Source organism: Streptomyces sp. NPDC047453 (assembly GCF_040643155.1).
In the GTDB taxonomy this organism is placed as follows: Bacteria; Actinomycetota; Actinomycetes; order Streptomycetales; family Streptomycetaceae; genus Streptomyces.
The window spans coordinates 1-95,317 of sequence record NZ_JBEYTS010000029.1; the positions used below are offsets into that span (position 1 = coordinate 1).

Sequence of the window (95,317 nt, forward strand, 5' to 3'; positions counted from 1 at the left end):
ACCGGCACCTGCACCACCTGCCACCGCCCGCTGCCCAGAACGTCCACCACCAGCCCAAACCCAAGAACCAGAGCAACCTAACGGAGTCCTACTAGACAAACAGTCGTTCGAGGACGACGGCGATGCCGTCGTCCTCGTTCGACATCGTGACCTCATCGGCCACCGCCTTCAGCTCGGGGTGGGCGTTGGCCATGGCGACCCCCCGGGCGGCCCACTGGAACATCGGGATGTCGTTCGGCATGTCGCCGAAGGCGAGGGCGCTTTCGCGGCCCAGTCCCAGGTGTTCGGCGGCCAGCGCCAGCCCGGTCGCCTTGGTGATGCCGCACGGCTGGAGTTCGACGGTCCCGGGGCCCGACATGGTGACCGTGGCGAGAGAACCCACCGCGCCGCGGGCCGCCGCCGCCAGTTCGTCGTCGGACAGCACCGGGTGACGCAGCAGCACCTTGCTGATGGGCGCGCGCCACAGGTCGTCGCGCCGTTCGACCCGTACGGCGGGCAGCGCCGGGTGCGGCATGAGATACCCCGGCTCGATGAGCGTGAGCCCCTCGACCCCGTCCTGGTCGACCGCGGCGTGCACCTCCCCCACCTCGGCCTCGATCTTGCCGAGCGCGGTCTCGGCCTGCTCCCGGTCCAGGGTGACCGACCACAGCAGGCGGTCGCTGCCTGCGTCGTAGAGCTGGGCGCCCTGACCGCACACCGCGAGCCCCGCGGTGCCGAGGACATCGAGCAGTTCCCGCACCCTCGGTACCGGCCGTCCGGTCACCACGAGGTGCCGGGCACCGGCGGCAGCCGCCCCCGCGAGCGCGGCGAGGGACCGTTCGGACACGGTGTGGTCGCCGCGCAGCAGCGTTCCGTCCAGGTCAGTGGCGATGAGGGCATATGCGAGGGCGGCCATGATCAGAGAATACGGATGGCGCGGCCCGCCGACTCGACCGGAACCGGACGACCGCGAAGGCCACGGGGCTGCCGGCTCCCCTCTCCTCAACTTCCTTATCTGTGAGAGCGCTCCGGCACCGCAGGCGAGGTGGGTTTCAACCGTGCGCCGCCGCAACGTGTGCGGCCAGCCGCGGCGAGGCGAACTCCGTGCCGCACACGAACCGCATCACCGGTCCGTACGAGGCCGCCGCCGGCAACCCCGTGAAGTACAGGCCGGGTACCGAGGAGACGTAGCCCGCGCCGAGCCTCGGGGCGCCGCGGCTGACCGCGAGTCCGGTGCGCAGCTCGTGGCCGAGGAAGCCCATCGCGGCGATGTCGACGCGGTAGCCGGTGGCCGCTATGACGTGGTCCGCCTCCAGTTCCCGGCTCTCGCCCGCGAGGGTGCGCACCGTCAGTACCGGACGCCCGCCCGTGACCACGGCCCGCACGATGCCGCTCACCTCGTGCACCGGCACCGCCGACTCGAAGCGCTCGCGCAGCCACCAGGCGCCGAGCGGGCCGAGGACCCGGCGGACCAGATGGTGGCGGACCCCGGCCGGGAGGTACCGGAAGGGCTGCGGGTAGTAGCTCAGCGCCCACAGCGACCAGGCGCGGCCGAAGGGCGACTCGGGCCGGAACCTCGGCTGCTCGCAGGGCGGGGCGCCGAAGGCGACCGAGCCGCGGCCCCGCGCCACCACCCGCACCCGCGCGCCGGCCTCCGCCGCGAGCACCGCCGTCTCCAGCGCGGACTGGCCGGCCCCGACGACGATCAGCTCCTTCCCGGCGAACCGGCCGAGGTCGTGGTGCTGGGAGCTGTGCGAGAGCGGCCCGGTGGGGGTGGGGCCGTCCGGCACCGCAGCGGCCAGCTCCGGCGGCAGATGGGACAGGCCCGACAAGCCCGTCGCCACCACGACCGCCCGGGCGGTGAACTGCTCCCCGGAGTCCGGCTTCAGCTCGAAGCCGCCGCCCGGTCGCCGGTCGACCGACACCACCCGCACCCGCTCCAGCTCGGGCACCAGCCTGCGCTGGAACCACTCGCCGTAGGCGATGAAGGTCTCCACCGGGATGATGTCCTCGTCGGTCACCAGCGGTCCGATGCCGGCCGCGGCGCAGTAGTCGGCGAGGGTGTGGCCGCGCTGCGGGCAGTCGATGCCGGAGGCGGCCGGGGTCGACTTCAGCAGCATTCCGGCGGGCATGTGGTCGCGCCAGGCGACCATGGGCTCGCCGAAGACGCGGACCGGGATGCCCCGGGCGCGCAGATGGGCGGCGGTGGACAGGCCGAACGGCCCGGCACCGATGACTGCCACCGGTTGGTTCACGAAGTCCTCCCCAGGACGTGCTCACGTCACTTCGTGGGCCGGCTCGGGCGGCGGGACGGGCCGCCCGCATACGGTCGTGCTCTGCCCTAACCGGTCGTGCCGCCGCGGCGGTTGGTCCGCCACAGCTGATGGAGGTGCCGGGCGCCCGGCCGCACGAAGCGGGCGAGCATCGTGAGGAACGGCATCGGGTCGTCGCCCGCGAGCCAGGCCAGCTCCGTGCCGCTCGCCCTCGCCGGTGCGTGCGGCGTGGTGTAGCCGCTGCGGCGGTAGGCGAGCAGGGCGGGCAGGTCGATGTTCTCCACGACGTACCGGTGGCCGGCGCGCTGCTCGCCCTCCGGGACGGGGCGGCCGGTCAGGTCGAGGTGCATGGCACGGACGACGTCCACGCCCGACTCGCTCTCGAAGAGCCGGAACTGCGCGCCCATGCGCGGATTGAAGTCGAGCAGCTTGTACTGCCCGTCGCGCCGGTCGAAACGCAGGTCGAGGTCGATGATGCCGGTGAAGCCGATCTGCTTGATGAACCGCGCGGCGAGGTCGGCGAGTTCCGGGTTGTCGACGACGTACGCGTTCGCCGTCATGCCCGCGTGCGGCGGCCAGGAGCGGACCTTGACGCCGGTGAACATCGCGAGCGGGGCCGAGTCCTGGTCGAAGTAGGCGTGCACGATCCAGTCCTCGGCCTGCTCCCGCGGCAGATACTCCTGGAGGATCACGCCCGGCCGCTCGCCCCAGTCGCGGGCCAGGGCCAGCAGTCCCTCACGGCTGTTGATCCTCGTGGTGCCGTTCACCGCGGGGCTGCTGCGCCGCACGAACGCCTCGCGGTTCTTGGCCACCACCGGGAAGCGGGTCTTCTCGGCGAACGCCACGATGTCGTCGTACGACTCCGGGAAGGCGGCGGTGGGGCTCGGGATGCCGTGCTCCACGCAGAGTTCGTGCAGGCCCTGCTTGCTGGCCAGGCGGCGCGGCAGGCCGGGGGCGACGGGCGGGAAGAGGAAGTGACCCTTGAGTTCGTCCTGGTGCTCGGCGATCAGGACGGCGGCCTCCTCGTCGGTGGGCACCAGGACGGTGGGCCGGCCGATGCGGCGGCCGATCCGCAGCAGTCCCTCCACCAGACGGTCCGCGCCCTCCGTGCCCCTGGTCGGCCAGACGAACGCGCGTTTGAGATAACGGGAGGAGGCCGCCGGTGTGTAGGCGTCCTCGGTGATCGCGTACATTGGCACGCCCAGACGGCCGAGGCTGCGGATCGCGCCCACCCCGCCGTGGTGCAGCGGGTAGTCGCCGAACTTCACGATCAGGCCCGGGACCTCACGGTCGGCCCGGAAAGGCACACTGACGGCATTCCTGGCCACGGGTCCCCCCACGTGTCCCCCCTATGGAGCGGACCCACCCCGTCCGCGCCCCCAGAGGACGCTAAGCCGGAATTGCCCCCTCCCACAAGACCAATTCGGACATTGCAAACTCTTTAGACACTGCCCAAGACATGCGACGCCCCCGTAACGTGTGGCCCGACCACATGGAATTCCGGAAAGGAAGGCAGTACCCATGCCCCCCTTCGAGGTCCCCGAGGGCGACCCCTTCGGTCCGCACAACCTTCCCTACGGCGTCTTCTCCCGCGCCGGGTCGCCGGAGAGGACCGTGGGCGTCCGGCTCGGCGACCACGTGCTCGACGCGGGGGCGGCGGCGCGGGCCCTCGGTTCGCCGTACGCCGGGCTGCTCGCGCGGCCGACCCTGAACCCGCTGCTGGCCGCGGGCCGCACCGCGTGGTCCGACGTGCGGCGCGCGCTGACGTCGTGGGTGACGGTGCCGGCCCACCAGGAGACCGTCGCGCCCTTCCTGCACCCGCTGTCCTCGGTGACCCTGCACCTCCCCTTCGAAGTCGCGGACTACGTCGACTTCTACGCCTCGGAGAACCACGCCCGGAACGTGGGGCAGATCTTCCGCCCTGACGCCGAGGACTCGCTGACCCCCAACTGGAAGCACCTGCCGATCGGTTACCACGGCCGCTCCGGCACGGTGGTGGTCTCCGGCACGGACGTGGTGCGCCCGTCGGGCCAGCGGAAGGGCCCCACGGACCCCGCGCCGGTGTTCGGCCCCTCGGTCCGCCTGGACATCGAGGCGGAGGTCGGCTTCGTGGTGGGCGCGCCCTCGCGGATGGGGCAGCCGGTCGCGCTCGGCGACTTCCGCGAGCACGTCTTCGGGCTGTGCCTGCTGAACGACTGGTCGGCGCGCGACATCCAGGCCTGGGAGTACGTCCCGCTCGGGCCGTTCCTCGGCAAGTCCTTCGCCACGTCGGTGTCGGCGTGGATCACTCCGCTGGACGCCCTGGAGGAGGCACGGGTGGCCCCGCCGCGACGCACGCACCCACTGCTGCCCTACCTCGACGACTCCGCGGACGAGCCCGGCGGTTACGACCTGCGGATCTCCGTCGCGATCAACGGCCACGTGGTGTCCGAGCCGCCCTTCTCCACCATGTACTGGACGGCCGCACAGCAACTCGCCCACATGACGGTCAACGGCGCGTCCCTGCGCACGGGCGACCTGTACGGCTCGGGCACGGTGAGCGGACCCGCCGAGCACGAGCGCGGCTCGCTGCTGGAGCTGACCTGGAACGGCCGGGAGCCGCTGGAACTCCCCGATGGCAAGCGGGCGTTCCTGGAGGACGGCGACGTGGTGACGCTCTCGGCCTGGGCGCCGGGCGCGAACGGCACGCGGGTGGGCCTCGGGGAGGTGACGGGGCGGATCGTCTCGGGCTGAGCGGAGGCCCTGCGGCCCTTCCCACGCCGGGGATTTGGTGGTGGCGGACCCCTGACTCCCGGTGCCCGTGGCCGTCATACTGGCGGCAGGCCGTGCGCGCCCGGCGCGCCGGCCGGCCGCACAGCACCGCTCCACCGCACGACCCCTACACCCGCCCACCTCCGACGAGGATCCGGAGTCCGAGGCATGACCGCCTGCCTGCTCCTGCTGAGCGCCGTCGCGCTGACGCTCGCCGTGCCGGTCCCTCGCGTGCTGGCCCGGGCGGGGTGGCCCGAACGGGAGCCCGTCGTCGCGCTGTGGGTGTGGCAGTGCCTGGTCGCCACCGTCCTGCTGTGCTGCCTCACGGGGCTCGTGCTGGGCACCGCGGCCGTCTTCAGTACCGTTCACGACCGGGTCTTCGCCCCCGCGCCGCCGGCCGTGACGGCCGCCTACGACTCGTCGGTGGCGCCGGTCTGGGCCGCCGGCCTCACCCTGCTGCTGGCCGGCGGCGCCGCCTGGACCACCGCGATGCTCGCCCGCGAGCTCGTCGAGGCCCGCCGCCGGCGCGGCCTGGCCCGCGCGCACCTGCGCGAACGCGCCCCCGATCTGCCCGCGGGCCTTCCGGCGGCCCGCGGACCGCTGCTGGTGCTGGAGGACGAGTACCCCGACGCCTGGTGGATGCCCGGCCATCCGCCCCAGCTCGTCGTCACCACCGGCGCCCTGCACCGGCTCACCGGCCACCAGCTCGACGCCGTCCTCGCGCACGAGCGGGGTCACGCCCGCGCCCACCACGACTGGCTGCTGCACCTGTCGACCGCGCTGGCGACCGGCTTTCCGCACATCCCGCTGTTCACGCACTTCTGCGAGCAGACCCACCGCCTGGTCGAACTGGCCGCCGACGACACGGCCTCCCGCCGCCACGGCCACCTCACCACGGCCCTCGCACTGATCGAGCTCAACCAGCACCGCGGGGTGCTGTCCTGCGCCTCCAGCAACCGGCTGCTGAGCGAGCGGGTCGACCGCCTGCTGGAGCCGCCGCCGCGGCTGGACCGCAGGCGCCGGGCGCTGACCACGGCGGTCGCCGCCCTGGTGCCGCTGCTCCCGCTCCTGATCACGTTCGCCCCGGGCCTGACGGCGCTGGGCTGAGCAGCGGGCCCGTCGCCGTGACCGGCGCGGACCGCCTATATCCAGTCGTCCGGTTCCGGCTCGGGCAGGCCCTCCACCGGTTCCGGCTCACCCGCGCCGGCCGTCCCGGTCCCGGCCGTTCCTGATCCGGCCGTCCCCGTGTCGGCCGTGGCGTCACCGGACGGGCCGGCCAGCGACTCCAGCACCCCGAGCACGCCCTCCCCGTACGTCGCCAGCTTCTTCTCGCCGACGCCGCCGACCGTGCCGAGCTGTGCCACGGACGTCGGCCAGATCGTGACGATCTCCCGGAGCGTGGCGTCGTGGAAGATGACATACGCCGGGACGCCCTGCTCGCGGGCCTGTTCGGCGCGCCAGGCGCGCAGGGCCTCGAAGGCGGCAAGCAGTTCCTCGGGCAACTCGGCCGCCACCGCCCTGGGCTTGCGGTCGTCCCGGGCCGCCGAAGCCCGCGACACGGCCGGCTTCTTCGGCTCCTTGCGCAGCGGCACCTCCCGCTCTCTCCGCAGCACCGACCCGCTGCTGTCGGTCAGCACCAGCGTGCCGTACTCGCCCTCCACCGCGAGCAGTCCCTGCGCCAGCAACTGCCGTACGACACCGCGCCATTCGCCCTCGGTGAGATCGTCCCCGATGCCGAACACGGACAGCTGGTCGTGGTCGAACTGGATCACCTTGCCGGTGCGCTTGCCGAGCAGGATGTCGATGATCTGTCCCGCGCCGAACTTCTGCCCCCGCTCCCGCTTCAGCCGCACCACCGTCGACAGCACCTTCTGGGCCGCGATCGTGCCGTCCCAGGTCTCGGGCGGGGTCAGGCAGGTGTCGCAGTTTCCGCAGCCGGCCGCGCCCGGTTCCTGGCCGAAGTAGGCGAGGAGCTGGCCTCGGCGGCACCGGGCCGTCTCGCACAGGGCGAGCATCGCGTCCAGGTGGGCCTGGGCCCGGCGGCGGAACGCCTCGTCGCCCTCACCGGACTGGATGAGCTTGCGCTGCTGCACGACGTCGTTCAGGCCGTAGGCCATCCAGGCCGTCGACGGCAGGCCGTCCCGGCCCGCGCGGCCCGTCTCCTGGTAGTAGCCCTCCACGGACTTGGGCAGGTCCAGGTGGGCGACGAAGCGGACGTCGGGCTTGTCGATGCCCATGCCGAAGGCGATGGTGGCGACCACGACCAGGCCGTCCTCGCGCAGGAAGCGGGACTGGTGCGCCGCACGGGTGCCCGCGTCCAGGCCCGCGTGGTACGGCACCGCCTCGACGCCGTTGCGGGTGAGGAACTCGGCCGTCTTCTCCACCGAGTTGCGCGACAGGCAGTACACGATGCCCGCGTCGCCCGGGTACTCCTGGCGCAGGAAGGTCAGCAGCTGCTTCTTGGCATCGGCCTTGGGCACGATCCGGTACTGGATGTTGGGCCGGTCGAAGCTGGCCACGAAGTGCCGGGCCCGCGGCATGTTCAGCCGCTGGGTGATCTCCTGGTGCGTGGCGTGGGTGGCCGTCGCGGTGAGCGCGATCCGCGGCACGTCCGGCCAGCGCTCGCCCAGCAGAGACAGCGCCAGGTAGTCGGGGCGGAAGTCGTGGCCCCACTGGGACACGCAGTGCGCCTCGTCGATGGCGAAGACGGAGATCTTGCCGCGGGAGAGCAGGTCGAGCGTGGTGTCCAGGCGCAGCCGCTCCGGTGCCAGGTAGAGCAGGTCGAGCTCGCCGGCCAGGAACTCCGCCTCGACCACCCGGCGCTCGTCGAAGTCCTGCGTGGAGTTCACGAACCCGGCGCGCACGCCCAGCGCCCGCAGCGCGTCCACCTGGTCCTGCATCAGCGCGATGAGCGGCGACACCACGACGCCCGTACCGGGCCTGACCAGGGACGGAAGCTGGTAGCACAGCGACTTGCCGCCACCGGTGGGCATGAGCACGACGGCGTCGCCGCCCGCCACCACATGCTCGACGACCGCTTCCTGCTCGCCCCGGAATTCCTCGTACCCGAAGACCCGGCGCAGCGTCGCCAGCGCCTCGCTCTCCGTCACTGACATGTCGGTGACACCATCCGTCCCGCCCATCGCCTCGTCCCCCACACCTCGCTCCTCGACCACTGCCTCCACGATAGGGGCCCCCGCGGACACCCCCGGACTTGTCCACAGGCCGGCCGTGTAACCCCCGGTCAACGACACGACAGTCGTTCACACGTACGCAGGAGACTCCCTTTCGGGCCGATAGTCTGAGCAGACCGGCGAGACTCCGTCCCATGGGAGTACTGATGAGCGTCGCACCGAAGGCGTCCGAGCCCACCTGGCCGACCCCGCCGGAAGGCGGCTGGACCGCCGACGACCTGGACCGGCTTCCGAATCTGCCTCCGCACACGGAATTGATCGACGGGAGCCTGGTCTTCGTGAGTCCGCAAACCGCCTTCCATGAGCGCGCCGTCGACTTCTTCAAGTGGCACTTGCAGTCGCTGGCACCAGAGGACTACGAGGTCTTTCGCGAGTTCACCATCGACATCGACCGCCAGAACAGGCCCGAGCCTGACGCCGTCGTCGTACGAGGAGACGTGGTGGACGAGGGCCCGGGGCAGACCAGGTTCCCGGCGGAGGCCGTGATCCTGGCCGTGGAGGTCGTCTCCGAGGACTCCGTCTCCCGGGACCGCGAGACCAAGCCGCTGAAGTACGCGCGGGCGAAGATCCCTCACTGGCGGATCGAGAACGAGAACGGCCGCGCCGCGGTGCATGTCTTCGATCTGGAACCCACGACCGGCTCCTACACCAGCGTCGGCATCTTCAGGGGGCGGATGAAGGTGGACGCCCCGTTCTCCGTGGACCTGGACCTCACCGAGATCAGGACGCGCCACGGCAAGGGCAAATAGGTCCGAGCACACCGGAACGCGGTGGCCCGGCCCCACCAGGGGGCCGGGCCACCGCGTTCCGGCGCTACCTCAGCGCACGAACACTCCCGCCTGGTTGGCCAGGTCCAGGAAGTACTGCGGGGCCACGCCGAGCACCACCGTGACCGCCACGCCCACGCCGATCGCGGTCATCGTCAGCGGGGACGGCACCGCCACCGTCGGGCCCTCCGGGTGGGGATCGCTGAAGAACATGAGCACGATGACGCGGACGTAGAAGAAGGCCGCGATCGCCGACGAGATCACACCGATCACGACCAGCGGCACCGCGCCCCCCTCGGCCGCCGCCTTGAACACCGCGAACTTCCCGGCGAAGCCGGAGGTCAGCGGGATGCCCGCGAAGGCCAGCAGGAACACCGCGAACACGGCCGCCACCAGCGGGGAACGCCGGCCCAGCCCCGCCCACTTGGACAGGTGCGTGGCCTCGCCGCCCGCGTCGCGCACCAGCGTGACCACGGCGAACGCGCCGATCGTCACGAAGGAGTACGCGGCCAGGTAGAACAGCACGGACGAGACGCCGTCCTTCGAGGTCGCGATGACACCGGCGAGGATGAAGCCCGCGTGCGCGATCGACGAGTACGCGAGCAGCCGCTTGATGTCGGTCTGCGTGATCGCGACGATCGCACCGCCCAGCATGGTGACGATCGCGACCCCCCACATGACCGGCCGCCAGTCCCACCGCATGCCCGGCAGCACGACGTACAGCAGCCGCAGCAGCGCGCCGAAGGCCGCCACCTTGGTCGCCGCCGCCATGAAACCGGTGACCGGGGTCGGAGCGCCCTGGTAGACGTCCGGCGTCCACATGTGGAACGGGACCGCGCCCACCTTGAACAGCAGGCCCATCACGATCATCGCGGCGCCGATGAGCAGCAGCGCGTCGTTGCCCATGGTGTTGGCGAGTGCCGGGTCGACGTTCGGCACGTTGCCGTCGACGACCTGCGCGATCCTGGCGTACGACACCGAGCCCGCGTACCCGTACAGCAGCGCGATGCCGAACAGGGTGAAGGCGGAGGCGAAGGCGCCCAGCAGGAAGTACTTGACCGCGGCCTCCTGCGACATGAGCCGCTTGCGGCGGGCCAGCGCGCACAGGAGGTACAGCGGCAGGGAGAAGACCTCCAGGGCCACGAACAGGGTCAGCAGGTCGTTGGCCGAGGGGAACACCAGCATGCCGGCGACCGCGAAGAGCAGGAGCGGGAAGACCTCGGTGGTGGTGAAACCGGCCTTGACCGCGGCCTTCTCGCTCTCGCTGCCCGGTACGGCCGCCGCCTGCGCGGCGAAGGAGTCGACGCGGTTGCCGTGCGCCTCCGGATCCAGTCGCCGCTCGGCGAAGGTGAACAGGGCGACCAGGCTCGCCAGCAGGATCGTGCCCTGGAGGAAGAGCGAGGGTCCGTCGACGGAGATGGCCCCCATGGCCGCGATGTGCGCCTTGGTGGTGCCGTATCCGTCCGCCGCGAGCGCGACGACCGCGGCGAACGCGGCGGCGAGCGCGACGACGGACACGAACACCTGCGCGTAGTAGCGCGACCTGCGCGGGACGAACGCCTCGATGAGCATTCCGACGATCGCCGCGCCCACGACGATCAGGGTGGGCGACAACTGCCCGTATTCGATCTTCGGCGCCTCGATCTTCGAGATCGGGTCGGCCGCGGTTGTCCACAGGCTGTGGACGGCTGCTCCGCTCACTTGGCCGCCTCCACTGCGGGCTTCGGGTCGGTCTTGTGTACGTCGGACATGGTCTGCTGGACCGCCGGGTTGACGATGTCCGTGACGGGCTTCGGATAGACGCCCAGGAAGATCAGCAGCACCACCAGCGGGGCCACGACCACCAGCTCCCGCACCCGCAGGTCCGGCATCGCCGAGACCTCCGGCTTCACGGGGCCGGTCATCGTCCGCTGGTACAGGACGAGCGTGTACAGCGCGGCGAGCACGATGCCGAAGGTGGCGACGATGCCGATCGCCGGGTAGCGCGTGAACGTGCCGACCAGGACCAGGAACTCACTGACGAAGGGCGCCAGTCCCGGCAGGGACAGGGTGGCGAGGCTGCCGATCAGGAACGTGCCGGCGAGCACCGGAGCGACCTTCTGCACACCGCCGTAGTCGGAGATGAGCCGGGAGCCGCGCCGGGAGATCAGGAAGCCGGCGATCAGCATGAGCACGGCCGTCGACAGACCGTGGTTGACCATGTAGAGCGTCGCCCCGGACTGGCCCTGGCTGGTCATCGCGAAGATGCCCATGATGATGAAGCCGAAGTGCGAGATCGACGCGTACGCGATCAGGCGCTTGATGTCCCGCTGGCCCACCGCGAGCAGCGCCCCGTAGATGATGCTGATCAGGGCGAGGACGAGGATGGCCGGCGTGGCCCACTTGCTCGCCTCCGGGAACAGCTGGAGGCAGAAGCGGAGCATCGCGAAGGTGCCCACCTTGTCGACGACCGCGGTGATGAGGACGGCGACCGGCGCGGTCGACTCCTGCATCGCGTTGGGCAGCCAGGTGTGCAGCGGCCACAGCGGCGCCTTCACCGCGAAGGCGAAGAAGAAGCCGAGGAACAACCAGCGTTCGACGTCGGTCGCCATGTGCAGCGAGCCGTTGGCGCGGGCCTGCGCGATCTCGGTGAGCGAGAAGCTCCCGGCGACCACGTACAGCCCGATCACCGCGGCCAGCATGATCAGACCGCCGGTCAGGTTGTAGAGCAGGAACTTCACCGCCGCGTACGACCGCTGGGTCGACGCCGTCTCCTCGCCGTGCTCGTGGGCACGGTCCCCGAAGCCGCCGATGAGGAAGTACATCGGGATCAGCATGGCTTCGAAGAAGATGTAGAAGAGGAAGACGTCGGTGGCCTCGAAGGAGATGATCACCATCGCCTCGACGGCCAGGATCAGCGCGAAGAAGCCCTGTGTCGGCCGCCAGCGGCGGCTTCCGGTCTCCAGCGGGTCGGCGTCGTGCCAGCCGGCCAGGATCACGAACGGGATGAGCAGGGCGGTCAGCCCGACCAGCGCCACCCCGATGCCGTCGACGCCCAGTTCGTACCTGACGCCGAAGGACGCGATCCAGGAGTGGGACTCGGTGAGCTGGTAACGGGCGCCGCCCGGGTCGAAGCGGACCAGGACGGTGACGGCCAGCGCGAGCGTGGCCAGCGAGGCGACCAGCGCGAGCCACTTCGCGGCGGTGCGCCGGGCGGCCGGCACGGCGGCCGTGGCGATGGCCCCGAGTGCCGGGAGCACCGCCGTCGCTGTCAGCAGAGGAAAGGACATCGGTATCAGACCGCCCTCATCAGCAGGGTCGCGGCGACCAGCAGTGCCGCACCGCCGAACATCGAGACCGCGTAGGAGCGAGCGAAGCCGTTCTGCAGCCGGCGCATCCGCCCGGACAGGCCGCCGACCGAGGCCGCCGTGCCGTTGACGACTCCGTCGACCAGGGTGTGGTCGACGTAGACCAGGGACCGCGTGAGGTGCTCGCCGCCGCGGACCAGGACGACGTGGTTGAAGTCGTCCTGGAGCAGGTCCCGCCGGGCGGCCCGGGTGAGCAGCGAGCCGCGCGGCGCGACGGCCGGGACCGGCTTGCGGCCGTACTGGGCCCAGGCGATGGCCACGCCGACGATCAGACACACCATCGTCGCGCCGGTGACCGTCCACGCGCTGAGCGGCGAGTTGCCCTCGCTGTGCCCGGTGACCGGCTCCAGCCAGTGCAGGAAGCGGTCGCCGATGCTGAAGAACGCGCCGCCCAGGACCGAGCCGACGGCCAGCACGATCATCGGGATCGTCATGGCCCTGGGAGACTCGTGCGGGTGCGGCTCGTTGCCGTTCTCGTCGGCCTGCCAGCGCTTCTCGCCGAAGAACGTCATCAGCATCACGCGCGTCATGTAGAACGCCGTGATGGCCGCGCCCAGCAGCGCCGCGCCGCCGAGGATCCAGCCCTCGGCGCCGCCCTTGGCGAAGGCCGCCTCGATGATCTTGTCCTTGGAGAAGAAGCCGGACAGGCCCGGGAAGCCGATGATGGCGAGGTAGCCGAGGCCGAAGGTGATGAAGGTGACCGGCATGTACGCGCGCAGCCCGCCGTACTTGCGCATGTCCACCTCGTCGTTCATGCCGTGCATGACCGAACCGGCACCGAGGAACAGCCCGGCCTTGAAGAAGCCGTGCGTCACCAGGTGCATGATCGCGAAGACGTAGCCGATGGGGCCGAGGCCCGCGGCCAGCACCATGTAGCCGATCTGCGACATGGTCGAGCCGGCCAGCGCCTTCTTGATGTCGTCCTTCGCGCAACCGACGATCGCACCGAACAGCAGCGTGACCGCGCCGACGACGGTGACCACCAGCTGCGCGTCGGGCGCCGCGTTGAAGATCGCCGCGGAGCGGACGATGAGGTAGACGCCCGCCGTCACCATGGTCGCGGCGTGGATGAGGGCCGAGACCGGGGTCGGGCCCTCCATCGCGTCCCCGAGCCAGGACTGCAGCGGCACCTGGGCGGACTTGCCGCACGCGGCGAGCAGCAGCATCAGCGCGATGGCGGTGAGCTTGCCCTCGGTGGCGCCGCCCACGAGACCGGGTTCGGCGTGGGTGCCGAGCAGCGGGCCGAAGGCGAAGGTCCCGAACGTCGCGAACATCAGCATGATCGCGATGGACAGGCCCATGTCGCCGACCCGGTTGACCAGGAAGGCCTTCTTCGCCGCGGTCGCCGCGCTGGGCTTGTGCTGCCAGAAGCCGATCAGCAGGTACGAGGCGAGACCGACGCCCTCCCAGCCGACGTACAGCAGCAGGTAGTTGTCGGCGAGGACGAGCACCAGCATCGCCGCGAGGAACAGGTTGAGGTAGCCGAAGAAGCGGCGGCGCCGCTCGTCGTGCTCCATGTACGCGACCGAGTACAGGTGGATCAGCGAGCCGACGCCGGTGATCAGCAGGACGAACGTCATCGACAGCTGGTCGAGACGGAACGTGACGTCCGCCTGGAAGCCGGACACCGGGATCCAGCTGAACAGGTGCTGGGTCAGGGTCCGTTGGTCGGCACTTCTGCCGAGCAGGTCGGCGAAGAGGACCAGGCCGATCACGAAGGAGACGGCCGCGAGCAGGGTGCCGAGCCAGCGGCCGACGGCGTCGAGCCGACGGCCGCCGACCAGGAGGACGGCCGCTCCGAGCAGGGGCGCCGCGATCAGCAGCGCAATCAGGTTCTCCACGATTCTTCCGACCCCTTACAGCTTCATCAGGCTGGCGTCGTCGACCGAGGCCGAGTGACGGGAACGGAACACCGACACGATGATCGCGAGCCCGACCACGACCTCCGCCGCGGCGACGACCATCGTGAAGAACGCGATGATCTGGCCGTCGAGGTTGCCGTGCATCCGCGAGAAGGTGACGAGCGCGAGGTTGCAGGCGTTCAGCATCAACTCGATGCACATGAAGACCACGATGGCGTTGCGCCGGATCAGCACGCCGGTGGCGCCGATCGTGAACAGCAAGGCGGCGAGATAGAGGTAGTTCACAGGGTTCACTTCGACGCCTCCTCGGGCCGCTTGAAGGCCGTCGGCTCGATCGCGGTGCGCTCCAGGCGTTCCGCGGCGCGCTGCTCCAGGGCCTTGAGGTCGTTGAGTGCCTCGGCCGAGACGTCACGGATCTGCCCGCGCTCGCGCAGCGTCTTGCTGACGGTGAGCTCGGACGGGGTGCCGTCGGGCAGCAGCCCGGCGATGTCCACGGCGTTGTGCCGGGCGTAGACGCCGGGCGCCGGCAGCGGCGGTACGTGCCGTCCCTCGCGCACGCGCTGCTCGGCCAGCTCGCGCTGGGTCCTGGCCCGCTCGGTGCGCTCGCGGTGGGTGAGCACCATGGCGCCGACGGTGGCCGTGATCAGCAGCACGCCGGTGAGTTCGAAGGCGAAGACGTAGCGGGTGAAGAGGAGGGAGGCCAGGCCCTCCACGTTGCCGCCCGCGTTGGCCTTGCCGGTGCCGTTGAACTCCTTCAGGGAGGCGTTGGCGATGCCCGCGATCAGCAGGATGCCGAAGCCGAGCCCGCACAGCAGGGCCAGCCAGCGCTGGCCCTTGATGGTCTCCTTCAGGGAGTCCGCCGCGGTCACGCCGACGAGCATCACCACGAACAGGAACAGCATCATGATCGCGCCGGTGTAGACGACGATCTGCACGATGCCCAGGAAGTAGGCGCCGTTGGTGAGGTAGAAGATCGCCAGGACGATCATGGTGGCGGCCAGGCACAGCGCGCTGTGCACGGCCCTCTTCATGAAGACGGTGCACAGGGCGCCGATCACCGCGACGGTGCCGAGCACCCAGAACTGGAAGGCCTCTCCGGTGGAGGTGGAGTAGGCGGCGAGCTGCGCGCTCATGCGTCAGCCCCCTGTTCTTCCGCCCCGCCCGAAGGGCCTGCCATCTCACCCTGTTCGCCCTTGGAGACGGCGACCTGGCGCACCGTGCCGGGCGCGGCCTCCGTCACCAGGCCCCGGTAGTAGTCCTGCTCGTCCGTCCCCGGGTAGATGGCGTGCGGTGTGTCGACCATGCCCTCTTCGAGACCGGCGAGCAGCTGCTCCTTGGTGTAGATGAGGTTGGCGCGGCTGGAGTCGGCCAGTTCGAACTCGTTGGTCATCGTCAGCGCGCGCGTGGGGCACGCCTCGATGCACAGGCCGCACAGGATGCAGCGGGCGTAGTTGATCTGGTAGACGCGGCCGTACCGCTCGCCCGGCGAGTAACGCTCCTCGTCGGTGTTGTCGGCGCCCTCCACGTAGATGGCGTCGGCGGGGCAGGCCCAGGCGCACAGCTCGCAGCCGACGCACTTCTCCAGGCCGTCCGGATGGCGGTTGAGCTGGTGCCGTCCGTGGAAGCGCGGAGCCGTGGTCTTCTGCTGCTCCGGGTACTGCTCGGTCAGCCGCTTCTTGAACATGGCCTTGAAGGTCACGCCGAAGCCGGCGACGGGGTTCAGGAAACCGGGTTTGGTCTCCTTGGGCTCCTCAGCCATCGGACGCCTCCTTTCCATCCAGAGGTCCGTCACTGGCAGTGTCCGACCCGCCACTGACAATCAACTCCCGCTCGCGGCGCGAGCGGCGCCGCGGCACCGGCGGCAGCTCCTGCCCCGGCAGCGGCGGTACGGGGAATCCGCCGGCCATCGCGTCGAAGGCGGCCGGCTCGGCCTCGGGCTGCTCGGCGGTCTTCGTCCGCTGACGGAACATGTCGGCGACGAAGGACAGGACCAGCACCGTCAGTACGGCACCGACGACATAGAGGGCGATGTCGGCGAAGCCGTAGTTCTCGTTGCGCAGGACCCGGACGGTCGCGACGAGCATCAGCCAGACCACGGAGACCGGGATGAGGACCTTCCAGCCGAGCTTCATCAGCTGGTCGTAGCGGACCCGCGGGAGCGTGCCGCGCAGCCAGATGAAGAAGAACAGCAGCAGCTGGACCTTGATCACGAACCAGAGCAGCGGCCACCAGCCGTGGTTGGCGCCCTCCCAGAAGGTGCTGATCGGCCAGGGGGCCCGCCAGCCGCCCAGGAAGAGCGTGGTCGACACCGCGGAGACCGTCACCATGTTCACGTACTCGGCGAGCATGAACATCGCGAACTTGATCGACGAGTACTCGGTGTTGAAGCCGCCGACCAGGTCGCCCTCGGACTCCGGCATGTCGAACGGCGCGCGGTTGGTCTCCCCGACCATCGTGACGATGTAGAGGATGAAGGAGACCGGCAGCAGCAGGATGTACCAGCGGTCGTGCTGCTGCTCGACGATCGTCGACGTCGACATCGAGCCCGAGTACAGGAAGACCGAGGCGAACGCGGCCCCCATGGCGATCTCGTAGGAGATCATCTGCGCGCAGGACCGCAGTCCGCCCAGGAGCGGGTAGGTCGATCCAGAGCTCCAGCCCGCCAGCACGATGCCGTAGATGCCGACGGAGGCGACCGCGAGGATGTAGAGCATCGCGATCGGCAGGTCGGTCAGTTGCATCGCGGTGCGGTGGCCGAAGATCGAGATCTCGTTGTTCGCCGGTCCGAAGGGGATCACGGCGATCGCCATGAAGGCCGGGATGGCCGCGACGATCGGCGCGAGGACGTAGACCACCTTGTCCGCGCGCTTGACGACGACGTCCTCCTTGAGCATGAGCTTCACGCCGTCGGCGAGCGACTGGAGCATGCCCCAGGGCCCGTTCCGGTTGGGGCCGACGCGCAGCTGCATCCAGGCGACGACCTTGCGCTCCCAGACGATGGAGAACAGCACCGTCACCATCAGGAAGGCGAAGCAGAACACCGCCTTGACGACGACCAGCCACCAGGGATCGGTGCCGAACATCGACAGGTTCTCAGCGGCGAGGTACGGACTCATGCCTCCACCTCCTTGGGGGCCTCGGTCGAGGACGTCGCCGGGCCGATGCGGACGAGGGAGCCGGGCAGCGCCCCGGTGTCGGAGGCGACGCCCCCGCCGACGGAGTTCAGCGGGAGCCACACCACCCGGTCGGGCATCTCGGTGATCTCCAGCGGGAGTTCGACCGTGCCGGCGGGACCGGTCACGGCGAGCACGGCGGAGTCCGCGACGCCCGCCTCGGCGGCCGTTGCGGCCGACACGCGTGCGCGTGCGGCGTGCCGGGTCCCGGCGAGCGCCTCGTCGCCCTCCTGCAGGACACCCTGGTCGAGCAGCAGCCGGTGTCCCGCGAGCAGAGCCTCCCCGGCGGCCGGGCGCGGCGTCGCGCCCGCGCTGTGCACCGGGTCGTCGGCGCGCGGTCCGGTCCAGGCACCCAGCCGGTCCAGCTCCGCGCGCACGGTCCGCAGGTCCGGCAGGCCCAGGTGGACGTCCATGGCGTCGGCCAGCATCTGCAGCACGCGCGCGTCGGTGGGCGACAGGGTGCGCGTCATCTGCTCCGGCTTGAGCGCGGCCTCGAAGAAGCGGACCCTGCCCTCCCAGTTGAGGAAGGTGCCGGCCTTCTCGGCGACGGCGGCGACGGGCAGGACCACGTCCGCGTGTTCCGTGACCTCGCTGGGCCGCAGTTCCAGCGCCACCACGAAACCCGCCTCGGACAGGGCCGCACGCGCGCGTGCCGGATCGGGCAGGTCGGCGACCTCCACTCCGGCGACGAGCAGGGCCTGGAGCTGGCCCGCGACCACGGCCTCGACGATCTGCCCGGTGTCGCGGCCGTAGCGGTGCGGGAGTTCGGCGACGCCCCAGAGCGCGGCGACCTCCTCCCGCGCACGCGGGTCGGTGGCCGGGCGCCCGCCCGGCAGCAGCGACGGCAGCGCGCCGGCCTCGACGGCACCGCGCTCACCGGCCCGGCGCGGGATCCACACCAGCTGTGCGCCGGTCGCGGCGGCGGCCCGTACGGCGGCGGTCGGGCCGCCGGCCACTCCGGCGAGCCGCTCGCCGACGACGATGACCGAGCCCTCGGCCCGCAGGGCCTCGGCGGCCCGGGTGCCGTCGTCCTCCAGTCCGACGCCGCCCGCCAGCGCGTCCAGCCACTCGTTCTCGGTGCCCGGCGCGGCCGGCAGCAAGGTGCCGCCCGCCTTCTCCAGGCCCCGCGTGGCGTGCGTGGCCAGCGCGAACACCTTCTGCCCGTGCTTGCGCCAGGCCTTGCGCAGCCGGAGGAAGACGCCGGGTGCCTCCTCCTCGGACTCGAATCCGACGAGCAGCACGGCGGGCGCCTTCTCCAGCGCGGTGTACGTGACACCGCTGCCGTCGAGGTCCCGGCCGCGGCCGGCGATCCGGGAGGCGAGGAAGTCGGCCTCCTCGGCGCTGTGCACGCGCGCGCGGAAGTCGATGTCGTTGGTGTCCAGCGCCACGCGCGCGAACTTGCTGTAGGCGTAGGCGTCCTCGACGGTGAGCCGGCCGCCGGTGAGGACACCGGTCCGCCCGCGGGAGGCGAGCAGGCCCTGGGCCGCGATCTCCAGTGCCTCCGGCCAGGACGCCGGCACCAGCTCGCCCTCGGGGTTGCGCACCAGGGGCGTGGTCAGCCGGTCCTTCATCTGCGCGTACCGGAACGCGAAGCGCCCCTTGTCGCAGATCCACTCCTCGTTGACCTCGGGGTCGTCGGCGGCGAGCCGCCGCATGACCTTGCCGCGCCGGTGGTCGGTGCGGGTGGCGCAGCCGCCCGCACAGTGCTCGCACACCGACGGCGAGGAGACGAGGTCGAAGGGGCGGGAGCGGAACCGGTAGGCGGCCGAGGTGAGCGCGCCGACCGGGCAGATCTGGATGGTGTTGCCGGAGAAGTACGACTCGAAGGGGTCGCCCTCGCCGGTGCCGACCTGCTGCAGTGCGCCCCGCTCGATCAGGTCGATCATCGGGTCGCCGGCGATCTGGTTGGAGAACCGGGTGCAGCGGGCGCACAGCACGCACCGCTCGCGGTCGAGCAGCACCTGCGTGGAGAGCGGGACGGGCTTCTCGTACGTCCGCTTCTTCCCGTCGAAGCGGGACTCGGCGTTGCCGTGCGACATGGCCTGGTTCTGCAGCGGGCACTCGCCGCCCTTGTCGCAGACCGGGCAGTCCAGCGGGTGGTTGATGAGCAGCAGCTCCATCACACCCTTCTGGGCCTTCTCGGCGACCGGCGAGGTGAGCTGGGTCCTGACGACCATCCCGTCCGTGCAGGTGATCGTGCAGGAGGCCATCGGCTTGCGCTGGCCCTCGACCTCGACGATGCACTGGCGGCAGGCGCCGGCCGGGTCGAGGAGGGGGTGGTCGCAGAACCGGGGGATCTCGATGCCGAGCTCTTCGGCGGCCCGGATGACCAGGGTGCCCTTGGGCACGCTGATCTCGGCCCCGTCGATCGTCAGCGTCACGAGATCTTCCGGCGGGACCGCCGCCTCTCCCCCGCCCGCGGGAGCGTTGGTGGTCACGGTCATGGGTTCACCTCCGTGCGATCGGCCCAGGCCGTGGACTTGGCCGGGTCGAAGGGGCAGCCCCGGCCCGTGATGTGCTGCTCGTACTCCTCGCGGAAGAACTTCAGGGAGGAGAAGATCGGGGAGGCGGCACCGTCACCGAGGGCGCAGAAGGACTTGCCGTTGATGTTGTCGGCGATGTCGTTCAGCTTGTCGAGGTCGGACATGACGCCCTTGCCGGCCTCGATGTCCCGCATCAACTGCACCAGCCAGTACGTTCCTTCACGGCACGGCGTGCACTTGCCGCAGGACTCGTGGGCGTAGAACTCGGTCCACCGGGTCACCGCCCGCACCACACAGGTCGTCTCGTCGAAGCACTGGAGGGCCTTGGTGCCGAGCATCGAGCCCGCGGCGCCCACGCCCTCGTAGTCGAGCGGCACGTCGAGGTGCTCGTCGGTGAACATCGGCGTCGAGGAGCCGCCCGGCGTCCAGAACTTCAGCCGGTGCCCGGGGCGCATGCCGCCGCTCATGTCGAGCAGCTGACGCAGCGTGATGCCGAGCGGGGCCTCGTACTGGCCGGGGTTGGCGACATGGCCGCTGAGCGAGTACAGCGTGAAGCCGGGTGACTTCTCGCTGCCCATCGACCGGAACCAGTCCTTGCCGTTGTGCAGGATCGCGGGAACCGACGCGATGGACTCGACGTTGTTCACCACAGTCGGGCACGCGTAGAGGCCCGCGACGGCGGGGAAGGGAGGACGCAGCCGCGGTTGACCACGGCGGCCTTCGAGCGAGTCCAGCAGCGCGGTCTCCTCACCGCAGATGTACGCGCCGGCGCCGGCGTGCACGGTGAGGTCGAGGTCGAGGCCGCTGCCCAGGATGTTCTCGCCGAGGTAGCCGGCCGCGTAGGCCTCGCGCACGGCCTCGTGCAACCGCCGCAGTACGGGGACGACTTCACCCCGCAGATAGATGAAGGCATGCGACGACCTGATGGCGTAGCACGCGATGACGATGCCCTCGATGAGGCTGTGCGGGTTCGCGAAGAGGAGCGGGATGTCCTTGCAGGTCCCGGGCTCCGATTCGTCGGCGTTGACAACAAGATAGTGCGGCTTGCCATCGCCCTGGGGAATGAACTGCCACTTCATTCCCGTGGGGAACCCCGCGCCGCCGCGGCCGCGCAGACCGGAGTCCTTGACGTACGCGATCACGTCGTCCGGCGACATGGCGAGCGCCTTGCGGAGTCCCTCGTACCCCTCGTGCCTCCGGTACACGTCCAGCGTCCAGGACCTGTCCTCGTCCCAGAAGGCCGACAGCACGGGTACGAGCAGCTTCTCGGGGCTGCTCTCGTCGATTTCCGGTGCCAAGGTCATCCCTCCCCCTCCTCTCCGACGTCTCCGACGGGTCCCTGCGGATGGGACGGATCGGAGGCCGATGTGGCCTGCGGCGCGTCGTGCGAGCTCAGGTGCTCGGCCGGCGACGGCTGGTGCACGGCCGCGTCCTGCGGTCCGCCGTCGCGCGGGTGGACCACGCGCGCGGGTGCGGCCTCCCCCTTGGCCAGGCGGAGGCCCACCAGCGAGGCGGGTCCCGCGCTGCCGCCGGCCTCCGTCGCCCCTTCGCGCTCGTCGGGGAAGCCCGCCAGGATCCGGGCGGTCTCCTTGAACGTGCACAGGGGCGCGCCGCGCGTGGGCGTCACCGGCCGTCCCGCGCGCAGGTCGTCGACCAGGCGCTTGACGCTCGCCGGGTTCTGGTTGTCGAAGAACTCCCAGTTGACCATCACGACCGGCGCGTAGTCGCAGGCCGCGTTGCACTCGATGTGCTCCAGCGTGACCTTGCCGTCGTCGGTGGTCTCGCCGTTGCCGACGCCGAGGTGCTCCTGGAGGGCCTCGAAGATGGCGTCGCCGCCCATCACGGCACACAGGGTGTTGGTGCAGACGCCCACCTGGTAGTCACCGGACGGCTTGCGCCGGTACATGGTGTAGAAGGTGGCGACCGCGGTGACCTCGGCCGTGGTCAGGCCGAGCACGTCCGCGCAGAACCGCATTCCGGTGCGCGTGACGTGGCCCTCCTCCGACTGCACCAGGTGCAGCAGCGGAAGGAGAGCGGACCGGGAGTCCGGGTAGCGGGCGATGATCTCGCGCGCGTCCCGCTCGAGCCGGGTGCGGACGTCGTCCGGGTAGTCGGGCGCGGGCAGTTCGGGCATGCCCAGGCTGACGCCCTGCTCCGAAGAACTGGTGGTCACCGGTCGACGCCTCCCATCACGGGGTCGATGGACGCGACGGCGACGATGACGTCGGCGACCTGGCCGCCCTCGCACATCGCCGCCATCGCCTGAAGGTTGGTGAAGGACGGGTCCCGGAAGTGGACCCGGTACGGGCGGGTGCCGCCGTCGGAAACGACGTGCACCCCGAGTTCGCCCTTGGGCGACTCGACCGCCGCGTACGCCTGTCCCGGCGGGACGCGGAAGCCCTCGGTGACCAGCTTGAAGTGGTGGATCAGGGCCTCCATGGAGGTGCCCATGATCTTCTTGATGTGGTCGAGGGAGTTGCCGAGTCCGTCCGGTCCCAGGGCGAGCTGCGCGGGCCAGGCGATCTTCTTGTCGGCGACCATGACCGGGCCCGGCTCCAGCCGGTCCAGGCACTGCTCGACGATCCTGAGCGACTGGCGCATCTCCTCCAGGCGGATCAGGAAGCGGCCGTAGGAGTCGCAGGTGTCGGCGGTCGGGATGTCGAAGTCGTACGTCTCGTAGCCGCAGTAGGGCTGCGTCTTGCGCAGGTCGTGCGGCAGGCCGGTGGAGCGCAGGATCGGGCCGGTGGCGCCGAGGGCCATGCAGCCGGCCAGGTCGAGGTAGCCGACGTCCTGCATACGGGCCTTGAAGATGGGGTTCCCGGTGGCGAGCTTGTCGTACTCCGGGAGGTTCTTCGTCATCTTCTTCACGAACTCGCGGATCTGGTCCACCGCACCGGGCGGCAGGTCCTGGGCGAGTCCGCCGGGCCGGATGTACGCGTGGTTCATCCGCAGGCCCGTGATGAGCTCGTAGAGGTCGAGAATCATTTCACGATCACGGAATCCGTAGATCATGATCGTGGTGGCGCCCAGTTCCATGCCGCCGGTGGCGATGCACACCAGGTGGGAGGAGAGCCGGTTCAGCTCCATCAGGAGCACCCGGATGATCTTGGCGCGCTCGGTGATCTGGTCCTCGATGCCGAGGAGTTTCTCGACGGCGAGGCAGTAGGCGGTCTCGTTGAAGAAGGACGTCAGGTAATCCATGCGCGTGACGAAGGTGGTGCCCTGCGTCCACGTGCGGTATTCGAGGTTCTTCTCGATGCCGGTGTGCAGATAGCCGATGCCGCAGCGGGCCTCGGTGACCGTCTCGCCGTCGATCTCCAGGATCAGCCGGAGCACGCCGTGGGTGGACGGGTGCTGGGGGCCCATGTTGACGACGATGCGCTCGTCGTCGGCGCGGGCCGCGGACCGGGCGACCTCGTCCCAGTCGCCACCGGTGACCGTGTAGACCGTGCCCTCGGTGGTCTCGCGCGCGGAGGCCGACGACGGGGTGTGCGTGCTCATGAGTACGACCTCCGCTGGTCCGGAGCCGGGATCTGGGCGCCCTTGTACTCGACGGGGATGCCGCCGAGGGGGTAGTCCTTGCGCTGCGGATGGCCCTGCCAGTCGTCCGGCATCATGATCCGCGTCAGGGCCGGGTGGCCGTCGAAGACGATCCCGAAGAAGTCGTACGTCTCGCGCTCGTGCCAGTCGTTGGTCGGGTAGACGGGGACCAGCGACGGGATGTGCGGGTCGGCGTCGGGGGCGCTGACCTCCAGGCGGACCAGCCGGTTGTGGGTGATCGAGCGCAGGTGGTACACGGCGTGCAGCTCGCGGCCCTTGTCGTGCGGGTAGTGGACACCGCTGACTCCGGTGCACAGCTCGAAGCGCAGGGCGGGGTCGTCGCGCAGGGTGCGGGCGACGCGCACCAGGTGCTCGCGTTCGATGTGGAAGGTCAGTTCGCCGCGGTCGACGACCGTCTTCTCGATCGCGTTCTCCGGGAGGAGGCCCTGCTCCTCCAACGCGCCCTCGAGTTCGTCGGCGATCTCGTCGAAGCATCCGCCCGGGCCGCCGTAGGGACGGCTCGCCGGTCCCGGGAGCCGGACCGAGCGGACCAGGCCGCCGTATCCGGAGGTGTCGCCGCCGTTGTTGGCGCCGAACATGCCGCGCTGGACGCGGATCTCCTCACCGCCCTGGCCACGCTGGCCGGGGAGGTTGTCGGCGGACAGGTCCTTCTCGGGGTTCACCCCGTTCGCGGACCCGTTGACGTCCTTGCCGTGTCCGTCGCTCATCGCAGCAGCCCCTTCATCTCGATCGTGGGCAGGGCCTTGAGCGCGGCCTCCTCCGCCTCGCGGGCGGCCTCCTCGGCGTTCACGCCGAGCTTGGTGGACTGGATCTTCTGGTGCAGCTTGAGGATCGCGTCCATCAGCATCTCGGGCCGCGGCGGACAGCCCGGCAGGTAGATGTCGACCGGGACGATGTGGTCGACGCCCTGGACGATCGCGTAGTTGTTGAACATGCCGCCCGAGGAGGCGCACACGCCCATCGAGATCACCCACTTGGGGTTGGGCATCTGGTCGTAGACCTGCCGGAGGACCGGCGCCATCTTCTGGCTGACCCGGCCGGCCACGATCATCAGGTCCGCCTGACGGGGCGAACCGCGGAAGACCTCCATGCCGAAGCGCGCCAGGTCGTAGCGGCCTGCGCCGGTGGTCATCATCTCGATCGCGCAGCAGGCGAGGCCGAAGGTGGCCGGAAAGACGGACGCCTTGCGCACCCAGCCCGCGGCCTGCTCGACGGTGGTCAGCAGGAAGCCGCTCGGCAGCTTTTCTTCGAGTCCCATGTCGTTAAAGGCCCCTCAGTCCCATTCCAGGCCGCCGCGCCGCCATACGTACGCGTACGCGACGAAGACGGTGAGCACGAAGAGCAGCATCTCCACGAGCCCGAAAACACCCAGGGCGTCGAAGCTGACGGCCCACGGGTAGAGGAAGACGATCTCGATGTCGAAGACGATGAAGAGCATCGCCGTCAGGTAGTACTTGATGGGAAAGCGCCCGCCGCCGGCCGGCGTGGGGGTCGGCTCGATACCGCACTCGTATGCCTCGAGTTTGGCGCGGTTGTACCGCTTCGGTCCGATCAGCGTGGCCATGACCACGGAGAAGATCGCAAAGCCTGCCCCGAGGGCTCCCAGTACGAGGATGGGCGCATAAGCGTTCACCGCTCCTCGCTCCTCTCAGTCGGCACTGACTGCTGGCGGTCGCTGGGCCCACGGCTGCCTCACCCGTCCCCCTGTTCCCGGCTCGTCCGGCCAAGATCGAGAACATGTGAAGCAGGTCACAAGCCCAACTGCCTCGCATCTTATGCCCGACGCTCTGTGATCTGCGACACGGGGTATTGCATGAGCTTTGTGATCTCCACCACCTGACGAACGATCATCAAGTCGGATGAGCGGTGATCTTCGCACGCGAAGCACCTGTGTGATCACCACTGGTCACATTTTACCTCGTAATTGCAGGTCGGAGGGGGTGTGCACTATCAGATGCCCGGCGCCCGACGCAAAGTGGCGAACAGTGTCAAGACCTTGATATGGGCCTGCTTTTCACACATCAGAGGGACGGCGGCGCGAGATGTGGACGCGTTCACCCGTTCACAAGTCGGACGTGCGACTGGAGAGGCTGCTCGGGTGCAGCTTCACCAATGGGACTCAAGTGACAAATGGGACCAGTGGGTCCACCGCACGGACGCGCCGCGGCACGGTGACCGTTCCGTGACCTCCGTCACGCTCATGAGGGGAGCCTGAGAGTCGGGCTTGGCCAATGATCCGCACGGATGGTAGGCCGAGGGCAATTCGGGCGTAACAGCGAAAGACCATGATCAAAGGCATGATCGCGCGCGCCCGCAATGTCCGTTACGGCGTCAATAAGGAAACTCGACCCTGGGATTTGGCCGCCTCATTGAGCAAATGTGGCGCACCACACGTTTCTTGAAGATATGAAGGAGCCCCTGGTACCGGTTGTTCCCATGTCCCACACCGCTCACATACGCAGCCACCGGAAGCCACGCCGCAGCGCGTCGAGAGTCGCGATGCGGGCCGGAGTTGCCGGCGGCGTCCTCGGCACCCTGGCAGTGGCCGGCACGTCGGCCTCGTCGGCCAACGCCGCCGAGCCGGTGACCCAGACCCTCGAACTGCCCACGCTGACCTCCGACCTGGCCGCCCAGGTGGCCCAGTCCGCGGAGGCCACGGAGCAGGCCGCCGCCAACTACCGGCTGGGCGCCGAGCGCGACGCGGCCGCCGCAAACGCCGCAAAGCAGGCCAAGGCGGACCTGGCCGACGCTCAGAAGAAGGCAGAGGCCCGCAAGAAGGCCGCCGAGGCCGCCCGGAAGAAGGCAGCCGAGGCCGCCCGCAAGGCAGCCGCCGAGCGGGCCTCGCGCACGGCCGAGCGGCCCACGCTCACCGCCTCGGCGAGCGCCGGCAGCACCTCCACGAGCGTGTCCGCGTCGACCGGTTCGGCCGCGGCGGTGATCTCGTTCGCCAAGGCCCAGGTAGGCAAGGCCTACGTCCTGGGTGCCAGCGGTCCGTCCGCCTACGACTGCTCCGGCCTGACGCAGGCCGCCTTCAAGCAGGTGGGCATCAGCCTGCCGCGCGTCTCGCAGAACCAGTCGACCGCCGGCACCCAGGTGTCGCTGTCCAACCTCCAGCCGGGCGACATCCTCTACTGGGGCGGCGCGGGCAGCGCGTACCACGTGGGTATCTACGTCGGTAACGGTATGTTCGTCGGTGCGCAGAACCCGTCCACGGGCGTCGTCGAGCGTCCGCTGTCCTACGACCCGCCGTCCGGCGCGGTCCGGGTGCTCTGAGGCGCCCGCGGACAGCCGTAACGGACTGAAGGGCCGCAGCCGCTCGGGGGCAGCGGCCCTTCCGCCGTTCCCGATTCGCCCGCTTCACCCCGTATGACACGGCCGGGGCCGGCTCGAAGGCGAGCCGGCCCCGATGTCGTGCCCGCGTGTGCTCACGCCTTCGGGGCCACCTTGCTCAGGCCGTTGATGATGCGGTCCATCGCGTCGCCGCCCGTCGGGTCGGTGAGGTTGGCCAGGAGCTTGAGGGTGAACTTCATCAGCACCGGGTGGGTCAGCCCGCGCTGGGCGGCGATCTGCATGACCTTCGGGTTGCCGATGAGCTTCACGAAGGCGCGGCCCAGCGTGTAGTAGCCGCCGTAGGTGTCCTTCAGGACGCGCGGGTAGCGCCGCAGGGCGAGTTCGCGCTGCGCCGGGGTGGCCCGCGAGTGGGCCTGGACGATGACGTCGGCGGCGAGCTGGCCGGACTCCATCGCATAGGCGATGCCCTCGCCGTTGAAGGGGTTGACCAGACCGCCCGCGTCGCCGACGAGCAGCAGCCCCCGCGTGTAGTGGGGCTGGCGGTTGAAGGCCATGGGCAGGGCGGCGCCGCGGATCGGGCCGGTCATGTTGTCCGGGGTGTAGCCCCAGTCCTCGGGCATCGACGCGCACCAGGCCTTGAGCACCTCGCGCCAGTCCAGTTCCTTGAAGGAATCGGAGGTGTTGAGCACGCCCAGGCCGACGTTGGAGGTGCCGTCGCCCATGCCGAAGATCCAGCCGTAGCCGGGCAGCAGCCGGTCCTGGGGGCCGCGCCGGTCCCACAGCTCCAGCCAGGACTCCAGGTAGTCGTCGTCGTGGCGCGGGCTGGTGAAGTAGGTGCGCACCGCGACGCCCATCGGGCGGTCCTCGCGGCGGTGCAGGCCCATCGCCAGGGACAGCCGCGTGGAGTTGCCGTCGGCGGCGACGACGAGCGGCGCGTGGAAGGTGACCTCGCGCTTCTCCTCACCCAGTTTGGCCTTGACTCCGGTGATGCGGCCGGTGCGGTCGTCGACGAGCGGCGCGGACACGTTGCAGCGCTCGAACAGCCGCGCCCCGGCCTTCTGCGCCTGCCGGGCGAGCTGCTCGTCGAAGTCGTCGCGCTTGCGCACGAGTCCGTAGTCCGGGAAGGAGGCGAGGTCGGGCCAGTCGAGCTGGAGGCGGACGCCACCGCCGATGATCCGCAGGCCCTTGTTGCGCAGCCAGCCGGCCTCCTCGGAGATGTCGATGCCCATCGCGACGAGTTGCTTGACGGCGCGCGGGGTGAGGCCGTCGCCGCAGACCTTCTCCCGCGGGAACTCGGTCTTCTCCAGCAGGAGTACGTCGAGTCCGGCCCGGGCGAGGTGGTAGGCGGTGGTGGACCCGGCCGGCCCCGCGCCCACGACAATCACATCGGCGGTGTTCTCGGAGAGGGGCTCAGTCACGGTCACGGCGGGATCTCCCCAAGGTTCGGAATCTGCGTGCCGACCGGCACTGGACATGGGCAGTCTATGCAGGAGAATTGATCACCCGGCTGAAGGGCTGCCCCGTGAACCGACCTCTCCCCGTCGTACGTCTGCGTGTGCCCACCGATGAGGACGCCGTGGCCTGGCACCGGATCTTCGCCGACCCGGACGTCATGGAGTTCCACGGCGGCAGTCCCGCGGAGCTTTCCGTCTACGAGGAACTCACCGCCCGTCAGCGGCGGCACGACGCCGAACGCGGCTTCTGCCTGTGGACGATGCTCGACGAGACCGGCCGCGTCATCGGCTTCACCGGCGCCCAGCCGTGGGAGCGGGACTGGGGCCCCACCGGCGAGATCGAGATCGGCTGGCGGCTCGGCCGCGAACACTGGGGACGCGGATACGTCACGGCGGCGGCCCACATGACCCTGGAGCGGCTGCGCGCGACCGGCCTGACGAGCGTGGTGGCCATGGTCGACTCCCGCAACAAGCGGTCCATCGCGGTCACCGAGCGCCTCGGCATGCGGCTGGCGCAGACCTTCATGACGCCGGTGTCGCAGCGGCAGGGGCACTGCTACCGGCTGGAGCTGTGACCGCGACCGATTACCTTGCGTAATCGACTGCCACAGAAAGGCACTTGGCGCTTCCGGGTGGCACCCCTTGCCGGTTACCCTGCCAGTACCGCTGGGGGTGACGTCTGTGTACATAACACCCAAGACGCCCGAAGTACGCGTGCCGCGCCTGGTCGGGCTGATGGCCGTGGACGCGCGCGAGACCGCCCGCGCCCAGGGCCTGTTCCTCAACGCGCCGGACCGCCCGGACTTCCATCTCGCGGTCGTCGACTACGTCGTCCGCCAGTACCCGCAGCCCGGTGCCGAGGTGCCACGGGACTCCATGGTGTACGTGTGGTTCGACTTCGGCACGGGCGAGGGCGGCGGCGGCGGAGGCGTCCGCGAGCCGCGCGTCCCGCGGCCGCCCACGGGCGGTCTCCAGCGCGAAGTCGACGAACCGGACGATCCGTACGCGGTCAGTCCCGTGTGACGGCCCGCGCGGCCGTCAGCCCTTGAACCCCCGGTGCAGGGACACGATACCGCCGCTGAGATTGCGCCAGGCCACCTTCGACCAGCCGGCCGTGCGCAGCAGCCCGGCGAGCGCGGGCTGGTCGGGCCAGGCCCGGATGGACTCGGCGAGGTAGACGTACGCGTCCGGGTTGGAGGACACCGCGCGCGCCACGGGCGGCAGGGCGCGCATCAGGTACTCGGTGTAGACGGTGCGGAACGGCGCCCAGGTGGGGTGCGAGAACTCGCAGATGACCACCCGGCCGCCGGGCCGGGTCACCCGGTACATCTCGCTCAGGGCCGTCTCGGTGTCCTGCACGTTGCGCAGCCCGAAGGAGATGGTGACGGCGTCGAAGGTGTCGTCCTTGAACGGCAGCCGCGTCGCGTCGCCCGCCGTGAACGGCAGCCAGGCGTGCCGCTGCTTGCCGACCCGGAGCATCCCGAGCGAGAAGTCGCAGGGGACGACGTAGGCGCCGGCGCGGGTGAAGGGCAGCGAGGAGGTGGCCGTGCCGGCGGCGAGATCGAGGATCTTCTGCGCGGGCCGGGCGTCGACCGCCCTGGCGACCTCCTTCCGCCACCGCCGGTCCTGCCCCAGGGACAGCACGTCGTTGGTCAGGTCGTACCGTTCCGCCACGTCGTCGAACATCGAGGCGACGTCGTGCGGCTGCTTCTCCAGGGATGCGCGGGTCACCGGCCCATTGTGGCAGGCGGGGGTGGCGCTTGACGGAAGTGCCCCTGCGGCACGGCTTTCGATGGCAGGCTCGGAGCGCGGTTCCCGGTCCGGAGGCAGGCTCTCTCCGGTCCGGGATCCCGCTGTGTTTGGATTCCAGGACGGACATCACGAGGGCTGGTGCACGCGCAATGAGGAGTTTCCTGACGCCGGTGGCCGGGCTCACCTGCCTGTTCGCCCTGGCCGCCACAGGCTGCTCCTCGATGTCCGACGGCACCTCCGACGCGGCCCCCAAAGCCTCGGAGTCCAGCACCTCGTACGCCCCGTACGTGAGCGCGACGACGGTCACGGGCACCGACTCCGCGGGCTCGCCCACGACGTACAACCTCGCCTTCGTCATCTCCGGCGGCAGTGACTGCACACCGCGGTGGGACGGCATGTTCGGGATGGACGACGCCGAGGTGAAGTCCCGGATCGGGAAGCTGAGGAAGTCGGGCGCCACGCTGCGCGTCTCCTTCGGCGGGGCCTCCGGCAAGGAACTGGCGACGACCTGTGGGAACGCCTCGGCGCTGGCGGACGCGTACGGGAAGGCCCTGGACGCGGCGGGCTCTACCCAGGCCGACTTCGACATCGAGGGCCGTACGCTGACCGACTCCGCCTCCGTCGACCTGCGCTCGCGGGCGATCGCGCGGCTGCAGAAGCAGCGCCCCGGCCTGGAGGTGTCCTTCACCTTGCCCGTCATGCCGTCCGGGCTGGACTCCCACGGTCTGGCCCTGCTGGAGTCCGCGAACGTGCACGACGTGCAGGTCTCGACCGTCAACCTCATGACCATGAACTACGCCGAGTCCTACACCGGCGACATGGGCGACTACGCCCTCACCGCCGCGAAGGCCGCCCACACCCAGCTGAAGAAGGTCTTCGGGTTGTCGAACGCCGCCGCCTGGGAGGGCATGGCGCTCACCTCGATGATCGGCGCCAACGACATCGCCGGCGAGACCTTCACGCTCGAGGACGCGGCCCAGGTGCGGTCCTTCGCCGAGGAGAAGCGGATCGCCTGGGTCTCGATGTGGTCCGCCTTCCGCGACCGGCAGTGCGAGAACGGCGTCCCGCCCCGGGAGGACGCGGCGACCAACTGCAGCGGCGTGAAGCAGAAGCCGGGGGCGTTCGCCCGGGAGTTCGGCGGCTGAGGCGAGCGCTCGGCGGCCGAGGCGGGCTTCGGAGGCCGAGGCGGGCGGCCTCAGCGTCTGCGGTGCACCAGGCGCCCCGCGCACACGGTGGCGAGGCAGGCGCCGCCGCCGTCGAAGACGGCGAGGTCGGCACGGCCGCCCTCCACCACCGCCGCCGGCCGGGGTCCGGCCAGGACGGCGACGTCGTTCCGGGCGGCGGCCTCCCGCAGTCCGGGCGCGTCCGCGTGCCCGGCGAGCACGGCCGTCGCGCCGAGCTTGAGGACCGCGTGCACACGCTCGCGCGGACTCGGCGCGTCGGGCAGCGGCCCTTCGTGGACGCGCGCGGGCCCGAGCACGCCCGGCCAGCGCCGCACGCGCGCGTGCGGAAACCGCCGCTCCAGCTCGGCGAGCGTCCCCACGGCCGCGACCCGGGCGCCCTCGACGGCGACCGCACCGCCCTCGACCGGTTCCGCGTCCCAGTCGGCGCGGACCTCGTCCGCCGCGTGAATCGTCAGCACCCGTACCTCAGTTGGGGGCGAGCAGTTTCAGCTCGGGGTGGGCCGTCCCGCCCGCGATCGCCGTCGACGAGATGTGGGACATCACGCGGTCGTCGACCGGGTCGTTCGCCGGGTCGTCGTGGACGACGAGGTGCTCGTACGTCGTCGCCCGCTGCGCCGGAACCCGCCCCGCCTTCCGGATGAGCTCGATGATCTCCATCCGGTTGGAGCGGTGCTTGGCGCCTGCCGACGACACGACGTTCTCCTCGAGCATGATCGAGCCCAGGTCGTCGGCGCCGTAGTGCAGCGTCAGCTGGCCGACCTCCTTGCCCGTGGTCAGCCAGGAGCCCTGGATGTGCATCACGTTGTCGAGGAAGAGTCGCGCGATCGCGATCATCCGCAGGTACTCGAAGAGGGTGGCCTGCGTACGGCCCTTCAGGTGGTTGTTCTCCGGCTGGTAGGTGTACGGGATGAACGCCCGGAAGCCGCCGGTGCGGTCCTGCACGTCACGGATCATCCGCAGGTGCTCGATCCGCTCGGCGTTCGTCTCACCGGTGCCCATGAGCATCGTCGAGGTGGACTCCACGCCCAGCCGGTGCGCGGCCTCCATGATCTCCAGCCAGCGCTCCCCGGACTCCTTCAGCGGGGCGATGGCCTTGCGCGGCCGCTCCGGCAGCAGCTCGGCGCCGGCGCCGGCGAAGGAGTCCAGGCCGGCCTCGTGGATGCGCGTGATGGCCTCCTCCACGGACACACCCGAGATCCGCGCCATGTGGTCCACCTCGGAGGCACCCAGCGAGTGGATCACCAGCTGCGGGAAGGCCTCCTTGATGGCGCTGAAGTGCTTCTCGTAGTACTCGACGCCGTAGTCCGGGTGGTGGCCGCCCTGGAACATGATCTGCGTTCCGCCGAGTTCGACGGTCTCGGCGCAGCGCCGCAGGATGTCGTCGAGGTCGCGGGTCCATCCCTTCTCGACGTCCTTGGGAGCGGCGTAGAAGGCGCAGAACCTGCACGCGGTGACGCACACGTTCGTGTAGTTGATGTTGCGCTCGATGATGTACGTCGCGATGTGCTCGGTGCCCGCGTACTTGCGGCGACGCACGGCGTCGGCGGCGGCGCCCAGCGCGTGCAGCGGCGCGTGGCGGTAGAGGTCGAGCGCTTCCTCGGGGGTGATCCGTCCGCCCGCGGCGGCACGGTCGAGGACGGCTGTGACATCAGGAGATGTGAGGTCGGCCTTCTCGGTCACCGGCGTCCCTTTCGCAGGATTCGTAAGGGGTTGTGGACAGACCGAACCAGCCTACGTCAGCCGTTTCGCGATGCTGACCTCAGGTTCCGTACGCGCCGATCAGGACTCCGGCGAACGCCCCCGCGATCAGAAACGGCCCGAACGCGATGGCCGTCTTGCGCCCGGCCCGCCGTACGACGACGAGGGCGCCGCCGTACAGCGCGCCGAACAGGAAACCGGCGAAGGTGCCCAGCAGGACGACGGGCCAGCCGTACCAGCCGAGGACGGCGCCCGCCCCGAGGGCCAGCTTCACGTCGCCGAACCCCATCCCGGCGGGGTTGACCAGGAACAGCACGAAGTAGCCGCCGCCGAGCGCGAGGGCGCCGTACAGCGCGGTCGGCCAGTGGCCGGCGTGCCCGGGGACAAGTGCGGCCAGGCCGAGGAGTCCGAGGGCGGCGCCCGCGAGGGGCAGGGTCAGCACGTCGGGCAGCCGCCGCACCCGGAAGTCGACCACCGCGAGCAGCACACCGACCGGCGCGAGCAGCAGCCAGACGGCGAGTTCGGGCCGGTCACCGGTGACGCCGGCGAGGGCTGCGCAGACGAGGGCGGTGGCAGCGGCTGCGGGCAGGGTGCGGGGGCCGTAGGAGGCGTGGGGGCGGGCGGGGGTGGTGGCCGGATCGGTGACGGGGGGTGCGGCCGGGGCACCCTCAGGGGTGGCGGCCGGATCACCAGCCGGCGTGGCGGCCGGGTCGTCGGCAGGGGTCGCGGCCGGATCGTCAGCGGGCGTGGCGGCCGGCTCGCCAACGGATGCGGCAGCCGGGTTACCGGCAGGGGTGGCGGCCGAGTTACCAGCAGGGGTGGCGGCCGAGTTACCGGCAGGGGTGGCGGCCGAGTTACTGGCGGGGGCCGCGGCCGAGGCACCCTCAGGGGTCGCGGCCGGGGCACCCTCAGGGGTGGCGGCCGGATCACCAGCCGGCGTGGCGGCCGGACTGCCGACGGGGGTGGCAGCCGAGTTACCGGCAGAGGTGGCGGCCGAGTTACTGGCGGGGGTCGCGGCCGGGGCACCCTCAGGGGTGGCGGCCGGATCACCAGCGGGCGTGGCAGCCGGGCTGCCGACGGGGGTGGCGGCCGGGTCACCGGCAAAGGTGGCGGCCGAGTTGGTGGTGCACTGCCCGCATCGCCCGCGGCCGATCCAGCCGCGTACCGGATGTCCGGCCGGGCAGCGCTCGCGCCACGGCTCCCCCGACGGCACGGAGAACCGGTACGCGGCCCGCGGCAGCGACGCGCCCGCCACCGCGCCCCACAACGCGGCGGCGGCGACCAGCGGCAGACCGGTCGACGGCACGGTGCTCATCCCGCCGCGGCGACGGCGCTGCGCCAGGCCGGCAGCAGTTCGTCGAGCAGGGCCTCGGTGCGCGGCGGCAGGCCGCGGGCGCCGCCGCGGTCGACGAGGTCGGCGGCGAGCGCCTCGAGGCGGGCGGTGTCGCCGGTGGCGTACGTGGCGCGCAGCAGCTCGTTCCACAGGCGCTCGTCGGACGGGGCGGTGCGCAGCGCGGCGTCCAGCGCCTCGATCGCCTTCTCCGCGCGGTCCCTCTCCAGGTGGAAGGAGGACAGGGCGAGCCCGATGTCCGCGACGATGAGGGGCAGTTGGGCGTCGACGATCTCATGGGTGAGCCACCGGTAGCGGCCCTCGGGCCGGTCGGCGAGCAGCGGTCCGCGCACCACCACCAGTGCGTCGGTGAGCAGCCGGCCGCGTACGGCCCGGTTGTCCGCGCCCTTGCCCTGCGTGGCCTCGTGGTACAGCGAGCGCAGCACGTCCAGGTCGGAGACGACGGACTTGGCGAGGGTGAGCCGCCCGGTGTCGTCCGTACCGAGCCGGGGGGTGCCGTCGGGGTCGGTGCCGAGCCAGGAGCGCAGCCGCTCGACCAGCGCGTCCCGCACGTCGTCGGTGACACCGCGCGGCCACAGCGCGGAGGACAGCACCCGCGGATGCACACCCTCCCGGTGCAGGAGCAGCAGCGCCAGCGCCTCGTGCAGCAGCGCGCTGCGCTCGTCGTCCGGGGTGTCGAGGCCGATGATCTCGTACGGGCCCACGAGCCGCGCGTACACCGCAGGCCGCCCCTGCTCGCTGATGTCGACGAGGAACGGCGGGGTGGGCGTCGGCCCCTCGGGCCCGCTCTCCGGGTCGGCCTCGACGAACAGCTCGACCACTGCCTGCTGTTCGGCCGACGGCAGCATCTGCGCGTCGAGTTCGAGCCCGAGCAGCGGGGCGAGCAGCCTGCCCTCGCTGGTGATCTCCATCTCCCAGGCGGCACCGGGCAGTTCGTCGGACTCCGTGCCGACGAGGTAGCCGATCCCCAACCGGCTGGCGTCGGCGGCGAGTTCGGCGAGCCTGCGGGCGTCCTCGGCTGAGGGCTGAGCGGCCAGCAGCACCAGGTGCGGGGCCCAACGGGTGTGCTGCGCGGGCCCGGTGCGGCCGGTGAGCACGGAGTCGTGCCCGGCGGCGCCCAGCGCGCCGCGCCGCTGCCGCGTCTCGGCCTCCATCGTCTCAAGGAGCGCCTCGATGCCGTCGAGGTGGCGCAGGCGGTTGGGAGCGAGCGGGGTCAGGTCCTGACCGAAACCGACGAGGGTGACGGTCATGCGGTCCGACCAGCCGTTGGTGGCGAGTTCGGCGGCGACCGAGGCGAACACGGCGGCCCGGTCGGAGGCGCGGCCGCTCAGCGAGACGATGCCGGGCACGGCCTCCAGGTTGAGCAGCAGGCGGGAGTCGTCCATGGTTCCGAGGCTGACCAGCCCGGGGTACGGGGCGGCGGTGTCGGCGTCCTCGTACTGCTCGGCGTCGGCGCGCGCCAGCATCCAGAACGTCTCGTCCTGCCCGGTCTGCCAGGGCGCGGGCGGCTTGCCGGCCGGCTGTGCGAGCTGGAGGTGCAGGTCGCCTCCGGTGAGCCAGGCCGCATAGACGACGGGCAGCGGCCGGGACTCGGCGGCGAGGGCGGCCGCGAGGGCGCGCAGGGACCGGTCGAGCCGCCGTACGCCCTCGGGGTCGGCGCCGACCAGCAGCGCGTCCTGCACGTCCAGCGCGTTCCCGGTCGGCGTCGGCGGTTCCATGCCGCGCCGCCCGCCGACGGCGCCGAGCGCCGACTGCCACAGTGCCTGCCGGCGCCGGTGGCCGAGTGCGCCGAGGAGACCGGCGGCGAGGAGCGGGGCGCCGAGGAGGGCTTCGGGCAGTCCGAAGGAACGCCCGGAGGAGGCGGGGGTGGCGGCGGTGTCGCCGGCGTGCTGCTTCCGGTCCTGCCCGGCGTCGGGGGCGGGCCGCTGGGCGGGTACGGAGGCGTGGGAGCCACCGTCCTGCTGATGGCCGCCGCCCTGCGCGTGGCCGCCCCCGCCCTGGGCGTGGTCGCCGGTCTTGGCGTAGTCGTGGATCTGCTGGCGCACCTGCTCGGAGACGCCCGGCGCGCCGTCGGGCATCTCGACGAGTTCGCCGCCGTGCGCGTCCGCGGGCATCTCCATGATCCAGCCGGGCCGGATGAGGCTGGCCTCGGACAGCCGGGAGCCGTCGGGCTGGACCCGGTCCTTGTTGAGTTGGTAGATCTCCTTGTACCGGCGCCCGTCGCCGAGGTGCCGCTGTGCGATCTCCCAGAGCGAGTCGTGGTGGCGCCCCTCGGGCGGCTGGATCCGGTAGTACTTCGTGTCGCCCTGCTTGGCCTCCGCCTTCGCGGCGACGCTCGCGGCCTGCTCGGCGACGGCCGCCGCGGTGTTCGCGGCCTGCTCCCGCTGCTGTCCGAACAGCCCGCCAGGCGTCCGCTGCGCGGCGGCGACGGTCCCCTTCTGGTTCCCCTCCAGGCCGTGCCCGAGCTGCGACAGCCCCGGCGTGAGGCTGGCGGCCGTGGCCCCGACGAGCAGCAGCGCGGCGACGAGTTGCCGCGCGAGCAACTGGCTGGGGCCGGCTCCGGGCACCCGCCCCGGCACCCCGACGCCAGAAAGCGCGGCCTTCATCTCCACGAGCACACAGGCGGTGAACTGCGCCCAGGCGAGCCAGACGACGACCGTCAGGATGTTCAGGAAGGTCTGGACGGTGATCTCCTGCTGGAGCCAGTCCAGGCTCGGCACGCCGTGCGGCAGCGGCCATCCGATCTGCGTGGCCAGTGCCAGCGGCACGCCGACGAGCAGGACGAGCAGGGCCAGGAAGGCGAGGAACGCCTTCACGAAGTCCCCGCCCGTACGCCGCCGCACCCGCACCGGCTGCGGCGTCCGGCTCCTCGGGGCCGTCGAGCCTCCCGTCGGGCTTCCCGTCGAGCTTGAACTACGGCGTCGCGGCATGGCGGGTGTCCTGATGGTGTGTGAAGTGGGTGCGGTAAATGGGGCGTACTGAGCCTACAGAGATCCTATTGACGGGGGCGACACAGCTTCCGTCCCTCAACTTCGGACACCCCCACACCGTTCACAACAGCCACGCCATACCTCTCGACTTCCCCCACAATCCCCCGCCGAGCACCCAAATCCCCTCCTGTCGCCCCTGATAGCTTCGTTGTCCGCTGCACACGTCGTCGTCCTCCGGGGGAGATCCACCGTGGCCCGCCGCGCCCTACCCGCAACCGCCAGCATGCTCACCGCACTTACCGCATTCGCGACCTTCACGCTCACCGCGTGCGGCGGGGGCGGAGACGCCAAGTCCGATGACATCAAGGGGGCGGACACGGGGGCGGCTACGCCTACGGTTTCGGCGTCTTCAGTCGCTGACGCACAGCGCCCCGAGGTCACCATCCCGAGCAGCTTCCGGCTGACCTTCGCGAACTGGACGAGCAGCGACCCCGACGAGCAGGCCGTCCTGAACGACGGCAAGGAGCAGCTGCGGGCCGGTTACGCGGCGATCATCGCGAACAACCCGGACAGCGAGGCCCTCGCCTTCTACGACACCAAGGCGGGCCTCTCCCAGGACCGTGAGTGGATCAAGTCATACACAGGCAAGAACGTCACCGTCATCGGGGCGCTCCCCGTGTTCGATCCCAAGGTCGCACTCTTCGCGAAGAACACGAAGGCCCAGCTCGCCTACTGCACGGACGAGAGCAACGCCCGTACGAAGAACCGGGAGACGGGCAAGGTCGTGGGCAATCCGGCGGGCATGGACCCCAAGGTCGCCTACACCGTCACCATGCAGAAGGACGGACAGGGTGTGTGGCAGACCGTGTCCACCACCTCGAAGAGGGGCGGCTGCTCCTGATGTCGCGGCCCACCGGCATCGTGGCTGCTGCTCTCGCATCGGCCGTGGCGGTCACCCTCTCCTCCACGTCGGCTCACGCCTTCGGTGAAGGCAACACCAAGAACAACGGCAAGAGCAGCGCCAAAGGGAACGCCGGTGGCGACGGAAGCCTCTCGGCCTCCGTCTCCAATATCCGGATCACTTACGTGAGCGGTGGAAACGGCGGAGGCAAGCAGGGCAACCTCGGTACTGTCGACCCCAACTGGAAGCCCCCCGCCTGCTGGTACGAACCGGCCTTCACCCCGGCCGGACTCAAGAAGTTCGTGGACATGGACGGCGGGGGCGACGTCGGCATCCACGAATCGTGGTTCGGCAAGGAACTGTGGACGGACCACTACCGCGACGGCAAACCCGCGGACAACTTCGACCTCCACTCACCGACCAACAGCAGCGCCGACGGCTACAAGGACTACAACCTCGACAAAAACGGCTACTTCTGGCGCGGCGTCGCACCCGACCCCGCCGACCCGGCCTCCTGGGACTGCGGCCGCGTCATGTTCTGGGTCGACGCCGGCAAACTCCCGAACGACCCGAACACCCCCACCCCCAAGACACTCGCCGAGTACGCCTACAACAAGGTCAAGGTCCCCGAGACGGAGATCGAGCTCAAACCGCAGGCGAAGTCCACGGTGAATCTCCCGACCTGGGCCTGGCTGGACAAGGGCACCTTCAAAGAGGTCAAGGTCAGGGCCGACCTCCCGAACACCGGCCTGTGGGCCGAGACCACGGCCAAGCCGGTAGCCCTCCACCTCAACCCGGGCACGGAGGACGCCGAGACCTACCCGTCCTCCGGCAACTGCACGATCAACGACGACGGCTCGATCGGCACCCCGTACACGAAGGGCAACGCGGACAAGACCCCGCCGTGCGGCATCAGGTACCTCCGCGCCACGAACGGGCAGCCGTACCGCCTCAAGGCATCCATCACCTGGCAGATCACCTGGCAAGGCACCGGCGGCGCCAAGGGCGACCTTCCCGACGGCACCTTCGAGACGACCCAGGACATGAACGTCCAGGAGATCCAGTCGATCAACCGCTGAATCACCCGAGGTCGGCCGCCGTCCTCAGGTCGACCCGTCGCCGCTGTCCACGAACAGTTCCTCCGAGCTCGTGGCGCGGACGGCCCGCTGGGCCCAGATTTCGAGTTGGTCCAGGTCGGAGCAGGTCTTCACACGATCGCGTGCGGAGTCCGGTACAGGGATGCCACGCCAGTCGAGGATCCGGAGGACCATCGACGCACGCTCCTTTTCCACACCCTCCTCGATGCCCTCTTCGCGAGCCTGTTCCCGTACCTTCTCGGCGACCTCGTGCCGGAAGAAGTAGTTGACCGGCATCATCAGCTCCTTCCAGATCTGCTTGGCCTGGACATCGACCAGACACGACTCGACGAACTGCGCGAGCATTCCCGCGCTGTCGGTATCGGTGGTCGCCAGGGCTGCCGCCAGCGGTTTCAGTATGGCAGCGGCACCCTGGCCCTTACCATGCGTCATCGCCGAGAACGCGGCGAGAAAGACATCCCGCCGGGCCTCTGCCTCGTCGGCGACAAGCGGCACGTTCTCCGGGCTCAGCACCAGCGGTCGTGCAGTGAGCGAGTGCCAGCCAGGCAGACCCAGGCGGATCGGCCGTGTCGCCCAGCGTGCGGTGGACCTGCTCTGAGTCAGGACGATCAGCACCGGCTCCCAGCGGTACTTCGCGTACAAGTAACTGAGGTAGTAAGCCCAGCTTCCGCGCTTGTCCTCGTCCCGCTTGCCCTGGGGCTCGACGACCAGAAGGTACGTCCCCTCGTCCGTCTCCGCACGTAGCAACGTGTCCACGCGTCGCTCGACCGGCTCGATCTCCGTCAGGTCCGCGTTGAGGACCGCGAAGTCCCGCGGTTCGGGAATCGGGATGCGCAGCACACGCTGAAGCGTGCGCGTGAAACCCGCCGGGTCCTTCTGACAGATCTGGTGCAGGCCTTCGTGCGACGAGCTGACCATCCGCCCTCCTTTCCATCCGATGTGATCAACGAGCTACGCCGCGACCAGGTCACACCACACGTACTTGCCCCGGTTGCCCTCCCTGGACAGTGGCTGCCAGCCCCACAGGTCGGCGCAGGCTCGAACCAGGGCGAGTCCACGTCCCTCCTCCAAATGGACGACCTGCTCCAGCGGCGCCGGCGGCTCGGGCGGCGCGGGATCGGTGTCCCACGCTCCGATCCGCAGTACGCCCACCGACCAGCGCACCCGCAGGGCGGCAGGCCCCTTGGTGTGCCGTACGGCGTTGGAGACCAACTTCTTCTCCTTTTGCTGGTGAATGGCGATCTGCACGCCGCAGGACTACGTTTCGGGGCCGGCACGGTCGCCGCTTTGCTGCTCGTGCTCGGAGCCTCCCGGCTGTTCATGCGTCGGCGCATCGCGGCGTACCGGCGATTGCTGTCAGAGTGAGAGCGTCTTCGCGATGTTGTCGGCCATCTGCTCGGCCGGCTCGTCCAGGACCGGTTCCGTCCAGGAGACCAGTATCGTGAGGGCCGTCTCCATGCCGTCCGGGCGGACGCCGTAGAACACGGTGTGGATCACCGGGCGTGGGCCGAAGAAGCCCTTCTTCTCGCCGATGAGGTTCTGCCGGATACGGACGGCGTCGCCGAGGGGGAGCCGTACCTCGCGTACGTCCGGTTCGCCGAAGTCGTGGCCGGACATGTGCTCGACCAGCAGGTCGAGGGTGACCTCGGGGAACGTCTCGTCGGGGTGGATGGCATCGAGTTCCATGATGGCCGCCACCGTCTCGTGGCCGCTCACGTACCAGCCGAAGGCGGCCAGTGGCTCGCGGGTGTGGCAGTCGGCGGCTGTGCGCTTCAGGTCCCGTGCCAGGCGGCGGGCGTCGCCCGTCTCGCCGTCCTGCGCGTACCGCGCGGCGAGTTCCTCGGCTTGGCTCTTGGCCCAGTAGTCCAGGTCCACGCTCCCGGCGACAGGGAAGGGCACCCAGTCCTCCGAGCACTCCAGGCCGAGGTTCGAGAGGTCGTCGGTCATGGTGTCGGTCACTCCGTCCAGGTAAGCGAGTCGGCGATCGCGTCGAAGAGTCCGGCCATCGCGTCCGCGATCGCCTCGAGCGGTGTGGAGAAGGTCAGCAGCAGGAAAGCGGTCGTACCGGGGACCGGGAGGTGGTACTCCACCGAGAGCGAGTTGTGCGGGGGCTCGGTGCCCTCCTCGTCGTTGCCCTGCGGCATCAGCCTGCGGACCCGGACGGCGGGGCCCGAGCGCAGTTCCTCGACGGTCACCGATCCCTCGCCGTCGTCGGCGAACCGCTGCGCCAGGCCTTCCAGCGGCAGCGGCTCGGGGTGCCGCAGTGGCGCCAGGGTGACCAGCAGCGAGGCCGGAATGGTGAAGGGGCCGACCTCCTGGAGGCTGAGGTACAGCTCGATGCCACCGCTGCGGTGCGCCTTGGCGGCACGGCGCCGCAGGTCCCTGCGGAGTTCCTCCTTCAGGTGCGGCGCGTTGTCAATGCCGTGGAACTGGCGCTCCACGAGCGCGTCGATCGACTTGTCCCGCTGCTCGGGCTCCAGGAGGATCCGGAACCACCCTTCGGGAAGCAGCAGCCGGTAGTCGCCCGGAGGAAGGGTCTCCCCGATCTCACCGGTCTCCTCGGTCTGGTTCATACGGGTTGCTCCGTGGGTTTCTGTTCCGACGCCGGTCGTTCCAGCCAGAGCCGACTGCGCAGCTGGTGGGCGGCGTAGGGCACCGCCTGAAGGACGAGGCCTACTGCACCTGCGAGGATCGCCGCCATTGCCGCCTGGGGGTGTACATCCTCGATCCACAGGCCCTGGCCGATGGAGAAGTACGATCCGAACGCCATGAGGGCCGTGGACGACAGGCCGACGATGGTGCTGGGAAAGCGGGACAGCTTGCGTGCCGTCCCTGCGGAGTCGGGCAGCAGGTCGGTGCCGAGCGCCCCCAGCGCCTTTGGCCAGGGGGCCTTCCCGGCCAGCTTGCGCTCCGAGGCGGTCAGCCCGGCGGTCCGACGCAGCCTGGACCAGCCGTCGGCGCCACCCCTACCGCCGAACCAGAGCCGCCACAGAAGTACGGCTCGCACCTGGTCGTGCGGGCCGCGCAGTTCGACGCCGAGCGGCTGCCCCGTCCGGTCGCGCACCAGCACCAGGAAGGTCAGGGCATGCGGACCGGTGAGCGGAAGCCAGTATTCCCGCCCGCCGAGAACGCGCAGCACGAGATCGCGGTCCTGCACTCGCAACTCCGTGTCCCGGCAGAACCTGACGGTCGTTCCCATCCCCTCCACGGGCGCGGGCCGGATCCGTTCCCGTACGACAGGGACGCACTCCCGCAGACGCAGCCGGGTCCACGCCCGCACGACAAGCCGCGCCACCGGGCCGACGAGGGCGGTGGCGGCGAGCAGCAGGATGACCCAGGGTTCTGTCGTCTCGAAGAATAGGATCACCGTGAACAGGGCGAACCAGACGACGAAGGCTACGGCCCGAAGGCTCCAGTACCACCGGGGGAACTCACCCCCTGGAGAGAGGGACTTGGCTCCGCGCGACCGTGAACCGGACGCCACCAGCGGGTCGTTTCGATCAGTCACCACGTGCACGGGGATGCCCGCGGCCTTGAACAGGGCGGCCACACCTGTACGGTCGAGCAGTTGCTCGCCCTTCACCCATCGCTTCGGGATCGCGGGCGACTCCGGCAACCAGTCCTCCAAGTTGAAGGAGCCGACCAGCGCACCGTCGCGGTCCTGTAGCTGGACCTCCCCCCACGAGCCCTCGATCGTAGGCCCCATGCGTTCCTTGTCGTCACCGGGGACGTCGAGGAAAACCGCGCGTGTGATCCCGCCGTCTCCGGTCGGAAAGCGCCGTGTGCGCGTGCGGGTCCGCAATACGAGGTCGCCGTCGTCCAGGTAGAGCCGTGACCGGTGGCACAGTTCGAGGCCTGGGCCACGCGAGGCGGCGGGTCTGAGCGCGGGCTCGGGGATCATCGGGTGACCTTGTCGTAGAGGTCCGTCACCGTTCCGTACGCCCCCTCGGCTCCCGCGACCACTCCAGTGGCGGTCGCGCCCGCCCAGACGTTGGTCTGTCCGGAGAAGTTACTCAGCGCATGGCCGACATCCGGCATCTTCAGGGCGTTCGGTGCGATGCCCTTGAGACCGGACGCGGCCTTGGCGAGGTCGGGATCCAGTGTGCCCAGTGAACGGGGTCCGGCCAGACCGCGGGCCCCATCACGCCAGGCCTGCTTGGAGAACGCGCCGCCGATCGCTTTCACACCGTCGACGGTATCCCGGTACATGGAGACCGGACTGAACCCCTCCCTGAGGTTGCTCCACGACGGCAGCTTCCCCTTCGGCATGCCCGCCAGGGCCTTGGCCGCGGCCTTTCCGCGGATCGCTCCCTGGGCGCCGCGGTTGGCCAGGTTCCACGCCCTGTTCGACTTCATGCCCGAGGCGATGGCGTTCTTGAACAGGTTGCTGCGCGCCAGGGCCTTGGTCCCGGCGGCCGCTCCCCTGGCGCCCGCCATCGCCGCCCGTCCGATGCCGAAGGTCGCCAGGCCCACGGCGTCGAGGAACACCGACTTCCAGCTTCCCTCGCCGCCCAGCGCGAGCACCAGGTCGGTGGCGAGCGCGACGACGCTGGCCAGCAGGGCCACCGCGTTGGCCACCGCGGCGATGACCTGTCCGATGACGGGGATCCATCCGAGGGCGAGCGCCGCCACACCCGCCCACAGGGCGATGCGCCCCGCCCATTTCGAGACTTCCGTGAGCCAGCCGGCGTTCTCGTGGACCCAGTTCTTGAACTTGTCCTTCCAGCCGTCCTTCAGCCCGTCACCCTCGATGACGTCGTATATCGCCTCGGCGGCCGCCTTCGCGGCGTTGTCGCGGATCCCCTTCGCGGTCTGGAGGGCTTCCTTCGCCGCCTTCAGGCTGGAAGAGGCCTGTTCCTTCTGCCGGTTGTACTTCTTGGTGTCCGGATCGTCCTTCGGAGTGTCGTCCGGCTGCCCGTCGAGGGAGCGCTCCGCCGAGGAGAGGTCGCCGTGGGCCTGCTCCGCGTCGCCCAGGGCCTGGTCGGCCATCTGCTGGGCGCGATGCAGCTCGGAGGCGTACTCGTTGCTGCACACGTTCTCCCGCACCTGGGTGCCGAGGGCGGTGGCGGCCTCGTCGTAGCGCTTGAAGGCCTTGCGCAGCTTGTCGCCCGCGCCTTTCGCCGAGTCCTGGAACTCGGTGGCGGCCTTGCCCTTCCAGTTCTCGACGGAGGCCAGCGCCTTGATCTCGCGGGCCTCCTTCTCTATGGCCTCGGCGGTCTTGCGCAGTTGCCGGCCGAGCCTCGCGACCTCGTACGGGTCACCGGGTATCGGATCGGACGTCTCGTCCAGCACCGACCAGCGGTGAGCGGCGGGCCGACCTGTCACTTCTTCGCCCCCTTCTGCCCGTCCTTGTCCGAGTTCCGCAGCGCTTCGGCGAGTTCGTGGTCGATCTGCTCGTACGACTCCGCCGCGGTCTTGGTGATGGCGTGCAGCGACTCCAGCTCCTCGGCGAGCTTTCGCCGGTGGATCTTCCAGTTGCTGTCGAACTTCGAGAAGGCGTCGAGGATCCGCTGCGAGCCGATCTCCCCGACGCCGAACCCCTCGGCCGGGTTGCCCCGTTCGGCGAAGGTGTCACGGATGCGCTTCAGCGCCCTGGAGCACTCCTTGATCCTGTCTATGTCCGCTTGCTGATCGCTCATGTCGGCGTCACCCCACCTCGTTCTTGGCCACCGCCCGACCGTGGACGGCCACGTTGCCGCCGTAGAACATGCCGGTGAAGACGGGCGAGTACGTCAGCTGGATCTCGACCTGTACCTGGTCGGTGTCGGCTGCCACACAGTGGCTCGCGGCGATGTCTGCGCCCGTCATGCTCATCTCCCGGGCGAAAGCCTTCACGCGGGCGTCGCAGTTCCCGTAGTTGATCGGCGCCGGGCCGCCCTCGTCGTTGTAGAGGGCCTCGCGGTCGATGTCCTGTGCGGCGTAGCGGGCCGCCTGTTCCGCTATGTCCGCGGCGCGTTCGCGCTTGGAGATGGACAAGCCGCCGTCGATGACGAAGGCGGACAGAGCCAGGAAGACCAGGGCGAAGATGATGACCGCGCCAGCGCCCGAACCGCGGTCGTCCAGTGCCGTCCCCCGGGCGGACCACCAGGTGCGCGCACGGTGTGCCGCGGTGGCGCTCACGTTCCTCACGCCGACCTCCGGAAGGGGTCCAGCGGCGAGCTGAAGCTCGCGGACAGCGTCGTCGGGATGTTCAGGCCCAGCGACGCCAGGCCGCGTACCTGGCAGCTGACCTCGACCGTGAACAGGGTGTCGGGGGCGAAGCCCGCGCTCGTCTGCACCACCGAGACCGGTCCCGAGCAGACCTCCGCCAGGTCCGCCTCCGCCGCCTTGCGCGCCTCGGCCATGGCCGTCGCGTGGTCCTTCTGGATCGAGCCCGCGCGTGCCGCGTCACGTGCCGCGCCGTCGACCGCGCCGCGGCCCTCGACGAGTTGGCCGAAGGCCACCAGCACCAGGACGAACAGGATCATCACCGGGGCGAGGATCACGACCTCCACGGTGGACAGGCCACTGTCGTCATGGGCGGACGAAACAGGCCTCCAGGAAGGGCGGTTCATCTAGTTCCCGTCCTCCCGCACGAACCTCTCCACCGGCCCCGACGACTGCGCGTGCACCGTCAGATTCAGGCCCGGGAACACCGTCGGGATCCGCGCCGAGATCTCCACACCCACGGTGTTCTGCTCCGGTTGCAGCATCTTCACGTCCGGCGACAGCACCAGTTGCGGGCCCAGTTGGCGGATGTAGGCGTCGACGACGTTCCGTGCCTCACCCCGCCAGGCGCCGGGCTGCTCGTCGGCCGTGGCGCGGGCCTTGCGGGCGCCGGCCTGAGCCGCCGCCTGGGCGACGTGGTCGGCGAAGAAGTACAGCGCGAACTGCACCGTCGCGAAGATCATGAAGAACAGTACGGGAGTGAGCAGCACGAACTCGATCGCGGTCATCCCGCGGTCGCCGCCGGTGGCCGCCACCTCACGCGCGGCCCGCACCCTGCGGCGCACCGCGCGTCGCACCCGTCCGCCCACGTCCGCCAGCATCCCCGTCCACCCCGTTGCGCTTCCTCGTCGTACGCGCGTCGTACGTGCGCACGTCCTACGTACGCTCGCCGCACGCGCACTCGCCGCACGCGCGATCGCCGTACACGCGGTCAGCAGGTCTTGCCCGCGTCCGCGCCCTTGATGCAGTTGCCCACCTTGTTGGCGCCCTCGCTCAGCGCGGAGTTGATGATGGCGGCCACCACGCCGACGATCGCCACGACGACCGCGGAGATGATGACCCACTCGACCGCGGAGGCACCGCGGTCCAGTTCGCCGGAGCGGGCGCGCTGCACACGGCCGCCCAGGAAGGTGACCAGGAAGTCCACGGCCGGGATCCCGGTGTGGAAGTCTCGTCCGTTCATGACAGTCGTTTCCTCTCGAATTCAAAGCAGTTGGCAGGGGCGGCGGCTCATACCTGGAACACCCGCATGGCCGCCGGGAAGATCAGGAACACCAGGAAACCCGCGCACAGCAGCAGCTGGGCCACGAGCATCGACTGGGACTTCTCGCCCGCGCTGCCCTCGATCTCGGCCAGTTCGCGGTGGCGCATGGTCTCGGCGCGCGAGGCGAGCGACTCGCGCACCTTCGCGCCGTCGTCCGCGACCAGGGCCAGGGAGGCCGAAAGGTCCTTCAGCTCCTCCACGCCCAGTTCCTCGCCGAGCTGCCCGAGCGCCTGCCACTGGCTGATGCCGGTGATCCGGGCGTCGGCGAGGGCGTTGCGGATCCGCTGGTTCGCCCAGCCGTCGGACACCTCGGCCGCCGCCATCAGTGCCTCCGGCAGACCGCGGCCGCCGGCCAGGCTCATGGACACCAGGTCCAGATACGCGCCGATGACGCGGCGCAGGTCACGGCGCTTGTCGGCCGCGTCCCGCCGGATCTCCAGATCGGGCAGGAAGAAGAAGAGCGCCGCGCACAGCAGCGCCAGCCAGACCGGGATGACCGGGCTGCGGCCGAAGCCCAGCGTGTAGACCACGGCGAACAGCAGCGGACCGAAGAACAGTCCCGCGACCGACAGCAGCACCTTCGTCGCCAGGAACCTCTCCCAGCTGCGCTCCAGCACCGCGAGATCGGCGCGCAACGAGCGCTGCTCCCAGCCGTGCTGAAGGTAGAACTCGGCGACGCGCGCGCCGACCTGGGCGCGGAACGCGCCGAAGCGGCCCGTCTCCTCCCGAGCCTGGTGCCGCGTCTCGTACGCCGCGCCCCGCGCCCGCATCGCGTCGATCCGCGCGACCTGCGCGACCGCGCTCCGCCTGGACGGCATCAGGGCGCGTACGAGGGCGTAGACGCCGAGGCCCAGGACCGCTCCGACCACGACCGGCATCGTCAGGTTCACCGGCGTACCCCTTCCTCCTGCTGGGCGGGCGTGCGCGGCCGTACGAACTGCACCGCCGCCTCGTCCCGCACCAGGAAGCGTTCGGGCGTCTCGATCGTGGACAGCTTGCGCAGCCACCAGAAGCCGAGCGCGAACAGACCGCAGACGACCGCGAGGACCAGCTGGCCGACCGGGGTGCCGTACGGCGACACGAAGTCGCGGTTGAAGACGGACAGTCCGAGCACGAAGGCGACGGAGACGGCGACGACGATCTGCACCGAGCGCCGGGTCGAGGCCCGCTGGGCCATCACGCGCTGGCGCATGTCGACCTCCTCGCGCGCCGACTTGGCCAGGGCACCGAGGACTTGGCGCAGACCGGGGCCGCGCAGCCGGGCGTTGAGGATGAGCGCGGCGACGATGATGTCGGCGGAGGCGTCGTCGATCTCGTCGGCGAGCAGTTGCAGCGCGTCGGGCAGCGGGGTGCGGGCGCGCAACCGGTCGACCAGGGCGTCCAGATGGGGGCGCAGGATCGGGGCGGCGGCGCGCGCCGAGGCCGGGATGGCCTGCTCCAGGCCGACCGCGCCGGCGATCGTGTCGCGCAGCGACTCCGTCCAGGAGGCCAGGGCCTCCACTCGGCGCATCGCGGCCCGCTCCTCCGCCGCACCGCCGAAGAGGCGGTCCCAGAAGAAGACGAGGACACCGGCCGCGATGCCGGCCACCGCCCACCGGGTGAGCAGCAGGACGGCGAGGCCGACGAGAGCGGCGACGGAGCCGCGCCGGCCGGCGAAGCGGATCAGTTCACTCGCGCGCCGGCTCGCCCGCTGCTTCTCGTGCTCGGGCTTGGCGGGCAGTCCGCGTACGGCGACGACCAGCAGGGCGAGACCGCTGCCGACGGCGACGCCGGAACCGATCGAGTACAGGACGGTGGTGGAGAACAGGCTCCCCATGGAGCCGAGCGGGGCCAGTGCGGCAGACGTCATGGTCACCCCCAGGTTCCGTGGGGCTGGAAACCGTGCGCCATGAGGTCCTCCAGGCAGGCTATGGGCGCGTGCGGCACGACCCGGCCGTCGGGCGTCTCGGCGAACACCTCGCTGGACAGCACGCGGCCGTCGACGCCGTTGACCTCGCGGACCGAGGTCACCATGCGCTGAAGCCGGCCGCCGGTCTGGAAGTTGTTGCGCCGCTGGATGAAGACGACGAAGTTCACCGCGCCCGCGATCAGCATCTGGCTGGCCTCGATGGGCAGCCGCTCCGTCGCCTGCAGCGCATAGGTGGAGATGCGGTTGAAGACCTCGCTGGAGCTGTTGGCGTGGATCGTGGACAGCGAGCCGTCGTTGCCCTGAGACATCGCGTTCAGCATGGTCACGATCTCGTCGCCGAGCACCTCGCCGACGATGACGCGGGAGGGGTTCATACGGAGGGATCGGCGCACCAGCTCGGCCATGGAAATGGTGCCCTGCCCCTCGGAGTTGGGCAGCCGTTCCTCGAACGCCACCGTGTTGGGGTGCAGTTCGGGGAACGTGTCGAGGCCGAGCTCCAGCGCCCGCTCGACCGTGATGAGCCGCTCGTGCGGCGGGATCTCGTTGGCGAGGGCGCGCAGCAGCGTCGTCTTTCCGGCGTTCGTCGCGCCTGCGATCATGATGTTCTTGCGGGCGCGGACCGCGCAGGCCAGGAAGTGCCCGAGTTCCGGCGCGAGCGTGCCGTTGCCGACCAGGTCGGAGATGAACACCTTGCCCATCCGGGCCCGGCGGATGGACAGCGCGGGCCGCCGGGTCACGTCCATGACGGCCGACAGACGCGAACCGTCCGGCAGCCGCAGGTCGAGCTGCGGGTTGGCGGAGTCGAAGGGGCGGGACGACAGACCCGAGTAGGCGCCGAGCACCTGGATGAGCTCGATCAGCTCCTCGTCGGTCTCGGCGACCGGCTCGCCCTTGACCTCGCGCCCGTCGGCGTACCCGACGAACACCTGGTCGCAGCCGTTGATGTCGATGTTCTCGACCTGTGGGTCGTCGAGCAGAGGCTGGAGCCGGCCCACGCCGAACAGCGCCGCGTGCACGGCGGCCGCGTACTGCTCCTCGGTCTCGGCGTCCAGCGGCGTACGGCCCGCGTTGATCTCGGCGCGGGCGTACTCCTCCAGGATCTGGGCTATGACCGCGCGGGCGTACTGCCGCTCGTCCTCGCTGGACATCGGCGTGACGCCGTTGACCTGGTCGAGGCGGCGCTGCTCGGCGATGCGGTCACCGGCATCCTGCCGGAACCGCTTGACCAGCTGGTGGTCGACAGCGGTCATCGCCCGGCCCCCGCCTGACCGTTCGTCTGGCCCTGGTGAGGCTGATGAGGCTGATGGTTCTGCGAGGCGTGCTGACCTTGGTACGCCTGCTGAGCTTGGTGCGCTTGCTGGCCCTGGGGCGCCTGCTGACCCTGGTTGGTCTGCTGAGCCTGGTGGGCTTGCTGAGCCTGGTGGGCCTGCTGCGCCTGTGCGGATACGGCCCAGGCGGCGCCGTACTGCTGGTACAGGTCGGCCGTGACCTTGCGGGCCGAGCGGATCAGCAAGGACTTGTCCAGGCGTCCGCGCCTGCGCCCGGCCAACTGGTCGGCGCCCGCCGGGTCGTCGGCGATGGTGCCGACGACCCGGGCGCCGGTCTGGGCGTGCACCAGCATGTCGTTGACCTGGCCGGAGACCTTGCCCGCGGTGTTCGGGTCGGCGACCAGGACGACGCCGACCACCGGGGTCGCCAGACTCGCGGCACCGCGCGGGCCGCCGTGCAGCTTCGTGGACAGCGCGGCGGCGCGGTCACGGACGCGGGCGATGGCCTCCGGCTCGGTGCGCGAGATCAGCAGGACGAGGGAGGCGTGCGGGAACAGTTCCACGGCGGGGGTGTCCCCGCTGATCCGGCCGCAGTCGGCGATGACGTCGGCGGGCGCGTTCGGGGAGTCGGCAAGCGAGGCGAAGGCGTGGCCCAGGGTGGGCCACAGCCCGGCGAGACCGGCGGCCTGCTCGGCGATGCCGAGTCCGACGAGAACCTCCAGGCCGCCGCTCAACGGCTGGACGTGATCCCAGAGTTGGTCGGGCACGAGTCCGCGGCGCGCGGTCGCGGCGATGGACAGCATGCCGACGTTCGGGTTGAGCGGCCCGCCGTGCGCGGCGGCGCTGCGGTAGACGAGGTCGCCGCCGGCCAGGTCCGTCTCGGCGAGCAGCACGCGCCGCGGCCAGACGGCGGCCAGCGCGACGGCGGCGGTGGTGACGCCGGGCGAACCCTTGTCGGCGGCCAGTGCGATGAGGGCCATGGGTGCGCTGCCGCCCTCAGTTGCCGGGAACGACGACGACGGCGACGGAGCCCGCGGACGCGGCCTGGGCCACGGCGGCGGCGTCGGACTGGTCGACGAGGAGCGTCAGTGACAGGTTGCCGGTGCTCACGGCGGCGTCGCTGTTGTCACTCCTGGAGCTGACGCGCGCCTTGTCGACGATGAGGTTGCCACCGGCGGACGAGCCCGCGGAGCCGCTGCTCCCGCCGGAACCGGAGCTGGAACTGGAGGAGTTGTCGCCGACGCGGTAGACGGCGACGATGTCGCCGCTCTTGATGCCCGACGGGTACTGCCCCTCCTTGAGGGCGACACCGACGGAGGCCTTGCCGGCCGGCAGGCTGCTCTTCGCGCCGAACATCTGCCCCACCACGACCGTGCCCGCGTAGATGGTGGACTTGGCCTTGAGGGCCTTGAGGGCGCCCAGCTGCGACCACTGGACGTAGTCGATGGAGTCGTCGGCGGCCACCATCACCGAGGTCACGTCATCGGAGCTGACGGACTCTCCGGCCTGGATGTCCTTCGTCACCTTGACGACCTCGATCCGGTCCCCGGCCTGGAGCACGAGCATCGTGGCGCCCAGCGCGCCCACCAGGATGAGCAGCACCGCCAGGGCCGCGAGGGCCGGTTTGCGCTCGCGAGGCGCCGTGGGAAGCCGGTCGCCGACCGACGGCTGAGCCGGAGCCGCGGAACGTCCCGCGCCCGCCCCCGTACGCTCCTGGATCTTCACGCAACCGCTCCCCGTACACCCAAGATGTCGTCTGCCACGTTCTGACAAGCTCTTTGCATAGGCTGCAAACCCGGACACTTCACCAGCGATCCGGGCGCTGTCGCGACTATCCGGCGCGGGGGCGAGTGTCAAGCCATCGCACGGTATCAGCCGCACATACGCCCCTCAAGGCGAGTCAGGCCCCAGGGGACACAGCCGACTTGCCGTTACCGGTTTGCAACGCCCGGGCAGGACAGCCCGGTTGAACATGGGCGAATCATCCCCTCCCGTGTGCACGGCAGCAAATCCCTCACCGCCCCGATGGTGGGCACTCCGAAGGCAGCCGGCCCCCGACCATCAGGCGCCCACGACCCCTGCACGAATTGCTCACGAAGCCGCAGACCGGTCATGCCGCGCCCGCGGCAACGGGTCACCGAGGGCGTCGCGGCAGCACGGCGGTCATCGGTCCTCGAGGAGCGCGAAGGCGAAGGCGAGCCGGCGGTCGACCCAACCGTCCCGCACCGTCACCTTGTCACTGCCCTCCGAGACCATGACGACCTTGTTCTCCGCACGCCACTCCAGGGACCGCGGCTTGGAAGGCCGGTCGCCGCCCTCCACTCCCCCGGAGAGGACGCTGTCGACGACCTCCTCGAAGACCTTTCCGGCAAATCGCCCCGCGATCTCCGGCGCCCCGCTGGAGCATCTCCTTCGGCCCGCCCTTCGCCCACTCCCCGCTGCTGACGATCTCCACGTGTCCTGGCTGGTCGATGCGCCAGACCGGCGTCAGGGCATGCTTGAGCGGAGCGATCCGCCTGATGGTGCCGATGACCTGCCCCTGTCCGTCACGCACGGCGAAGTGGCGTTCGCCTCCCGCCTTCACGGGTTCGTCGACGGAGCAGAGAAGCGTGCGGCCGTCCGCGTCCTCGTACAGACCCACGGGGCTCTCCGACGACGACTGCGGGGGAAGGAAGGCGCAGGGCGCGTTGACGCACTGCTCGCCCCGGCGCTGCGGGACCCGGAAGGCGCGTGGCCCGAGCACGGGACGCCTTCGCCGCCCGGCTGCGGGCCGCTCCACGTCGCCGACGACGAATTCCCAGGCATCAGCCCACGGCACGACGGGGGCGGCAGGTTCGTCGACGTCCCTGTTCTTTCCGAACACCCGCTTCTCCAAGTTCGATTCGGTACTGGCTCGTCGAAGCGGGTGCCGATGTTGCGGGCGAGGGCCCCCTCGCCCGTACTCCCACTCCACCCTTCGCATACCGTTACGGCCCATGTGGCCAGGAGAGCAGCCGCCAGGGGGCGGGCAGAATCCGCAACAGCCTTTGCCTGGCGGGCAGTCGAACCCGTATCAGCAGCCCGGCTACCACCAGCCGAACCCTTACCAGCAGCAGCCGCCGCCGCAGCCGTGGAACGCGCCGACCCTGCCGTCCGGCGCGGCGGCACCGCGTCCTCCGGGCGGCGGCCACAACCGCACCAAGCTCATCGCCGTCATGGCGGCGGGAGCCATCGTGATCGCCGCGGGTGTCACCGGCTACGCACTGCTGGGCGGCGACAAGGACGACACGGTTGCCCCCGACCCGACCACTTCCCCGTCTCCGCACAGCGACGCCGCCACCGTCAACGGCTGGAAGGTCGTGGTGAACCCGGCCGCGGGAATCAAGTTCGACGTTCCGCCGGACTGGTCACTCCAGTCCACCGGCTGGATCACCTACGTGGCCGACGACAACGACCCGGACGACGAGCCTCTGGTCGCGATGCGCGCCCCCGCCTTCCTGAAGGAGCGGTGGTGCTCCTCGGACGACGACAAGGACGGCACACTGGAGCACACGCCGCTGGCGGCGGCCGGCTCCCGGGGCAACAACGGCGCCAAGAGCACCGAGGAGATAGCCGGCGCCGACCCGAAGTCCTGGGTGTACGGGCAGTACACCCAGCCCGACAAGACCAAGGTGACGTCAGGCACCGTCGAGCCGTTCACCACGACCTCGGGCCTCAAGGGCAGCCTGGGCACCGCCTGGTCCGCAGGCGTGCAGAAATCGAAGAAGTGCACCACGGACGGCAAGGCATGGACCTTCGCCTTCAAGAACACCCAGGGAGATCTGACCTCCTGGTCGTTCTTCGGCGCGAAGGGCGTATCGGACGAGGTCCCCGACGCGACGATACGGAAAATCGCGGCCACGGTACGGACCTACGAGCCTCCGTCCACCTGATGACCGCAGTTGCCTTCCTCCTTCGCGAACCGGGAAGACCCCGGCCAGCGTGGCGGATCCGTCGCTTCCGTGACCCTTTGCCCAGCCGAACAGGCAAATAGTCATGCGCTGGTGAAGCTCCGCCTGGCCAACCCTCTGGCCGCCTCGCTACTGTCGGTGCCCTCGACTGAACTCATTCGTCACGGGAGTCCGCTGTGAAGCGCCGCACTTTGCCAGTTGCTACCGCGCTTGCCGCAACCGCATGCCTGCTGTTGACCGGCTGCGGAGGAGGTGACGCGTCCAAGGACCAGGACAAGATCGCGGGAGCGGACTCCGGCGACGCCGCCACCTCTTCGTCACCGAGCCCCTCGTCAGGCAATGTGGACCGCCCGGACATGACGCTTCCCGGCGACGTCAAGGAAGCCTTCGAGGGCTGGAAGACGGGTGACGACGCCAAGGACGCGGTACTGGCCGATGCCGGAAGGGCACAGACGGCAGTGACATACGCCGTCACGCAAGGCGATCCCAACTCGCCGGCCCTCGCCTTCTATCAGGCAGGGACAGCGCTCCCCGGTAGCCAGGACTGGGTCAAGTCGATCGTCGACGCCGGCTTCACGTTCTCGGGGTCGGTCCGCTATTACGCCGTGAAGATCAGCTTGTTCGACGAGAAGTCCGCCGGCGTTTCCTACTGTGCTGACGAGTCCAAAGCGTTCAACAAGAACCGGAAGACCCAGAAGGTCGACAGGGTTCCGCCGACCGATGACTCCTACGTGCAGTACAGCACGCGCCTGGAGTTGAACAGCAAGGGTGTGTGGCAGACCACGAAGCTCGAGTCGCAGCGGGGGAACAACGCGTGCACAGCCTGAGGGGCAGGCGCAGGTGGCTCGCCCTGGGCGCGGCCGCCGGTGCGCTGGCGCTCGTGCCGGGCACAGCGTACGGGTGGGGCACTCCCGGCAAGTCGAACGGCCAGAAGGCCACCAGCAGTGGCTCCCGGGACGGCACCAGCATCGTCTCCAAGGTGACCTACAGCGGTTCCACCGCCGGACCGAAGGGCGGCGGCAGAGGCAACGTGGCCCCGGTCGGCGACTGGTCTCCCCCCGCCTGCTGGTACGAGCCGCGGTCCGCTGAGGACTTCGCGAAGTACGTGGAGGGCATGTACAGCGAAACGATCAACACGCCGGGCCAGCACAGCTACGCCAAGACCGCCGTCGGCATGTTCCGGGGCGAGTACAAGGACGGCACCTACAAGAACTACAACCTCGACAAGAAGAACGAGGGCAACTGGTGGGTGGCCGTCGTCGACGAGGACCGCTGGATGGAGCCTGAGGCCCAGGCCTGCAACAAGCAGCCCTTCTGGGTGGTGAACGGAGACACGCCGCGGGTCGACAACGCGGTGACCCCGCAAATCCTCGCCGAACTCGCATACAACGGCATCCAGTTACCGACCACGGAGGTCTCCCTCGCCCCCGTGGCCACCACCAAGGTGAACCTGCCCACTTGGGCCTGGCTGGACAGAGCCAAGTTCAAGGACGTCTCGGTGACCGCCTCCCTGGACGTCGGCGGACTGAACATCCAGGCAACCACCACGGCCAGACCCGTCTCCCTCAAACTCGAGCCAGGCACCTCCGACGCCGAAACTTACCCCCCTTCGGGCGAGTGCACGCTCAACGGCGACCACTCGATCGGTGAGCCCTACGCCAGAGGAAAGGCCAACCAGACGCCACCGTGCGGCATCAAATACCTCCGGTCCTCCGGCGGCGGAACGTACAAGCTGAAGGCAACCATTACCTGGCAAATCAACTGGACCGGCACAGGTGGAGCCGGGGGCAACCTCCCCGACGGCACCTTCGGCAACGAACAGGCCGTCACTGTCCAGGAAGTCCAGGCGGTGAATCGTTGAGTGAAGGGCGCCCTCTGGGAGAAGAAGAGCAGGAGGAGCACTTCTTCAGTTTTAGTTTGGTTACGCGGCTCAGGTGGCAAGGGCGGCGGCTACTGCACCCACGCACAGTGTCCGGTGCGCTGGCGACAACGAGCCCGCGCGTCCTGCTCAGCCGGTCTGCTCGTCGGTGATCGCGATACGCCGGGCGAATGCGTCGAGGTCGGGAAGGGCGGCGTAGAGGCGGCCCAGTTCGTTGGTGAAGGCCACGAGCCGCACGTCCACTGCACTGGGCTTCACGCGCCAGTAGTAGGTGAGGACGCCCACCAAGCCGTCGGGATCCTCCGGTGCTTCCTGCTTGAGCGGCACGAACGCCAGGCTGCGCAATCCGGAGCCCAAAGAGTCCGCGACGAACTCCTCCTCAATCGAGCTCTTCCCGCCCGTCTCAAGGTGGTAGAACGACCCGGCATAGTGCACCTCGGCCGACGCGTCGTCACGTACCTGTTCCCAGATCCCAAGGAAGACCGGAACCGGCGGCTTGCGCAGATCGGGCCAGTACAGCAGGTGGTAGTGGGCGTCCAGGAGACCGAACAGTCGGCTGTAGACGTCGAGAATCTGGGCCACGACCCGCTCCTGCAGGTCGTCGCTGATCCGGCCACCGACGAACTCTCGCTGCCGCATGACCAGGGCTGAGGCCATCTGCTCGGCGTACTCCGACGCGTCCGTCCACGGAGTGCCTTCGAAGGCGGCAGGCAGCGCGACCCACTCCGGGCCCGGGTCGCTGAGTTCCAGCCCGTGGAGGGATGCCGTATGCGGCCATTCTCCGGGATCCGGCAGCAGAGCAGGCATCGGCGAGGGAAGATCGGTCATCGGGCACCCCGAGTGTTCTGGTCTCGCTGTGACGGCTGGGAGTCGCTGGGGGATCGCCACCGGAACGTGGTCATCACGGCGTCGAAGAGATCGACGAGCAGCAGAGACAGTTCACCGTCCACGTCCTCAGCACCGACGGTCGAAAAGGCTACGGTCAGCCACCGCCACGACTGCCCAGGTACCGGCATCTGGTAGTCGACACGACGCGACGGGAACTCGACACCACGCTCCGGGTCAGCCTGTGCAGTCCGCTCGGTGCGTACGGCGGGTGCACCGTCGAGATCCACCACCTCCCTTCCGTCCCCGGAACCGGCCATGAGCAGGGCTGCCTCCTGCGGATCGAGACCCTTATCTCCCGTCAGGCGCGTCTCGGACACCAGGATCGAGGCAGGCACGGAGATGCCGTGCATCAGCTCGACCGGAAGGTAGAGGTCGAGTCCGTCGGCCTTCCTGGCATCCTCGATGCGCTGCCACAAGCTCGCCTCGAGATCCCGTCGGTAGGCGAACACCTCATCGCGCGGCATGCCCTCGAAGGCTTGGTCGAGCACCCGCCTCACGGCGCCCTCGGTCCCCCGACGAAGTGGGACCTGTCGCCAACCCGGGGGCAATACGAGGGCGTACGAGGTCGCGGGCGCCGCTGCTTCCGAAGATACGTTCACCGCGCGCCCCCCAGCCTGTCGCACCGCTCCGCGGCCGCTCGCCTGCGGGACGCGCGGCGGGTGAGAGCTCCATGGATGAGGATGCCGAGAGACGCGCCGCAGGCCGCGAAAGCCACCCAAAAGGGTACTGCCCAAGAGCCAGATACCAACCCCGCAAGGCCGGACAGAGCCGCTTGCACACTAAAGAATGTGAACAGCACCGTGACCAGCCAGAAGTGCGGCGGCGGTGCTTTCGTGTCAAGAGCCAACGGCAGGGACCCGTCGAACACGCCCTTGCCGGAGTTGCGCAGCAGGTAGCCGATGAAGCCCTTTGCCGAATTCGGCTGTGGCCCAAGTTCCCGCTTGAGCAGCTCGGGCGCGTGCCACAGAAACGTGGCTGGAAGCAGCAAGGTCATGAAGACGACCCACCCTCCAAGAAGGATGGGCAACCCCATCGACTTCCTGTGCCCCGGATCCAAGAGCCACAGGGACAGGCACCCAACTCCGGTCCACAGCCAGAATCCCAGAAAGCTGAGGGCCAAAAGCGCATACGCATATATGCGGATGAGCGCTGGCAGGGAACGAAACTTCCCTGTCCTTACCGCGTGCTGTTGGGCGGCTCGTCGCTTTAGCTCCGCTTCAATCAGCGAGCCTCCAGTCACGCTCGCCGCCGACCGCCTCGAACGATGGAAATCACTCACCACGTGGATCCTGTCTCCGCCGTCGCCCATGTCTTCGCGTCAGCCCAGAACGTGGTACCACTGCCACCCATCAACCCGCTTAGGTAAGGCACCGTCGAGCCCTCAAGTTTATCGAACGCGTCCACAGCAGTTGCCGCGAAGAAAGTTCCCTGGCTGAGCCGGATGGCCCCCGAACCGCTCTCGATAGCCCCAGCGATCCGTGCGGACTCCGGGAACCTTGATGCCGCTCCGGTGAGGTAGGCCTTCAGCGAGGCGGCTTCAGGGCCACCGCCCAGGAGGTTCTTCATCGCGCTCAGCTTCGGCAGCGGCTGTCCGGCCAAAGCCTTGGCATCCGCCAGCGCGCCCTTCTTCGCCGCCCACATGGCTTTCATGCCGTCGCTCATCATCTTCTGTGCTGCCTTCCACTGCTGGCTGCCTCGGACGCCTGTCTTGAAGATGCGTCCAGCCTTGGACAGGTCGGCGAGTTTCTCAAGCTTGGCCGCGTTCCACGCCGCCTTCCCGATATTGGTGGCGCCGGCCCCGCGCATGGCTGCCCGAACCCCCTTCTCCGCCAACTTCATGCCCGGCCCAGCGAGGCGCCCCAGCCCCATGGTTGCCAGCGCGAAAACGTCCAGTCCCACGTCGATCCAACTGCCCTCACCCGCCACCGCCAAGGTGCTGTGCAGCAACAGAGCACCGATCGTCGCCCCCAGCGCAATCATGGCGATGATGTTCAGGCCGGGAATGAACAGCGCGATGACCGCGCAGGCGGTTGCCACCCAGCACAGGACGTTCGCCAGGTCGTTCAGCAGCCGGGAGTGGTTGCTCACCCAGTTCTTGAACTTGTCCCAGCCCTTGTCATGCAGCCCGTCTTTGCTGATCGCCCGTTTGATCTTCCCGGCCCAGTGCCCAGCTCTCTCGTCACGGTGACTGATGGCCTTGTCGAGCTTGCTTCGGGCCGCGCTGAGGTCGTCCTCGGCGCGTGAGAGCGCATGCAGCCTCGTCGTCTCCGCCCTCCGCTCAGCGTCCGTCATCTCGCTGTCGGACTTCTTGTGCTGCTCGTGAGGGGGCTGGTGGGCATCCACACGCCGCTTCGCCTCCTGGGCGTACTCCAACGCGCCGTCGGCCTGCTTCTGGCACTCCTGAAGATCGTCTGCCCAATGATCGAGGTACCCGGAGACATGACTGTAGCGGTGGTGGGTCTTGCCGAGTTTGCCCGCCAGGTCGTCGGCCTTTTCCCGCAGCGTGCCGGCGTACTTGCCTTTGAGCGCGTCGGTGTCCCGGCCGATCGCCCGAAGCCGCTCGACCTGCTCGCTGATCATCGTCGCCAGCTTGCCCAGCCGCCGTGACTCCCGGCGTACCTCCTCCACATCCCCGGGAACGGGGTCCTCGCTCGCCAGCGGACTCCAGTCGGTAGGTCGTGCCACCTGCGTTATTCCCCTGTCCCCGTCCGGGCCTTGTTCTTGCCCTTCGTAGCCTTCTCCAGCTCGCGATCGAGGTCCTTGAACGCCTTGTGGCACTCGTCGGTCAACTCACCGACACTCTTGACGGCCTCCAGCAGTTGCTTGCGGTGGTAGTCCCAGTTGTCCGCGAACCCGTCCATCGCGCTGGTGATTTGACCGGATCCCCAGATGCCTCGCAAGTCCTTCTGATGCTTCTCCGTGTGCTCGAACTCGTACTGGATCTTCTTGAGAGCCTTGGCCGACTTCTTCAACAGGTCGCCATCGACGGTCAGATCACTCATGGTTCCGACGCAGGCCCTCTTCCTGTGACGTGCACATTCATCTCCGTACGGGCACAAAAGGGGCGGTGGGACATCACTCGCGCGCCCCACCGCACCCCCGGTGACCCAAGGAGCCACTAACCCCGCTGGCTCCGCGCCAGTTCCTCGTCCAGGTTCTCGTAGGCCTGCTTGGCCTTCTTCAGGAACTCGGAGAGACCGTGGAGGCCTTGGATGGTCTTCACGGCGCCCTTGGCGAAGTCCTTCATGGAGTCCTCGTAGGCGCCGGAGGCCTTCTGCGTGGAGAAGCCGTTCTCCACCAGCTGCTTGACCCGCTTCTCGACGGACTTGATCTGGTCCTCGAGGTGGTGCATGTCCTTGAGAAGATCGCCTGCGGTCTTCTCCATCTCGGCATAAGTGAGGTCTGTGTCCTTGCCGCTCTTGCCCATGACGGCTCCCTCCCGTTTTGTTCGCCGCAGGGACTGCCCCCGTGGCTCTGTGGCGCGGACGCATCGACCGCGTCGACCGCATCGGCCGGCAGCCCTCGTCCGGCCGTCCGCATGAGCAAAGATCTTACGGGTGGGGCCCGTGGGGATACAGGGACGTCAGTTGGAGGAAACGTGAACCGGTGCACATCCCGTGCACCGGGGAACCACCTGACGGTTAAGGTCACTTCGACTGTGTTCTGCGCTCCGGGGGTGGCCCGAGCACTGCGAGGAGGACGAGTGTGCGCCTGAGTCTGACCGTCGTCGACCCGCTCGGCGGCACCAGTGCCGACGTCGTACTCGACGCCGATCCGGAGTCGTCGGTCGGCGATGTCACCCGGGAACTGGCCGAGCACCTCGGGCTCGGCGGCGGTGCGCAGATCATCTCCCTCGCGGGACACCAGCAGGGGGCCGGGCACGGACCCGGCGGGGCCCCGCAGGCGTACGTCGACGGCTATCCCCTCGATCCCGGCGCCACCGTCGTCGGCTCGCCGCTGCGCGAGGGAGCCGTCGTCAGCCTGCACGATCCCGCGGGCTGCCTGCTCGGAGAGCCCACCGGCGTCGTCGAGTTCAGGGTGGCCGGCGGCCCCGGGGCCGGGGCCGTGCACCGCCTCGGTGTGGGGCGGTACGACATCGGCAGCGGGACCATCGCGCACCTGCGCATCGACGACCCGGAACTCGACGATCGCGTCGCCACATTGTCCATCGCCATCGACGGCACCTGCGAGGTCGCCCTGCACGGCGAGCGCGGCGGAAAAGTCGAGAAGGGCGACAAGGGCGACAAGAAGGAGAGCGGTCGTTCCGGTGTCCGGCTCGACGGCGAGGACTTCGACGGTGGCGACTGGCCCCTCGGGGCCCAACTCGCGCTCGGCAACAGCCTGCTGGAGATCACCCGGTACAGCCCGCCGAACGCGGCCCTGAAGTGGTCGGACGACGGTGCCGGACTCGACTACAACCGGCCTCCCCGGCTGCGCCCGGCCGAACGCAAGACGCACTTCCGGCTCCCCAATCCGCCCGGCGAGTACGAGGCACGCCCGCTGCCGTGGCTGATGGCGCTGATGCCGCTGGTGGGTGCCGTGGTCTCGGTCATGATCTTCCGCCGCTGGTACTACATGATCATGGCCCTGATGAGCCCGCTGATGCTCATCGCCAACTACTTCATGGACAAGAAGCAGGGCCGCAAGTCCCATGCGAAGCAGGTCAAGGAGTACAAGGAGCACAAGGAACGGATCGAGGAGGATGCCCGGGAGGCGCTGCGCACGGAGCGGCTCGACCGGCGGGACGCCATCCCCGACCCGGCCGCCGTCCTCGCCTTCGCCACCGGCCCCCGCACCCGTCTGTGGGAGCGCCGGCGCACCGACGCCGACCACCTGCTGATCCGCGTCGGCACCGGCCGGGTGCGCTCCGAGGTCGTGCTCGACGACCCCGAGCAGGACGAGCACAAGCGTGAGGTCACCTGGCGCATCGAGGACTCGCCGGTCGCGCTGCCGCTGAAGGACCTCGGCGTCGTCGGCATCGCCGGACCGGGTGACTCCGCGCAGGCGCTCGGCAGATGGGCCGTCGCGCAGACGGCGGTGCTGCACAGCCCCATGGACGTGCAGTTCTACGTCCTCACCGAGAACGACGCGCACTCCCGCTGGGACTGGGTGCGCTGGCTGCCGCACGCCCGCCCCTCGGGCGGTCAGGACGTCAACGTACTGATAGGGACCGACTCCGAGACCGTCGGCGCCCGCGTCGGCGAGCTGACCCAGTTGCTGGACGCCCGGCAGAAGGCACTGAAGGAGAAGGGCAACCGGAGTGACGGGCCGGCCTTCTCCGACCCCGACATCGTCGTGGTCTGGGACGGATCTCGCCGGCTGCGCTCGCTGCCCGGGGTGGTGCGGCTGCTGCGCGAGGGGCCGGCCGTCTCCCTGTACGCGATCTGCCTCGACGAGGAGGAGCGGTTCCTGCCGGGCGAGTGTCAGGCGGTCGTGCTCGCCGAGCCGCGTCGTACCGACGACAGCGCCGCCGTCCCGGAATCCGCTCCGCAGGCGGCCGTCGGTGGCTTCCCCTCCTTCCAGGCCTGGCACCAGACGGCGCAGCAGAACGAACAGGCCACCGAGAAGGCCCTCGAACTGCGGCTGCGCGTGGAGCAGACCGATGCCCGGCGACGGCGGGACGTACGGCCCGACTTCGTCTCCGCGGCCTGGTGCGCACGGGTGTCCCGCTCCCTGTCGTCGCTGCGCGACATCAGCGGCGAGACCGAGGACTCCGCCCTGCCGGCCGCCAGCCGGCTGCTCGACGTGCTGCACCTCGAGCCGCCCACGCGGGACGCGATCGCCGCGCGCTGGCGGACGGGCGGGCAGTCGACGATGGCGGTCATCGGCGAGTCGTACGACGGCCCGTTCGGCATCGACCTGCGGCGCGACGGCCCGCACGGTCTGATCGCCGGTACGACCGGTTCCGGAAAGTCGGAGCTGCTCCAGACCATCGTGGCGGCGCTCGCGGTGGCGAACACGCCCGAGAACATGACGTTCGTGCTCGTCGACTACAAGGGCGGCTCGGCGTTCAAGGACTGTGTGAAGCTGCCGCACACCGTCGGCATGGTCACCGACCTCGACGCGCACCTCGTCGAGCGTGCCCTGGAGTCGCTGGGGGCCGAGCTGAAGCGGCGCGAGCACATCCTCGCCGCCGCCGACGCCAAGGACATCGAGGACTACCAGGACCTGGTGCGCCGGGATCCGTCGCACGCGTCCGTGCCCCGACTGCTCATCGTCATCGACGAGTTCGCGTCCATGGTGCGCGACCTGCCGGACTTCGTCACCGGCCTGGTCAACATCGCCCAGCGCGGGCGGTCCCTGGGCATCCACCTGCTGCTGGCCACGCAGCGGCCCAGCGGCGTGGTCTCCCCCGAGATCCGTGCCAACACCAACCTGCGCATCGCGCTGCGCGTGACCGACGCCGGCGAGTCCACGGACGTCATCGACGCGCCCGAGGCCGGGCACATCTCCAAGAGCACACCGGGCCGTGCGTACGTCCGCCTGGGGCACGCGTCCCTGATCCCCTTCCAGTCCGGCCGCGTCGGCGGACGGCGGCCCGGCGCGGCCGACCCGCGGGCGCTGGCCCCCTGGGCAGGCCCGCTGAGCTGGGAGGACCTGGGGCGCGCGGCACTGCGCAAGCCCAAGTCCGAGGCGCGCGAGGACGACGAGATCACCGACCTGAAGGTTCTGGTCGACGCCGTGCGGGAGGCCAACCGGACGCTCGCCATCCCCGCCCAGCACTCCCCCTGGCTGCCCGCCCTGGAAGAGACCCTGCTCCTCGACGATATTCCGGCGGTACAGGCCCGGGGCGCGCTGCCCGCCGCCCCGTACGGCGTGGAAGACCTGCCCTCCGACCAGGCCCGGCGCCCGGTGGCCGTGGACTTCGCCACCTTCGGGCATCTGCTCGTCGGCGGCGCGCCGCGCACCGGCCGCTCGCAGTTGCTGCGCACCATCGCCGGCTCGCTGGGCCGGACACTCTCCTGCGCCGACCTACACCTGTACGGCATCGACTGCGGCAACGGCGCCCTGAACGCGCTGACCCGGCTGCCGCACTGCGGCGCGGTCGTGGGGCGCAACCAACTGGAGCGTGTCGTCCGGCTCTTCACCCGGCTGACCGGCGAACTCAACCGGCGTCAGGACCTGCTGGCCGAGAAGGGCTTCGCCGACATCGGCGAGCAGCGGGCCGCGGTGGCCGAGGACGAGCGGCTGCCGCACATCGTGCTGCTGCTCGACCGCTGGGAGGGCTGGCTGCCCACGCTGGGCGAGTACGACCACGGGGACCTGACCGACCAGCTCTTCGCGATGATGCGGGAGGGCGCGAGCGTGGGCCTGCACGTGGTGCTCACCGGTGACCGGCAGGTGCTGTCGGGACGGATCTCCTCCCTCACGGAGGACAAGTACGGTCTGCGGCTAGCAGACCGAGGCGACTTCTCGATGCTGGACATCAACGCCCGCAAGGTTCCCGAGGAGATCCCCCCGGGCCGGGCCTTCCGCGCCGAGACCGCCGCGGAGACGCAGTTCGCGCTGCTCTGCGAGGACACCACCGGTCAGGGCCAGGCGGCCGCGCTCATGGCCATCGGCGACGCGGCGGCGGCCCGGGACGCGGACGTGCCGCGCTCCCGGCGGCCGTTCCGGGTGGACGTGCTGCCCGGCCGGATCTCCTTCGCGGACGCCTGGGCGATGCGCGAACCGGCGGCGGCGTCCTCGCCGCTGTGGGCACTGGTGGGTGTCGGCGGTGACGAACTCACCGCGTTCGGACCCGATCTGGCCGAGGGCGTACCGGCGTTCGTGATCGGCGGCCCGGCCAAGTCCGGCCGCAGCACGGCGCTGATGAACGTCGCACGGTCCTATCTGGCCCAGGGCGTACGGCTGGTCGTCGCGGCTCCGCGGCAGTCTCCGTTGCGCGAACTGGAGGGCCAGGAGGGCGTGTTGCGGGTGTTCACGGGCCGCGATATCGACGAGGACGAGTTGGAGGAGGCCCTCAAGCCCGCCACGCCCGAGCAGCCGATCGCCGTCCTGGTGGACGACGCCGAGGTCCTGGACGACTGCGACGCGGAGGACGTCTTCAAGCGCATCATCGAGCGCGGCGCGGAGGAGGGACTGGCCGTCGTCATCGCCGGTGACGAGGAGGAGATCTGCGACGGCTTCTCCGGCTGGCAGGTCGACGCGAAGAAGGCCCGCCGCGGCCTCCTGCTCTCCCCGCAGGACAGTTCCGCGGGCGAACTGATCGGCATCCGCACGACCCGCAGCATGGTCGGCGGCCCGGTCACTCCCGGCAAGGGGATGCTCCACCTGGGCAGCGGCGAGCACATGACCGTGACGACGCCGAACTAGTGCTGCGACCGGAAAGGTTCACCGGCTCGCGAGGCCCGGCAAACCTTTCCGGTCACAGCACTAGCCTCCGGCGCCCATCACTTCCGTCAGCCGACCTTCGACAGCCGCGCCACCGGATTCCCCTCCGCGGAGCTGTCCGACGTGTACTTGAGGTCGTCGCCGACCGGGGTGAGGCGGACCGTGTGCGGGGCGGGGTTGCAGCCCGAGTGGTTGGTCCTGGCGCCCCGGGAGACGGCGACCAGCTGAGTGTTCGTCACCTGCTTCAGGGTGAGTACGTCGTCGCAGACGCCGCCGAGCTGGTCCGTCTGGTGGAGGGTGCCCAGTTCCCGGCCCACGGCGGCCTGGTGGACCGTCAGCCGGAAGTCGCCGAGGGGCAGGGTGCCGTCGAGGGCGGTGCCCTGGCCCTCCCAGGTGCCGAGGTAGCGGGCGGGGACGGAGGAGGAGGTGGCGGACGGCTCGGTGGAGCGGTGGTCGCCTCCCGCGGTGGCGGCCGGTGTCGGTGTCCCGACGGGGCCGGCGCCGGCGCTGTCGGCGCTGTCGTCCCGGAACGGGAACAGCCACAGCGAACCGACGGTCACCGCCGCCAGCACGCCCGCGACTGCGAGGACCACGGTGCAGCTCAGGCGGCGGCCCCGGCCGTCGGCGTCGGGCGCGGCCTTGCCGGCCACCGTGACGGAGAACCTGCCGGGACCGGCCGGCGCGGTGGTCCCCAGCGGCGGCGCGTCCTGCGGGCTGGAGTGGGTAGGGGGCGCCGCGGCTCCCATGGCCGCGGCGTCCATGGCCGCGGCGCCCATGAGGGGTGGCGGGCCGAACCCGCCGCCGGATACCGCTGCCGCGGGCCGCGGGGGCTCACCGGTGGCGACCGGGGCGGGGCCCGGCACCGAGACTCGGCTGAACCCCAGCGGACCTGACGCCGACGGGGGTGGCGGTTCCGCCGCCGTCGCCTCCAGGTTGAGCAGCGACACGGCGCTGCGGCTGACGTGCTCGACCAGGCGGGACGGGAGCCAGCCGGCCGCGACCAGGCGGGACGCGCCCTCGGGGGCGAGGCGGCGGGCCACCTCGCCGGGGCCGGGGCGGGCGCCGGGGTCCTTGGCCAGGCAGGCCGCCGCCAGGTCCCGCAAGTCTCCCGACAGGGAACCCAGTTCGGGTTCCTCGTGGACCACCTTGTAGAGGAGCGCCGCCGAGGAGTCGCCCGGGAACGGGGGCTCGCCCGTCGCGGCGTGCACCAGCACCGCGCCCAGGGAGAAGACGTCGGCCGCGCCGGTGACGCCCTTGCCGAGGATCTGCTCGGGCGACATGTAGCCGGGCGAGCCGACCGAGACACCGGTCGAGGTCAGGGACGCGGTGCCGTCGGTGGCGCGGGCGATGCCGAAGTCGATCAGCAGCGGGCCGTCGAGGGTGAGCAGCACGTTGGACGGCTTCACGTCCCTGTGCACCAGGCCCAGTTCGTGCACCGCCGCCAGCGCCTCGGCCAGGCCCGCCCCCAGCACCCGTACGGAGTGCCCGGGCAGCGGGCCGGCGTCCGCGATCGCCGCGGCGAGGGAGGGGCCGGCCGCGTAGGCGGTGGCCACCCACGGCACCGGCGCCTCGGGGTCGGCGTCCAGGACCGGTGCGGTCCAGGCGCCGCCCACCCGGCGCGCGGCCTCGACCTCGCGGCGGAACCGGGCGCGGAACTCCTCGTCGAGCGCGAAGTGCGGGTGCACCATCTTCACCGCGACGGTGCGGCCGCCCCCGCTGCGGCCCAGGTAGACACGGCCCATGCCGCCGGAGCCCAGCCGGCCGAGCAGCCGGTAGGGACCCACGGTGGCGGGCTCGTCTGCTTCGAGCGGCTGCATGGCGTCCTCCCCCTCCCCCGTACGCCTCACAGCAGGGTAGTGCGCTACGGCCGCAGCAGCTCCACCTTCACGTCTGCCGGGAAGCCGGTCGTCGGTCCGACGCGCCGCGCGAACTCGGCCACCGCGGCGAGCTGCGGGTCGCCGAAGCTGAAGTCGAGGGTGGTGAAGTACCGCTCCAGGACCTCCTGGTCGAAGGCCTCCCAGCGGGCCGCCTGTTCGGCGACCTTGGCGACCTCCTCCAGGGACAGGTTGCGGGAGGCCAGGAAGGCCTCGTGCACCTTGCCGGTGATGTCCGGCTCGCGCTCGAGGTAGTCGCGCCGCGCCGCCCAGATCGCGAAGACGAACGGCAGTCCCGTCCACTCCTTCCACAGCTGCCCGAGGTCGTGCACCTCGAGTCCGTAGCGCGGGCCGTCGTGGAGGTTGGCGCGCAGGGCGGCGTCGCCGATGAGCACCGCCGCCTCCGCCTCCTGCATCATCAGGCTGAGGTCGGGCGGGCAGGTGTAGTAGTCGGGGGCCACCCCGTACCGCTCGGCCAGCAGCAGCTGGGCGAGGCGGACGGAGGTCCGGGAGGTCGACCCGAGGGCGACCCGGGCGCCGTCGAGCCGGTCCAGCGGCACCTGCGAGACGATCACGCACGACATCACCGGGCCGTCGCAGCCGACGGCGATGTCGGGGAAGGCGACCAGGTCGTCCGCGTGCTTGAGGAACTCGACGAGGGTGATCGGCCCGATGTCGAGTTCTCCCCGCACGAGCCGCTCGCTGAGCTTCTCCGGGGTGTCCTTCGTCAGCTCGAAGTCGAGGAGCGTGCCGGTTCTCGCGAGCCCCCAGTACAGGGGCAGGCAGTTGAGGAACTGGATGTGGCCGACGCGCGGCCGGGTGCGAGAATTGTCCACATCGTGAGGCTAGACCCTGCGCGGCGCCGTCCCCCGGCCGCCCCTGCCGCCGCCCCCGAGGACCCCGATTGGCGGAGTCCCCGCCATCCTTCTGTGAGGCCCCGTCGATCTCACTGCGTCAACCTCTCACCCGAACCTTCAAACATCCGGGTGAAGTGATCTTGACCTCTATTGCATTCGGCTGCCCACATGCTAGGCTCGCCAGCAAGTTGCAGTTTGGTTTCCCTTGCAGTACAGAGCCTGCGGAGCATGTGACCGCGGGCTCTGGTCGTTTTCAGACGTATGCAGTTGTGCGGCGATTTCGTTATCACACTTGCAGGTTCTGGAGCAGGGCGACCCTTTGAGCCCAAGGAGGGCTTATGGCTACCGGAACCGTGAAGTGGTTCAACGCCGAAAAGGGCTTTGGTTTCATCGCCCAGGAAGGCGGCGGCCCCGACGTCTTCGTCCACTACTCCGCAATCAACGCGACCGGTTTCCGCTCCCTCGAAGAGAACCAGCAGGTGAGCTTCGACGTCACCCAGGGTCCGAAGGGCCCGCAGGCGGAGAACGTCACCCCGGTCTGAGCGTTCGCGCGCAGTAATCCGATTTGAGTGCAGTACCCAAGGAGCCCCGCGCCGTCCGGCGACGGGGCTCCTGCCTTTCCCCGGCCGGGGCGGCCGGACACCGGACACACCGCCCGGTGAATTCCCGGCGAACTCTTTCCGAGGCATCACCGGCCTTCCCGGAAATGAATGCCGCGCCGCCCCGGAGATGACCGGAGCGAGGCAAAGGCCGCGGCTGTGAGGGGGCGCCGCGGCGGTTCGCACCATTGCGGACGCTACGCGTACAGCCCCTCCACCTCTTGTGCGAAGTCGCGCAGGATCGCCTCCCGACGGAGCTTCATCGTCGGGGTCAGGTGGCCCGCCGGTTCCGTGAAGTCCACCGGGAGGACGGCGAAGCGGCGGATGGACTCCGGGCGGGAGACCAGTTTGTTCGCCTCGTTCACGGCGCGTTGCAGCACCGCCGCCAACTCGGGATCGTCGACGAGGAGTTCGGCGGGGACGGGGTGCTTGCCGTTCATCTGCCGCCAGTGGGTGATGCCTTCGGGGTCCAGGGTGATCAGGGCGGAGACGTAGGGGCGGCGGTCGCCCAGCACCATGCACTGGGAGATCAGCGGGTGGGCGCGGAGCCAGTTCTCCAGAGGGGCCGGGGCGACGTTCTTGCCACCCGCGGTGATCAGGATCTCCTTCTTCCGGCCCGTGATCGTCAGGTAGCCGTCGTCGTCCAGGCGGCCGATGTCGCCCGTCGGGAACCAGCCGTCGTGCGTCGCCGGCACCACCCCGCCCGCGTGCGGGTTCCAGTAGCCGCGCAGGATCTGACCCCCTGCCAGCAGCACCTCGCCGTCCGCCGCGATACGCACCCGCGTGCCCGGCAGCGGCCAGCCGACCGTGCCCAGGCGGGGTTTCTGCGGAGGCGTGACCGTGGCCGCGCCCGTCGACTCGGTCAGGCCGTAGCCCTCGTAGACCTCGACGCCGGCGCCCTCGTAGAACGCGGCCAGGCGGCGGCCCAGCGGGGAGCCGCCGCAGATGAGATAGCGCAGGCGGCCGCCGAGGGCGGCCCGGATACGGCGGTAGAGGAGGGCGTCGTAGAAGGCGCGGGCCGTCCTCAGGGCGCGGCTGGGGCCGGGGCCCGTACCGTGCCGGCGGGCCTCGGCCGCCTCGCCGTAGCGGCGGGCCACGTCGGCCGCGCGGTCGAAGGAGGACGCCCGGCCGCCGCGCTCGGCGGTGGCGCGCGCGTTGTTGTAGACCTTCTCCAGCATGTACGGGATGGCCAGCAGGAACGTCGGCCGGAAGCTCGCCAGGTCCGCCAGCAGGTCCTCCGACTTCAGGCTCGGCGCGTGGCCCAGCCGGACGCCCGCGCGGACGCAGGCGACCGCGACCATGCGGCCGAAGACGTGGGAGAGGGGCAGGAAGAGCAGCGTCGCGGCCTCCTCCGACGTCCTCGCCTTGAAGGCCGGGTAGAGGACCTCGATGGCGTTGTCGACCTCCGCGAGGAAGTTGCCGTGGCTCAGCGCGCAGCCCTTGGGGTGGCCGGTCGTGCCCGAGGTGTAGACCAGGGTGGCGAGCGTGTCGGGCCCGAGGACGCCCCGGCGCACGGCGACCTCCTGGTCCGGGACGTCCGCGCCGCTCTCCACCAGCCGGTCGAGGTGGCCCTTCTCGATGATCCACACGTGGCGCAGGTCCAGCAGGCGCTCGCGTTCCGGGCCGAGGGCCGCCGCCTGCCGGGCCTTCTCCGTCACCAGGGCGACCGCGCCGGAGTCCTGGAGGATCGAGCGGGTCTGGAAGACGGAGGACGTGGGGTAGACGGGGACCGTGACCAGACCGGCGGCCCAGGCGGCGAAGTCCAGGAGGGTCCACTCGTACCTCGTGCGCGCCATGACCGCGATCCGGTCGCCCGGCGCCAGGCCCTCCGCGATCAGGCCCTTGGCCATCGCCAGTACCTGGCCGGCGAACTGCGCGGCGGTCAGATGCGTCCAGCCGCCGTCGGCGTCCCGGCGGCTGACGACCTGGCGGCCGGGGTCGGCGGCCGCGTTCTCGAACGGCAGGTCGGCCAGCGAGCCGTGCGTCACCGGCGGCACCAGCGGGGGGACGTACGCCTCGCGCACCTCGCCGTCCAGCCGGCGGGTCTGCGGCGGCACGAACGCCGGGACCGCGTCGGGGTCGTAGTCGAACCCCGAGGCGGGCGAAGGGGCCGGCCCGTGGGACGACGGGGACGAGTACGAGAGAGGCATGGCGGCTCCTGGGGCTTGCGGCTGCGCGCTGCTCTGCTGCACGTGGTACGCGCCGCGCTTACCGAGTCGTTCACCGGTGGTGCGCGCTCTTGGGGTGTTACCGCCGGTTGCAAACGCGATCGTACGGGGCCGGGATGGGGAGTTCGTGCGGGTTCGGGAAGGGTCCGGAGACGGTCCGGGGCAGGGCTGCGTACTCCCCGGCCTCCGGATGCCCGCACCTCGACACAGGCTTACCTCCGGTAACCTGACTTTCGGATGAGTGAGGTGAGCCCGTGGGGAGAGGGGACTTGGCCGACCGCTTCACGGGCTTCGCCCGCACCGCGTCCGCGTCGGACCTCCGCCTGGCGACGGCTCTGGCCCGCGGCGCCCTGCGCTCCCCCTTCAAACGGCCCCGTCCGGACGCCCCTTTCCCCCGCACCCGGCTCGTGCTTCCCTCCGTCCGCGTCGACCTCGCGCGACTGGCCGCCTACGAGCGGGTGTGCGGCTTCGCGACCGGCGACGACGGGCTGCCGATCACCTATCCGCACGTGCTCGGCTTCCCGGCGGCCATGAGCCTGATGAGCGGCGGGGACTTCCCGCTGCCGCTGCTCGGACTGGTGCACACCTCGGTCGACATCACCCGGCACACCACCCTGCCCGCCACGGGCGTGTACGAAGTGTCCGTGCACATCGCCGGGTTGGCACCGCACCGGCGTGGCACCGAGGCCGCCGTCGTCACCGTGCTGAGGGCGGCGGGCGGCGACGTCGTATGGGAGTCGACGAGCACGTACCTGGCCCGCCACCCCACCGACGGGCCCGCGCCCGAGCCCGCGCGGCGGGAACACGAACCCCTGCCCGCCGTCGCCGAGTGGCGCCTCGGACCGGACGTGGGGCGGCGCTACGCGGCCGCCTCCGGGGACCGCAACCCGATCCACCTCCACCCGCTCACCGCCCGCATGTTCGGCTTCCCACGGGCGATCGCACACGGCATGTGGACCGTCGCCCGCTGCCTCGCCGCCCACGGCACCCCCGAAGCCGCCCTGGTCCGGGCGGAGTTCAGATCCCCGGTGCTGCTGCCGGGCACGGTCGTCCACGCCGCCGACGGCATCGGCCGCTTCGAGCTGCGCGATCCCGCCGGACAGCGGGTCCATCTGAGGGGCGAGGTGCTTCCGCCGCTCACGTGAGTGCGGTCGGCGCGGTGAGCTCGTCGGCGGGCGGGGTCCACGGCCGGTCCTCCATGAGGTCGCCCAGGCCCGCCCACGCGAAGTTCATCAGGGTCGCCGCCGCCTGGCGGGCCGAGACGCCCGGGGTGGCGTCGGCCCAGTCGGCGAGGGACTCGGCGGCGCCGACCAGGGCCTCGGCGAGCCCGGCGACCTCGCGCTCCGGCAGACCGGGGTCGCGGTGGGCCTCACGGGCGGCGACGAGGATCAACTGGGTGACGAACTCCACGATCTCCGCGCGCATCGCGGCGATCTCGACCGCGAACGGCTCCCCGTGCGTACGGGCCTGCACGTGGAGCATCGCCCAGCCCTCCGGGTGCCGCGCGGTGTGCGTGAAGAACGCCCGCAGCCCTTCCCAGAGTTGGCGGTCGGCGGGCAGTCCCGGGCGGACTCCGGCGCGGACCGCCTCGGTCAGGGCGGCGGCCTCGCGGCGGATGCAGGCGGTGAAGAGGTCTTCCTTGGAGTTCAGGTACAGATAGACCAACGGCTTGGAGACGCCCGCCAGTTCGGCTATCTCGTCCATCGACGCGGCGGTGTAGCCGCGCCGCCCGAAGATCTGGACGGCGGCGTCGAGCATCTGCTGCTCACGCACCGCTCTCGGCATCCGCCTGGTCCTCACGGCACCCATGGGGCAAGCCTACGGTTCAGGCGCCGGCCCCACGGCCGCGCGGACGCCGCACCGACCGGATCAGGACGTCAGGACGCCTGCCCCTGAGCCTGCTCCCGGGGCTGCGCCTGGGCCCGCGCCCGGTCGTCGGCGAGGTCCTCCTGGCCCGCGTTGGCCTCGAAGCCCGCCTTCATGCGGTCCACCCGCGCGGACACCTGCATCGACGCCCGGTCCCGCTCCTTGCGCAGGACGACGAAGCTGATCGGGGCCGAGATCACCAGGGCGAGGGTGACGATCCACAGCCCGTTGGAGCTGCCGAGGCCGCGCGGGGCGATACCGGAGTAGACGAGGCCCCAGACGACCACGAGGCAGCCCACGAAGATCCCGAGGCGCATCAGTGTGTAGCGGAGCATCTCAATCCACTCTTCCGTTCCGAAGGTTCCCAAAGGGGCACCGTCCAGTGAAGCACGCCGGGCGCCGCACCACGCAGGGGGGTGCCAAGGACCGGTAAAGCCTCAGGCCAGTGGCAGAAGCATGATCACGTCGTCCCGGTCGTCGCCCGGCTCCACCCGGATGGCGCCGGGCACCCGCCCGACCTCCTTGTAGCCACAGGAGGCGTAGAACCGTTCCAGGCCGAGCCCGCCCCGGCAGGTGAGCCGGATCGCGTCGATGCCCGGGAAGCCGCGGGCCGCGTCCGCAGCGGCCGCCAGCAGGTCCCGACCATAGCCCCGGCCCTGGTGGCGCGGGTGCACCATCACCGTGTAGAGCCAGAGCCAGTGCGTCATCAGCGGGTGGGTGTTGAAGGTCAGGAAGGCGGTGGCGGCGACCCGCCCCTCCTCGTCGTGGCCGACCAGGAGCCGGGAGCGGCTCTCCGCCAGCGCCACGAAATGCCGCACCACCTCCGGGCGTATCTCCTCCCGCCTCGCGGGCGGCACGAAGCCGACCGCTCCGCCGGCGTTCGTGACATCGGCCCACAGGTCGAGGATGCCGTCGCGCAGGGCGGCGTCGATGGCGGGATCAAGCGTGAAGGTAAGGGGCATTGGGTGATGGTATCTATTACACGAGGGTGCGCGCAGCCACTTTCAGGTCGGACACCAGCCCCCGGTACGCGGCCTCCCGGTCGTCCGCGCGCAGCACCGACGAGGGGTGCAAGGTCGGCACCAGACGCTCCCGGCGCCCGTGGATCTCCGCCTCCAGCACCGTCCCGCGTACCTCGGTCACCCGGAACGACGAGCCCAGCAGCGCCTTGCCGGCCGTCGCGCCCAGGACCACGATCAGCTCGGGCTCCACGAGCCCGAGCTCGGCCGCCAGCCAGGGCCCGCACGCCGCCGTCTCGCGCAGGCTCGGCGCCTTGTGGATACGGCGCTTGCCGGGCCCGGACCGGGTGAACTTGAAGTGCTTGACCGCGTTGGTGACATACGTCTCGCCCGGGTCGATGCCCGCCTCGGCCAGCGCCCGGTCCAGCAGCTTCCCGGCGGGCCCGACGAACGGCCGGCCCCGCCGGTCCTCCTGGTCCCCGGGCTGCTCGCCGACGAGCATGACCCGGGCGCCGGTGTCCCCGGCGCCGAACACGGTCTGGGTGGCGTCCCGGTGCAGCGGGCAGCCCCGGCAGCCCGCCGCCGCCTCGCGCAGTGCGGCCAGGTCGGCGTGCTCGGGGACGAAGGGCGCGGCGGTGTAGGCGTCCTCGGGCGCCTTCGCGGTGGCCATGCCGGACGGGTACCCGCCCGGCCGGCGACGTCACGGGGTGCGCGGAACGCGCGGGCTCACACCCGCATCGGCTGCGGCGACTCGCGGCGCGCCGGGTCCGGGCCCTCGTACTCCCGGATGATCTCGTAGCGCGTGTTGCGCTCCACCGGGCGGAAGCCGGCGTCGCGGATCAGCTCCAGCAGGTCCTCGCGGGTCAGCTTGTTCGGGGTGCCGAAGTTGTCCGCGTCGTGCGTGATCTTGTACTCGACCACCGAGCCGTCCATGTCGTCCGCGCCGTGCTGGAGGGCGAGCTGCGCGGTCTGCACGCCGTGCATCACCCAGAACACCTTGACGTGCGGGACGTTGTCGAAGAGCAGCCGCGAGACGGCGAAGGTCTTCAGCGCCTCCGCGCCCGTCGCCATGGTGGTACGGGCCTGGAGGCGGTTGCGGACCTTGCCGTCCTGCATGTCGACGAAGTCGTGCTGGTAGCGCAGCGGGATGAAGACCTGGAACCCGCCGGTCTCGTCCTGGAGTTCACGCAGCCGCAGCACGTGGTCCACGCGGTGGCGGGGCTCCTCGATGTGCCCGTAGAGCATGGTGCTCGGGGTCTTCAGGCCCTTCTCGTGCGCCAGCCGGTGGATGCGCGACCAGTCCTCCCAGTGGGTGCGGTGGTCGACGATGTGCTGCCGGACCTCCCAGTCGAAGATCTCCGCGCCGCCGCCGGTCAGGGACTCCAGACCGGCGTCGATCAGCTCGTCGAGGATCTCGGAGGCGGACAGCCCGGAGATCGTCTCGAAGTGGTGGATCTCGGTGGCCGTGAACGCCTTCAGCGACACGTCCGGCAGCGCGGCCTTCAACTCGCGCAGGGAACGCGGGTAGTAGCGCCACGGCAGGTTCGGGTGCAGGCCGTTGACGATGTGCAGCTCGGTGAGGTTCTCCGACTCCATCGCCTTGGCCAGCTTCACGGCCTCCTCGATGCGCATCGTGTACGCGTCCTTCTCGCCCGGCTTGCGCTGGAAGGAGCAGTACGCGCAGGACGCGGTGCACACGTTCGTCATGTTGAGGTGCCGGTTGACGTTGAAGTGCACCACGTCGCCGTTCTTGCGGGTGCGCACCTCGTGGGCGAGGCCGCCGAGCCACGCCAGGTCGTCCGACTCGTACAGCGCGATGCCGTCCTCACGGGTCAGGCGGACGCCCGCCCTGACCTTCTCCTCCAGCTCGCGCTTGAGCCCGACGTCCATGCCCCTACCTCTTTCCTGAAGACTGCGACCACCGTACGCCTGAAGGATCAGACCTCCTCGGGCAGCTCACCCACCCGGTTCTCCCACTTCGTGGACAGCACGATGGTGGTACGGGTCCGGGAGACGCCCTTGGTCCCGGACAGCCGCCGGATGATGCTCTCCAGTCCGTCGACGTCCGAGGCGCGCACCTTGAGCATGAAGGAGTCGTCGCCGGCGATGAACCAGCAGTCCTCGATCTCGGAGAGGTCCTTCAGCCGCTGCGCCACGTCCTCGTGGTCGGCCGCGTCGGAGAGCGAGATGCCGATCAGGGCGGTGACGCCGAGACCGAGCGAGGCGGCGTCCACGGTGGCGCGGTAGCCGGTGATGACACCGGCCGCCTCCAGCCGGTTGATGCGGTCGGTGACGCTCGGTCCCGACAGGCCGACGAGGCGCCCCAGCTCCGCGTAAGAGGCCCGGCCGTTCTCCCTCAGGGCCTGGATGAGCTGCCTGTCCACCGCGTCCATGCGATCGAAGCCTTCCACTGAAGAGATCCGACGAGAGATCTGAAGAAAGTTCCTGAAGTGTCGAGTGGTACTGGTACTGCTTGAGCGCCGGCTGACGCTACGCGGGCCGGGAGCCGCCCAGTTCGCCCTCCCAGCGACGGTAGAGGCGGTGGGGCACGCCCACCGCGTCCAGGGCCCGGCCGGCGACGAAGTCCACGAGGTGCTGGATGTGCGTCGCCCCGGCGTAGAAGGCGGGCGAGGCGGGCAGGACGGTGGCGCCCGCGTCGTCCAGTGCCACCAGATGCCGAAGCGTCTGGCCGTTCAGCGGGGTCTCCCGTACGGCCACGACCAGCGGCCTGCCCTCCTTGAGGGTCACGCTCGCCGCCCGTTGCAGCAGATCCTTCGACAGCCCGAGGGCGACGCCCGCCACACAGGCCGTCGAGGCGGGCACGATCAGCATGCCCTGCGCCGGGTACGACCCCGAGGACGGACCGGCCGCCAGGTCACCGGCGCTCCAGTGCCGCACCCCGGTGATGTCCACGTCGAACGTGCCGGGCTTGCCGTCGGCGCCGAGAGACAGCCATTCCCGCAGGTCGTCCCGCCAGTGGGCGTCGCGGAAGGAGATGCCGGTCTCGTCGAGCAGGGTGAGCCGCGAGGCCCGGCTGACCACCAGGTCGACGCTCTGTCCGGCGTCGAGCAGCGCACGCAGCACAGCGGCCGCATACGGCGTGCCGGACGCTCCGGACACCCCCACGATCCAAGGCGCGCGCCGCGTTTCTCCTGGCTTCATGTGTCGAGCCTATCCGTCGGTGCTCATGATCCAAACCGCGAGGGATCAGACCGTGAGACCGCGCACCAGCAGATCGAGCAGCGCGCACACGAAAAGGGCGATACCGATGAACCCGTTGACGCTGAAGAACGCCCGGTTGAGGCGGGACAGGTCGTGCGGGCGGACGATCGTGTGCTCGTAGACGAAGGCGCCGGCGACGACGACCAGGCCCAGCCAGAAGAAGGCGCCGGCGCCGGTGGCGACCGCGTACCAGACGAACAGCGCGGTGGTGACGAAGTGGCAGGCCCGCGCTCCCCAGATGGCGGCGGGAATGCCGAAGCGGGCCGGCACCGACTTCACGCCGACCTCGCGGTCGGTCTCCACGTCCTGGCAGGCGTAGATGAGGTCGAAGCCGCCGATCCAGATGCCGACGGCCAGGCCCAGGATCACCGCCTCCCAGGACCAGATGCCGGAGATCGCCAGCCAGCCGCCGATCGGGCCCATCGCCTGGGCCAGGCCCAGGATGGCCTGCGGAAAGTTCGTGAACCGCTTGCCGTAGGGGTAGACCACCATCGGGACCACCGCGATGGGGGCGAGGGCCAGGCAGAGCGGGTTGAGCAGGGCCGCGGCCGCCAGGAACACGACGAGCGCGATGAGCGCGCCCGTCCAGGCGTGCCGCACCGACATCGCGCCGGTCACCAGCTCGCGCTGCGCGGTGCGCGGGTTACGGGCGTCGATCTCCCGGTCGATGATCCGGTTGACCGCCATCGCGAACGTCCGCAGCCCCACCATCGCCACGGTGACGAGCAGCAGCCTGCCCCAGTGGATCGTCCCGTCCCACTCGTACATCGCGGTCAGGGAGGCGATGTAGGCGAAGGGCAGCGCGAAGATCGAGTGCTCGATCATCACCAGGCGCAGGAAGGCCTTGGTGCGTCCCGGCTGCGGGATCGCGGCAGACGCCGAGCTCACAGGCCGTACTCCTTCCAGCGGCGGTCCACCAGGGCGGCCGTATCGGGGTCCGAGAGGACCATCTCCGGCCACCCGCCGTCCCGCGTGTAGCCCTCCTCGGGCAGCTTCTTCGTCGCGTCGATGCCTGCCTTGCCGCCCCAGAACTGCTGGTAGGAGGCGTGGTCGAGGTGGTCGACGGGGCCTTCCACGACCGTGAGGTCGCGGGCGTAGTCCGTGTTGCCCAGGGCCCGCCAGGCGACCTCGTGCAGATCGTGCACATCGCAGTCGGCGTCGACGACCACGATCAGCTTGGTCAGCGACATCATGTGTGCCCCCCAGATGGCGTGCATCACCTTCTGGGCGTGCTTGGGGTACTTCTTGTCGATCGAGACGATCGCGCAGTTGTGGAAGCCGCCCGCCTCGGGCAGGTGGTAGTCCACGATGTCCGGGACGATGATCTTCAGCAGGGGCAGGAAGAAGCGCTCGGTGGCACGGCCGAGCGGCCCGTCCTCCGTCGGGGGGCGGCCCACGACGATCGACTGGAGCAGGGGCCGCTTGCGCATCGTCACGCAGTCGATGGTCAGCGCCGGGAAGGGCTCCTGCGGGGTGTAGAAGCCGGTGTGGTCGCCGAACGGCCCCTCGGGCAGCATCTCGCCGGGTTCCAGCCAGCCCTCCAGGACGACCTCGGCGTTCGCCGGGACCTGGAGCGGGACGGTCTTGCAGTCGACCATCCCGATCCGCCTGCCCGCGATGAACCCGGCGAACAGGTACTCGTCGATGTCGCCGGGGAGCGGGGCGGTCGAGGCGTACGTCACGGCCGGGGGGCAGCCGAAGGCGATCGCCACCGGCAGCCGCTCCCCGCGCCGGGCGGCGACCTGGTAGTGGTTGCGGCTGTCCTTGTGGATCTGCCAGTGCATGCCGATGGTGCGCTTGTCGTGGCGCTGGAGGCGGTACAGGCCGAGGTTGCGGACGCCGCTCTCCGGGTCCTTGGTGTGGGTGAGTCCCAGGTTGAAGAAGGAGCCGCCGTCCTGGGGCCAGGTGAACAGGGCCGGCAGGGCGTCGAGGTCGACGTCGTCGCCGTGCAGGACGACCTCCTGCACGGGCGCGCTGTCGGACTTCACCTTCTTCGGCGGTACGTGCGTCATCGCGCCGAGCTTGCCGAACGCCTCGCGCACGCCCACGAAGCCGTGCGGCAGCTCGGGCCGCAGCAGCCCGCCGATCTTGTCGGAGATCTCGCCGTACGACTTCAGGCCGAGGGCCTTCAGCAGCCGCCGGTCGGTCCCGAAGACGTTCATGGCCAGGGGCATGGCGGAGCCGCGCACGTTCTCGAAGAGCAGCGCGGGGCCGCCCGACTTCTGCACCCGGTCGACGATCTCACCGACTTCCAGATACGGGTCGACCTCGGCCTTGATGCGCTTGAGGTCTCCCTCGCGCTCCAGCGCCCTGAGCAGGGATCGAAGATCGTCGTACGCCATGGGGTCCAGTATCCCCGAGCGGCTACCCTGGCCCCGTCACGGGGCCGGTGCAGGGCCCCTCCACCGCTTTCCAGGGGGCTTCTCGACATGCTCAGGGTGCTGCTGTACTACATCGTGCCGCTGGCACTGATGATCTACGCGTTCATCGACTGCCTGAACACGCCCGAGGACGAGGCCAAGCACCTTCCCAAGGTCGCCTGGGTCTTCATCATCCTGCTCTTCCCGATCGTCGGCTCGATCGTCTGGCTCGCCGCGGGCAGGGACCGGCGCCCCCCGGCGAACGGCCGCACGCCCTCGGAGTGGCACCGCAACCAGCGGCTCGAGTACGTCGCCCCGGACGACAATCCCGCGTTCCTGAAGTCCCTCGCCGAGGAGAACAAGAAGGACGAGGACCTGCTGAAGAGCTGGGAGGCCGATCTGCGCCGCCGCGAGGAGGAACTGCGCCGCAAGGAGAACGGCGAGGAGCCGAAGAGCAACTGAGGCACCGCCGGGGCGACGGGCCGCCCCTGTTCGCCAACTCTCCACTGCGCTGATGGGCCCGCCGACCGAGTCCGGCGGCATGTCGCCGCCCGCCTCCTCCGCACCGGCGGACACACCGGCGCCCGCCTCGCACGCCCCCTCGCCCGACCCGCCGGAGGAGCCGCGTACGTCGTCGGCGCCGCCGCACGCGCCCCGGGTCCGCCGGCACGGCACGCTCGTGCTCGACGGCGATGCGATGCCCGGCGGCTGGTGGCTGGACCAGAACCCGCCGGGGCCCTCGGTGGCCGGTGACGTGTTCACCGAGAGCTCGGGCACCCTGTCCAGCGACGGGGCGCTCGTCGCCTGGCGGGACCCGGGCCCGCCGACGTACAGCCGGTGGGCCACGCTCCTCAACGGCGAACGCGGCCGGCACTCACTGGACGTCCGGGTGGGCGACCGGGCGTGCGTCGGGACCTGGCAGCACCGCGTCGGCTGCGTCGAGGTGACCGCGATAACGGACGGGAGGCGCGTCGAGGTCGCGGCGACGGTGTGGGAACAGCAATGACCGGGGCACCCACGAGCGGGCGCACGACGGCGGTACGGGCGCGGCTCTCCAGTGCTGCGACCGGAAAGGTTCACCGGCTCGCGACGCCCGGCAAACCTCTCCGGTCACAGCACTAGCGCAGCCGGGACGACGACAGGATCGACAGCAGGTGGGCCGGGACCATCACCCAGGTGATGGCGGCGAGGGCGATCAGCGCCCAGCGGGTGACGTCGGTGCCGCCGGTGATCGTGTCGCCGATGGCCGCGGCGAGCAGGACCAGGGACGCCTCGATGCCGTTCGTCAGCCGGTGGATCTTGAACGCCGCGGCCAGCCTGCGCACCGTGGCCACGCCCTGCGAGCGCGGCCGTGTCGACTCGTCGTCGGCGACGGCCAGCCCGCGCCGGGCCCGGGCCACGTCGACCAGGTCGGTGGAGGCCTTCAGCAGGACCACGCCGAGGGCGGTCGCCAGGCCCAGCGACACCCAGCCGCCGAAGCCGGACCGGGCCGCGTGGAAGCCGGCGCCCACCATCAGGGCGGCGTCCGCGAGGTAGGCGCCGAGCCGGTCGACGTAGATGCCGGCCGCGCTGTTCTGGCCCTTCCAGCGGGCGACCTCGCCGTCCACGCAGTCGAAGAGGAGGAACAGCTGCATCAGCACGACGGCCAGGACGGCTCCGGTCAGGCCCGGGATCAGCAGCGCAGCGCCGGAGGCGATCCCGCACACCACCATGGCCCAGGTCAGCTGGTCCGGGGTGACCGGGGTGCGCACCAGGTGCCGGGTGAACCGCAGCGAGATCCTCCGCATGTACAGGCGGCCCGCCCAGTGCTCGCCGTTGCGGCTCGCCAGTTTCGCCTGCGGCTGGCAGACCTCCCGCAGCTCCTCCAGAACCGGAGAAGCGACCATGACCGTTCCCTCCCACCCACCGGGGCCAACTGCCGCGCGTGCGGCGATGATCGAGTCAGGGTACAGAGTGCGGCGCACGCGGTCTGCGGGGGTGGGCGCCGGCCGTTGCCGTGCGGCGCGCGCGTCAGCACAGTGAGGACATGGAAGGACATGGATCAGGAACAGGCACGCTCATGGCTCGCCACCGCCCTCGCCGAGGCCCGCGCCGGGCTGGCGGAAGGGGGCATTCCCATCGGAGCCGCGCTCTACGGAGCGGACGGCACCCTGCTCGGACGCGGCCGCAACCGCCGCGTCCAGGACGGCGATCCCTCGACGCACGCGGAGACGGCCGCGTTCCGCGCCGCGGGACGGCAGCGCTCGTACCGCGGTACGACGATGGTGACGACCCTCTCGCCCTGCTGGTACTGCAGCGGCCTGGTCCGTCAGTTCGGCATCTCGCGGGTGGTGATCGGTGAGACGGCCACGTTCCGGGGCGGGCACGACTGGCTCGCGGAGCACGGTGTGGAGATCGTGGTCCTGGACGACGCGGAGTGCGTCGCGCTGATGCGGGACTTCACCGGGAAGCATCCGGATCTGTGGAACGAGGACATTGGCGAGTAACCACTTCGATCAGGCGTTCGAAACGGGCTCTCCAGCGCGGCTCCGACTCCGTCTCGCCCCGGAACTCGTGGGTGAAGCGGAGCACGGAGCCGTCCGCGCCGTCGCGCTCCAGGTGGAAGCGGATGCGGCCGCCGCCCTCCACGGTGTACTCGGCGACCCGGTCCACGTCCCACGCGGTGATCCGCCCGCTGCCGAGGCCGCGCAGGCTCACCGCGCCGCCGAGCCGGGGTTCCAGCTCGTCGGCGCCGGTGAACCAGCGCGCGAGGCCCTTCGGTGTGGTCAGCTCAGGCCAGACCTGCTCCATGGGCCTGGGGAGCCGCACCAGGAAGGTGAGGAGGTGTGTGTTCCCGTGGATCCGGCTGGTGCCCTGTTCGATGGAACCGGTCATGACACCAGTGTCACCGAGGGGCCGGTCAGACGCCCGAGTACGAGTGCTTGCCGCTGACGAAGATGTTCACGCCGTAGTAGTTGAAGAGCCAGCAGCCGAACGCGATCAGCGCGATGTAGGCGGCCTTGCGGCCCTTCCAGCCGGCCGTGGAGCGGGCGTGCAGGTAGCAGGCGTAGGCGACCCAGGTGATGAAGGACCAGGTCTCCTTGGGGTCCCAGCCCCAGTAGCGGCCCCAGGCGGACTCGGCCCAGATGGCGCCCGCGATGATCGTGAACGTCCACAGCGGGAAGACGGCGGCGTTGATGCGGTAGGAGAACTTGTCCAGGGACGCCGAGGCCGGCAGCCGCTCCAGGACCGAGGTCGCGAAGCGGCCGGGCTTCCCGCCGGAGGCGAGCTTGTTCTCGTAGGAGTCCTTGAACAGGTACAGCAGGGTGCCGACCGCGCCGACGTAGAAGACCGCGCCGCAGAAGATCGCGGTGGAGACGTGGATGTACAGCCAGTACGAGTGCAGGGCCGGGACCAGCTGGTCGCTCGCCGTGTAGAGCACGGTGACCGCGAGGCCGAGGTCGAGCAGGACGGTGGTGGTCAGGAACAGGCCGAGCCAGCGCACGTTCTTCTTCAGCGCGAGCAGCAGCAGGTAGACGCCGACCGCGACCGTGGAGAAGGTGATGTTGAACTCGTACATGTTGCCCCACGGCGCCCGCTGCACGGAGGCCGCGCGGGCGATCACGCCACCCAGGGCGAGGAGGAAGCCGAGCACGCTGAGGGACACCGCGATCCGGCCGTACAGGTCGCCCTTCTCGTCGCCGCCGTGCGCGCCGGGCCCGTCGGGCACGTCGCGGGCGCCGGCGGCGGACCGTACGACGACCTTGGGGCGCTCCAGTACGGCGGTGCCCCCGGTGGACTTCACCGCCACGGCCGGGCGCTGCGCCTTGGCCGCACCGTCCTTGGCGGTCAGCGCGGCGGCCGTACGGGCCACCTTGCTGCGGCTGCCGAAGAGCCATTCGGTGATGTACGCGAAGAAGGCCAGGGTGTAGACGGCCATCGCGGAGTAGATCAGCGTGTTGCTGATGTTGGCCAGGTTCTCGTTGGACGCCGTGGCTAGCTCGGTCGCGGCGGCGAGAGTCATTTCTCCTCAGCCCCTTCGGCGGGTACGGGGGTGCCGGCGTCCGGCTCCCGGTCGGGGTCGGCGGCGGTCTGTGCGGGCGCCTTGTCGTGGACGAGGGCGGCCAGGTCGCCGAGCTCCTCGGGGAGTTTCGCGGACTCGCTGCGGCCCAGGCCCGCCATCTCGACTACGGTCACGCCGTCGGCGCCCCGCACGGCGCGCACCCAGACGCGGCGGCGCTGGATGAACAGGGAGCCGGCCAGTCCGGCGATGGCGGTGAGCGCACCGGCGAGCGCCCAGCCGGTGCCGGGCTGCTGCACGATCTGGAAGCCGGCCCACTCCTTGATGTCCTTGTCGAAGGTGATGGAGCCGGCGCCGTTCGGCAGCGTCATGGTCTCGCCGGGCAGCAGCCGGGCGGCGACGATCTTGCCGTTGGCGTCCTTGAACTGCTTGAGGTTCGGGTTCTTGGTGTCGAGCTGGTAGACGTTCTGCGGGACGCCCGCGTCGACGCCCAGGTCGCCGTGGTAGCCGGTCAGCGCGAGGACGGGGAAGTCCAGCGCCGGGAACTGGGAGAACATCGTGCCCTTGCCGGCCCCGGCGAAGGTCGGCACGAAGAACGCGGAGAAGCCGAGCTGCTCGGACTTGCCCTGGGCGTTCTTGTAGCCGTCGAGCACCTTGATCGCGCCCTGCGAGGTGACGTTGGCGTCGACCGGCAGCAGCGGCACGGCCTGGTGGTAGACCACCTCGCCCTTGCCGTTCCGGACGGTGACGGTGGGGGCGTAGCCGTGGCTGACGAGGTAGACCCGGGCGTCGTCGACGCTCAGCGGGTGGTTGGGCGAGACGCTGGCCTTCTGTTCCTTGCCGTGGGCGCCCACGCTGTAGGTGATGTCCGCCCGGTACACGCGCGGCGTGCCCTTCTGCGGGCCGGTGCGCTCGTAGGTGCCGGTGAACTTCTTCAGGTTGAAGCTGAAGGGCACCAGGTCGTCGTCGTTGAAGAGGTTGCCGGACTTGAAGTCGTCGTACTGGGTGAGGGTGTTGGCGAAGCCGTCGCCCTCGACGATCAGCTTGTTGCCCTCGGTCTTGAACAACTGGCCGCAGGCGAAGGCGATCAGCATCACGATCAGCGCGATGTGGAAGACGAGGTTGCCGGCCTCGCGCAGGTAGCCCTTCTCGGCGGCGACCGCGTCACCCTCGGCCAGGGCGCGGAAGCGGCGCTGCTTGAGGATCCTCAGCGCGGTCTCGCGGACTTCCTCGGGGGCGGCGGCGGTGCGCCAGGTGGTGTACGCGGGCAGCCGGTCCAGCCGCTTGGGGGAGCCCGGCGGCCGGCCGCGCAACTGGCCCACGAACTGCCAGGTGCGCGGCACGATGCAGCCGATGAGGGAGATGAACAGCAGGATGTAGATCGCGGAGAACCACACCGAGCTGTAGACGTGGAACAGGCCGAGCTTGTCGTAGACGGGCGCGAGCGTCGTGTGCGCCTGCCTGAAGGCCTCGACCTTCAACGCGTCGGTGCCGCTCTGCGGGATCAGCGAGCCGGGGACGGCACCGAGGGAGAGCAGGAACAGCAGCATCAGCGCGACGCGCATGGAGGTGAGCTGCCGCCAGAACCAGCGGGCCCAGCCGACGGTCTCCCGCCAGGTCCAGGCGAGCCGGCCGGCCAGTCCGGGCGCCCGGTTGCCGCCGAAGGAGCCGGGGACGGCCGTCTCGGTGGGGGCGGTGGACAGCTGGGACCCGGCGGCGCCGAGGTCCTCGTCGCCGGGCGGCACCACCACCGGGGTCTCGTCGTCCGTCGTACTGGTTGGCGTCTTGCTCATGGATCAGATCCCCACAGTGAAGCCGGTGGACCACGTCTGCATCTCCTGCACCAGCCGGTCCCAGGCGCCGGTCAGCAGCAGCACGCCGGTCACGATCATCATCGTGCCGCCGACGCGCATCACCCAGACATAGTGGCGCTTGACCCAGCCGAAGGCTCCCAGCGCCTTGCGGAAGGCGACCGCGGTGAGCACGAACGGGATGCCGAGGCCGGCGCAGTAGGCGACGGTCAGCAGGGCGCCGCGCCCGGCGCTGGCCTGGGTGGAGGAGAGCGCCACCACGGAGGCGAGGGTCGGCCCGATGCACGGGGTCCAGCCGACTCCGAACAGGGCCCCGAGGACGGGTGCGCCCACCAGGCCGGTGCTGGGGCGCGTGTGGAAGCGGAACTCACGCTGGGTCAGCCAGGGCATCAGGCCCATGAAGAAGACGCCCATGAGGATCATGAGCACGCCCAGCACCTTGGACAGGGTGCCCTTGTAGTCCTGGAGGGTCTGCCCGAAGAACCCGAACAGTGCCCCGCCGGAGACGAAGACCACGGTGAAGCCGAGGACGAAGAGGGCGGCGCCGGCGGTCATCCGTCCGCGCCGGGCCTCGGCCAGGTCCGTTCCGGTGACCCCGGTCACATAGGAGAGGTAGCCGGGGACGAGCGGCAGGACGCAGGGGGAGAAGAACGAGACGAGCCCGCCGAGTACGGCGATGGGCAGCGCGAGCAGCAGGGCTCCGCTGAACACCGTCTGATTGGGATCAGTGGCTGCGGCCAGTAGCACGACGGCTCACTTCTCCGCGACGACCGGGTCGAGCATCTTGCGCAGCTTGTCCTCGCTGAGCGCCTGGAGAGCGCGCGCGGCGATCTTCCCGTCCCGGTCGACGATGATCGTGGTGGGGATCATCTGCGGGTTCAGGGTGCCCTTCTGGAAGCGGAGCATGAGCTTGCCGGTCGGGTCGTACAGGCTCGGGTACGACACGTCGAACTGCTTCTCGAACGCGAGGGCCGGCTGGGTGCTGGTGTCGCGTGTGTTGATGCCGACGAACTGCACGCCCTTGTCGGCGGTGTCCTTGGCCACCTTCGCCAGGTTGGGCGCCTCGGCGCGGCACGGCGAGCACCAGGAGCCCCAGACGTTCAGGACGACGATCTTGCCCTTGTAGGAGCTCATGTCGAGTTGCTTGCCCTCGAGGGTCTTGCCGGACAGGTCGGGGGCGGGCTTGCGGTCGCCCTTCGGCACGGTCGCGATGCCGTCGGCGCCGGTGATGAAGTTGGTGTTGCCCGAGCCGCCGGAGGTGCCGCCGGAGCCGCAGGCGGACAGGGCGAGTGCCAGAGCGGCGCCCCCGGCGGCGAGCAGGGCGGCGCGGCCACGGACACGGCTCGAACGCGTGCGGTGCGGACGGGGCGTGCGGTTCGCCCGGTTCGAGCACTGGGGGGCACGACTGACGGCACTCATGTGAAAAGTTTCGCATGCCCCTTCCGGGGATCTTGCGCACCCCCCTCACGGCCGGAAAAGTGCATTTCAGGACGCCTTCGAGGGGCCCTCCGTGCTCGGCGTGCCGGCGCTGCCGGAATCTCCGAGGAACCCCTTCCAGCCACCGGCCGGCCGCTGCCCGACGTCGAGGGTGCGCAGCTTGGCCAGCACCTCCGGCTTCTGCACGTCCATCCAGTCGACGAACTGCCGGAAGGAGACCATGCGCACGTCGGCGCCCTTCTCCTTCTCCCGCGCGATGTGCTTGAAGGCCTCCTCGACGGAGTCCATGTAGATGCCGCCGTTCCACTGTTCGAAGTGGTTGCCTATGAAGTACGGCGCCCGGTTTGTCTCGTATGCCCGCCTGAAGCCCTGGATGTAGGCCTGCGCGGACTGCCTGCGCCAGCCCGGGTGGTTGTGGGCGGGAGCATTGGTGGAGTTGACGGACTGGTTCGCGAGCATGTTGTAGTCCATCGAGAGGACCTCGAACCCGCGGCCGGGGAAGGGTATCTGCTGCAACGGCAGGTCCCAGATGCCCAGCCGCTTGTCCGGCCACACCTGGCGGCCGCCGGGCGAGGAGGCGTCGTAGCGCCAGCCGAGCTCGCGGGCGGTGGGCAGCAACTGGTTCTGGCCGAGCAGGCAGGGGGTGCGGCCGCCGACGAGTTCCTTGTCGTAGTCGAAGGGCAGGGCGGGCAGATCGGTCCAGCCGGTGTTGGTCCGCCACTCCTTCACGAACGCCTTGGCCTGGTCGATCTCGCTGCGCCACTGCTTGGGCGTCCAGCCCCCGACCGAGCCGTGGCCGGAGCAGAAGTGGCCGTTGAAGTGGGTGCCGATCTCGTGGCCCTCGAGCCAGGCGCGGCGGACGTTGGTGAGCGTGGCCTTGACGTGGTCGTCGGTCAGATAGCCGATGTCGGAGGCGCCGCGCGGGTTGTTCGGCGGGTCGTACAGGCGCTTCTTCGACTCCGGCAGCAGGTAGAGCCCGGAGAGGAAGAAGGTCATGTGCGCCTCGTGCTGCCTGGCCAGGTCCAGGAAGCGCGGGAACAGTCCGTTGCCGACCTCGCCGGCCCCGTCCCAGGAGAAGACGACGAACTGCGGCGGGGTCTCGCCCGGCTCCAGCGGGACCGGCGCGGCCGGCTGGTGCGGCTGCTTGCCGGTGAACGAGGTCGAGCCGTCGCCGATGAGGCGGGCGGGAGGTGTCGTCCGCGCACGCGCGCTGGGCGTGGTCGCGCTGGGGGAAGCGCTGCTGCGGCCCGGGCCCGAGGACTTGACGCTGCCGCAGCCCGTGAGCCCGACGGCGGCCGCGGCCCCCGCGCCGAGGCCGAGTAGTCCCCTTCGGGAGAAGGTGCGCATGAGATCCCCGATTCGTCACTGCCGCTGGTGGTCACTCACTCAGAGGCGGCGACGAACGCGGGGGTTCCGCGAGCCGATATGAATCTCACAACAAACGCATAGGAAGAGTGCGGCACGGGCGAGACCTCGCGGTTCCGCCCGTGCCCTTCCCGTCCTTACGCGTCGTTCTCTACGCGCCGAACGCCTTGCCCTGCCCCTTCACCGGCTTGGCGCTCGCGAGGAGATGAGCCGGCACCAGGTCGCGGGCCGGCTCGGTGTAGCCGACGGAGACGATGCGGTCGCCCCGGTAGGTGAACGTCGTCAGCGAGGCGAGCGTGCACTGCCGCTTGCGCGGGTCGTGCCACAGCCGCCGCCGCTCGACGTAGGAGCGCACGATCCAGATCGGCAGCTGGTGGCTGACGAGCACCGCCTCGTGCCCGCGCGCCGTGTCCTTCGCCGCGTTCAGCGCGCCCATCATGCGCACCACCTGGTCGATGTACGGCTCGCCCCAGGACGGCTTGAACGGGTTGACCACGTGCTTCCAGTTGGCGGGCCGGCGCAGCGCGCCGTCGCCCACGCCGAAGGTCTTGCCCTGGAAGATGTTGGCCGCCTCGATCAGCCGCTCGTCGGTGGCGAGGTCGAGTCCGTGCGCCTTCGCTATCGGCGTCGCCGTCTCCTGCGCCCGCTCCAGCGGGGAGGCGACGACGTAGGTGATGTCGCGGGGGGCGAGGTGCTCGGCGACCCGCTCGGCCATCTTCCGCCCGAGCTCGGACAGGTGGTAGCCGGGCAGCCGTCCGTACAGGATCCCGTCCGGGTTCTCGACCTCGCCGTGCCGCATGAGGTGGACGACGGTGATGTCGTCCCGGCCGTCCTTCTCGGGGGCGTCGCTCATGCCGTCGCCTCCGCCGCCGCACGGGCCGCCGCCGGAAGGGCGTCGGCGATCCGCTGGAGTGCCGTCTCGTCGTGCGCGGTGGAGACGAACCAGGACTCGAAGGACGAGGGCGGCAGGTAGACGCCGTTCGCCAGCATCGCGTGGAAGAACGCGGTGAAGCGGTACGACTCCTGCGCCTTGGCGTCCTCGTAGTCGCGCACCGGGCGGTCCGTGAAGAACACGGAGAACATGTTGGAGGCGTTCTGCAGAGTGTGCGCCACGCCCTCCTTGGTGAGCGCCTCGGAGACCATGGCCTGGATCTGCTGCGAGACGGAGTCGACCTTGGTGTACGCCGCGTCGTCGAGCAGGCGCAGCTGGGCGAGCCCGGCGGCGGTGGCGACGGGGTTCCCGGAGAGGGTGCCGGCCTGGTAGACGGGCCCGGCGGGGGCGAGGTGCGCCATGACGTCGGCGCGCCCGCCGAACGCGGCGGCCGGGAATCCGCCGCCCATCACCTTCCCGAAGGTCATCAGGTCGGGCTCGACCCCGTCGACGCCGTACCACCCGGCCCGGCTGGTGCGGAAGCCCGTCATGACCTCGTCGGAGATGTACAGGGCGCCGTTCTCGCCGCAGAGGTCCTTGAGTCCCTGGTTGAACCCGGGCAGCGGCGGCACCACGCCCATGTTGCCCGGCGAGGCCTCGGTGATCACACAGGCGATCTCGCCCGGGTGCGCGGCGAAGGCGGCGCGCACGGCGTCGAGGTCGTTGTACGGCAGCACGATCGTGTCGCCGGCCTGGGCGCCGGTGACACCGGGGGTGTCGGGCAGGGCGAAGGTGGCGACCCCCGACCCGGCCGCGGCGAGGAGGGAGTCGACGTGCCCGTGGTAGCACCCGGCGAACTTGACCACCTTGGACCGCCGGGTGAACCCGCGGGCGAGCCGGATCGCGGACATGGTGGCCTCGGTCCCGCTGGAGACCAGCCGCACCCGCTCCAGCGGGCCGACCCGGTTCACCATCTCCTCGGCGAGCGCGACCTCGCCCTCACCGGGCGTCCCGAAGGACGTGCCGTACGCGACCGCCTCCTGCACGGCGGCGATCACCTCGGGGTGCGCGTGCCCGAGGATCATCGGACCCCAGGAGCACACGAGGTCGACGTACTCCCGCCCGTCGGCGTCCTTCAGGTACGGACCGCTGCCGGAGACCATGAACCGGGGCGTGCCGCCCACGGCGCGGAAGGCGCGCACCGGCGAGTTCACTCCGCCGGGCGTGACGGCCGCCGCACGGTCGAACAGCGCCTGCGAGACAGGGGCTTCGTAGGGATATGGCAGTTCGCTCATGACCTGCGACTTCTCCGACTTCTCGGGGGTTCTCCGAATACGGTGGGCAGTGACCTGTTCAGGGTAGGCCAGCGACGGCGGCGGACCGGGGGCGGAGCGGCCCGGTCCGGCCGGATTCGGGTGCGACGAGCGGCGGATTCGAGGATTCGCAGCGGTCCATCTGCGAAACTGGGCTCCGCGTACGTATGGACAAGCGAAGGGTCGTGTCGGGGACCGCTCAGATCCCGCGGGCAGAAGTTTCGGCGCACGTTTCGGCGGGCGGCCGCGGGGGAGGTCACTGACACGATGATCGGGTTGCGCGGCGGGGGCCACGCGTCCTAGAAAAGCAGTCGGGTGGAGATATGCATCGCGGTGGCGGACTGGGCGAGGGGACTGACGGTCTGGGTCCTCGACGTGCCCGGCGGGGAAGGCACCGGCGCGACGCTGAGGAAGCGAGCGAAGCACGCCAGGCACGGGATGTACCGAGTGAGTCCGAGCGGCCCGACCGGCGAGGCGACGGCCGGGCCGAGCTGCTGGGAGCAGGGAGCAGGAATGGTGGTCGGGTGGGGGTGACGTACAAGTATTTCGGCGCGCCCGACGGCGCGACGGCGGCCCGCGTCCCGATCTCGATGCGCCCCGAGGAACTCGGCGGCGACGAGCTCGGCATGGGCGGCATGTTCACCAAGATCAAGCCGGAGACGATGGCCGCCATGGTGCTGACCGGCATCGAGGGCGTGCCCCTGCACAAGGTGCCGCCGCTCGAACTGGTCGTCCTGCATCCCGACTACGCGGTCGTGAAACTCCCGACGACCGCGGTCGACCCCCTGCGCGACATCGGCGAGGAAGCGGTCGGCGCGGCCGCCTTCATCTGGTCCACGGTCCCGGACCGCGGCGGCCCGCGGGACGCGTTCAACGTGTACCAGCTGCTGCACGAGTGGCAGGACTTCTCGCACCGGCTGCACGAGGCGGGGCATCAGCCGTATTGCCTGGTGTGGCCCTGAGCCGGGATTTCGTAGGGTGGGGCGGTTCTTCCGGGTCCGGTCCCCTGCGACATCGCTGCTGCTGGTTCCGCGCGTGGGGTTCCTGGCTCCCAGGACGGTGAGCTGGCTGTCGACCCTGGACGCGATGGAGCGCAGGCTGGTGTCGGACAGCCTCGTCTACCGCTACGACCCTGCGGCCTCCCCGGACGGTCTGCGGGGCTCCGAAGGCACGTTCGGTCTCTGCACCTTCCTCTATGTGGACGCTCTGGCTCGCGCCGGGCGGATTCGTCCGGCGCGCTATGCCTTCGTTCTTCGAGAAGAGGCAGACCTATGCCAACCACGTCGGCCTGTTCGCTGAGGAGATCGGCCCCAGTGGCGAGCAACTGGGCAACTTCCCGCAGGCTTTCACGCATCTGTCGCTGATCATGGCCGCCACCACGCTGGACGACGCCCTCGACCAGTAGCGTGACTGAGAACCACGGATCCGGGACGCACGGCGAAAGGCGCGCTTGCCGCGTGCCGGGGAGGCAGACCGCGTGCCCGGTAGGCAGAGTGTGCCACCCGAGGCCGCGCAGCGGTTCAGCCGCCGGTGGCGAAGCCTGGGAAGAGGGTCATGCCGCCGTCCACGTAGAGAGTGGTGCCCACCACGTAGTCCATGAGGTCCGAGGCGAGCCCGACGACCGCGTGCGCGATGTCCTCCGGATCACCGACGCGCCCGTAAGGAATCAGCTCCAACAGGTCCTTCTCGGCATCGGGAGTGTCCCAGGCGCTGCGATTGATGGGCGTCCTGATGGCTCCTGGAGCAACTGCGTTGACCCGGATCCTGCGGGGCGCGAGCTCCTGGGCGAGCGTCGCCATCATCATCTGCACACCGCCCTTGGAGGCCGCGTAGTTGACATGGCCGGCCCAAGGGATGACCTGGTGCACCGAGCTCATGCAGATGATCTTTCCGGCGGCCCGCGACACTTCGGGGACGACCCCCCTTCTCAAAAACTCCTTCGTCGCCTCCCGAGCGCACAGGAACTGGCCGGTGAGGTTGACGTCCAGCACCTTCTGCCACTGGGCCGTCGTCATCTCGGTGAACGAAGCGTCGCGCTGCAGCCCGGCGTTGGCCACAAGGATGTCGATGGTTCCGAACTCCTGAACCATCCGTTCGATCATCGCGACGACCTGGTCCTCCTGGGACACATCGGCCTCGTACGCCATCGCGCGCACTCCGAACCCGGAGATCTCCTCGACCACCCGCTCGGCCTCCTCGCGCCCGGCGACGTAGTTCACCACCACGTCGGCTCCGGCGCGCCCCAGGCCGATGGCCGTCGCCTTTCCGATGCCCGAGTTCGCGCCGGTGACGAGTGCCTTCTGTCCTTTCAGCAGATGCGCGGGAATGACGCCCTGAGGGGCTCCCTGAGACACGCTCACGCCGGATCTCCTCCTCGACTGGCTGAACTCACGACCTCGGCTGGCTCGACTCCTGCCGACACCGAACCACCCGAAAGCCGAGGCCACACAGGGGGCGTGGGCAGATTGCAGTCAGAGCTGGACGGGCAGGTGGCGCGGACCGCGAAGCATGGCGCTCTGCCGGTAGGGAGGCGGGTCCTGGACCAGGCGCGCCGTGCCCAGGTGGGGGATCAGCGCGCCGAGCGCGGTCTGGGCCTCCAGACGGGCCAGGGGGCCGCCGTAGCAAAGGTGAATACCGCCGCCGAAGCCGAGGTGCTCGTTGTCCGGGCGTGTGGGGTCGAACCGGTCGGGGTCGGGGAACCGCTTGGGGTCGCGGTTGCCCGAGGCCAGCGCAAGGACGACGGACGTGCCCTCGGGGAGCACGGTGCCCGCGACGTCGATCTCGGCACGGGGGATGCGCTCGCGCATGTGGACCGGTGGTTCGTAACGCAGTAGTTCCTCCACCGCTCGCGGCAGCAGGTCGGGGTCGCGACGCAGGTGGTCCAGATGCTCGGTGTGGCGCAGAAGGGTGAGCGCCCCGTTGGTGATCAGGTTGACCGTGGTCTCGTGTCCCGCGATGAGCAGCAGCACGGCGGTTTCCGCGAGTTCCTCCTGGGTGAGCCGCAGGGCCGGATCCGGCTCGTTGGCGAAGGCGGAGAGCATGTCGTCGCCCGGGCGGCCACGGCGCTGCTCGGCGAGGTTCACCAGGTACCCGCCCATCTCGACCCGCGCCTGGTCACCCGCCTTGTCCGTCTCGGTGGTGTCCTCCTCGGGCCTGACGTCGGCGGCTGTGACCAGAGCGTCGGACCAGGCCCGGAACAGCGGCTCGTCCTCGCGCGGCACGCCCAGCAGGTGGCAGATCACCGCGACAGGCAGTGGGTAGGCGAAATCGTCGACGATGTCGATCTGCCGGCCGGCCTCGAAGGGCTCCGTCAGTTCCTTGGTGATCCGATCGATCTCACCGCGCATGGCGTCGACCCGGCCTGGGCTGTGCGGCGGTCCGAACGGCCGCATGGCCAGGGTGCGCAGCCTGTGGTGCTCCGGGTCGTCGAGCCGCAGGAAGGGCGGCTTGTGTGTCACCTCGCCACGGATGCGGGGGTCGACACTCATCCGCGGGTCGTGGAGCAGAGCGGCGATCTCGTGGTAGGTGCCGACCAGGTAGCTGCCGTCCGCCTGCCGCACCACGGGTCCGGCCTCGCGGAGTTCCGCGTACAGCGGGTAGGGGTCGGGGCGGCTGGCGTAGTCGGTGATCCGTGCCAGCAAGGTCTCGGAGTCCATGATGGCTCCTCGTCGTGCGACGGGACGTGCGTCAGCCCGTGGCTACACCACGGTCAGTCGGCGGTCGGGAAGGTGACCGGTGAGGGCCACGGTGGGGCCGTGGGAGAGCCCCTTCGGATCCGGCACGTCGGACGGAATCGGGACATCGGCCGCGATCGCACGGTCCGCCGCACCGGGCGGGGGCGGGAAGGGAGCAGCCGTCTCGATCAGGCGCCGGTAGTAGTCGAGCGACTTGGCCATGTCGACGGTGACCGCGGCGGTGACCCGGCCCTGGTAGCCGTAGACCATCGCCAGACGGCGCGCCTCCAGAGAGCCCTGGGCGATGACGACGTGGTCGGAGTAGGTCGGTACGCCCACCGACTTGATGTTGAGCCCGAACTGGGTCGACCAGAACGTCGGGACGGCCAGGTGCGGGCGCCGCAGAGGCCCAGGATTGATCATGTTGTGGGCCGCCACCTCGGCCTGCTCGACCGCATTTCCCCAGTGCTCCAGGGAGAGCATCTGGTAGCCGAACAGAGGGTGGGGAAAGCGGGAGACGTCGCCGGCCACGAAGATGTCGTCGGTGACGATTCCGTACATGTTGAAAGCGCGGCATCCGGCGTCGCAGGCGATCCCGCGCGGGCCCGCCGCCAGCCCGGACTCCGCCAGCCACTCGACGTTGCGGACCGCCCCCAGCGCCACGACGCACACGTCCGCGTCGACACGCGTGCCGTCGGACAGGTCCGCACCGGTGAAGCTGCCGTTCCCGCGCAGGGCGGTGACCGTCACCCCGGTGCGTAGGTCCACGCCGTGGTTGCGATGCATGACGGCCGCGAGTTTCGACAGCGTGCCGCCGAGGGCGCCCACCAGGGGTGCGGGGCCGCGTTCGGCGACCGTGACGTCCAGTCCTCGCTCCCGGCAGGCCGAGGCGATCTCCGAGCCGGTGAAGCCGGCGCCGATCACCAGCACCCGCCCCGGCCCGGCGGCCAGCCGCTCGGACAGTCCTGCGGCGTCCTCACGCGTGCGCAGGGTGAACACCCCGTCCAGGGCGCCCTCTGCCGGATTGGGCCAGGGCCGCGCCCGGGTCCCGGTGGCGATCAGCAGCCGGTCGTACGGCAACGACTTCCCGTCGGCCAGCAGTACCCGCTTCTCCAAAGGGTCCAGACCGGTGGCGGCTACTCCCAGCCGCCACTCGGCGTCCGGGTCCCGGCGCATCGGCAGCTCGGTGGTGTCCGGCGTCGCCTGGCCGAGCAGTACCTGCTTCGACAGCGGTGGCCGGTCGTAGGGCGGATGGGACTCGTCCCCGACCACGGTGAGTGAGCCGGTGAAGCCCTCCTCGCGCAGCGTCTCCGCGGCCCTCAGCCCGGCCAGCGACGCACCGACGATGACGATGCGGCCGTCCCGGAGATCACCGGCGGCCATCAGGGTTCACCTCCTCGCCGACGAGGATGGCCTGGACCGGGCAAGCCGCCGCAGCCTGGCGCACGCGCTCGGCCTGGTCGTCGGGGAAGGCCGTGGCGTACAGCAATCCTTCTTCGCCGTGCAACTCGAACACCTTGGGTGCGAGGAACACGCACTGTGCGTAGCCCTGACAGCGCGTGAGGTCCACAACGATTCGCATCCCACCACTCCCTCAGTCGCCACACCCCTCTCCTCAGCATGAGCCGGGCATCGCAGGCTCGCACGGTGACCGCTCGCTCAGTGGCATCCACCGTGCTTCGGCGGCCCGCCGTAACCCAGATCGCACCGAGTGAGCTGGTACGCCGCCTCGACCAGCCCAGGCGGGTCGTCGACCCGACAGAGTCAAGCTCAGGCGGCTCTACCTTCTTGATCGGGTTGATCGAGCCATTCGTAGGGTTGGGTCGCCCAGGGGTGCTGGGTGTGGCTATCAGGCGGCTGCCGTCTCGTGGCTCTGCTCGCTTCGCCGCCCGGCACCCCACGACGACTCGGCCGCCGATTAGGAAGTGCGAACAAGTCGCTGAGTAGAGCAATGCCGGCGAGGTCGTCCGTGGTACGAACAGAACGAACACGCACGTCAGGAGCACAATGAGCCGCATATGGGCGGGGATCGACAGCGGTAAGGGGCACCACCACGGCCTTCCCTGGACGCTGACGGCAAGACGCTGCTGTCGCGGCGGGTCGCCAACGACGAGCCCGAGCTGCTGAAGCTGATCGGTGACGTGCTCGACCTGGCCGACGGCCGCGAGGTGACCTGGGCCATCGACATGACCGGCGGCGAGCCCGCGCTGCTGCT

General features: G+C 70.2%; 90 protein-coding genes and 4 pseudogenes. 21 read left to right on the forward strand and 73 right to left on the reverse strand.

All coding sequences use genetic code 11. The features are described 5' to 3' along the window. Positions 1-91 precede the first annotated feature (91 nt). The 3 genes from ABZ818_RS23930 to ABZ818_RS23940 all read right to left on the reverse strand — a co-directional run bounded on the left by ABZ818_RS23930 (position 92) and on the right by ABZ818_RS23940 (position 3,559). Positions 92-895, reverse strand: a complete 804-nt coding sequence (locus ABZ818_RS23930; protein ID WP_361418101.1) for an HAD family hydrolase — start codon at positions 893-895, stop codon at positions 92-94. 136 nt (positions 896-1,031) lie between these two features. After that, positions 1,032-2,234, reverse strand: a complete 1,203-nt coding sequence (locus tag ABZ818_RS23935; protein WP_361418104.1) for an FAD-dependent oxidoreductase — start codon at positions 2,232-2,234, stop codon at positions 1,032-1,034. 86 nt (positions 2,235-2,320) lie between these two features. Further along, positions 2,321-3,559 (reverse strand): ATP-grasp domain-containing protein, encoded by a 1,239-nt coding sequence (locus tag ABZ818_RS23940; RefSeq protein WP_361418107.1) that lies wholly within the window; start codon positions 3,557-3,559, stop codon positions 2,321-2,323. A gap of 214 nt (positions 3,560-3,773) precedes the next feature. On the opposite strand from ABZ818_RS23940, the gene fahA reads away from it, so the two are divergent. Continuing rightward, a complete protein-coding gene (gene fahA / locus ABZ818_RS23945; RefSeq protein WP_361418110.1) occupies positions 3,774-4,985 on the forward strand; it encodes a fumarylacetoacetase in 1,212 nt (403 codons plus the stop codon). Between the two features lie 186 nt (positions 4,986-5,171). Next, a complete protein-coding gene (locus tag ABZ818_RS23950; RefSeq protein ID WP_361418113.1) occupies positions 5,172-6,110 on the forward strand; it encodes a M56 family metallopeptidase in 939 nt (312 codons plus the stop codon). A 35-nt stretch (positions 6,111-6,145) separates the two neighbouring features. Here the strand turns inward: ABZ818_RS23950 and recQ are convergent, their stop codons facing one another. After that, complete coding sequence (gene recQ, locus ABZ818_RS23955) at positions 6,146-8,146, reverse strand: DNA helicase RecQ (protein WP_361418339.1); 2,001 nt, start codon at positions 8,144-8,146, stop codon at positions 6,146-6,148. A gap of 197 nt (positions 8,147-8,343) precedes the next feature. Between recQ and ABZ818_RS23960 the strand changes: the two genes are divergently transcribed. Next, positions 8,344-8,946: a Uma2 family endonuclease gene (locus ABZ818_RS23960; protein WP_361418115.1), complete on the forward strand. Its 603-nt coding sequence runs from the start codon at positions 8,344-8,346 to the stop codon at positions 8,944-8,946. A 69-nt stretch (positions 8,947-9,015) separates the two neighbouring features. Here the strand turns inward: ABZ818_RS23960 and nuoN are convergent, their stop codons facing one another. Genes nuoN through ABZ818_RS24030 form a run of 14 tightly spaced genes read right to left on the reverse strand, consistent with a single transcriptional unit; the run spans position 9,016 to position 25,023 of the window. Further along, a complete protein-coding gene (gene nuoN, locus ABZ818_RS23965) occupies positions 9,016-10,665 on the reverse strand; it encodes an NADH-quinone oxidoreductase subunit NuoN (protein WP_361418118.1) in 1,650 nt (549 codons plus the stop codon). After that, positions 10,662-12,233 carry an NADH-quinone oxidoreductase subunit M gene (locus ABZ818_RS23970; RefSeq protein WP_361418121.1) on the reverse strand — a complete coding sequence of 524 codons (1,572 nt, stop codon included), beginning with the start codon at positions 12,231-12,233 and terminating at the stop codon, positions 10,662-10,664. The genes nuoN and ABZ818_RS23970 overlap by 4 nt, the downstream gene beginning before the upstream one ends. Positions 12,234-12,238: 5 nt before the next feature. After that, positions 12,239-14,152 carry an NADH-quinone oxidoreductase subunit L gene (gene nuoL / locus ABZ818_RS23975; protein ID WP_361418124.1) on the reverse strand — a complete coding sequence of 638 codons (1,914 nt, stop codon included), beginning with the start codon at positions 14,150-14,152 and terminating at the stop codon, positions 12,239-12,241. Between the two features lie 15 nt (positions 14,153-14,167). Then, positions 14,168-14,467 (reverse strand): NADH-quinone oxidoreductase subunit NuoK, encoded by a 300-nt coding sequence (gene nuoK, locus ABZ818_RS23980; RefSeq protein WP_100569676.1) that lies wholly within the window; start codon positions 14,465-14,467, stop codon positions 14,168-14,170. Then, entirely contained in the window at positions 14,464-15,306 is an 843-nt protein-coding gene (locus ABZ818_RS23985; protein WP_361418127.1) for an NADH-quinone oxidoreductase subunit J, read from the reverse strand. Before ABZ818_RS23985 ends, nuoK begins: the two co-directional genes overlap by 4 nt. Then, on the reverse strand, positions 15,303-15,932 hold the full coding sequence (gene nuoI / locus ABZ818_RS23990) for an NADH-quinone oxidoreductase subunit NuoI (RefSeq protein WP_361418130.1): 630 nt from the start codon (positions 15,930-15,932) through the stop codon (positions 15,303-15,305). The genes ABZ818_RS23985 and nuoI overlap by 4 nt, the downstream gene beginning before the upstream one ends. Beyond that, positions 15,925-17,289, reverse strand: coding sequence for an NADH-quinone oxidoreductase subunit NuoH (nuoH, locus tag ABZ818_RS23995; RefSeq protein WP_361418133.1), 1,365 nt, complete (start codon positions 17,287-17,289; stop codon positions 15,925-15,927). The genes nuoI and nuoH overlap by 8 nt, the downstream gene beginning before the upstream one ends. Beyond that, entirely contained in the window at positions 17,286-19,790 is a 2,505-nt protein-coding gene (locus ABZ818_RS24000; RefSeq protein WP_361418136.1) for an NADH-quinone oxidoreductase subunit G, read from the reverse strand. The genes nuoH and ABZ818_RS24000 overlap by 4 nt, the downstream gene beginning before the upstream one ends. Next, complete coding sequence (nuoF, locus tag ABZ818_RS24005) at positions 19,787-21,133, reverse strand: NADH-quinone oxidoreductase subunit NuoF (protein WP_361418139.1); 1,347 nt, start codon at positions 21,131-21,133, stop codon at positions 19,787-19,789. Before nuoF ends, ABZ818_RS24000 begins: the two co-directional genes overlap by 4 nt. Continuing rightward, the gene (nuoE, locus tag ABZ818_RS24010) at positions 21,130-22,002 is read right to left on the reverse strand and encodes an NADH-quinone oxidoreductase subunit NuoE (protein WP_361418142.1); all 873 of its coding nucleotides are present in this window, start codon (positions 22,000-22,002) and stop codon (positions 21,130-21,132) included. The genes nuoF and nuoE overlap by 4 nt, the downstream gene beginning before the upstream one ends. Then, positions 21,999-23,330 (reverse strand): NADH-quinone oxidoreductase subunit D, encoded by a 1,332-nt coding sequence (locus tag ABZ818_RS24015; RefSeq protein ID WP_361418145.1) that lies wholly within the window; start codon positions 23,328-23,330, stop codon positions 21,999-22,001. Before ABZ818_RS24015 ends, nuoE begins: the two co-directional genes overlap by 4 nt. Beyond that, positions 23,327-24,097, reverse strand: coding sequence for an NADH-quinone oxidoreductase subunit C (locus ABZ818_RS24020; protein WP_361418147.1), 771 nt, complete (start codon positions 24,095-24,097; stop codon positions 23,327-23,329). The genes ABZ818_RS24015 and ABZ818_RS24020 overlap by 4 nt, the downstream gene beginning before the upstream one ends. After that, on the reverse strand, positions 24,094-24,648 hold the full coding sequence (locus ABZ818_RS24025) for an NADH-quinone oxidoreductase subunit B (protein ID WP_009190037.1): 555 nt from the start codon (positions 24,646-24,648) through the stop codon (positions 24,094-24,096). The genes ABZ818_RS24020 and ABZ818_RS24025 overlap by 4 nt, the downstream gene beginning before the upstream one ends. Before the next feature lie 15 nt (positions 24,649-24,663). Continuing rightward, positions 24,664-25,023 (reverse strand): NADH-quinone oxidoreductase subunit A, encoded by a 360-nt coding sequence (locus ABZ818_RS24030; RefSeq protein ID WP_100569667.1) that lies wholly within the window; start codon positions 25,021-25,023, stop codon positions 24,664-24,666. 803 nt (positions 25,024-25,826) lie between these two features. Between ABZ818_RS24030 and ABZ818_RS24035 the strand changes: the two genes are divergently transcribed. Continuing rightward, positions 25,827-26,663 (forward strand): C40 family peptidase, encoded by an 837-nt coding sequence (locus ABZ818_RS24035; protein WP_361418150.1) that lies wholly within the window; start codon positions 25,827-25,829, stop codon positions 26,661-26,663. Between the two features lie 152 nt (positions 26,664-26,815). Here ABZ818_RS24035 and ABZ818_RS24040 read toward each other — a convergent pair whose 3' ends face one another. Next, positions 26,816-28,156 carry a geranylgeranyl reductase family protein gene (locus tag ABZ818_RS24040; RefSeq protein WP_361418153.1) on the reverse strand — a complete coding sequence of 447 codons (1,341 nt, stop codon included), beginning with the start codon at positions 28,154-28,156 and terminating at the stop codon, positions 26,816-26,818. A 47-nt stretch (positions 28,157-28,203) separates the two neighbouring features. Here ABZ818_RS24040 and ABZ818_RS24045 point away from each other — a divergent pair, with 47 nt between their 5' ends. Continuing rightward, positions 28,204-28,710 carry a GNAT family N-acetyltransferase gene (locus ABZ818_RS24045; RefSeq protein ID WP_361418156.1) on the forward strand — a complete coding sequence of 169 codons (507 nt, stop codon included), beginning with the start codon at positions 28,204-28,206 and terminating at the stop codon, positions 28,708-28,710. A 97-nt stretch (positions 28,711-28,807) separates the two neighbouring features. Then, a complete protein-coding gene (locus ABZ818_RS24050) occupies positions 28,808-29,158 on the forward strand; it encodes a PASTA domain-containing protein (protein WP_361418158.1) in 351 nt (116 codons plus the stop codon). 15 nt (positions 29,159-29,173) lie between these two features. Here the strand turns inward: ABZ818_RS24050 and ABZ818_RS24055 are convergent, their stop codons facing one another. Beyond that, a complete protein-coding gene (locus tag ABZ818_RS24055) occupies positions 29,174-29,866 on the reverse strand; it encodes a demethylmenaquinone methyltransferase (RefSeq protein WP_361418161.1) in 693 nt (230 codons plus the stop codon). Between the two features lie 170 nt (positions 29,867-30,036). Here ABZ818_RS24055 and ABZ818_RS24060 point away from each other — a divergent pair, with 170 nt between their 5' ends. Further along, a complete protein-coding gene (locus tag ABZ818_RS24060; RefSeq protein WP_361418164.1) occupies positions 30,037-31,032 on the forward strand; it encodes a chitinase in 996 nt (331 codons plus the stop codon). Between the two features lie 50 nt (positions 31,033-31,082). On the opposite strand, the gene ABZ818_RS24065 is transcribed toward ABZ818_RS24060, so the two are convergent. From ABZ818_RS24065 to ABZ818_RS24085, 5 genes and pseudogenes are all read right to left on the reverse strand, one after another. Next, the gene (locus tag ABZ818_RS24065) at positions 31,083-31,529 is read right to left on the reverse strand and encodes a hypothetical protein (RefSeq protein WP_361418166.1); all 447 of its coding nucleotides are present in this window, start codon (positions 31,527-31,529) and stop codon (positions 31,083-31,085) included. Positions 31,530-31,536: 7 nt separating this feature from the next. Beyond that, positions 31,537-32,751 (reverse strand): cyclic dehypoxanthinyl futalosine synthase, encoded by a 1,215-nt coding sequence (mqnC, locus tag ABZ818_RS24070; protein ID WP_361418169.1) that lies wholly within the window; start codon positions 32,749-32,751, stop codon positions 31,537-31,539. A 79-nt stretch (positions 32,752-32,830) separates the two neighbouring features. Beyond that, positions 32,831-33,376: pseudogene (locus tag ABZ818_RS24075) on the reverse strand (A24 family peptidase); the annotation flags it as partial. A 519-nt stretch (positions 33,377-33,895) separates the two neighbouring features. Then, positions 33,896-34,084: pseudogene (locus tag ABZ818_RS24080) on the reverse strand (prepilin peptidase); the annotation flags it as partial. Continuing rightward, complete coding sequence (locus ABZ818_RS24085; RefSeq protein ID WP_361418172.1) at positions 34,081-37,050, reverse strand: BTAD domain-containing putative transcriptional regulator; 2,970 nt, start codon at positions 37,048-37,050, stop codon at positions 34,081-34,083. The pseudogene ABZ818_RS24080 and the gene ABZ818_RS24085, both read right to left, overlap by 4 nt. A 283-nt stretch (positions 37,051-37,333) precedes the next feature. Between ABZ818_RS24085 and ABZ818_RS24090 the strand changes: the two genes are divergently transcribed. Together ABZ818_RS24090 and ABZ818_RS24095 are read left to right on the forward strand one after the other, a co-directional pair. Further along, entirely contained in the window at positions 37,334-37,951 is a 618-nt protein-coding gene (locus tag ABZ818_RS24090) for a hypothetical protein (protein WP_361418175.1), read from the forward strand. Next, a complete protein-coding gene (locus ABZ818_RS24095; RefSeq protein WP_361418342.1) occupies positions 37,951-39,030 on the forward strand; it encodes a hypothetical protein in 1,080 nt (359 codons plus the stop codon). Before ABZ818_RS24090 ends, ABZ818_RS24095 begins: the two co-directional genes overlap by 1 nt. 24 nt (positions 39,031-39,054) lie before the next feature. Here the strand turns inward: ABZ818_RS24095 and ABZ818_RS24100 are convergent, their stop codons facing one another. From ABZ818_RS24100 to ABZ818_RS24180, 17 genes are all read right to left on the reverse strand, one after another. Further along, on the reverse strand, positions 39,055-39,966 hold the full coding sequence (locus ABZ818_RS24100) for a hypothetical protein (protein WP_361418183.1): 912 nt from the start codon (positions 39,964-39,966) through the stop codon (positions 39,055-39,057). A 33-nt stretch (positions 39,967-39,999) separates the two neighbouring features. Then, positions 40,000-40,296: an ATP-binding protein gene (locus ABZ818_RS24105; protein ID WP_361418186.1), complete on the reverse strand. Its 297-nt coding sequence runs from the start codon at positions 40,294-40,296 to the stop codon at positions 40,000-40,002. Between the two features lie 108 nt (positions 40,297-40,404). Beyond that, complete coding sequence (locus ABZ818_RS24110; RefSeq protein WP_361418189.1) at positions 40,405-40,995, reverse strand: hypothetical protein; 591 nt, start codon at positions 40,993-40,995, stop codon at positions 40,405-40,407. Between the two features lie 8 nt (positions 40,996-41,003). After that, positions 41,004-41,621: a hypothetical protein gene (locus tag ABZ818_RS24115; RefSeq protein WP_361418192.1), complete on the reverse strand. Its 618-nt coding sequence runs from the start codon at positions 41,619-41,621 to the stop codon at positions 41,004-41,006. Then, positions 41,618-42,949: a hypothetical protein gene (locus ABZ818_RS24120; protein WP_361418195.1), complete on the reverse strand. Its 1,332-nt coding sequence runs from the start codon at positions 42,947-42,949 to the stop codon at positions 41,618-41,620. The genes ABZ818_RS24115 and ABZ818_RS24120 overlap by 4 nt, the downstream gene beginning before the upstream one ends. Further along, positions 42,946-44,373, reverse strand: a complete 1,428-nt coding sequence (locus ABZ818_RS24125; RefSeq protein WP_361418199.1) for a putative T7SS-secreted protein — start codon at positions 44,371-44,373, stop codon at positions 42,946-42,948. The genes ABZ818_RS24120 and ABZ818_RS24125 overlap by 4 nt, the downstream gene beginning before the upstream one ends. Then, positions 44,370-44,687: a hypothetical protein gene (locus tag ABZ818_RS24130; RefSeq protein ID WP_361418201.1), complete on the reverse strand. Its 318-nt coding sequence runs from the start codon at positions 44,685-44,687 to the stop codon at positions 44,370-44,372. The genes ABZ818_RS24125 and ABZ818_RS24130 overlap by 4 nt, the downstream gene beginning before the upstream one ends. Before the next feature lie 7 nt (positions 44,688-44,694). Next, a complete protein-coding gene (locus ABZ818_RS24135) occupies positions 44,695-45,168 on the reverse strand; it encodes a pilus assembly protein TadG-related protein (protein ID WP_361418345.1) in 474 nt (157 codons plus the stop codon). A 5-nt stretch (positions 45,169-45,173) separates the two neighbouring features. Further along, entirely contained in the window at positions 45,174-45,602 is a 429-nt protein-coding gene (locus ABZ818_RS24140) for a TadE/TadG family type IV pilus assembly protein (protein ID WP_361418204.1), read from the reverse strand. After that, the gene (locus ABZ818_RS24145; protein ID WP_361418207.1) at positions 45,603-46,076 is read right to left on the reverse strand and encodes a TadE family protein; all 474 of its coding nucleotides are present in this window, start codon (positions 46,074-46,076) and stop codon (positions 45,603-45,605) included. Between the two features lie 110 nt (positions 46,077-46,186). Next, positions 46,187-46,438: a hypothetical protein gene (locus ABZ818_RS24150; RefSeq protein ID WP_100569654.1), complete on the reverse strand. Its 252-nt coding sequence runs from the start codon at positions 46,436-46,438 to the stop codon at positions 46,187-46,189. 47 nt (positions 46,439-46,485) lie between these two features. Next, on the reverse strand, positions 46,486-47,409 hold the full coding sequence (locus ABZ818_RS24155; RefSeq protein ID WP_361418210.1) for a type II secretion system F family protein: 924 nt from the start codon (positions 47,407-47,409) through the stop codon (positions 46,486-46,488). Next, complete coding sequence (locus ABZ818_RS24160; protein ID WP_361418348.1) at positions 47,406-48,335, reverse strand: type II secretion system F family protein; 930 nt, start codon at positions 48,333-48,335, stop codon at positions 47,406-47,408. Before ABZ818_RS24160 ends, ABZ818_RS24155 begins: the two co-directional genes overlap by 4 nt. 35 nt (positions 48,336-48,370) lie before the next feature. After that, on the reverse strand, positions 48,371-49,678 hold the full coding sequence (locus ABZ818_RS24165; RefSeq protein ID WP_361418213.1) for an ATPase, T2SS/T4P/T4SS family: 1,308 nt from the start codon (positions 49,676-49,678) through the stop codon (positions 48,371-48,373). Continuing rightward, positions 49,675-50,676, reverse strand: a complete 1,002-nt coding sequence (locus ABZ818_RS24170; RefSeq protein ID WP_361418216.1) for a hypothetical protein — start codon at positions 50,674-50,676, stop codon at positions 49,675-49,677. Before ABZ818_RS24170 ends, ABZ818_RS24165 begins: the two co-directional genes overlap by 4 nt. Positions 50,677-50,692: 16 nt before the next feature. Further along, positions 50,693-51,421, reverse strand: a complete 729-nt coding sequence (locus ABZ818_RS24175) for a hypothetical protein (protein ID WP_361418219.1) — start codon at positions 51,419-51,421, stop codon at positions 50,693-50,695. Between the two features lie 438 nt (positions 51,422-51,859). Further along, positions 51,860-52,018, reverse strand: coding sequence for a hypothetical protein (locus tag ABZ818_RS24180; protein ID WP_361418222.1), 159 nt, complete (start codon positions 52,016-52,018; stop codon positions 51,860-51,862). A gap of 653 nt (positions 52,019-52,671) precedes the next feature. Between ABZ818_RS24180 and ABZ818_RS24185 the strand changes: the two genes are divergently transcribed. The 3 genes from ABZ818_RS24185 (at position 52,672) to ABZ818_RS24195 (ending at position 55,486) form a co-directional block, all read left to right on the forward strand. After that, a complete protein-coding gene (locus ABZ818_RS24185; protein ID WP_361418225.1) occupies positions 52,672-53,607 on the forward strand; it encodes a hypothetical protein in 936 nt (311 codons plus the stop codon). 194 nt (positions 53,608-53,801) lie between these two features. Further along, positions 53,802-54,452 (forward strand): hypothetical protein, encoded by a 651-nt coding sequence (locus ABZ818_RS24190; protein WP_361418228.1) that lies wholly within the window; start codon positions 53,802-53,804, stop codon positions 54,450-54,452. Next, a complete protein-coding gene (locus ABZ818_RS24195; protein WP_361418231.1) occupies positions 54,440-55,486 on the forward strand; it encodes a hypothetical protein in 1,047 nt (348 codons plus the stop codon). Before ABZ818_RS24190 ends, ABZ818_RS24195 begins: the two co-directional genes overlap by 13 nt. 147 nt (positions 55,487-55,633) lie before the next feature. Here ABZ818_RS24195 and ABZ818_RS24200 read toward each other — a convergent pair whose 3' ends face one another. The 6 genes from ABZ818_RS24200 to ABZ818_RS24225 all read right to left on the reverse strand — a co-directional run bounded on the left by ABZ818_RS24200 (position 55,634) and on the right by ABZ818_RS24225 (position 59,819). Then, a complete protein-coding gene (locus ABZ818_RS24200; protein WP_361418235.1) occupies positions 55,634-56,332 on the reverse strand; it encodes a hypothetical protein in 699 nt (232 codons plus the stop codon). Continuing rightward, a complete protein-coding gene (locus ABZ818_RS24205; RefSeq protein ID WP_361418238.1) occupies positions 56,329-56,880 on the reverse strand; it encodes a hypothetical protein in 552 nt (183 codons plus the stop codon). Before ABZ818_RS24205 ends, ABZ818_RS24200 begins: the two co-directional genes overlap by 4 nt. A 107-nt stretch (positions 56,881-56,987) precedes the next feature. Further along, the gene (locus ABZ818_RS24210) at positions 56,988-57,386 is read right to left on the reverse strand and encodes a hypothetical protein (RefSeq protein WP_361418241.1); all 399 of its coding nucleotides are present in this window, start codon (positions 57,384-57,386) and stop codon (positions 56,988-56,990) included. A gap of 281 nt (positions 57,387-57,667) precedes the next feature. Beyond that, positions 57,668-59,170: a putative T7SS-secreted protein gene (locus tag ABZ818_RS24215; protein WP_361418244.1), complete on the reverse strand. Its 1,503-nt coding sequence runs from the start codon at positions 59,168-59,170 to the stop codon at positions 57,668-57,670. Then, a complete protein-coding gene (locus ABZ818_RS24220) occupies positions 59,083-59,394 on the reverse strand; it encodes a hypothetical protein (protein WP_361418247.1) in 312 nt (103 codons plus the stop codon). The genes ABZ818_RS24215 and ABZ818_RS24220 overlap by 88 nt, the downstream gene beginning before the upstream one ends. Positions 59,395-59,510: 116 nt before the next feature. Next, positions 59,511-59,819: a WXG100 family type VII secretion target gene (locus tag ABZ818_RS24225; protein ID WP_361418250.1), complete on the reverse strand. Its 309-nt coding sequence runs from the start codon at positions 59,817-59,819 to the stop codon at positions 59,511-59,513. A gap of 278 nt (positions 59,820-60,097) precedes the next feature. Between ABZ818_RS24225 and ABZ818_RS24230 the strand changes: the two genes are divergently transcribed. After that, positions 60,098-64,708: an FtsK/SpoIIIE domain-containing protein gene (locus ABZ818_RS24230; protein ID WP_361418253.1), complete on the forward strand. Its 4,611-nt coding sequence runs from the start codon at positions 60,098-60,100 to the stop codon at positions 64,706-64,708. A gap of 86 nt (positions 64,709-64,794) precedes the next feature. Here ABZ818_RS24230 and ABZ818_RS24235 read toward each other — a convergent pair whose 3' ends face one another. Both ABZ818_RS24235 and ABZ818_RS24240 read right to left on the reverse strand, forming a co-directional pair. Beyond that, positions 64,795-66,543: a protein kinase gene (locus ABZ818_RS24235; RefSeq protein ID WP_361418256.1), complete on the reverse strand. Its 1,749-nt coding sequence runs from the start codon at positions 66,541-66,543 to the stop codon at positions 64,795-64,797. 44 nt (positions 66,544-66,587) lie between these two features. Then, positions 66,588-67,436: a menaquinone biosynthesis protein gene (locus tag ABZ818_RS24240; RefSeq protein ID WP_361418259.1), complete on the reverse strand. Its 849-nt coding sequence runs from the start codon at positions 67,434-67,436 to the stop codon at positions 66,588-66,590. A 359-nt stretch (positions 67,437-67,795) separates the two neighbouring features. On the opposite strand from ABZ818_RS24240, the gene ABZ818_RS24245 reads away from it, so the two are divergent. Continuing rightward, complete coding sequence (locus ABZ818_RS24245; RefSeq protein ID WP_004984723.1) at positions 67,796-67,999, forward strand: cold-shock protein; 204 nt, start codon at positions 67,796-67,798, stop codon at positions 67,997-67,999. A 254-nt stretch (positions 68,000-68,253) separates the two neighbouring features. Here the strand turns inward: ABZ818_RS24245 and ABZ818_RS24250 are convergent, their stop codons facing one another. Continuing rightward, positions 68,254-70,206: an AMP-dependent synthetase/ligase gene (locus ABZ818_RS24250; protein WP_361418262.1), complete on the reverse strand. Its 1,953-nt coding sequence runs from the start codon at positions 70,204-70,206 to the stop codon at positions 68,254-68,256. Between the two features lie 341 nt (positions 70,207-70,547). Between ABZ818_RS24250 and ABZ818_RS24255 the strand changes: the two genes are divergently transcribed. Beyond that, positions 70,548-71,369: a MaoC/PaaZ C-terminal domain-containing protein gene (locus ABZ818_RS24255; protein ID WP_361418351.1), complete on the forward strand. Its 822-nt coding sequence runs from the start codon at positions 70,548-70,550 to the stop codon at positions 71,367-71,369. Here ABZ818_RS24255 and ABZ818_RS24260 read toward each other — a convergent pair. From ABZ818_RS24260 to ABZ818_RS24300, 9 genes are all read right to left on the reverse strand, one after another. Then, positions 71,362-72,033: a TetR/AcrR family transcriptional regulator gene (locus ABZ818_RS24260; RefSeq protein ID WP_361418265.1), complete on the reverse strand. Its 672-nt coding sequence runs from the start codon at positions 72,031-72,033 to the stop codon at positions 71,362-71,364. The two genes, ABZ818_RS24255 and ABZ818_RS24260, sit on opposite strands and share 8 nt — an antisense overlap. A gap of 68 nt (positions 72,034-72,101) precedes the next feature. Then, the gene (locus ABZ818_RS24265) at positions 72,102-72,425 is read right to left on the reverse strand and encodes a DUF4229 domain-containing protein (protein ID WP_361418268.1); all 324 of its coding nucleotides are present in this window, start codon (positions 72,423-72,425) and stop codon (positions 72,102-72,104) included. Positions 72,426-72,527: 102 nt separating this feature from the next. Next, on the reverse strand, positions 72,528-73,052 hold the full coding sequence (locus ABZ818_RS24270) for a GNAT family N-acetyltransferase (protein WP_361418271.1): 525 nt from the start codon (positions 73,050-73,052) through the stop codon (positions 72,528-72,530). Between the two features lie 16 nt (positions 73,053-73,068). Then, entirely contained in the window at positions 73,069-73,719 is a 651-nt protein-coding gene (locus ABZ818_RS24275; RefSeq protein ID WP_361418274.1) for a UdgX family uracil-DNA binding protein, read from the reverse strand. Positions 73,720-73,775: 56 nt separating this feature from the next. Continuing rightward, complete coding sequence (mqnE, locus tag ABZ818_RS24280; RefSeq protein WP_361418277.1) at positions 73,776-74,939, reverse strand: aminofutalosine synthase MqnE; 1,164 nt, start codon at positions 74,937-74,939, stop codon at positions 73,776-73,778. Between the two features lie 47 nt (positions 74,940-74,986). Then, positions 74,987-75,442: an Lrp/AsnC family transcriptional regulator gene (locus ABZ818_RS24285; protein ID WP_141366372.1), complete on the reverse strand. Its 456-nt coding sequence runs from the start codon at positions 75,440-75,442 to the stop codon at positions 74,987-74,989. A 97-nt stretch (positions 75,443-75,539) separates the two neighbouring features. Beyond that, entirely contained in the window at positions 75,540-76,211 is a 672-nt protein-coding gene (locus ABZ818_RS24290) for a flavoprotein (RefSeq protein WP_361418280.1), read from the reverse strand. A 45-nt stretch (positions 76,212-76,256) separates the two neighbouring features. Then, positions 76,257-77,159, reverse strand: coding sequence for a menaquinone biosynthesis prenyltransferase MqnP (mqnP, locus tag ABZ818_RS24295; protein WP_361418283.1), 903 nt, complete (start codon positions 77,157-77,159; stop codon positions 76,257-76,259). After that, complete coding sequence (locus ABZ818_RS24300; RefSeq protein ID WP_361418286.1) at positions 77,156-78,613, reverse strand: menaquinone biosynthesis decarboxylase; 1,458 nt, start codon at positions 78,611-78,613, stop codon at positions 77,156-77,158. The genes mqnP and ABZ818_RS24300 overlap by 4 nt, the downstream gene beginning before the upstream one ends. Before the next feature lie 87 nt (positions 78,614-78,700). Between ABZ818_RS24300 and ABZ818_RS24305 the strand changes: the two genes are divergently transcribed. Both ABZ818_RS24305 and ABZ818_RS24310 read left to right on the forward strand, forming a co-directional pair. Then, a complete protein-coding gene (locus ABZ818_RS24305; protein WP_361418289.1) occupies positions 78,701-79,093 on the forward strand; it encodes a PLD nuclease N-terminal domain-containing protein in 393 nt (130 codons plus the stop codon). 52 nt (positions 79,094-79,145) lie between these two features. Next, on the forward strand, positions 79,146-79,637 hold the full coding sequence (locus ABZ818_RS24310; protein ID WP_361418292.1) for a hypothetical protein: 492 nt from the start codon (positions 79,146-79,148) through the stop codon (positions 79,635-79,637). A 112-nt stretch (positions 79,638-79,749) separates the two neighbouring features. On the opposite strand, the gene ABZ818_RS24315 is transcribed toward ABZ818_RS24310, so the two are convergent. Next, positions 79,750-80,517 carry a CDP-alcohol phosphatidyltransferase family protein gene (locus tag ABZ818_RS24315; RefSeq protein ID WP_361418295.1) on the reverse strand — a complete coding sequence of 256 codons (768 nt, stop codon included), beginning with the start codon at positions 80,515-80,517 and terminating at the stop codon, positions 79,750-79,752. A 150-nt stretch (positions 80,518-80,667) separates the two neighbouring features. Between ABZ818_RS24315 and ABZ818_RS24320 the strand changes: the two genes are divergently transcribed. Continuing rightward, complete coding sequence (locus tag ABZ818_RS24320) at positions 80,668-81,117, forward strand: nucleoside deaminase (protein ID WP_361418298.1); 450 nt, start codon at positions 80,668-80,670, stop codon at positions 81,115-81,117. Here ABZ818_RS24320 and ABZ818_RS24325 read toward each other — a convergent pair. From ABZ818_RS24325 to hemL, 8 genes are all read right to left on the reverse strand, one after another. Continuing rightward, positions 81,071-81,505 carry an SRPBCC domain-containing protein gene (locus tag ABZ818_RS24325; protein ID WP_361418301.1) on the reverse strand — a complete coding sequence of 145 codons (435 nt, stop codon included), beginning with the start codon at positions 81,503-81,505 and terminating at the stop codon, positions 81,071-81,073. The two genes, ABZ818_RS24320 and ABZ818_RS24325, sit on opposite strands and share 47 nt — an antisense overlap. 25 nt (positions 81,506-81,530) lie before the next feature. Further along, complete coding sequence (gene ccsB / locus ABZ818_RS24330; protein WP_361418304.1) at positions 81,531-82,634, reverse strand: c-type cytochrome biogenesis protein CcsB; 1,104 nt, start codon at positions 82,632-82,634, stop codon at positions 81,531-81,533. After that, positions 82,631-84,424 carry a cytochrome c biogenesis protein ResB gene (locus ABZ818_RS24335; RefSeq protein WP_361418307.1) on the reverse strand — a complete coding sequence of 598 codons (1,794 nt, stop codon included), beginning with the start codon at positions 84,422-84,424 and terminating at the stop codon, positions 82,631-82,633. Before ABZ818_RS24335 ends, ccsB begins: the two co-directional genes overlap by 4 nt. 3 nt (positions 84,425-84,427) lie before the next feature. Further along, positions 84,428-85,189 carry a cytochrome c biogenesis protein CcdA gene (locus ABZ818_RS24340; RefSeq protein WP_361418310.1) on the reverse strand — a complete coding sequence of 254 codons (762 nt, stop codon included), beginning with the start codon at positions 85,187-85,189 and terminating at the stop codon, positions 84,428-84,430. A gap of 6 nt (positions 85,190-85,195) precedes the next feature. Then, positions 85,196-85,861: a TlpA disulfide reductase family protein gene (locus tag ABZ818_RS24345; protein ID WP_361418313.1), complete on the reverse strand. Its 666-nt coding sequence runs from the start codon at positions 85,859-85,861 to the stop codon at positions 85,196-85,198. A 66-nt stretch (positions 85,862-85,927) separates the two neighbouring features. Then, positions 85,928-87,226: a hypothetical protein gene (locus tag ABZ818_RS24350; protein WP_361418316.1), complete on the reverse strand. Its 1,299-nt coding sequence runs from the start codon at positions 87,224-87,226 to the stop codon at positions 85,928-85,930. A gap of 169 nt (positions 87,227-87,395) precedes the next feature. Beyond that, positions 87,396-88,097, reverse strand: coding sequence for a histidine phosphatase family protein (locus ABZ818_RS24355; protein ID WP_361418319.1), 702 nt, complete (start codon positions 88,095-88,097; stop codon positions 87,396-87,398). Further along, entirely contained in the window at positions 88,094-89,410 is a 1,317-nt protein-coding gene (gene hemL / locus ABZ818_RS24360; protein WP_361418321.1) for a glutamate-1-semialdehyde 2,1-aminomutase, read from the reverse strand. The genes ABZ818_RS24355 and hemL overlap by 4 nt, the downstream gene beginning before the upstream one ends. A gap of 341 nt (positions 89,411-89,751) precedes the next feature. Between hemL and ABZ818_RS24365 the strand changes: the two genes are divergently transcribed. After that, positions 89,752-90,390, forward strand: coding sequence for a hypothetical protein (locus ABZ818_RS24365; protein WP_361418324.1), 639 nt, complete (start codon positions 89,752-89,754; stop codon positions 90,388-90,390). A 52-nt stretch (positions 90,391-90,442) separates the two neighbouring features. Next, a pseudogene (locus ABZ818_RS24370) lies at positions 90,443-90,833 on the forward strand (glycoside hydrolase family 15 protein); the annotation flags it as partial. Positions 90,834-90,948: 115 nt separating this feature from the next. Here ABZ818_RS24370 and ABZ818_RS24375 read toward each other — a convergent pair. The 4 genes from ABZ818_RS24375 to ABZ818_RS24390 all read right to left on the reverse strand — a co-directional run bounded on the left by ABZ818_RS24375 (position 90,949) and on the right by ABZ818_RS24390 (position 94,684). Further along, positions 90,949-91,788 carry an SDR family oxidoreductase gene (locus tag ABZ818_RS24375; protein WP_361418327.1) on the reverse strand — a complete coding sequence of 280 codons (840 nt, stop codon included), beginning with the start codon at positions 91,786-91,788 and terminating at the stop codon, positions 90,949-90,951. A gap of 111 nt (positions 91,789-91,899) precedes the next feature. Next, positions 91,900-93,084: a cytochrome P450 gene (locus ABZ818_RS24380; RefSeq protein ID WP_361418330.1), complete on the reverse strand. Its 1,185-nt coding sequence runs from the start codon at positions 93,082-93,084 to the stop codon at positions 91,900-91,902. Between the two features lie 42 nt (positions 93,085-93,126). Further along, positions 93,127-94,485 (reverse strand): FAD-dependent oxidoreductase, encoded by a 1,359-nt coding sequence (locus tag ABZ818_RS24385; protein WP_361418333.1) that lies wholly within the window; start codon positions 94,483-94,485, stop codon positions 93,127-93,129. After that, on the reverse strand, positions 94,472-94,684 hold the full coding sequence (locus ABZ818_RS24390) for a ferredoxin (RefSeq protein ID WP_361418336.1): 213 nt from the start codon (positions 94,682-94,684) through the stop codon (positions 94,472-94,474). Before ABZ818_RS24390 ends, ABZ818_RS24385 begins: the two co-directional genes overlap by 14 nt. A gap of 425 nt (positions 94,685-95,109) precedes the next feature. Between ABZ818_RS24390 and ABZ818_RS24395 the strand changes: the two are divergent. Beyond that, a pseudogene (locus tag ABZ818_RS24395) lies at positions 95,110-95,317 on the forward strand (transposase); the annotation flags it as partial.

Coding starts and splice junctions, on each gene's coding strand:
- ABZ818_RS23930 (WP_361418101.1), bottom strand. CDS start 895: ATGGCCGCCCTCGCATATGCCCTCATCGCCACTGACCTGGACGGAACG.
- fahA (WP_361418110.1), top strand. CDS start 3,774: ATGCCCCCCTTCGAGGTCCCCGAGGGCGACCCCTTCGGTCCGCACAAC.
- ABZ818_RS23950 (WP_361418113.1), top strand. CDS start 5,172: ATGACCGCCTGCCTGCTCCTGCTGAGCGCCGTCGCGCTGACGCTCGCC.
- recQ (WP_361418339.1), bottom strand. CDS start 8,146: ATGGGCGGGACGGATGGTGTCACCGACATGTCAGTGACGGAGAGCGAG.
- ABZ818_RS23960 (WP_361418115.1), top strand. CDS start 8,344: ATGAGCGTCGCACCGAAGGCGTCCGAGCCCACCTGGCCGACCCCGCCG.
- ABZ818_RS23970 (WP_361418121.1), bottom strand. CDS start 12,233: ATGTCCTTTCCTCTGCTGACAGCGACGGCGGTGCTCCCGGCACTCGGG.
- ABZ818_RS23985 (WP_361418127.1), bottom strand. CDS start 15,306: ATGAGCGCGCAGCTCGCCGCCTACTCCACCTCCACCGGAGAGGCCTTC.
- nuoI (WP_361418130.1), bottom strand. CDS start 15,932: ATGGCTGAGGAGCCCAAGGAGACCAAACCCGGTTTCCTGAACCCCGTC.
- nuoH (WP_361418133.1), bottom strand. CDS start 17,289: ATGAGTCCGTACCTCGCCGCTGAGAACCTGTCGATGTTCGGCACCGAT.
- ABZ818_RS24000 (WP_361418136.1), bottom strand. CDS start 19,790: ATGACCGTGACCACCAACGCTCCCGCGGGCGGGGGAGAGGCGGCGGTC.
- nuoF (WP_361418139.1), bottom strand. CDS start 21,133: ATGACCTTGGCACCGGAAATCGACGAGAGCAGCCCCGAGAAGCTGCTC.
- ABZ818_RS24015 (WP_361418145.1), bottom strand. CDS start 23,330: ATGAGCACGCACACCCCGTCGTCGGCCTCCGCGCGCGAGACCACCGAG.
- ABZ818_RS24020 (WP_361418147.1), bottom strand. CDS start 24,097: ATGAGCGACGGACACGGCAAGGACGTCAACGGGTCCGCGAACGGGGTG.
- ABZ818_RS24025 (WP_009190037.1), bottom strand. CDS start 24,648: ATGGGACTCGAAGAAAAGCTGCCGAGCGGCTTCCTGCTGACCACCGTC.
- ABZ818_RS24035 (WP_361418150.1), top strand. CDS start 25,827: ATGTCCCACACCGCTCACATACGCAGCCACCGGAAGCCACGCCGCAGC.
- ABZ818_RS24040 (WP_361418153.1), bottom strand. CDS start 28,156: ATGTCCAGTGCCGGTCGGCACGCAGATTCCGAACCTTGGGGAGATCCC.
- ABZ818_RS24060 (WP_361418164.1), top strand. CDS start 30,037: ATGAGGAGTTTCCTGACGCCGGTGGCCGGGCTCACCTGCCTGTTCGCC.
- ABZ818_RS24085 (WP_361418172.1), bottom strand. CDS start 37,050: ATGCCGCGACGCCGTAGTTCAAGCTCGACGGGAAGCCCGACGGGAGGC.
- ABZ818_RS24090 (WP_361418175.1), top strand. CDS start 37,334: ATGCTCACCGCACTTACCGCATTCGCGACCTTCACGCTCACCGCGTGC.
- ABZ818_RS24095 (WP_361418342.1), top strand. CDS start 37,951: ATGTCGCGGCCCACCGGCATCGTGGCTGCTGCTCTCGCATCGGCCGTG.
- ABZ818_RS24100 (WP_361418183.1), bottom strand. CDS start 39,966: ATGGTCAGCTCGTCGCACGAAGGCCTGCACCAGATCTGTCAGAAGGAC.
- ABZ818_RS24110 (WP_361418189.1), bottom strand. CDS start 40,995: ATGACCGACGACCTCTCGAACCTCGGCCTGGAGTGCTCGGAGGACTGG.
- ABZ818_RS24115 (WP_361418192.1), bottom strand. CDS start 41,621: ATGAACCAGACCGAGGAGACCGGTGAGATCGGGGAGACCCTTCCTCCG.
- ABZ818_RS24120 (WP_361418195.1), bottom strand. CDS start 42,949: ATGATCCCCGAGCCCGCGCTCAGACCCGCCGCCTCGCGTGGCCCAGGC.
- ABZ818_RS24130 (WP_361418201.1), bottom strand. CDS start 44,687: ATGAGCGATCAGCAAGCGGACATAGACAGGATCAAGGAGTGCTCCAGG.
- ABZ818_RS24140 (WP_361418204.1), bottom strand. CDS start 45,602: ATGAACCGCCCTTCCTGGAGGCCTGTTTCGTCCGCCCATGACGACAGT.
- ABZ818_RS24145 (WP_361418207.1), bottom strand. CDS start 46,076: ATGCTGGCGGACGTGGGCGGACGGGTGCGACGCGCGGTGCGCCGCAGG.
- ABZ818_RS24150 (WP_100569654.1), bottom strand. CDS start 46,438: ATGAACGGACGAGACTTCCACACCGGGATCCCGGCCGTGGACTTCCTG.
- ABZ818_RS24160 (WP_361418348.1), bottom strand. CDS start 48,335: ATGGGGAGCCTGTTCTCCACCACCGTCCTGTACTCGATCGGTTCCGGC.
- ABZ818_RS24165 (WP_361418213.1), bottom strand. CDS start 49,678: ATGACCGCTGTCGACCACCAGCTGGTCAAGCGGTTCCGGCAGGATGCC.
- ABZ818_RS24170 (WP_361418216.1), bottom strand. CDS start 50,676: ATGGCCCTCATCGCACTGGCCGCCGACAAGGGTTCGCCCGGCGTCACC.
- ABZ818_RS24185 (WP_361418225.1), top strand. CDS start 52,672: ATGTGGCCAGGAGAGCAGCCGCCAGGGGGCGGGCAGAATCCGCAACAG.
- ABZ818_RS24200 (WP_361418235.1), bottom strand. CDS start 56,332: ATGACCGATCTTCCCTCGCCGATGCCTGCTCTGCTGCCGGATCCCGGA.
- ABZ818_RS24210 (WP_361418241.1), bottom strand. CDS start 57,386: ATGACCTTGCTGCTTCCAGCCACGTTTCTGTGGCACGCGCCCGAGCTG.
- ABZ818_RS24220 (WP_361418247.1), bottom strand. CDS start 59,394: ATGAGTGATCTGACCGTCGATGGCGACCTGTTGAAGAAGTCGGCCAAG.
- ABZ818_RS24225 (WP_361418250.1), bottom strand. CDS start 59,819: ATGGGCAAGAGCGGCAAGGACACAGACCTCACTTATGCCGAGATGGAG.
- ABZ818_RS24235 (WP_361418256.1), bottom strand. CDS start 66,543: ATGCAGCCGCTCGAAGCAGACGAGCCCGCCACCGTGGGTCCCTACCGG.
- ABZ818_RS24245 (WP_004984723.1), top strand. CDS start 67,796: ATGGCTACCGGAACCGTGAAGTGGTTCAACGCCGAAAAGGGCTTTGGT.
- ABZ818_RS24250 (WP_361418262.1), bottom strand. CDS start 70,206: ATGCCTCTCTCGTACTCGTCCCCGTCGTCCCACGGGCCGGCCCCTTCG.
- ABZ818_RS24260 (WP_361418265.1), bottom strand. CDS start 72,033: ATGGGTGCCGTGAGGACCAGGCGGATGCCGAGAGCGGTGCGTGAGCAG.
- ABZ818_RS24265 (WP_361418268.1), bottom strand. CDS start 72,425: ATGCTCCGCTACACACTGATGCGCCTCGGGATCTTCGTGGGCTGCCTC.
- ABZ818_RS24270 (WP_361418271.1), bottom strand. CDS start 73,052: ATGCCCCTTACCTTCACGCTTGATCCCGCCATCGACGCCGCCCTGCGC.
- ABZ818_RS24275 (WP_361418274.1), bottom strand. CDS start 73,719: ATGGCCACCGCGAAGGCGCCCGAGGACGCCTACACCGCCGCGCCCTTC.
- mqnE (WP_361418277.1), bottom strand. CDS start 74,939: ATGGACGTCGGGCTCAAGCGCGAGCTGGAGGAGAAGGTCAGGGCGGGC.
- ABZ818_RS24285 (WP_141366372.1), bottom strand. CDS start 75,442: ATGGACGCGGTGGACAGGCAGCTCATCCAGGCCCTGAGGGAGAACGGC.
- ABZ818_RS24290 (WP_361418280.1), bottom strand. CDS start 76,211: ATGAAGCCAGGAGAAACGCGGCGCGCGCCTTGGATCGTGGGGGTGTCC.
- ABZ818_RS24300 (WP_361418286.1), bottom strand. CDS start 78,613: ATGGCGTACGACGATCTTCGATCCCTGCTCAGGGCGCTGGAGCGCGAG.
- ABZ818_RS24305 (WP_361418289.1), top strand. CDS start 78,701: ATGCTCAGGGTGCTGCTGTACTACATCGTGCCGCTGGCACTGATGATC.
- ABZ818_RS24310 (WP_361418292.1), top strand. CDS start 79,146: ATGGGCCCGCCGACCGAGTCCGGCGGCATGTCGCCGCCCGCCTCCTCC.
- ABZ818_RS24315 (WP_361418295.1), bottom strand. CDS start 80,517: ATGGTCGCTTCTCCGGTTCTGGAGGAGCTGCGGGAGGTCTGCCAGCCG.
- ABZ818_RS24320 (WP_361418298.1), top strand. CDS start 80,668: ATGGATCAGGAACAGGCACGCTCATGGCTCGCCACCGCCCTCGCCGAG.
- ABZ818_RS24325 (WP_361418301.1), bottom strand. CDS start 81,505: ATGACCGGTTCCATCGAACAGGGCACCAGCCGGATCCACGGGAACACA.
- ccsB (WP_361418304.1), bottom strand. CDS start 82,634: ATGACTCTCGCCGCCGCGACCGAGCTAGCCACGGCGTCCAACGAGAAC.
- ABZ818_RS24335 (WP_361418307.1), bottom strand. CDS start 84,424: ATGAGCAAGACGCCAACCAGTACGACGGACGACGAGACCCCGGTGGTG.
- ABZ818_RS24345 (WP_361418313.1), bottom strand. CDS start 85,861: ATGAGTGCCGTCAGTCGTGCCCCCCAGTGCTCGAACCGGGCGAACCGC.
- ABZ818_RS24350 (WP_361418316.1), bottom strand. CDS start 87,226: ATGCGCACCTTCTCCCGAAGGGGACTACTCGGCCTCGGCGCGGGGGCC.
- ABZ818_RS24355 (WP_361418319.1), bottom strand. CDS start 88,097: ATGAGCGACGCCCCCGAGAAGGACGGCCGGGACGACATCACCGTCGTC.
- hemL (WP_361418321.1), bottom strand. CDS start 89,410: ATGAGCGAACTGCCATATCCCTACGAAGCCCCTGTCTCGCAGGCGCTG.
- ABZ818_RS24365 (WP_361418324.1), top strand. CDS start 89,752: ATGCATCGCGGTGGCGGACTGGGCGAGGGGACTGACGGTCTGGGTCCT.
- ABZ818_RS24380 (WP_361418330.1), bottom strand. CDS start 93,084: ATGGACTCCGAGACCTTGCTGGCACGGATCACCGACTACGCCAGCCGC.
- ABZ818_RS24385 (WP_361418333.1), bottom strand. CDS start 94,485: ATGGCCGCCGGTGATCTCCGGGACGGCCGCATCGTCATCGTCGGTGCG.
- ABZ818_RS24390 (WP_361418336.1), bottom strand. CDS start 94,684: ATGCGAATCGTTGTGGACCTCACGCGCTGTCAGGGCTACGCACAGTGC.